This is a genomic window from candidate division KSB1 bacterium, from assembly GCA_034521575.1.
GTDB lineage: Bacteria > Zhuqueibacterota > Zhuqueibacteria > Residuimicrobiales > Krinioviventaceae > JAXHMJ01.
On record JAXHMJ010000005.1, the window covers coordinates 115343 to 230685 of the forward strand.

Annotated in this window: 100 protein-coding genes and 2 pseudogenes (2 of these 102 running past the window's edge); 32 read left to right on the top strand and 70 right to left on the bottom strand. The window is 47.2% G+C overall.

Annotated elements, in window-relative coordinates; translation table 11 throughout:
• Positions 1–604: the end of a glycoside hydrolase family 3 C-terminal domain-containing protein gene (locus U5R06_13355; GenBank protein ID MDZ7723754.1), read on the top strand. The gene continues 1646 nt to the left of window position 1, outside the view; only the last 604 of its 2250 coding nucleotides appear in the window; its start codon lies beyond the left edge, outside the window; its stop codon occupies positions 602–604.
• 125 nt (positions 605–729) lie between these two features.
• A complete protein-coding gene (locus U5R06_13360) occupies positions 730–1353 on the top strand; it encodes a hypothetical protein (GenBank protein MDZ7723755.1) in 624 nt (207 codons plus the stop codon).
• Between the two features lie 115 nt (positions 1354–1468).
• On the opposite strand, the gene U5R06_13365 is transcribed toward U5R06_13360, so the two are convergent.
• The gene (locus U5R06_13365) at positions 1469–1711 is read right to left on the bottom strand and encodes a hypothetical protein (protein ID MDZ7723756.1); all 243 of its coding nucleotides are present in this window, start codon (positions 1709–1711) and stop codon (positions 1469–1471) included.
• A gap of 8 nt (positions 1712–1719) precedes the next feature.
• Between U5R06_13365 and U5R06_13370 the strand changes: the two genes are divergently transcribed.
• Positions 1720–3606, top strand: a complete 1887-nt coding sequence (locus U5R06_13370; GenBank protein ID MDZ7723757.1) for a SpoIIE family protein phosphatase — start codon at positions 1720–1722, stop codon at positions 3604–3606.
• Positions 3607–4318: 712 nt separating this feature from the next.
• Here U5R06_13370 and U5R06_13375 read toward each other — a convergent pair.
• From U5R06_13375 to sprA (U5R06_13415), 9 genes are all read right to left on the bottom strand, one after another.
• Entirely contained in the window at positions 4319–5302 is a 984-nt protein-coding gene (locus tag U5R06_13375; protein ID MDZ7723758.1) for a FlgD immunoglobulin-like domain containing protein, read from the bottom strand.
• Positions 5303–5524: 222 nt separating this feature from the next.
• Positions 5525–6493: an MBL fold metallo-hydrolase RNA specificity domain-containing protein gene (locus tag U5R06_13380; GenBank protein ID MDZ7723759.1), complete on the bottom strand. Its 969-nt coding sequence runs from the start codon at positions 6491–6493 to the stop codon at positions 5525–5527.
• Entirely contained in the window at positions 6493–7071 is a 579-nt protein-coding gene (gene pdxT, locus U5R06_13385; GenBank protein ID MDZ7723760.1) for a pyridoxal 5'-phosphate synthase glutaminase subunit PdxT, read from the bottom strand. The genes U5R06_13380 and pdxT overlap by 1 nt, the downstream gene beginning before the upstream one ends.
• Positions 7065–7949 carry a pyridoxal 5'-phosphate synthase lyase subunit PdxS gene (pdxS, locus tag U5R06_13390; protein MDZ7723761.1) on the bottom strand — a complete coding sequence of 295 codons (885 nt, stop codon included), beginning with the start codon at positions 7947–7949 and terminating at the stop codon, positions 7065–7067. Before pdxS ends, pdxT begins: the two co-directional genes overlap by 7 nt.
• A 160-nt stretch (positions 7950–8109) precedes the next feature.
• Positions 8110–8769: a DUF4390 domain-containing protein gene (locus U5R06_13395; GenBank protein MDZ7723762.1), complete on the bottom strand. Its 660-nt coding sequence runs from the start codon at positions 8767–8769 to the stop codon at positions 8110–8112.
• Between the two features lie 77 nt (positions 8770–8846).
• Positions 8847–9716: a 50S ribosomal protein L11 methyltransferase gene (gene prmA / locus U5R06_13400; GenBank protein MDZ7723763.1), complete on the bottom strand. Its 870-nt coding sequence runs from the start codon at positions 9714–9716 to the stop codon at positions 8847–8849.
• Between the two features lies 1 nt (position 9717).
• Complete coding sequence (locus U5R06_13405; GenBank protein ID MDZ7723764.1) at positions 9718–10614, bottom strand: M28 family peptidase; 897 nt, start codon at positions 10612–10614, stop codon at positions 9718–9720.
• A gap of 23 nt (positions 10615–10637) precedes the next feature.
• Positions 10638–14633, bottom strand: coding sequence for a cell surface protein SprA (gene sprA, locus U5R06_13410; GenBank protein MDZ7723765.1), 3996 nt, complete (start codon positions 14631–14633; stop codon positions 10638–10640).
• On the bottom strand, positions 14633–16762 hold the full coding sequence (gene sprA, locus U5R06_13415) for a cell surface protein SprA (protein ID MDZ7723766.1): 2130 nt from the start codon (positions 16760–16762) through the stop codon (positions 14633–14635). The genes sprA (U5R06_13410) and sprA (U5R06_13415) overlap by 1 nt, the downstream gene beginning before the upstream one ends.
• Positions 16763–16972: 210 nt before the next feature.
• Here sprA (U5R06_13415) and U5R06_13420 point away from each other — a divergent pair, with 210 nt between their 5' ends.
• Together U5R06_13420 and U5R06_13425 are read left to right on the top strand one after the other, a co-directional pair.
• The gene (locus U5R06_13420) at positions 16973–17509 is read left to right on the top strand and encodes an LptF/LptG family permease (GenBank protein MDZ7723767.1); all 537 of its coding nucleotides are present in this window, start codon (positions 16973–16975) and stop codon (positions 17507–17509) included.
• A complete protein-coding gene (locus U5R06_13425) occupies positions 17454–18347 on the top strand; it encodes an LptF/LptG family permease (GenBank protein MDZ7723768.1) in 894 nt (297 codons plus the stop codon). Before U5R06_13420 ends, U5R06_13425 begins: the two co-directional genes overlap by 56 nt.
• Here the strand turns inward: U5R06_13425 and U5R06_13430 are convergent.
• From U5R06_13430 to U5R06_13455, 6 genes are all read right to left on the bottom strand, one after another.
• A complete protein-coding gene (locus U5R06_13430) occupies positions 18328–18876 on the bottom strand; it encodes a response regulator (protein MDZ7723769.1) in 549 nt (182 codons plus the stop codon). The genes U5R06_13425 and U5R06_13430 overlap by 20 nt on opposite strands.
• Positions 18785–19702 (bottom strand): ATP-binding protein, encoded by a 918-nt coding sequence (locus U5R06_13435; protein ID MDZ7723770.1) that lies wholly within the window; start codon positions 19700–19702, stop codon positions 18785–18787. The genes U5R06_13430 and U5R06_13435 overlap by 92 nt, the downstream gene beginning before the upstream one ends.
• The gene (locus U5R06_13440) at positions 19680–20339 is read right to left on the bottom strand and encodes a response regulator (protein ID MDZ7723771.1); all 660 of its coding nucleotides are present in this window, start codon (positions 20337–20339) and stop codon (positions 19680–19682) included. Before U5R06_13440 ends, U5R06_13435 begins: the two co-directional genes overlap by 23 nt.
• A gap of 3 nt (positions 20340–20342) precedes the next feature.
• A complete protein-coding gene (locus U5R06_13445; protein ID MDZ7723772.1) occupies positions 20343–20762 on the bottom strand; it encodes a response regulator in 420 nt (139 codons plus the stop codon).
• A complete protein-coding gene (locus tag U5R06_13450) occupies positions 20752–22941 on the bottom strand; it encodes a PAS domain S-box protein (GenBank protein ID MDZ7723773.1) in 2190 nt (729 codons plus the stop codon). The genes U5R06_13445 and U5R06_13450 overlap by 11 nt, the downstream gene beginning before the upstream one ends.
• A gap of 146 nt (positions 22942–23087) precedes the next feature.
• Positions 23088–24434: a sugar porter family MFS transporter gene (locus U5R06_13455; GenBank protein ID MDZ7723774.1), complete on the bottom strand. Its 1347-nt coding sequence runs from the start codon at positions 24432–24434 to the stop codon at positions 23088–23090.
• A 305-nt stretch (positions 24435–24739) separates the two neighbouring features.
• Here U5R06_13455 and U5R06_13460 point away from each other — a divergent pair, with 305 nt between their 5' ends.
• From U5R06_13460 to U5R06_13475, 4 genes are all read left to right on the top strand, one after another.
• Complete coding sequence (locus U5R06_13460; GenBank protein MDZ7723775.1) at positions 24740–25408, top strand: hypothetical protein; 669 nt, start codon at positions 24740–24742, stop codon at positions 25406–25408.
• Positions 25372–25830, top strand: a complete 459-nt coding sequence (locus U5R06_13465; protein MDZ7723776.1) for a cobalamin-dependent protein — start codon at positions 25372–25374, stop codon at positions 25828–25830. The genes U5R06_13460 and U5R06_13465 overlap by 37 nt, the downstream gene beginning before the upstream one ends.
• 1 nt (position 25831) lies before the next feature.
• Positions 25832–26488 (top strand): hypothetical protein, encoded by a 657-nt coding sequence (locus tag U5R06_13470; GenBank protein ID MDZ7723777.1) that lies wholly within the window; start codon positions 25832–25834, stop codon positions 26486–26488.
• 162 nt (positions 26489–26650) lie between these two features.
• A complete protein-coding gene (locus U5R06_13475) occupies positions 26651–27103 on the top strand; it encodes an energy transducer TonB (protein ID MDZ7723778.1) in 453 nt (150 codons plus the stop codon).
• 461 nt (positions 27104–27564) lie between these two features.
• Here U5R06_13475 and U5R06_13480 read toward each other — a convergent pair whose 3' ends face one another.
• Both U5R06_13480 and U5R06_13485 read right to left on the bottom strand, forming a co-directional pair.
• Positions 27565–28683 (bottom strand): hypothetical protein, encoded by a 1119-nt coding sequence (locus U5R06_13480; protein MDZ7723779.1) that lies wholly within the window; start codon positions 28681–28683, stop codon positions 27565–27567.
• A gap of 53 nt (positions 28684–28736) precedes the next feature.
• Positions 28737–29582 carry a hypothetical protein gene (locus tag U5R06_13485; GenBank protein ID MDZ7723780.1) on the bottom strand — a complete coding sequence of 282 codons (846 nt, stop codon included), beginning with the start codon at positions 29580–29582 and terminating at the stop codon, positions 28737–28739.
• Positions 29583–29883: 301 nt separating this feature from the next.
• Here U5R06_13485 and U5R06_13490 point away from each other — a divergent pair, with 301 nt between their 5' ends.
• The 3 genes and pseudogenes from U5R06_13490 (at position 29884) to asnA (ending at position 34347) form a co-directional block, all read left to right on the top strand.
• Positions 29884–31953 carry an ATP-binding protein gene (locus U5R06_13490; protein MDZ7723781.1) on the top strand — a complete coding sequence of 690 codons (2070 nt, stop codon included), beginning with the start codon at positions 29884–29886 and terminating at the stop codon, positions 31951–31953.
• A gap of 1 nt (position 31954) precedes the next feature.
• Positions 31955–33298, top strand: a complete 1344-nt coding sequence (locus tag U5R06_13495) for a sigma-54 dependent transcriptional regulator (GenBank protein MDZ7723782.1) — start codon at positions 31955–31957, stop codon at positions 33296–33298.
• A gap of 9 nt (positions 33299–33307) precedes the next feature.
• Positions 33308–34347: pseudogene (gene asnA, locus U5R06_13500) on the top strand (aspartate--ammonia ligase).
• A 127-nt stretch (positions 34348–34474) separates the two neighbouring features.
• Here asnA and U5R06_13505 read toward each other — a convergent pair.
• The 19 genes from U5R06_13505 to U5R06_13595 form a co-directional block, all read right to left on the bottom strand.
• The gene (locus tag U5R06_13505; protein MDZ7723783.1) at positions 34475–35425 is read right to left on the bottom strand and encodes a TonB-dependent receptor; all 951 of its coding nucleotides are present in this window, start codon (positions 35423–35425) and stop codon (positions 34475–34477) included.
• On the bottom strand, positions 35317–36246 hold the full coding sequence (locus tag U5R06_13510; protein ID MDZ7723784.1) for a TonB-dependent receptor plug domain-containing protein: 930 nt from the start codon (positions 36244–36246) through the stop codon (positions 35317–35319). Before U5R06_13510 ends, U5R06_13505 begins: the two co-directional genes overlap by 109 nt.
• 556 nt (positions 36247–36802) lie before the next feature.
• A complete protein-coding gene (locus tag U5R06_13515; protein ID MDZ7723785.1) occupies positions 36803–38086 on the bottom strand; it encodes a hypothetical protein in 1284 nt (427 codons plus the stop codon).
• Between the two features lie 28 nt (positions 38087–38114).
• The gene (locus U5R06_13520; protein ID MDZ7723786.1) at positions 38115–40055 is read right to left on the bottom strand and encodes a hypothetical protein; all 1941 of its coding nucleotides are present in this window, start codon (positions 40053–40055) and stop codon (positions 38115–38117) included.
• A gap of 9 nt (positions 40056–40064) precedes the next feature.
• On the bottom strand, positions 40065–40289 hold the full coding sequence (locus U5R06_13525; GenBank protein ID MDZ7723787.1) for a hypothetical protein: 225 nt from the start codon (positions 40287–40289) through the stop codon (positions 40065–40067).
• A gap of 415 nt (positions 40290–40704) precedes the next feature.
• Positions 40705–41178 (bottom strand): hypothetical protein, encoded by a 474-nt coding sequence (locus tag U5R06_13530; GenBank protein ID MDZ7723788.1) that lies wholly within the window; start codon positions 41176–41178, stop codon positions 40705–40707.
• A gap of 20 nt (positions 41179–41198) precedes the next feature.
• On the bottom strand, positions 41199–42275 hold the full coding sequence (locus U5R06_13535; GenBank protein ID MDZ7723789.1) for a hypothetical protein: 1077 nt from the start codon (positions 42273–42275) through the stop codon (positions 41199–41201).
• 23 nt (positions 42276–42298) lie between these two features.
• The gene (locus U5R06_13540; protein MDZ7723790.1) at positions 42299–42637 is read right to left on the bottom strand and encodes a hypothetical protein; all 339 of its coding nucleotides are present in this window, start codon (positions 42635–42637) and stop codon (positions 42299–42301) included.
• 33 nt (positions 42638–42670) lie between these two features.
• Entirely contained in the window at positions 42671–43771 is a 1101-nt protein-coding gene (locus U5R06_13545) for an IS4 family transposase (GenBank protein MDZ7723791.1), read from the bottom strand.
• 179 nt (positions 43772–43950) lie between these two features.
• The gene (locus U5R06_13550; protein MDZ7723792.1) at positions 43951–44745 is read right to left on the bottom strand and encodes a hypothetical protein; all 795 of its coding nucleotides are present in this window, start codon (positions 44743–44745) and stop codon (positions 43951–43953) included.
• Positions 44742–45668, bottom strand: a complete 927-nt coding sequence (locus U5R06_13555) for a hypothetical protein (GenBank protein MDZ7723793.1) — start codon at positions 45666–45668, stop codon at positions 44742–44744. Before U5R06_13555 ends, U5R06_13550 begins: the two co-directional genes overlap by 4 nt.
• Positions 45669–45677: 9 nt before the next feature.
• Positions 45678–46055 (bottom strand): T9SS type A sorting domain-containing protein, encoded by a 378-nt coding sequence (locus U5R06_13560; protein ID MDZ7723794.1) that lies wholly within the window; start codon positions 46053–46055, stop codon positions 45678–45680.
• Positions 46056–46503: 448 nt separating this feature from the next.
• Entirely contained in the window at positions 46504–47892 is a 1389-nt protein-coding gene (locus tag U5R06_13565) for a C1 family peptidase (protein MDZ7723795.1), read from the bottom strand.
• A 147-nt stretch (positions 47893–48039) separates the two neighbouring features.
• The gene (locus tag U5R06_13570) at positions 48040–49020 is read right to left on the bottom strand and encodes a DUF4097 family beta strand repeat-containing protein (protein ID MDZ7723796.1); all 981 of its coding nucleotides are present in this window, start codon (positions 49018–49020) and stop codon (positions 48040–48042) included.
• Between the two features lie 125 nt (positions 49021–49145).
• Positions 49146–49577 carry a GNAT family N-acetyltransferase gene (locus U5R06_13575; GenBank protein ID MDZ7723797.1) on the bottom strand — a complete coding sequence of 144 codons (432 nt, stop codon included), beginning with the start codon at positions 49575–49577 and terminating at the stop codon, positions 49146–49148.
• An 81-nt stretch (positions 49578–49658) separates the two neighbouring features.
• Positions 49659–50456 (bottom strand): RNA methyltransferase, encoded by a 798-nt coding sequence (locus U5R06_13580; GenBank protein MDZ7723798.1) that lies wholly within the window; start codon positions 50454–50456, stop codon positions 49659–49661.
• Positions 50453–50674: a sulfatase-like hydrolase/transferase gene (locus U5R06_13585; GenBank protein MDZ7723799.1), complete on the bottom strand. Its 222-nt coding sequence runs from the start codon at positions 50672–50674 to the stop codon at positions 50453–50455. The genes U5R06_13580 and U5R06_13585 overlap by 4 nt, the downstream gene beginning before the upstream one ends.
• A 121-nt stretch (positions 50675–50795) precedes the next feature.
• Positions 50796–51200, bottom strand: coding sequence for a hypothetical protein (locus U5R06_13590; GenBank protein ID MDZ7723800.1), 405 nt, complete (start codon positions 51198–51200; stop codon positions 50796–50798).
• Positions 51201–51248: 48 nt separating this feature from the next.
• Positions 51249–51371, bottom strand: coding sequence for a hypothetical protein (locus U5R06_13595; protein ID MDZ7723801.1), 123 nt, complete (start codon positions 51369–51371; stop codon positions 51249–51251).
• Between the two features lie 127 nt (positions 51372–51498).
• On the opposite strand from U5R06_13595, the gene U5R06_13600 reads away from it, so the two are divergent.
• Positions 51499–52398, top strand: coding sequence for a fumarylacetoacetate hydrolase family protein (locus U5R06_13600; GenBank protein ID MDZ7723802.1), 900 nt, complete (start codon positions 51499–51501; stop codon positions 52396–52398).
• Positions 52399–53026: 628 nt separating this feature from the next.
• Here the strand turns inward: U5R06_13600 and U5R06_13605 are convergent.
• The 5 genes from U5R06_13605 to U5R06_13625 are packed head-to-tail and all read right to left on the bottom strand — an operon-like array spanning position 53027 to position 56194.
• Entirely contained in the window at positions 53027–53809 is a 783-nt protein-coding gene (locus tag U5R06_13605) for a hypothetical protein (protein MDZ7723803.1), read from the bottom strand.
• 45 nt (positions 53810–53854) lie between these two features.
• A complete protein-coding gene (locus tag U5R06_13610) occupies positions 53855–54010 on the bottom strand; it encodes a hypothetical protein (GenBank protein ID MDZ7723804.1) in 156 nt (51 codons plus the stop codon).
• Positions 53937–55130, bottom strand: a complete 1194-nt coding sequence (locus U5R06_13615; GenBank protein MDZ7723805.1) for a phosphoribosylamine--glycine ligase — start codon at positions 55128–55130, stop codon at positions 53937–53939. Before U5R06_13615 ends, U5R06_13610 begins: the two co-directional genes overlap by 74 nt.
• Positions 55131–55152: 22 nt before the next feature.
• Positions 55153–56007, bottom strand: coding sequence for a CPBP family intramembrane glutamic endopeptidase (locus tag U5R06_13620; GenBank protein MDZ7723806.1), 855 nt, complete (start codon positions 56005–56007; stop codon positions 55153–55155).
• Positions 55967–56194: a hypothetical protein gene (locus U5R06_13625; protein ID MDZ7723807.1), complete on the bottom strand. Its 228-nt coding sequence runs from the start codon at positions 56192–56194 to the stop codon at positions 55967–55969. The genes U5R06_13620 and U5R06_13625 overlap by 41 nt, the downstream gene beginning before the upstream one ends.
• A 367-nt stretch (positions 56195–56561) precedes the next feature.
• On the opposite strand from U5R06_13625, the gene U5R06_13630 reads away from it, so the two are divergent.
• Complete coding sequence (locus U5R06_13630) at positions 56562–60698, top strand: PAS domain-containing protein (protein ID MDZ7723808.1); 4137 nt, start codon at positions 56562–56564, stop codon at positions 60696–60698.
• A gap of 67 nt (positions 60699–60765) precedes the next feature.
• Here U5R06_13630 and U5R06_13635 read toward each other — a convergent pair whose 3' ends face one another.
• Positions 60766–60960 (bottom strand): winged helix-turn-helix domain-containing protein, encoded by a 195-nt coding sequence (locus U5R06_13635; protein ID MDZ7723809.1) that lies wholly within the window; start codon positions 60958–60960, stop codon positions 60766–60768.
• A 682-nt stretch (positions 60961–61642) separates the two neighbouring features.
• Between U5R06_13635 and U5R06_13640 the strand changes: the two genes are divergently transcribed.
• Positions 61643–62707, top strand: coding sequence for a hypothetical protein (locus U5R06_13640; GenBank protein MDZ7723810.1), 1065 nt, complete (start codon positions 61643–61645; stop codon positions 62705–62707).
• A gap of 10 nt (positions 62708–62717) precedes the next feature.
• On the opposite strand, the gene U5R06_13645 is transcribed toward U5R06_13640, so the two are convergent.
• The 13 genes from U5R06_13645 to U5R06_13705 form a co-directional block, all read right to left on the bottom strand.
• Positions 62718–63182 carry an NUDIX domain-containing protein gene (locus U5R06_13645; GenBank protein MDZ7723811.1) on the bottom strand — a complete coding sequence of 155 codons (465 nt, stop codon included), beginning with the start codon at positions 63180–63182 and terminating at the stop codon, positions 62718–62720.
• Between the two features lie 12 nt (positions 63183–63194).
• Positions 63195–63944: an MFS transporter gene (locus U5R06_13650; GenBank protein MDZ7723812.1), complete on the bottom strand. Its 750-nt coding sequence runs from the start codon at positions 63942–63944 to the stop codon at positions 63195–63197.
• 69 nt (positions 63945–64013) lie between these two features.
• The gene (gene tal, locus U5R06_13655) at positions 64014–64964 is read right to left on the bottom strand and encodes a transaldolase (protein MDZ7723813.1); all 951 of its coding nucleotides are present in this window, start codon (positions 64962–64964) and stop codon (positions 64014–64016) included.
• A 183-nt stretch (positions 64965–65147) separates the two neighbouring features.
• Positions 65148–66431, bottom strand: coding sequence for a histidine kinase N-terminal 7TM domain-containing protein (locus tag U5R06_13660; GenBank protein ID MDZ7723814.1), 1284 nt, complete (start codon positions 66429–66431; stop codon positions 65148–65150).
• Between the two features lie 103 nt (positions 66432–66534).
• Entirely contained in the window at positions 66535–67824 is a 1290-nt protein-coding gene (locus U5R06_13665; GenBank protein ID MDZ7723815.1) for a glycoside hydrolase family 97 catalytic domain-containing protein, read from the bottom strand.
• A 41-nt stretch (positions 67825–67865) separates the two neighbouring features.
• Entirely contained in the window at positions 67866–68240 is a 375-nt protein-coding gene (locus U5R06_13670) for a glycoside hydrolase family 97 N-terminal domain-containing protein (protein ID MDZ7723816.1), read from the bottom strand.
• Positions 68237–68461: a hypothetical protein gene (locus U5R06_13675; GenBank protein MDZ7723817.1), complete on the bottom strand. Its 225-nt coding sequence runs from the start codon at positions 68459–68461 to the stop codon at positions 68237–68239. The genes U5R06_13670 and U5R06_13675 overlap by 4 nt, the downstream gene beginning before the upstream one ends.
• A gap of 22 nt (positions 68462–68483) precedes the next feature.
• Positions 68484–69380 carry a hypothetical protein gene (locus U5R06_13680; GenBank protein ID MDZ7723818.1) on the bottom strand — a complete coding sequence of 299 codons (897 nt, stop codon included), beginning with the start codon at positions 69378–69380 and terminating at the stop codon, positions 68484–68486.
• Complete coding sequence (locus U5R06_13685; protein ID MDZ7723819.1) at positions 69362–70612, bottom strand: alpha-glucuronidase family glycosyl hydrolase; 1251 nt, start codon at positions 70610–70612, stop codon at positions 69362–69364. Before U5R06_13685 ends, U5R06_13680 begins: the two co-directional genes overlap by 19 nt.
• 22 nt (positions 70613–70634) lie before the next feature.
• On the bottom strand, positions 70635–71099 hold the full coding sequence (locus U5R06_13690; GenBank protein MDZ7723820.1) for a hypothetical protein: 465 nt from the start codon (positions 71097–71099) through the stop codon (positions 70635–70637).
• A gap of 405 nt (positions 71100–71504) precedes the next feature.
• Positions 71505–72635 carry a glycoside hydrolase family 88 protein gene (locus U5R06_13695; GenBank protein ID MDZ7723821.1) on the bottom strand — a complete coding sequence of 377 codons (1131 nt, stop codon included), beginning with the start codon at positions 72633–72635 and terminating at the stop codon, positions 71505–71507.
• Between the two features lie 160 nt (positions 72636–72795).
• Entirely contained in the window at positions 72796–74199 is a 1404-nt protein-coding gene (locus U5R06_13700; GenBank protein MDZ7723822.1) for an MFS transporter, read from the bottom strand.
• 16 nt (positions 74200–74215) lie between these two features.
• Positions 74216–76411, bottom strand: a complete 2196-nt coding sequence (locus U5R06_13705) for a glycoside hydrolase family 3 N-terminal domain-containing protein (protein ID MDZ7723823.1) — start codon at positions 76409–76411, stop codon at positions 74216–74218.
• 389 nt (positions 76412–76800) lie between these two features.
• On the opposite strand from U5R06_13705, the gene U5R06_13710 reads away from it, so the two are divergent.
• Complete coding sequence (locus tag U5R06_13710) at positions 76801–77844, top strand: LacI family DNA-binding transcriptional regulator (GenBank protein MDZ7723824.1); 1044 nt, start codon at positions 76801–76803, stop codon at positions 77842–77844.
• A gap of 94 nt (positions 77845–77938) precedes the next feature.
• Here the strand turns inward: U5R06_13710 and U5R06_13715 are convergent, their stop codons facing one another.
• Positions 77939–80374 (bottom strand): glycoside hydrolase family 2 TIM barrel-domain containing protein, encoded by a 2436-nt coding sequence (locus tag U5R06_13715; protein ID MDZ7723825.1) that lies wholly within the window; start codon positions 80372–80374, stop codon positions 77939–77941.
• 129 nt (positions 80375–80503) lie between these two features.
• On the opposite strand from U5R06_13715, the gene U5R06_13720 reads away from it, so the two are divergent.
• The 12 genes from U5R06_13720 to U5R06_13775 all read left to right on the top strand — a co-directional run bounded on the left by U5R06_13720 (position 80504) and on the right by U5R06_13775 (position 96412).
• Entirely contained in the window at positions 80504–80995 is a 492-nt protein-coding gene (locus U5R06_13720) for a biotin transporter BioY (protein MDZ7723826.1), read from the top strand.
• 466 nt (positions 80996–81461) lie between these two features.
• Positions 81462–81884: a hypothetical protein gene (locus U5R06_13725; protein ID MDZ7723827.1), complete on the top strand. Its 423-nt coding sequence runs from the start codon at positions 81462–81464 to the stop codon at positions 81882–81884.
• Between the two features lie 753 nt (positions 81885–82637).
• The gene (locus tag U5R06_13730) at positions 82638–82805 is read left to right on the top strand and encodes a hypothetical protein (GenBank protein MDZ7723828.1); all 168 of its coding nucleotides are present in this window, start codon (positions 82638–82640) and stop codon (positions 82803–82805) included.
• Entirely contained in the window at positions 82771–85785 is a 3015-nt protein-coding gene (locus U5R06_13735; protein MDZ7723829.1) for a TonB-dependent receptor, read from the top strand. Before U5R06_13730 ends, U5R06_13735 begins: the two co-directional genes overlap by 35 nt.
• Before the next feature lie 47 nt (positions 85786–85832).
• Positions 85833–86711, top strand: coding sequence for a hypothetical protein (locus U5R06_13740; GenBank protein MDZ7723830.1), 879 nt, complete (start codon positions 85833–85835; stop codon positions 86709–86711).
• Positions 86692–87672 carry a T9SS type A sorting domain-containing protein gene (locus U5R06_13745; GenBank protein MDZ7723831.1) on the top strand — a complete coding sequence of 327 codons (981 nt, stop codon included), beginning with the start codon at positions 86692–86694 and terminating at the stop codon, positions 87670–87672. Before U5R06_13740 ends, U5R06_13745 begins: the two co-directional genes overlap by 20 nt.
• 162 nt (positions 87673–87834) lie before the next feature.
• A complete protein-coding gene (locus tag U5R06_13750; GenBank protein ID MDZ7723832.1) occupies positions 87835–88215 on the top strand; it encodes a hypothetical protein in 381 nt (126 codons plus the stop codon).
• A gap of 34 nt (positions 88216–88249) precedes the next feature.
• Entirely contained in the window at positions 88250–90139 is a 1890-nt protein-coding gene (locus tag U5R06_13755; protein ID MDZ7723833.1) for a hypothetical protein, read from the top strand.
• Entirely contained in the window at positions 90136–91767 is a 1632-nt protein-coding gene (locus tag U5R06_13760; protein ID MDZ7723834.1) for a T9SS type A sorting domain-containing protein, read from the top strand. Before U5R06_13755 ends, U5R06_13760 begins: the two co-directional genes overlap by 4 nt.
• 282 nt (positions 91768–92049) lie before the next feature.
• Entirely contained in the window at positions 92050–94005 is a 1956-nt protein-coding gene (locus U5R06_13765; GenBank protein MDZ7723835.1) for a sialate O-acetylesterase, read from the top strand.
• Between the two features lie 55 nt (positions 94006–94060).
• Complete coding sequence (locus U5R06_13770; protein ID MDZ7723836.1) at positions 94061–95971, top strand: right-handed parallel beta-helix repeat-containing protein; 1911 nt, start codon at positions 94061–94063, stop codon at positions 95969–95971.
• A 114-nt stretch (positions 95972–96085) separates the two neighbouring features.
• Positions 96086–96412, top strand: coding sequence for a hypothetical protein (locus U5R06_13775; GenBank protein MDZ7723837.1), 327 nt, complete (start codon positions 96086–96088; stop codon positions 96410–96412).
• A gap of 20 nt (positions 96413–96432) precedes the next feature.
• On the opposite strand, the gene U5R06_13780 is transcribed toward U5R06_13775, so the two are convergent.
• The 6 genes from U5R06_13780 to U5R06_13805 are packed head-to-tail and all read right to left on the bottom strand — an operon-like array spanning position 96433 to position 101589.
• Positions 96433–96555, bottom strand: a complete 123-nt coding sequence (locus U5R06_13780) for a hypothetical protein (protein ID MDZ7723838.1) — start codon at positions 96553–96555, stop codon at positions 96433–96435.
• Entirely contained in the window at positions 96556–97254 is a 699-nt protein-coding gene (gene ccsA / locus U5R06_13785; protein ID MDZ7723839.1) for a cytochrome c biogenesis protein CcsA, read from the bottom strand.
• Positions 97255–97263: 9 nt separating this feature from the next.
• Positions 97264–97935: a heme exporter protein CcmB gene (locus U5R06_13790; protein ID MDZ7723840.1), complete on the bottom strand. Its 672-nt coding sequence runs from the start codon at positions 97933–97935 to the stop codon at positions 97264–97266.
• Positions 97932–98621 carry an ABC transporter ATP-binding protein gene (locus U5R06_13795; protein ID MDZ7723841.1) on the bottom strand — a complete coding sequence of 230 codons (690 nt, stop codon included), beginning with the start codon at positions 98619–98621 and terminating at the stop codon, positions 97932–97934. The genes U5R06_13790 and U5R06_13795 overlap by 4 nt, the downstream gene beginning before the upstream one ends.
• Entirely contained in the window at positions 98618–99565 is a 948-nt protein-coding gene (locus U5R06_13800) for a hypothetical protein (protein MDZ7723842.1), read from the bottom strand. Before U5R06_13800 ends, U5R06_13795 begins: the two co-directional genes overlap by 4 nt.
• Positions 99566–99615: 50 nt before the next feature.
• A complete protein-coding gene (locus U5R06_13805; protein ID MDZ7723843.1) occupies positions 99616–101589 on the bottom strand; it encodes a cytochrome c-type biogenesis CcmF C-terminal domain-containing protein in 1974 nt (657 codons plus the stop codon).
• Positions 101590–101866: 277 nt separating this feature from the next.
• Here U5R06_13805 and U5R06_13810 point away from each other — a divergent pair, with 277 nt between their 5' ends.
• A complete protein-coding gene (locus U5R06_13810) occupies positions 101867–104506 on the top strand; it encodes a choice-of-anchor Q domain-containing protein (protein MDZ7723844.1) in 2640 nt (879 codons plus the stop codon).
• A 40-nt stretch (positions 104507–104546) separates the two neighbouring features.
• Here the strand turns inward: U5R06_13810 and U5R06_13815 are convergent, their stop codons facing one another.
• From U5R06_13815 to U5R06_13835, 5 genes are all read right to left on the bottom strand, one after another.
• The gene (locus tag U5R06_13815; GenBank protein MDZ7723845.1) at positions 104547–105014 is read right to left on the bottom strand and encodes a flavodoxin family protein; all 468 of its coding nucleotides are present in this window, start codon (positions 105012–105014) and stop codon (positions 104547–104549) included.
• On the bottom strand, positions 104992–105795 hold the full coding sequence (locus U5R06_13820; GenBank protein MDZ7723846.1) for a glycerophosphodiester phosphodiesterase family protein: 804 nt from the start codon (positions 105793–105795) through the stop codon (positions 104992–104994). The genes U5R06_13815 and U5R06_13820 overlap by 23 nt, the downstream gene beginning before the upstream one ends.
• A gap of 138 nt (positions 105796–105933) precedes the next feature.
• Positions 105934–110001: a PKD domain-containing protein gene (locus U5R06_13825; GenBank protein ID MDZ7723847.1), complete on the bottom strand. Its 4068-nt coding sequence runs from the start codon at positions 109999–110001 to the stop codon at positions 105934–105936.
• A gap of 36 nt (positions 110002–110037) precedes the next feature.
• Complete coding sequence (locus tag U5R06_13830) at positions 110038–110865, bottom strand: cohesin domain-containing protein (protein ID MDZ7723848.1); 828 nt, start codon at positions 110863–110865, stop codon at positions 110038–110040.
• 31 nt (positions 110866–110896) lie between these two features.
• Complete coding sequence (locus tag U5R06_13835; GenBank protein ID MDZ7723849.1) at positions 110897–111700, bottom strand: hypothetical protein; 804 nt, start codon at positions 111698–111700, stop codon at positions 110897–110899.
• A gap of 450 nt (positions 111701–112150) precedes the next feature.
• Here U5R06_13835 and U5R06_13840 point away from each other — a divergent pair, with 450 nt between their 5' ends.
• The 3 genes and pseudogenes from U5R06_13840 (at position 112151) to U5R06_13850 (ending at position 114124) form a co-directional block, all read left to right on the top strand.
• Positions 112151–112948 (top strand): DNA-formamidopyrimidine glycosylase family protein, encoded by a 798-nt coding sequence (locus U5R06_13840; GenBank protein MDZ7723850.1) that lies wholly within the window; start codon positions 112151–112153, stop codon positions 112946–112948.
• 23 nt (positions 112949–112971) lie between these two features.
• Positions 112972–113700: a DUF72 domain-containing protein gene (locus U5R06_13845; GenBank protein MDZ7723851.1), complete on the top strand. Its 729-nt coding sequence runs from the start codon at positions 112972–112974 to the stop codon at positions 113698–113700.
• Positions 113701–114016: 316 nt separating this feature from the next.
• Positions 114017–114124, top strand: a pseudogene (locus U5R06_13850) (type I glyceraldehyde-3-phosphate dehydrogenase).
• Between the two features lie 60 nt (positions 114125–114184).
• Here the strand turns inward: U5R06_13850 and U5R06_13855 are convergent.
• The gene (locus tag U5R06_13855; GenBank protein ID MDZ7723852.1) at positions 114185–114964 is read right to left on the bottom strand and encodes a tetratricopeptide repeat protein; all 780 of its coding nucleotides are present in this window, start codon (positions 114962–114964) and stop codon (positions 114185–114187) included.
• A gap of 274 nt (positions 114965–115238) precedes the next feature.
• A protein-coding gene (locus tag U5R06_13860; protein MDZ7723853.1) for a ThuA domain-containing protein crosses the window boundary here: on the bottom strand, positions 115239–115343 show its final stretch. Its footprint extends 627 nt past the window's final position; only the last 105 of its 732 coding nucleotides appear in the window; its start codon lies beyond the right edge, outside the window; it ends in the stop codon at positions 115239–115241.

Genomic DNA, 115343 nt, shown 5'->3' on the forward strand with positions numbered 1-115343 from the left:
GTTCGGGGATGCCGTACCCTCCGGACGCCTGCCGATCACGTTTCCGAAATCCCTGGACGATCTTCCGCCTTATGATGATTACAGTATGCCGGGACGCACTTATCGATACATGGAAAAAGACGCGTTGTTTCCGTTCGGATTCGGATTGAGCTATACGACGTTTGAATATCAAAATATAACCACCGCACAAGCAGCCATTCAGCCGGGAGAATCCACAACGGTTAGCGTGATGGTGACCAATACCGGGAGCATTGCAGCGGACGAGGTGGTGCAATTGTATATCCGGGATGACAAGGCATCTGTGCGCGTGCCGTACATTTCACTCAAAGACATGAAGCGAATTACTCTGAATCCCGGCGAACAGCGTAGCGTCTCCTTTGCCATTACCCCGGACCTGCTCAAGCTGGTTAACGAAACGGGCGAACGGGTACTGGAATCCGGCGACTTTACGCTTTTTATCGGCGGCGCCCCTCCCCTTTCCCGCAGTCTGGAGCCTGGGAGCAGCGCAATGGCAGGAAACTCTAATAACGGTTCAATAAAAAATATTCTTATACAAAACCGAAAACTCTGCTTGGAACGGCGCCCGATTGTCTACGGCTTTTGACAATCGGGCGGCGGTTCACCTGAATCCGCAAAGATCACGGAACCGGAATATCATGCAAAATATGTCACCGGGAGATTCAGAAACTAAATTATCAGTTTGAGACCATCCAATAAAAAGGGATTAACATGTTTCTCATTGCAGGGCACCCTCGCAGCGGCACGCACTTTACCAAGGAATTGTTGTCGAAATTCGGTCTGGACATCCGGGGAGAGAAATATGGCAGAAAGCAGAGTTTGCAAGAAGAAGATAATGTCGACGGTATTGTATCCTGGATGCATGTCTACTTGTTCCCGGAGGAATTTCCGGTGGTTCTTCATCAAATCCGGCACCCGCTTCAGGTCATTGCATCCTCACAAACATTGTATAACAATGCCTTTAGACGCATGTTTCGTCAAATCGATGCGCCCAAACGGTGGCTGTTATTCACGCACTTGCGCAGAAAAATCCCTTTTCCGCAGGAAACCGTGACCCGCTGGGCCATGTACACCTGGTTATACTGGAATGAATGGATCGAAACCGATTCGCGGGTCAAACATCAATATCGGGTGGAAAACATCGAAAACGAATGGTACAGTATTCTGGATATACTGGATATTCCGCCTTTGCCGATGCCGGAGTTGAACACGACTGTCAATACGCGCAAGGGACGGTTTCAATCCTTAACCTGGGAGCAGTTGTACGGGATCGATCCTGAATTGACCGACCGTATCCGGGAAAAAGCAATTGACTATGGATATACTCTAGAATAATCCATAAAAAATCGGACATACCTTTGCAGCATGATCATTTTCTATACATTCAGGATTGGTTATCGTTCGTCAAGTAACATGCAATGTGCATGCCAGGTAGCAAGCTTTTTTTATGTTATTGATATTTATTTACTTGCAAAAAATGGGGCGAACCGTTATAATCAGCCGGGACCGAATATTTTTCATCCTCACGAGAATTTTGCGCATTATTTTTTCGGCTGCCTGCAGTATCATACCAGGAGATATTTGAAATATATATTGTATTCTGTTTGTTATGATTATTCTTCAAATCGTTATTTTCGAGTTGGACACCAAAGACCTTACGGTTGCAATGTTGCTCACCCTTAATCGTTTTCAAAAGGACACATGGACAATAAACTTGAAAATCTTCAACAGGAGATAGATACACAGCGCACTATTTTGAACAATCTTACGGAGGGTATCATCGTTGCTGACACAGACGGACAATTTATTTATTTCAATCCTGTTGCGGAAAAAATTCTGGGGATTGGTGCGCAAAACATCAAACCTTCTGAATGGACGCCTGTTTATGGTTGTTACTATCAAGACACAACGACCCCCTATCCCTCTGAACAGTTACCTCTGGCCAGGGCATTGCGCGGTGAAACCGCCCATGACCAGCTTTATATTCACAACACAGCGCGGACAGACGGGGCACATATTGATATTACAGCATCTCCCCTGCGCAACCCAGCCGGCGAGATCACCGGTGGCATGGTCATATTTCGTGAAATTACACATGATGTTCATTCCCAAAAGCTGATTCGTGAAAGCCGCGAACGCCTTCAGGCCCAATTCAAGGGAGTGCCGATTCCAACATTTGTATGGAAATATACAAATAATGATTTCACACTCCTGGATTGCAACAAGGCCGCCGAATCTTTTCTGACTGACCATATAGAAAATTATTTAGGGGCGAAATTGAGTGAAATGTATGCAAATTACCCGGAGGTACAAGATGACTTTGCGCGCTGCTACCTTGAAAAAGCTACATTCAAACGCAAAGTCAGGCATTATTTTAAGGGAATCGGAGAAACCCGGGACCTGTGGGTTACCTATGTTCATGCTGCAGCTGATATTGTCATGGTTCATACTGAAGATGTGACTGAACAATTAAAAGCACAACATGAACTGGAAAAATATTTCAATGCCGTCAAACAAACCGCCGACTCTGTGATGATTACCAATCTCCGGGGAGTGATTGAATATGTGAATCCGGCGTTTGAAGAAACAACCGGATACAGCAGTGAGGAAGCTGTTGGAAACACACCCGCCATGCTGCGTTCCGGGCTGCATGACAATGAATTTTACCAGAATTTATGGGATACCATAACAAACGGTCAACCTTTTCGCGCTACGATTATCAACAAGAAAAAGAACGGTGAACTGTTCTGGTGTCAGCAGACCATTTCCTGCATGAAAGACAATGACGGGAATATCAGCCATTTTGTCTCAGTGACCAAAGACATTACCCATTTAAAAGAAAAGCAGGAAATGGAATTCCGCCTGCGGGTGGCGCACGAACTGCAGCAGCGTATGGCCAAAAGCGTCAGACCGGTCAAAGGTTATGACATTGCCGGGCGAACCTTTTCAGCGGTTGAGACATCCGGCGACTTTTTTGATATTATCGACATGCCCGATGGTCAGACAGGGATTGTCATCGCCGATGTGTGCGGACACGGAATCGGCGCCGCCATGATCATGGCGGAGACCCGTGCGTTTCTGCGTGCCTTTGCCCATAGTGAAACCGACCCGGCCACGATACTCGAACGTCTGAATCGTGAGTTGGTGATTGATCTGAACGCAGAGCATTTTGTCACACTGGTTCTGGCGCGTATTGATCCGGATAAACAAACTCTGGTTTATGCCAGCGCCGGTCACGGCAAGGCATATCTGTTAAATCGAAACGGATCCGTGCTTGCCGAACTGGCAAGCACCGGCATCCCGCTCGGGTTTATGCAGGACGTGGACTATACCAACAGTGTAACATACAATCTGTCTGCGCAGGATATGCTTGTTCTGTTGACCGATGGGGTGTCTGAAGCACACAACAGCAAAGAGATACAGTTTGGGGATAAAAGAGCGCTCGAGGTTATAAAAAAACACAGAAACGAATCCTCCGCATCAATCATTGAAACACTTTATACCCAAGTAGGCACATTCACAGGCAGACAGGCGCCGGAAGATGATATGACAGCCGTGATCTGCAAAGTGAATCCGCAGACAGCCTGACGGTAAACTCGGCATGATTATAAAAGTCGCACCTCGCCATCCAACACAAATAGTTTCATGATACCGAAAAATTGGTTACAAATTTTTGAACATTAACCTGCGATCCAGCAGAACGCGACGCTCTCGACCATTTTGTCATTGTGGGCGGCGGACCTACGGGGGTGGAACCGGCGGAATTCAAGCGCTATATCCTGGCAAAAGATTGCCACGAGACTCAATCCGACAGGATGATAATTTATTGAATTGAAACGCTACCAAATCCATTGCCGCAATGGTCAGCGACAGCCGAAACAGCCATCCCATGCTCGCCGCTGTTGCCATACAGCAGGGAGTAACTTGGCAAACAATTGATGCGATTGACTTCCAACCCGGAGCAATGTGAACCGTTCCGATATAAAAACAAAGGCATGCTCCCAACTATCGGCAAGACCAGATCTGTGGCAGACATCAAACGACTGAAACCAAGCGGTCTGCCTGCCTGGATGATCTGGGCAAGCGTACATTTTTACTTTATGGGGGGATTAATAATAAACGTTTGGCACGATTGAGCTGGTTTTATCATTACCTCACAGATGATAAAGCCAATCGGCACATTTTGAGAGGAATTAAAGCCGAGCCGCAAAAGGAACCCTGAACAGAAAATGAGTCCAACCCCGTACACAGAATTCTTCCCGGACAGAAATCCGGGAAGGATATCACAGTTTTCGCCTGGTTATTTTACTTTGCTGATTTTCTTGACGCATGCATAGCCACCCGCCGTGACCAATCGCACCAGATAAATACCACTGGATACCTGGAACCCCATCGCATCCGTTCCATCCCAGAGCAACAGATGCGCCCCTCTATCCTGAACACCGCGAAACAGCGTTGTTACTCGTTGACCCTGCTGATTGTAAATATGTAGTTCAATTTCCTGCGTTTTCTGTAATTGATATGAAACTCGGGTTAAAGGATTGAACGGATTGGGGTAAACCGATAAAACCGCAACAGATTCCGGCTGCAAATTTGCAGTTACCCGTGTTCCGACAGTGTAATTTACCGGCCCGTAAAACACAGATTCACCGGTGATATATATTTCCTCAAGTTTATACCAGTATACAATTTCCGGGACAGCAGGTATATCAGCAAATTCATACAAGCGTCCACAATCGCATCCTGTATTTGCTGCAATGATGTTTTCAGTAAGAGAAACATAGCCTGAATACTGCTGTGCACTGCGCCATATCCGGAATCCGGCAACATTGAGACTGGATTCGAGCTGCCATTGAACCACAGGAAACGCGTGGTCGTTAGTGCTGACAGACAATGACTGCAAAACAACAGCGATGGGCTCAGAGGTGGATGCGCCTTCGGTCACTTCCATGCAGGCGCTGGTTTCCAAAGCATCGTTGCCATCTCCGTCATCGCGATGACGAATTTCTATCACATAGGTTTTGCCGCCCGTCAGGGATACCGTGCCGGTCAAACTGCCGCTGCCGTTATCATCATTTGAATAATACCTCAATAAATCCGTACCGTCATATACAATATTTGATTCATTTCCATGCTCATAAACGTAGATATCATAGGCTGCGTCATTGGTCTCCTGATTGGCATGAGAGGTAAATTGTGATTGTACAAAATAGTCGGTATTGCTGGACGGGCTCACAGTTGTACTGATAACCGGTTCAAGCGTAGCTCCACTACTAGTCCCCACATACCCGTCACTGCATTGGGAATCGATATTAAAAAACTGACATCTGAAAAGACAGATGCGGAAAAAAACATCAAAATAAAAACAGTTATCAAGCTTTTCATACCTGTCCCCTTTTTAAACGTCCGACTGAAGCAGAGATAATTTTCAGCAACACATTTTTTTCTCCTAGTGGGTCGGAGAAATCAAATTGTTTACCTCGAGACCTTTAGATATGTAACATCTTTACAATATCGTAAATTCCGAGGTATCCGTCAAATATTCCGCCTTGAATCCGATATCTCTCAAATAGTGTGGAAATGATTTGGCCCCGTGTGTCGTGAACACATGCTGAGGATCAACCTGGCGGACGAAATCAAGCAATTCCTGAAAATCTGCATGATCACTGAGGGGAATGGCGTGGTCGCAGCGGAAATGCGGTCCGCCGTCACGGCCGGCCCAACCGGAAAGCAGGACCTTGCGGTTGCGCGGCGGCAAATTTTGCACTTTTCTGAATCGCAGCAGATGCGGCGGGATTAAAAGCACTTCGTTCGGTTCCACCGGTTCATCTTTCCAGGGCGTGCAGCGCTCAAAGGTGACGCCGTATCTGCGGTAAATTTTGGCGATTTCCCACGCCGCACGATGAACCCGGATGCGGTATCCGCCGTTTTCCAGGATTTTCATGGCTTCCTGGGCTTTTCCCAGACTGTACCCCATAACGATCGGCGTGACACCGATTTTAAAACAATCCTCGATGAACCCGTACAGCTCCTGTTCCAGATGCCCTTGCGGATGATCATAGACATATTCAGGGCTGCCGAATGTGGATTCCATAATCAAAAGATCAGCCTTTGGAATTTCGATCTGTCTCGCGGTAAGGCTGGGTTTCACTTTAAAATCTCCGGTATACAGCAACGACACTCCTTGTACCTCAATCCGGATCATCGCTGAACCCAGTACATGTCCGGCGGGATAAAGCTCGATACAAATATCGCCCAAGTCGTATTTCTCACCAAACTCCAGTTCAATAACCTGTTTTTGCCGGGCACGCAACGCGTGGAACGCAGCGGTGACCGGAGTGGCCAGAATTTTATCATGATTTTTCAGGTGATCGGCGTGTCCGTGAGACACAAAAGAGTAGGTGGTTTTTCGGTGGGCGTCCAGCCATAGCTCATGGCGATGGAGTTTGATGCCCTTTGGGTCATAAAAAAACATCAGGGTCTGTCCAGTTTATTGATGAAATATTCGTGTACTCTGAGATCAAGAGTTAATTCCGGATGAAACGTTGCAGCCATAAGATGTCCTTGTTCCACCCAAACAACATGTTCGCCAAGCCGCGCCAGGACCCTGACCGTACCGGTGATTTTTTCGATTTTGGGAGCACGGATAAAAACACCTTCAAACGGCTCGGTATCCTGTTCCAATTGGATATCATCAATAAAAGAATCGACCTGACGTCCATAGGCATTGCGCCGGACCGAGATATCCATTACCTTCAGGCTGTCACGGTCATCATTACAAATTTCTTGGGCCATGAGTATACATCCCGCACACGTCCCGAAAACAGGATGGGTCTCGGCGAACACTTTTACAGCATCCCAGAGATCATGTTTTTTCATCATATACCGGAGGGTGGTGGATTCTCCGCCCGGAATGATCAGGCCGGAGCATTCCCGCAGCTGCTGCGGATTGCGCACCAAAACAGCTGCAGCTCCCAGGCGTTCCAGCATGCGCTGATGTTTTTCAAAATCTCCCTGAACAGCCAGTATGCCGGGATTCTTTGAATTTACCATCCGCGATTGGCCATCCGCTCTTCTTCGGGCAGTGTGTCAATATTTATCCCAACCATAGCCTCACCCAATCCTTCGGAGACACGGGCGATCAGATCAAAATCCATATAATGCGTGGTTGCGGAGACAATGGCTTCTGCGCGTTTTTGCGGATTTCCGGATTTGAAAATACCGCTGCCCACAAACACGGTTTCCGCGCCCAGCTGCATCATTAGAGAAGCATCCGCCGGTGTGGCAATACCGCCGGCAGAGAAATTGGGGACCGGTAATTTTCCGGATTTCTTGACCTCCCGGATCAGGTCGACCGGGGCGCCCAGATTTTTGCCTTCATCAACCAGTTCCTGGTCAGTGAGCTGTGTGATACGGCGTAGGCCGCTCTGCACAGCACGCATATGCTTGACCGCTTCGACAACATTACCGGAGCCGGCTTCACCTTTGGTGCGGATCATCGCAGCGCCTTCAGCGATACGGCGCAGGGCTTCTCCCAAATCACGGCAACCGCAGACAAACGGCACTTTAAACTCCCATTTGTTCACATGGAACGACTCATCCGCCGGTGTCAGCACTTCACTTTCATCAATAAAATCAATACCCATCGCCTGCAGTAACTGAGCCTCTGCAAAATGTCCGATTCTGCATTTTGCCATAACCGGAATCGACACAGCTTCTTTTATGGCATTGATGACCTGAGGGTCCGACATGCGCGCAATACCGCCATGCGCGCGAATGTCAGCCGGGATACGTTCCAGAGCCATGACAGCGACAGCGCCGGCATCCTGCGCAATTTTTGCCTGCTCAGAGGTGGTGACATCCATGATCACGCCCCCTTTGAGCATTTCAGCCAGCCCGACTTTTAACTTTAGATCTTTTGCATCTTTCATAATAAACTCCATCAATTAAGCTCCCAAGAAGCATTCAATGTAAAGAAAATCAAAACAAATATCAATACATTTTTCAGCAAATAGTGCCGGCATATAGCGTGAGTCTATAACCCGTCAGTAGCTGGATTCGTTCCCCGGTTTTTAAGACTCGGAATATATTCTAATCAATATATTCAATAGCCCGGTCGGATGTGATTCTGAAATTATCTGTTTTTAGGGAAAAGGTTTTATCTCCCAGTCCCAGCAAATTCAAAGCAGTTTGCCAGATAGAACCGGAATGGCCTGCCCCCCGGCGCTGGGACTCGTTCGATTCCGGCAACACCCCTCGTATTGCATCATACGTATCCACGGACAGAGGCGCAAATTTTACACGGATGGTGATACAGTACTGAGCATCCGGTTCCAGGTCATTAACAGGAATCAGTTCAATCTCCTGCATTTGTGTGCATTTCTTTCGAATGGTTTCTAAATTAGAAGTGAGTCGGTCTTCCCCCGGCATCTGAATTCTGAACTTGTGTTCCCAGTTGTCATAGGACAATTGAACGGGATATTCATATTCGCGTACAATATTATTGATCAGCGGCCGGTCTCTCCATACCTGAATTTGATGCGACAAGCGGGTAATCGCACCGCGTTTCAAACTATTGACGGTGTTATCATCCAGTACAGGTTTCAGATGATAGGACATGACCAGCATTCCGTCGCGTACGACCAGCGTATCCACCACAGGATCAGCCGGGAATCCCCTGCGAGGCAGGACCAGCATCAACCCGGTCAGGATAGCAAACAATAAAAGATTTTTAGCATCCGGTTTATACATGCTCCACTTTCTCAAGACCAGTCTCAATGTACTAAAGAATGAAAAAAATCACAAGTTTTGTTTAAACGGATACAAGATCAGTTCTTGACGGTTTCGAACATCAGCCACTCATCGCGCTGACGGACCTGTCTCACCTGCAATCCGGCTTGATGACAGGCTTGGGTAAAGAGACTGCGCTCTGTATCCAGAATACCGGACAGTAAACACATTCCGCCGGGATTTAAATAGTCTGAAAAACGCGCCAACAAAGGTAAAAGCTGGGTACGGTTCACATTTGCCAGGATCATATCAAATCCGGATTTCCGCACCGTATCCATCGTTCCGGTAACCACCTGAATGCGGACCCCTTGCCCGTTTTTATCCGCATTGCGCCGGGTGGTTTGAGCGGCAACCGGATCCATATCAAACGCAAAGACAGACGCGGCGCCGAATTTCAGCGCTGCAATCGAAAGAATCCCGGTTCCGCACCCCACATCCAGAACCCGGCAGCCGGGATGAATCAAATGTTCCAGCGCTTTTAAAATGAGAAACGTTGTTGCGTGAGTGCCTGAACCAAAAGCCATTTCCGGGTCTATTTCTATCACATGTTCGGGGACCGTTTGAGGCAGATCACACCAGCTTGGTTTGATCAGCAGCGATTGTCCCACAGGAATCGGCTTTAAATCTTTTTTCCACTCTGATCTCCAGTCTTTAACCGGACATTCGATGATCTCAACATCAATATCGACCGGCATATTTATACGCGTGCGCAAAGCATGCAGGGATTCCGATATCTGTTGCGCCAAAGATTCTACATTGTCGTCATGTTGAAAAAAAGCCAGCAAATGCGTATCCATATCCTGGATACCGGATGCGCCCAGTTCGAATAATTCATTGCTGATCCATTCGCTGTTTTCGGGAGTAACCGCTGCATTAACCTGAATATAAAATTCCTGGTTTTGGCCCACTTCAGTACTCCTCATAAAGAATAGCGGTCACAACCTTTCCCACCTGTTCCAGACTGTACGGACTGCAGTATTCAGGAGTGTCATTGACCGTGTGCCATTGCGGATAATAAAAATCAATGATATCCACACAGGGTATGCCGGCCTGCAGCAAGGGAATGTGATCATCATAAACCGCATATTCGGGCTGCGGTATAAATGCGGACATGCCCAGCTCTGCTGCTTTATTCCAGATCCGATCCACCAGGAATCCGGCGTACTTTACAGAGTACTGTTCCTGATAGACCGTCAAATCCGCATCGCCGATCATATCCAAAAGAATACCATATCGGGGCGCAAACCGGTTGGCGTATGTTTTTGCAAACGCAGCGGAGCCTCTCGCCCAACTCTCTGTGTCCTCATGCTGCCCCGCGTCTTCAGCATCAAAAAATACAATATCAACCCCTATAGCTACGGGAAAATCCGATAATAGTTCCGCCAGGTGCATTAAAACGGCGACACCCGAGGCGCCGTCATTGGCGCCCAGCACCGGTTTGTCGTGATTGGACGGATCCGGATCGCTGTCCGCCCAGGGCCGGGTGTCCCAATGTGCGCAAAGCAACACGCGGTCACTCGTTTGCGGCTGAAATCTGGAGATCACATTAACCGCCCGGACCGTGCGCTGTGGTTTGCCGAATGAGAACATAAAATCCTGGGTAAAAACCGTATCCGCGCGCTGTTTCATGAATTCAAGAAAATAGTTCAGACATTCGGCATGTCCTTTTGAACCCGGCACGCGCGGACCAAACTCGCATTGTTTCTCAAGATATTCAAACGCTTGTGTTCCGCTGAAATCCGGGGGGGTGGAGAACACCGGAACAGCGAATAACAGCCAGGCGCTGCACATGATCCTGATAACCATTATATTTCTCCAGAGATACGCAATTAATTGCCGCGAATCGCGATGCTCACATTGATACCCAATTCTTTATAGGATGTATCACCGATTTGCTTGTTATGATTTTTTCCCATTTCGAAATACAAACCGCCGTTGACACGCGAACTAAAACTATAGTTGACCTGAGGTCGCAGCAGCCATTTCCCGGTCTCTGAGGTGACTTCATAGCCCTGCCCTCTGTTCTGCATTGTGGCCGTGTTCCCAAAAGTAAACCGCAGCGAAATATCAACAGCGTTTTTCAATCGGCGCTTTCCAAACAGCGTAAACGGCAGCTTGAAATTCCCGCGTTTGGAATAATCCGCGGTGATCGATAGATCTTCGCTCTCCGTCAGAGTACCGGAACTGCCGGAAACCATAGAGATTTGTTGCTTGGTGGATTTGTTGTAACTGATATTCACGGATATACCGTTTTTCATAGTCAGATTCACACCGACAAACGGACGGAACTGGGTATCCTTGGTCTCCTGAGTGACTTTTTCCACGCCTTCCTCCAATGTAAAGGTTTCGCTGGCGCGCCCGGAACGGGAATGGTCGATGGAAAACCGGGTGACATAATCCTTGATAAACGGCAATTTTTCCAGACCGCCCACCTTGATGCTCCATGTGGGAAACGGTTCGCTAAAATCATCCTGCCAGACCAGCCAGCTTTTGGAGCGTTGACCGGTGGTCTGGGTGCTTTTGTTGAAATTATAATTGGTATCATATCCAAAATTCATCCGGATATTGCGAGTGAATCGGAGGCCGGATTTCAATCCAAAGGATTCGCGCTCACTCTCTGAACCACTGCTGCTGGTGGTTCCCACGGAATTCTCATCGATTTCGCGTTCAACACCGATGTCTCGCGTCAACCCAAATTGAAACGGTATGGTGGGAATGCCGGCCAGTCCGTAAATGGAAACGTTCTGATCCCGATTGTAATTGTAACTGATCGGATCGAAAATATTAAAAACCTTGGTTAATGAACCCAGGATGGAAAAGCTGCTTCCGCTTCCGGCTTTTTCATCCCCCCCTCGGCCGCTACGTCCCCGGTTCTGCGGCTTCGGCCGACCGACACTTTTGAACAGCGTGGAAAAATCCAGAGAGCCGTTGCCTTTAAATGAGCGGTTCTGTGTGGTATTGCGCGCCGACGTCTTTTGCTGCCGGTTATAGGCGTACTGGAAACTGACGGAATAACTGATATTCGTATTGAACCAGGAGAACAATTTGGGTTTGAAACTGATAGACGAGTTTTGATTGACGTTGCTCAAGACACCCAGCTGCAAGGTTTGTATTTCATCCCACAGAGAATCACCGGGAACATCCCGCAGGTCATTGACATAGTTGCGGCTGTAATTCACAGACAGCGCATCGATCACCTTTAAATTGGTGGAAAAATCACGCCGGATGGTGAACGAGCTGTTGGACGATTGCAGTCCAGAGCGCTTTAAGGATTCGTTAAAGTTACGGTTGCCCGACACTTTGGTGCTGATGCTCTGCGGTGTATAGTACAGTTTCATATCACTGAGTTTAACCAGCAGGGGAATATTTTCCAGAAATTTGAGCGGAAAAACATAGTTATCCGGACCAAAATTCAACCTCCAGCTTATATTTCCCTGTTCACTCTTTTTCCGGTTGTATTTTATGGTTGAACTGCTGCTCTCGCCCTCATTCCGGCTGTAGCTGATATTGAACGGAGAAATAATGTTTTTGACAAAGAAATTCTGCGAGCGGGAATCTATTCCGAAACTCACACTTAGACCTTTACTCTCGCTGAGATTGCGGATAGCCTCCAGAGTAGAATCCGGCAAGCTGTCCGTTACTTCAATGTCTTCATTGGGGAGATACTTGGGCGTCGATTCCGAGCGCGAATACGTGACCGTAACCGGCATTTTGACTCCCAGTTTGGCAGGTAAAAATTTTCCGGTTTGTATAGTGGAACTAAAATTACCGCTAAACTCGTTATTACCGTTTCCGAACCGCTGTCCGACATTGTGGAATTCGGCGTCCTGCTTGTTCATTTGCCCGTTAAAGGTCAACAAATCCGCCCAGGAAAAGTTGACGCTGGCGCGCATAGCCACGCCTTTTTCCTTTTTCACATTCGAAAGCCGCAGTTCATTCAGATATATTTTCCCGGAGAACGGCAGATATTCATGGTTGTTGATCACACCGGCTTCCAGCATTTGAATATTGCGAAGGGCGGGCTCGCCATAAACAATCCATTGTTCACCGCCCCGTTCTTTGACAAACACATTGACGCCGCCCGTTGTATCCACAATGGTTCCGGTCACTTTGATCTGCGACAATTCGATCAGATCCACTTCAATATCATTCTTGTTCCATCCCTGATAGACCGGTCTGCGCACTTCATAATAATTCTCTTCATCATATCCGAATCTGAAAAAGAATTCCACTTGACTGGAATCTTTTGTAATATGACGCGCTGTGGTATCTTCGCCATACACAAACATCTTTAAAGTGCTGTAATTAATATAATCCTGTCCCGATGGAAATATTTTTTGAATTTTGCCGTTGTATCCCGGCTGCAGGCCGTTCACATTCAACACAAGCGCCTGTTCTTTAGCGCGCGCTTTGGTGATCCGGTCCACTTCACCCTCCACTCCTGCCGGCGGCTGATATTCCGGATTATCTTCTGTATTGATGACCGATACGGTCACAATAGAATCGGCTTCCACATCATAGTTTAGAGGATCCATAGGCTGTGCCACACCCTGTTCTTTCCAGCGGCTGCCCACCAGGTTCATCTCTGCAATCCAGATCTGCTGCGGGTCCGTAGAGTTGAATCCATCCACCCAAATACGGATGTATTCAATCAGGGAAATATCCGGTGAGCCGACTTTTGTGCGTCTGGGGGCTGCGACATCGATCGGAATCCGATACAGACGCCAGCCAAAATCTTCATTTGTTTCTTTGTCGATACTGGCACCGGACACGAAATCCCGGTAATCCTGGCTGTTATGATTCAGATTGATTTTGTAGGAAAAATAATCATTTCGAAGATCCAGATCACCGTTGGCGTTCATATCCTCGGTATCGGGATACCGGCCCTTGGCGTCGTTCTGATTGTTTTCCGTGCCGTTGGCTTGTTTCGGCGTCTTGCCCAAATCTCTGCCCTGAGGCTCGTAACTCCAATTGTCATAACTATACGGCTCCCCGGGATCCTTGACACCGTTCTGATTCAAATCCCAGAAATCGCCGCCGGCCTGCTGGGCAATGGGACTATCATCACTCATCCCGTCCAGACCGATATCCTCGCCGTCATCCAGCAGTCCGTTTCGGATCCCGTTCACCAGCTGGTCTTCGGTGTCAAACTCGCGGTTGGGAATAATATCCTCGGATATCTGCCCCATTTCAATATGCAGGTTCGCAGTCGTACTCGGCATATTTTTTATCCAGACTTCAATAAACTTGGTTTCCGTCTGGTTGGCCATACCCGAAGACAATGCTTTCTGAATACCGTTCCAGGACGAATCCGGAGCCTCGGCGGTTTCGCTGGGATGGAATTCCATTTTCAAAATATTGGTACGCTGGGCCACATTGGCATTCAAATCCTTGTTGGGCTTGATATACTGTATGGGATACTGTTCATACGGATTCCAATAATAAAGCCGACCGCGGTTGCTCAAATCGCGTTCTTCGTAATCATATTTGCCTTTCGGCGGCGATGCATAACTCCAGCCGCTTCGAATGATCTGCAGCGGGGTTTCGCGTTTCGACGCTTCAAAATCATCAATATAGGCGACACCATCGTGATCGCCGGTCTGATCATTGTTACGGGTATTCGGATTCGGGATAATCTGGGCGATTTCACCCTCGAATGTCAAAGTCGACGGTGCGCGCGTGTTTACAAACGGGATAAAATTCGCCATCTTTGTCAAAAAGAACGGCTCCAGCTGCAGCATGGTATTCAAATCCCAGATAAAATTACGCATGGGGCCCTTGCCCACCCGGATTTTTTGATCCATGGTGGATTCGTTCAGATACATTATCGTGGCGCCGATAAAAGAATCATCCCACAGGCCGTACTCCGCTCTGGCCCCAATATGGTGGTCTTGTCCACCTGAAACATTTTATTGCTTTCATAAGTGATTTCCAGATTGGCGTTCGCTGCTGTGGCCTGTTCATTCAGAATGCGCAGGGTACCGGTAAAATAGTCAATGGTATAATCGACATTGCGGGTGAGAGGCCGGCCGTTCAGCGTCACTTCCTCTGATTCTTCAATCACGTTCATCCCCAGATTGTATTCCGAGCTCTTGGTTTCCGACTTTATTTCAATGTAAAAGTCAGTCTGCTCATTGATCACATCCTGAACCGTGGTGTCATAGATAGCAGGAGCCAGTTTACCCTCAAGCATTTCGCGCAATTCAGGATCACCCGGATCAAACGGCCGCAAATGCGGGAACATGACCTCGCCGCGGGCATAGTTGATAATATTGGGATTGTTGTCGACAATATCATCAGGCTGATCCTCACCGCTCAAATTGGACTTGTCCAGGCCAAACGCGGTAAGCCAGGATATTTTTTTGCCTTTATACGTGACGGTTTCCTGAGGATCGCCGGCGGACGGTTTGTAATAGATATGTATTTCAAACCCGTCCTGGGGTATATTGCGTCCGCCCAGACTGTAAACGTTTTTCCATTCCAGCGGCCAGGTGGTATCACTGGGACGCGGATTTTTGGTCCGCAGCAGCCGCAGCTGAATCACCCGATCGATCTCTGAATTAAAATTAATATTTCCGCGTATTCGTCCGGAGCTGTCTTTATAGGCAACCGCCAATACCTGGCCTTCACGCAGTGACTGGTTCATGCGGATATAACCCAGCTGATCCTGGATATAGTACTCGTCCTTTTCCAGGCGACGAAAATAACCGCGGTAATGTTCTTCATCAACGATGGACGTGTCGCCTTCAATGATCACCATCTGATCCTGCTTGTCTTCAGGCGGCACCCAGGCCCAGCCGCGCCGGGAATCCGGGTATTTTTGCTGATAATTGGGTTCTGACAGATAAACCTCGATACGCGCGACACCGCGATCCGGATCTACAATAAAAGCGCCGTCTTCATTTCGATTCAAATATTGTTCTCGATAATAATCACTGAGAAAAAAATAGGTTCCGGTTTTATACCGGGAAATATCAATCTGTTTGGTTTCATCCGATGAACCGCCACTGATGGATAATTTTTTCTTTTCGCCTTTTTCCTGACTGATCACGGTGGTCAGACTCAACGGTCCAATTTTGGCGTCGGTTTTGATCCCAAACAAGCCGCTGCTCTTCATACTGGCGCGTACAAACCGGGTCCCGGGCAGGCTGATCGAGATATTACCGGCTTCGATCGATTTGATAATCTCGTCTTCATAGCCTTCATAATGCAGACCGATGCGGTTTTCAAAGTCAAAGGCACGCTCCGAATCCTGATCGATATCAATTGTCACTTTGTCCCCGACATGCCCGGACACATTGAATCTCTGAGTCTGCTCCATCTTGAACGAATTGTTAGAGCCGCGGTTCATGGCTGTCCGCACCTGGCTGCGGCTCTCATTTCGAAATCCGCCGTTGATATCAATATTTCCGGTCACATCCAGACCAACATTGCCGCCGCCGAAAATGCGCTGAAACGTCTTGCTCTTAATTTCCACCGGGATATCAATGCGAATGGCGCCGCCGCTTCCGTCCCGGCGTTCGTCTGTAAGACGACTGAGGGTGGTCTGCACCAGTTGCTCATGGAAATATCGCTCCCGGCGCTCCCGGACATACTGCTCCAACGTCATATAACGTGGAATGCGCACCGGAACCTCACCCAGCGTTTCCTGAAAATTGATATTTTCACCCGTCGAATCAATCTCCACCGTCCGCTTTAAACTACTGAGGTTGTTACTCAGATACGGTGATCGCAAACCATCCTTATGCAGCCCCGTAAATGAGTGACGGGATTCCAGAGTGACGCGCGGATCGGACGCTCTGCTGCGTACCCGCAGACCGATATAATCCTTTGCTTTTGCGCTAGAATCATCAGCAGTGTCCGCAAACAGCATTCCTGATGATGCAAACATACCCATGAATGCAAGAAAATAAAGGGAAACGCGTTGATTGATAAATGTTTGAATTAGAGCCATAAAGACTTTGAATCTCTTTCAAATGGACTGTTAATTATGTTCTCAAAAGTCTCTATAAGCTCCTCCATGGCTTGATCTGATTTGCAAATCATTAATTTAGAAAATTTTGCAAGAAATTCAACAGAAATAAAAAACGTTGATTGTCATTTTGTTAAATATTATATTTTTGTTAAAGTTCCTGTTTTATTAAAATTTCTGGTATAATTATTCATGTATATAATTTGGCGTTACATCATTAAGGAACACAAGAGTCCGTTCTTCTTCGGACTCGGAACCCTGACTCTTGTTTTTTTGTTAAACCTTGTTTTTCGTGAACTGGGTCGCATTTTGAGTCGAGGCCTGGGATTTACGGTCATTGCCGAGTTTTTCATACTCAATTTGGCCTGGATTATAGCTCTGGCTATTCCCATGGCTGTGCTGGTTGCAACATTGATGGCATTCGGCCGTCTGTCCGGAGACGGTGAAATAACGGCTATGAAATCGAGCGGTGTCAGTATTTTGTTTATGATCTTTCCTGTTTTCATCATGTCTATTTTAATGACTCTGTTCCTGATCTGGTTCAACAATTCTGTACTGCCTGACGCCAATTATCAAACCAAATTGTTATGGAGTGACATTGCCAGAAAACGTCCGACTTTGCAGCTGGAGGCCGGTGTGGTATACAAGGACCTGGACAAATATTCTATTCTCGTTGAAGAAATCGAAAGAGACACCGGACACCGCCTATGTCAAAAACATTTCCATTGAAGACAACAGCGATCCCAAATCCAGTAGCTACATTTTTGCCGAGCGGGGGAAAATCTTTCTCAACCGCCGCACCGGCATGCTGCACCTTCTGCTTTTCGACGGCGAAATGCATGAACTCGACATTAGTAACATGGAGGAATACAGAACCGTCCAGTTTCCAAAACAGCTGCAGACCATTGCTGTGCCCGAAATGATCCTGAGACGCAGCGACAAAGGAAGCCGCGGCGACCGTGAAAAGAGCGCCCAAATGATGCAGGCGGAAATCAAAGAATATCGGGCGCGTATACAGGATCACGAGAACAAGCAGACCCGGTTGATACAGAATTATTTTCAAACTATGCTGCCTCAGACCTCAAACCCATCATCAGAGGATGACAGCGCTATCTTTACGCGGGAAAAAATATTTCAAACCCATCAGCAATTGCTCCACCAGCTGCAATCCATGCAAAACACCCGAAACATCGGACATATGAGAAAAGAAATATCCAAACTGTCGGTTGAAGTGCAGAAAAAATATTCGATCCCCGTCGCCTGTATTGTGTTCATACTGGTGGGAGCCCCGCTGGGGATCATGGCCCGGCGCGGCAATATGGCAGTCGCCGGAGGTATCGCATTTGCCTTTTTCCTGCTGTACTGGTCCACACTCATCGGCGGCGAAGAACTGGCGGATCACCAGTACATTACCCCGTTTATGGCCATGTGGTCTGCCAATATCATCTGCGGGATCGGCGGATTTTACCTGATATTTCACTCGATTCACGAAATCACGTTTTTTAACTGGAGCAAATTCTCGGATTTTTTCAAAAACCTCAATTTTTTCAGTCGCACCGGGGCGTAATCATTTCTGATACAGCCTGCAAACAGACTGACCGCGCCTTTTCTACTCTTTGCTTTCCAGTGTTTTTTTTACGCTTTTGACCAGCTCTTCCGGCAAAAACGGTTTGGGAAGCAGCGTGTCCTGGAACTTCCGGATCCAGGTTCTCAGAAATCCGGTCATCCAGATAACCGGATGTGAATAAAATCTTTATAGACTTGTCCTGACTGCGCACCTTTTTCACCAGCTCGCCGCCGCCCATTTTGGGCATTACCACATCGACAACCAGCATATCCACGCTTTCGCCGGAATTTTCCAGAAAATCAAGCGCCTCTTCTCCGTTTCCAGCTGTGAACACGGAATAACCATAATTTTCAAGCACCATTTCCGCAAGATTGCGGATTTCCTCTTCATCATCCACCACCAGTACCCGGCCGGCGCCCTGAAAATCATCCAGCTTTTCACTGGCTTGAGCCGCCTGTTCTTTTTTGGCAGCCTGCCGGGAAGAGAATGGTAAAAACGGTTCCCTTGCCCGGATCACTCTTGACGGCAATATCACCTTTGCTCTGCATGATTGTTCCGTAAACGGTGGAAAGCCCCAAACCGGTGCCTTGCTTTTTGGTGGTGTAAAACGGTTCAAAAATTTTGCGCCTGGTTTCGTCATCCATGCCGGGTCCGGTATCGGCAATGGTAATCTTTACAAACTCTCCGTCTTTATCTTCAAAAGGCTCCAGGGGATGGTCTTTGCTGATGTTGATATTTTCAGTCTGCAGCGCTACCTTGCCGCCTTCGGGCATGGCATCCCGGGCGTTCAGGATCATATTCATGACAGCCTGTTCAAACTGACTGGGATCAATATTGGCGAGATCCAAATCCTTGTCCAGGTCAAGTTCCACATCAATATTTTCACCGACACTGCGTTCAATGACCGTAGAGATATTTTGAAGCAGAGCCGAAACATCGGTCAGTTCATTCTGCAGCATCTGGCGGCGTCCAAACGCCAGCAGCTGGGCGGTCAGGGAAGCTGCGCGCTTGCCGGCATTGAGCACCACATTCAGATTTTTTTCCAGTTTTTCGTTGCCCTGGTTGCGCAGCAGAGCCATCTCGGTATTACCGTTGATCACAGTTAACAGATTATTGAAATCATGCGCAATACCTCCGGCCAACTCCCCAATGGCTTCCATCTTTTGTGAATCCGCGAGCTGCATCTGCAGTTTTCTGCGTTCCGAAATATCCCGGGCAATGGCCTGATACCCCATTATTTTATCATTCTCATAGATCGGCGCGGCATTAAATTCCAAAAACGCTTTGGAATCATCATCAATCGGCCATTCCAGCTCATGATGTTTGACCACCTCACCGGCCCCCAAGCTGATCAAATATTTTTTGCAGTCCGGTATGATCGAAATCTTTGACCAAATTCTTGCCGAGCACATCGTCCGGTTGTTTTTTCAAAATCCGCTGTATAGAAGGTGAAACATATTGAATTATGGCATCCAAATCACAAAAAATGATCAAATCGAATATATTTTCCGTAATGCGCTTGAATTTTTCTTCACTCTGACGCAACTCTTCGGTACGTTCTTCAACCAGTTCCTCAAGGCGTTCACGGTACTGTTCGAGCTCCTGGTCATTTCTGTTTTTTTCCAGCGCTTTTTCGATGGTCACGCTCAGGGTTTTGAGATGCAGGCCCTTGCCCTCATTATCCTTGATCAGATAATCCGAAGCGCCGGCTTTCATCGCCTCGACAGCTATCTCTTCATTGCCGCTTCCGGTCACCACAATATACGGCGTATCCTTGACCAGGGGATAGAGCTCAGAGCAATTTCCGTCCCCCAGATCCCAGTCCATGATGACAGCGTTATATTGTTTTTCGTCCAGACACTTGATAGCCTCCTGAACCGAGCCGGCCAGTTCAAAAGAAAATGGAAAATCCTTTTGCTCGGCGTGACGCTTGAACGCCATTTGATCTACAACATCATCTTCAACAAATAATATATGCGCCTTTTTCGACATGCGTCAATCCTCCTGAGGAAATTCACTTAATCGCCAATATTTGATGATCACCTGAATCATTTCAACAAATTTATCATAATCGACAGGTTTGACCATATAACCGGAAATCCCGAGTTCAAAACTCTCGATTTTATCCTGCTCTTCGGTAGATGTGGTCAGAATCACAACCGGAAGTTTTCTAAAATCAGGATCATTCCGGATAAAGCGTAAAAACTCGATGCCGTTCATCCGCGGCATATTGATATCCAAAAGAACAATGGCCGGGAGTGTGCCGCGGTTTTCATTCAAATATTCAACACCTTCCACACCATCGGTGCAAAAGACAACGCAGTTGGGGATGCCGAGCTGCTTGAACACGCGTTCGATGGTCATGGCATCCACACGGTCATCTTCCAACAGCAATACGTCTCTGTTATTTCGCATGGTCATACTCGAGTTTGGATTCATCCAGAAAAGAAAGCGGAAACTGAATAATAAAATCCGCACCCTGTCCCGCTTCTGATTTGATCCGAATCTGACCATTGTAATTCTCGACTATCTTTTTCACCAAAGTCAAACCCACACCTGTGCTCTCAACAACGTCCCGCGGCGTTAGAGTCTGGAAAATCTGAAAAATTTGTTCATGATACTTTTCTTCTATTCCCGGACCGTTATCAATAATATGAAACTCCAGATGTTCCTGCTTTTTTACATATTTAACATTGATCTTGCCCTGGGTCTTGTCCATATATTTGACGGCATTGCCGATGAGATTCATAAAAACCTGTTCCATACGGGTGGGATCGGCATAGACCACCGGCATATCATCAGTATGAAACTGAATCGAATCCGGCGCATTGATATCCTGCCAGACATCGGAAACAACCTGGTTCAAGTCAACCTTGCGCTTGTGTTCTTTAACGCGGCCGATACGTGAGTATTGCAGAATGCCTTCGATCAGTTTGTTCATCCGGTGAACCCGGTGAATCATAAGAGAAAATTTTTCCTGGCCGTCCTCATCGATCACACTCTTATAGTCCTCTGCCAGCCAGTAAGACAGCTGACCGATGGCACGCAATGGGGCTTTGAGATCATGTGAGACAATATAGGCAAAACTTTTCAGTTCCTCATTTGTGGACTCGAGCTCTTCATTGACCTGCTCCAGAGAACGTCGGGATTCATTGACGTCATTCAGAAGCATCTGCATGGTTTCCTGTGACTCTTCGAGTTTTTTGGTTTTTGTCTCCAGTTCCTGTGTGCGTTCTTTGACCATACTTTCAAGTTTTTCCGAATAATCAAGCAACTTTTTTTCAGCGCGTTTCTGACCGGTGATGTCCCGGTGGATACCGGATACAATGAGCGGTTTGCCGGTATGATTTTTCTTGATCACTCGCCCGTCGGTCGCCACCCACTTTTCATCTCCCTGTAACGACTTTATTCGGTATTCAACACTGAATCGATCCCGTTCTCCCAGAAAATGGAAATTCAGCGCCTTGCGAAGTTCAGGCTGATCTTTATTATGGACCAGATAGAAATAATCATCAAATGAACAGGACATGAGATTATCACGGAAATTGAAAATTCTGCGGCAGATCGAATCAAGGGTCATGCGATTCGTATCCAGATTCCATTCCCAGAATCCAAGTTCCGCTCCCTCTAACGCCAGACGCAATTGTTCCTCGCGCTGCTGAATCACCTCTTTTGCGTGTTTGCGTTCTGTGATGTCTTCAAGCAAAGCAATCAGGAAATTGGAATCCGAAGCAATATCATGCACATCCGTAAGCCGCAACTCTGTCCAGAGTACATCGCCTTCCTTTCGGATAAAGCGTTTTTCAGCCGTGTAGGCGCCGCGCTTTTTCAAATCTTTTAAAAAATAATGCATATCCAGAATGACATCATCAGGATGCAGCAGTTCCTGAAACCGCTTGTAGCGCAATTCGTTGCTGGTGTATCCAAGCATGTCCTGGAAATGTGGATTGGCTTCCACAATTTGTCCCTGATAATCAAACGTGATCATGCCGATGGGTGATTGGTCAAACAAAGCGCGGAACCAGCGTTCACTCTGAATAAAAGCACGCGTGTGCTCCTGCACTTTGCTCTCCAGATTTTCATACAATATGGAATAGCGGGAAACCAGAGCAATCACATTGGCGACTTTTTCCAGGGTAACCTGCAGTTCCATCAACTCGCTCTGCTGACCGATATCAAATAAAAAGATCACGCCAACCTGACTGCCGCCGACGTGAAGCGGAATGATAAAGGCATTTTCATATCCCAGCTTTTGGATCAATGGCGCAACTGAATCATTTCTCCTGGCTTTAAAGTAAGAAACCGGTTCGCTTAAATCATGACTACAGTCACACAATTCCTGAATATCATCGGTTACCAGATTATTTTTTTCAGGAACAGGGTAGACCGCCTTGAGCACATGATTGTGGACGGAACTGTCGGAATCGCATAGAAAAAGGGCGCTCACCCGTGTGTTCAGCTGTTCTGTAAGCTGCTGAACGATATATTGATACATGGAAGAAGGCTGGTCCGCCGTCTCCAGAATGCGATGAACGATTTCAACAACCAGCGTGTCAACTGCACTTGAATCCTGATCCTTACGCTTGTTGGGCATTATAGCGCTCCGTATTCAAAACATTCTCCGGAATCAATGCGGCAAAAACCAATCCAACACCTGAAACGAAACATGTTATATTTAATAATATAATGCATTTAAAAACCACTTTTATTGCTGTTACTATCTTTATACGGTGTAACGACCTATTGAATATCCAGCATGGTTTGAATCTGTTCGAGAGACACATTCTTGGTTTCCGGCATCACCTTGAGTACCCAGATCAGCTGTCCAACCATGCACAGCATATAAAAAGCAAACACAGTTCCTCCTGAAACTGAAGCAATGACCGGAAATGTCCAGGAGATCAATGCAGCCATAAACCAGTGGGTAAAGCTTCCAAGCGCCTGTCCGCGCGCCCGGACGCGGTTCGGAAATATCTCACTGATAAACACCCAAATCACGGCTCCCTGCCCGAACGCGTGAGATGCAATAAAGACAAGCAGACTCACCAGCACAATCAAACCACCGGTTTCTGTAAAATCATTTCTATAAAAGAAAAAGGTCAGAGCCGTGATGCCCAGACTCACAATATAGCCGATCGAGCCAAAAATCATCAGTTTTTTTCTGCCGATTTTATCAATAACCGTTAAAGCGGCCATTGTAAATATCAGATTGGTGCCGCCGATGACAATAGACTGGAGAAAAGATGCGGCTTCGCCGGCTCCGGCCATCCGGAATATGTGGGGTGCGTAATACATAATCGCATTAATGCCGGAAAGCTGATTAAACACCGCGATCATTACCGCGAGTAGAATGGGTTTTGAATATTTTTTACTGAAAAAGCGTTCATGCAACGCATTGAACTCCTGGCTCAACGAAGCCTGAATTTCGTGAATTTCATCCTGAATCCGTCCGGTATCTGTGCCGCATTGCTTCAGCACATCAGCGGCCTCGTTGGCACGATCTGCAGCGACAAGCCAGCGTGGACTGCGAGGCGTGGAGAATAAAAGCAGGAAAAAAACAGCAGCAGGTACAGCCTCAACAGCAAACATCCAGCGCCATTCAATATCGCCGAGGCCCATATTGGTAATGATATAATTTGAGAAAAAAGCAACCAGAATGCCGAAGACAATATTGAATTGGGTGAGTCCAACCAAACGTCCGCGGAAACGCGCCGGTGAAATTTCCGCAATGTACATGGGAGATACCACTGAAGCGCCGCCGACAGCCAGTCCGCCCAACAAACGGAAGATCAAAAAGGAGGGCCAGTTCCAGGCCAGGGCGCTTCCGAGAGCGGATACAAGATAAAGCACAGCTAAAATAAACAACATGAACCGGCGTCCCCAGACATCCGACGGCCGGCCCACTGCCAGAGCTCCAATGATCGTTCCGATCAAGGCACTGGCCACGGTAAAACCCAGCCAAAACGGGCTGAGATCAAACACCAATTCCAGCCAGTGCGTGGTCCCTGAAATGACAGCCGTGTCAAACCCGAACAAAAATCCGCCCAGCGCCGCCACAGCAGAGCCAAACAGCAGTTTCGACTTCATAGTTACTCCCTGTTCCCGTTTGTATGAAAAGTATGTTTTGAACAGTAATTTTTCAGTTTATTAACCTGCGTCACATCAAGTTTTATGATTCATATTTTCCCCTCCTTTTGCCATTCCACTATCATGCATGATAAAAGTCGCATAAATCCGGGGATTGACAATGAAAGAAAAATAAATAATTTATTCCTGAATGACAACCGAAAAATACAAAATATTATTTGTGGCTACAATACGTTTGAATAAGAAAGGAACATTTGGCTCTAATTTTGCTATAATATTAAAAAACAATTCACAAGGAATAAACCATGAACGCACCGGACATCGCTTTGACATCCGAAGAATTAACGACCCTTGAACATGAAGTGGAGAATTTGATCGGGTTTGTCAATGAATCCATGAGCAACCGAAGCGATATCTCCGAGCTCATCGGAATGAGTTCAACGGAGATGATGCAGGACAATCACCGCAACAGCGCCAGATTTATCCTCACCAGCGTCTCAATCGGCGATTTTAGAAAACTCAAAGACACCATGCCATGGGTGTATGCCACCTATCACAATCACGGATTCTCTTATCAATACTTTGCTATAGTGTTTGAAACCTGGATTCAGGCTGTCCACAAGTTTATTGACCCGCCTCTGTCTGAAAAATATGCTGCGATATACGAATGGCTCTCGGAACATCACAAAGACTGGATTGAATTATCACAACATTACACATCGGAAAACATTCAGCCGCCAAAAGAATGGAGCCGGATTCAGGACCAATTTCTCAACGCTTTGCTGGCAGCCGATACCTCAACATGCCTTGAACTGGCAAACACGCATATTCAGACGCACACAGATGTTCAGCACTTTTATCTGGATGTCATACAACCTTCGTTGTATGAGATTGGCATTTATGGCATAATAATGAGATCAGTGTATCCCAGGAGCATTTGGCGTCATCCATTGTCACTCGCGTCATGTCGATGATATATATCAATAATTTCACATCAAAAGGCGATAAAGGCAAGGTCGTGATCACAGCAGGAGCGAACGAGTTTCATGAAATTGGAGCATGGATGATCTCGGACTTGCTCGAGATGAACGGATGGGATGTTTATTATTTAGGGTCCAATACACCGGAATCCGATCTCTATCAGATGCTGCTTGCGGTGCAGCCGCATATTCTCGTCATTTCGGTAACGATGTTTTTCAACCTTTCCTCGGCCGCATTCGTCATTCGTGCAATCAAACAGAATCCGGATATTCAAAATATTAAAATTCTACTGGGCGGGGCTGCTGTAAAAGCCGATCCTGATTTAACAAAAAAGCTGGGTGCGGATGCGACTGCGGATCATGCCGTTGAAGCATTGAAACTTGTGAATGATTTAGCACCTCAAACCGGAGCCTGATATGATAACCGATATCACTGATGATCAATTAAAATCGTTTTTTGAACAATATATACAGGACTATACAGAACTGGTGATATGTGTCCTTGATTCACACGATTACATCACGGCAGGGAATTCAGCGTTCAGCGCGTATATGGATCCAGCCGATGCATTGCAAACACTGCATATAAAGGATATCCTGATATCACCGGCATATAAAGAATTGCGCACAAAAGTCAAAGCCGGTGAGAGCTTTCAGAACATCATGACTATACAAAACCCCGCGCAAACCGCCCAAAAAACATTGAAATTCACTGTATTCCCAAAAGATCCGGGCGCTGTGTTAATTGGTGAATTCCTGTACAGCTCGGACCAAAAAGTGGTTCAAGAGCTTTCGACCCTGAACAGCCAGCTGGCAAATACAACACGTAAACTGCATCGAAAAAACAAAGAACTTGAAAAAGCCTATGAAAAAATAAACACCTTAAACGGACTTTTGCCCATCTGTGCCAGCTGCAAAAAAATCCGTGATGACAAGGGATACTGGAATCATGTCGAGGAATATATCTCTGAACATTCCAGAGTCGATTTCTCCCACAGCATCTGTCCCGATTGCAGCCGTAAGCTTTATCCTGAATTTTACACTGAAATGGAACAAGAAAAACAAAAGAGATAGCGGAATCCCGCCTGTTCAAATCCCCTCTTTTCAAAAGAATAGTTATCATTGCTGTCTAATCTGCTGTACTCACCATAGCATAATTACTCTCCGAGCCCGACCCTGAAACCCTGCCGCAAGCAGCCAATCTGCAGCTTGGAAAACAATTTAAAGGAGAATACTATGAAACGCAAACTCTATGCAGGTGTGGTTACAGGGCTGGTGGCGGTTATGATACTGTTTTCCATAACCTGTTCTTCGGATTCAATGCCCGGATCAGACTCAAAGCCGCCTGATCCTGTTTCCACAAGCTCAAATTCGGACAGCACAGAAAATTCAGTTATACTTGAGTATGACACACCTCCCAGCCCGATAAATGGATTTGCCGCACTGCAGAAAGAACTGGTGTATCCTGAATCTGCAAGACAGAACGAAATAGAGGGACGGGTGATTTTACAAACAATGATTGGTAAAACCGGTGATATTCTCGAGGTTGAGGTTGCCAGATCCCTTGATCCCGCATGCGACGAAGCGGCTGTCAACACCATTCGTGCGACTGACTGGCAGCCGGCCCTTAAAGAGGGAAAACCTGTGCAGGTCAGAGCGGCCCTGCCGGTTGTGTTTAAACTAAAGTAAAACAACAACAATCATGCAAAATGCTCGCTTTTCGCGCGCCAAATCTCCCCCAGAATGCAGCACCTTTAATAAAAAATGAAAAACGACACATTATTCCTCAATGGTGTATTTTTTCCCACTTTTTGGCCATCCAGGCCGCATCCGCCCCACTCTTTTTTTTGCAATTTATTGTTTATTAAACACTTAACCTTTCTTTATATTAAACTGGTACGTTTTTTGCGCAAGACATACTGTTAATCATAGGGTTAAAAGAGAATAAAGAGGTCTAGACAATACAGATCAGATCTATGCCCCGATCTCTATGAACTGACGTGGAATGGCAAAGATGAACACGGAAATCCATTATCCAGCGGCATGTACATTAGCCAGATGCAGGCCGGGAAAGAAAACAGCACAATCCGACTCTACCTGATAAAACAAGCCCCCTGCCTGCATTTCAATGCTTCCAAACCACCAGGCTCTTAAAAACTCTGTCTGAGACCAATGGAAAAGTAAGAGGAGGCATAATCATAATAGGGATCATTGGAATGATTCTGCTTCCACAGATACTCAATCTCGAGATTCAGAGGATTGCGGGCTGATAATGCTGTAAAAGATTTGGACAGTCCGGCCCAGGCCAGTGTGCGATAGTCACGGCGCGAGGGATATCCCGGTAACGGCGTCCCCGAAAGATCCAGTGCCAACCGGCTGGTGTATTGTCTGTCCGTGTAAAACATTCCAGCCGTCAGGAGAATAGTACCCCAAAGCCTTTGTTTCAGATCAAGCTGCAGACGCAGCTCGTCAAAACCGAATACAGTATCAAACAATTCATCATCCGAATAATAAGTTCCCTCCACACTGCCCAGATATCTCACCGAACTGCTCATACTCTTTCTGTATAACAGCCGGGTTGAAAGACCTGTGGTTTTTGAAAGGGACTGTGCGACTTTAAAAATCCCAACCCACTGCAGGTTCTCCCCGTTGCCTTTTGTAACCAGCAGCGGCAATAGATCCACTCCGGATGCGGTCTTGGATTTCAGATAGTTTCTGTACATAAAGTCCATTTCCGCGATAATACTGGTGCCCGTATTAAAAGATCGGCTCTGGCGCAGATACAACAGTCCCTGCCATCTGGAAAAGACCGGAAACGCTGAATAGTCCCGAATCTGAAAGTTTCCGCCGGTATATACAAACCATTGCGGATTCAAACGCTGTTTCCATTCCGTGTATCCGGACCATTGACTGTACTCGTACCATTTGTATTCCTGAGAATGGATGCGGGCGCTGGCGTACAAAGCAGCGGTTAACCGATTTTCACCAAACTGCCGGAACCCCTGTATACCACCGCGATGCAGCCAATAATTGCGGACGCTGTATTTTTGAAAACGCGTATACTCGGGACGATAAGATACACGCAATCCTGACCATTCCTCCACCCAGTCGCGGTGAACGAAAATCTCGGCAGAAGACACATAGTCAGAGTGTTGATTGTAGTTGGCAAAAATATTCGTGGAATATCCTTGTGTCAATTCAGTCTGAATACCCAGCTGCGCGAACACGGTGGAAGACAGCATCAATACAATAAAAATCCGTTTCAACATTCCGGTACCTCAATTAAACCAACTGGCGGTGAAAACACCGCCAGCCTTGTTCATTATTTATTTTTTCCCTGCCGGCGATCCTGATCGCTTCCATTACCGTCTTCATTTCCGCCGCTGCCTTTTTGATCTTCAAAGCGTCCGTTCATGCGCGCGCCGCGCCCCAGACAGTCTTCGGGTCGTTCCCAGTCAGAATCCTGTCCATTTGGAATGCCGTCGCTGTCCGCATCCGGGGCATTGTCGTTGAATCCGTCACCGTCTTCATCGACAAATCCATTGAATTTGGCGCCGCCGCGCCCTTGTCCGCGGCCCGCCGGCGTATAATCATCATCCTGGCCGTTCGGGATGCCGTCACCGTCCGCATCCGGAGCATTGTCATTAAAACCATCACCGTCTTCATCGACAAATCCTGATCCGCGTACACCGGCCTGATCTCCTTCCGGACGCTCGTAATCCTCATCCTGTCCGTTGGGAATGCCGTCGCCGTCCGCGTCCGGGGCATTGTCATTAACACCATCGCCATCCTCATCCACAAATCCACCTTGTCCGCCGCGTCCGGGAGCATTTTCAGGACGTTCATAGTCCTCATCCTGACCATTCGGAATGCCGTCGCCGTCCGCGTCCGGGGCATTGTCATTAACACCATCGCCATCCTCATCCACAAATCCACCTTGTCCGCCGCGTCCGGGAGCATTTTCAGGACGTTCATAGTCCTCATCCTGACCATTCGGAATGCCGTCGCCGTCTGCGTCCGGGGCATTGTCATTATAGCCGTCGCCGTCGTTATCGACAAATTCGCGACCATTCGTATCCTCTGATTGCGCCTGTAGCTGAGGTACGGACATCAGGAATACAAATCCCACAACAGCCGCAAACATCATTAAAAAAGACAACCGTTTCATAATTACCTCCAGTTTATAGAATATCTTCGCATTTCAACCATCCAACATGCAACCGCCATGCCAAAACTGTCAATCGCTCGTTCATTGCGCCTATTTAATTGTTTATTTTAGTTTTATAACCTATTATCTTAATCCGTAATTTAGGTTCAAAATCAGTCGTATCGACGAAACCGTCGAAAAAATCGCCAAAACAGTCGAAACAATATTGCATTTTAAAATCGGATTGAATACATTTACTATTGCTTTTACACAAGCCGATTTTTAACAATGGAGCATATTGATTAAAACACGAGACCCCATAATGAAAAAGAATGATGAAATCAAAAAGTGGGTTCAGCCTGATCATACAGACCGCCCACCGCATTCATCTTGGAAACGCAATACCTCTCTTATTGTTGCCATTGTCATCACTCTTGCAATCTTGCTGCTTTCTTTTAGCCTGTTGGAAATACTCGGTTCTCGACAGGAAATGACGCATTTGCTGCGTGAACAAAGTAAATCCCTGGTCGCTGCGATTGAAGAGGGGGGGCAAAACGCGGTTGAGTCATTCAATCTTGTAGAAAGCCTCCTTGCCGAGCGCCTGCTGAATAATGCCCGTCTTTTGGAAGAATTGGATTATGCCGGACGTTTGACCAACAGCAAACTTGAACGCTTTGCCAAAGAGAACAATATATACCGAATTAATATTTACAATTCCAACATGCAGCGGGTACAGAGCTCCTTCATGCGCCGGGACGACCAACATCAAGATCGGCCGCACGAAAACCTTTTGGACATCATGAATGACAAAGAAAGCGACGAACTGGTGATGGGATTTCGTCAGAGTCGGTTCGGCGGCGGAGACCGGTTCGCCGTGGCCAAACGCAGACGCCGGGGCGGTGTCATTATTCTCAACATCAACGCTGATCAAGTTCTGAACTATCGAAACAGCATCGGCATCGGTCGATTGGTGCGCAATCTCGGTGAGACTGAAAATGTGGCCTATGTTGCCGTACAGGACAAAAATCAAATCCTGGTGGCATCCAGACAGATTGATTCATTAACCGCTGTAGCCGGCGACAGTGTGTTGATGAGTGTACTAAAGCGGAACCAACCGTCGGACCGGTTTATTCACTATCAGGGAAAACCGGTCTTTGAAGCCATATATCCCTTTAATCCGGATACGGGGGAACTGCTGCGCATCGGATTGCAAACGAAGCATTTACAGGAAGCGAAACAAAAGGCTATCTGGCGTACGGGACTCGCCGCCGTCTCTCTGCTTTTAATCGGAGTGGTACTGGCAAACTGGGTCGTAGGCCGTCAAAATTACCGGATGCTCCAACAGGCCTATACGCGAATCGAAACCTACACCGGCAGCATACTTACACATATGACAGATGCTGTCATTGCGGTGAATGATGATCTGGACGTGACCTTGTTCAATCGAGCGGCCGAGTCCCTGTTCAATGTCGGGGCAGGCGCAACACTCAACTCACCGCTTCGCGGTCTCAATCCAACCCTTTTTTCACTGTTCAAACACACCTTGAACAGCGGGGAACCCATCATTGCTGCGGAACATCGGCTGACCATAGAAAACAAACCGCATATCTGCAGGTTAACCATCAACATTCTGAGAGATGAACGGGGCAGTACAGAAGGCGCATTTGCTGTCATTAAGGACATTACAGAAGAAAAACGCCTGGAGCAGAATCTCAAACGTCAGGACCAGATCACAGCCATGGGACATCTGGCAGCCGGGGTTGCGCATGAAATACGCAATCCCTTAAACGCGATCAGCATGCTGGCGCAGCGTTTTAAAACTGAATTCAAACCCAAAGCCGAGATCGGGAAATTTGACAAAATGACCGGTACCCTTGTCTCAGAGACCCGACGCATCAACGCAATTATCGATCAGTTCCTTGAATTTGCCCGACCAACGCCGTTGGCACCCAGCCGATTACGTATACCTCACATTTTTAAAGAGGTTCAGCCGTTGATCGAACAGGACATATCAAAACATAACATCAAAATGATTATAAAATGCGACCACGTCCCGCCTGTTCAGGGTGATGCGGACAAACTCAAGCAGGTCATTCTTAATCTGGTTCGAAACAGCATGGACGCCTGCAGCGAGAATGATGAAATCAGTATTACCTGTACCAATGTCAGTGAACAGGTATTGATTCAGATTCAGGACACCGGATCGGGGATCAACACCGAGAATCTGAACAAAATTTTTAATTTGTATTATACTTCAAAGGAAAAAGGCACCGGCATCGGACTCTCTGTTGTGCAGCAAATTGTCTCGCAGCACAATGGACGCATTGAGGTCACCAGTGAACCCGGAACCGGCACGACCTTTTCAATCTATTTACCGGCAACCGAGTCCTAATATGTACACTATACTTGTCGTAGACGACGAAGCCGTGCAGCGGGAAACCCTGTCGGGTTTTTTGGAAAACCAGGGACACCAGGTTTTAACCGCTGTCAACGGTGAAAAAGCTATCGAGACCGTTCAAGCAGAGACGGTTGATCTGGTGATCACAGACATGCGCATGCCCGGTTTGAGCGGTCTGGATCTGTTGAAACAGACCAAACAAATCAATCCCGATATCGAAGTGATCGTCATCACCGCATACGGCAGTGTCGAAAACGCCACGCGGGCTATGAAAACGGGTGCTGCAGACTTTATCACCAAACCCATCGATCTGGATCAGCTGAAAATAACCGTGGACAAAGTCCTGGAACACAAACAGCTGCTGTCGGAGAACAAGCGGTTGCGGGAGATGGCCAATGAACGGCTGCAGTTCGGCGCCATTATCAGCCAGAGTCCGGCCATGCAGGAAACCCTGAGTATGGCCGCGCGCGTGGCGCTCAGCCAGGCCACGGTTATGATCCTGGGCGAAAGCGGTACAGGTAAAGAACTCATTGCGCGTGCTATTCATCATACCAGTCCGAGACGAGAAAAACCGTTTGTGGCCGTGAATATGGCGGCATTGTCCGATAATCTGGTTGAAAGTGAATTGTTCGGCCATGAAAAAGGCGCGTTTACCGGCGCGGACCGCATGCGCCAGGGTCGATTTGAACTCGCCGATCAGGGCACCCTGTTCATCGATGAAGTCGGAGATATTCCTCTACAGACACAAACCAAACTGCTGCGGGTATTACAGGAACAGCAGATTGAGCGTATCGGATCGTCACACCCTATATCTGTCGACGTACGTGTCATTACAGCCACACATCAGCCGCTGGAAAAACTGATCAAAGAAGGCGTATTCCGCGAGGATTTGTATTATCGGCTCAAGGTGGTCACGCTCAATCTGCCTGCGCTTCGCGAACGTAAAACGGATATTCCACTGCTGGTGGAGCATTTCCGAGAACACTATTCAAAGCGTAATAACAAAGACATCAGGCATATATCCAAACAAGCCATGGATTTGCTGATAAAGTACGACTATCCCGGAAATGTGCGCGAGCTCGAGAACATCATTGAACAGGCCGTGGTGTTGTGCCGGGATGACACCATTCGGGTTTCGGACATGCCCGCCCTGATTCCGGCATCAGACTATGACACCACAACCGGCACTTTTAAGGAACGCGTGCAAGCGTTTGAAAAGCAACTGATTCTGGACGCACTTAAAAAGGCCGACGGCGTGCAGACGCACGCGGCCCGGCTGCTCGGTATGAGCGAACGGCATCTGCGCTACAAACTTGAGAAATATCAGTTAAAAAATTGAGGATTTTATATGAAACATCAGCTCATCCTGCCCAAACACTATAAACCGGTATTGAATCTGGAAGAAACGGAAAAAGCCATTGCAGCCATTAAAAACTTTTTTCAGCTGAATTTATCGCTGGAACTGGATCTGATTCGGGTGACGGCTCCGCTTTTTGTAAAGTCAGGCACAGGGATCAATGATGATTTGAACGGCGTCGAACAGCCGGTGCGTTTAAAGCCGGCGCTCTCAATCGTGAATCTATCGAAATTGTGCAGTCGCTGGCAAAATGGAAGCGATTGATGCTGAGCGAGTATCAAATTCCGGCGGGCAAAGGCATCTATGCCGATATGAACGCAGTCCGGCCGGACGAAACCCTGTCGAATATTCATTCTCTGTATGTAGATCAATGGGACTGGGAACGCACCGTTGATGCAGCAGGCCGCAATGTGAAGCTGCTGAAACAAATTGTGGAACGCGTGTATTCGGTGATCAAACGCACGGAAAAATACGTACACCATCTCTATTCCAGAATCGAACCGATTCTTCCGGATACGATTACATTTCTACACAGTGAAGATCTTGCCGAACGTTATCCCGATTTATCGCCGAAAGAACGGGAAAAACGGGTCTGCAAAGAACACGGCGCTGTGTTTATCATCGGGATCGGCGGAGAGATTGAGAACGGCCGCCCCCATGACGGGCGGGCGCCGGATTACGACGACTGGTCCACCCCCACCCTGAACGGATACAAGGGATTGAACGGTGATATTCTGGTGTATTATCCTGTTCTGGACATTGCACTGGAGCTGTCGTCCATGGGCATCCGTGTGAATGCAGAATCGCTGAAACGGCAGCTGGATTTGAGCGATGCAACCGAGCGTGAATCGTTTTACTTTCATCAAAAGCTGCTCAGCGGCGAACTGCCGGACTCTATCGGCGGCGGCATCGGCCAGTCGCGTTTGTGCATGCTGTTCCTGCGCAAGGCGCATATTGGCGAAATTCAAAGCAGCCTCTGGCCGGAAGACATGATCGAGGAATGCCGCCGAAATAATATTTTAATTCTGTAAACCAGAACTGCGGGTTTCCATACTCAAGCAGAATTAGTCTTTTAATCAGCGAGGAAACAACTATTTATAACCGCGTTGAACTTTATATTCAAGCGCCTCTGCAATTCTCACAGCGCTCCACAAACGATTACCAATATTTGCTTACGTTGAATCGCATCCAGCGGCCCGGTGTGGGCACACCGGGGAGATCCCGGTAATGGGTATCCGTGACATTTTCCGCTGACAGGGCCAGACGCCAGCTGCCCAGCGTACGGTACAGCTGCAGATTCATCAGCATATAGCCATTGTCATAATCCGGCTGTTTCCAGTGCACCGCCATGCCGGCATGCATATTTCTCCGGAACGCGACATCCGTGTACAGCCGGATATGATGGCGCAAATAGCGCAGCGCATATTTTGATTCAAAGCCGAATAAGGTTTTATTCGCATACAAATGTATACCGCGCAGTGACAGCACCGTTAATGACAAGACAGGCTCGTTCAGACGCGCCTCCCATTCGAGTCCGGTAAACCGGGTTTTGGAATGATTGATCACCATCCACGGGTCCTGCGGCTGCGCGCGCACCCAGTCGATGATATTGGCGCCGGTTCTGCGGAACAGGCTCACCTGCAGCATGCGGTTTTCAGCGTACATGCGCGTACCCAGTTCCAGGGTTGATGAAGCCGACGCATCAAGATCGGGATTGCCGATATTGCCCGGACTGGCATAGTACAATTCGGTAAAAGACGGCATACGAAAGGCACGTCCCCAGGAAGCGAAAATCCGGGCATGCGGCGTCAGGCGGTACGCGGCGCTCAGCCCCGGCCACACCTGCCATCCCCACTGATCATAATAATGCGAAAACGTCGAGCTGGTAAAGGACAACTGTTCACTCCATTGCACCCGGTAACTCAAACTGGCGCCGTAGGTTTGCCGGATATGGTCGCCCAGACTGCTGCTGGTTACCAATTCCGCGCGCCCCTGCAGCTTCACAGTGGCAAGTCCGCCGGGCGCCTGGACGTGAACAGGCAATGAAAATCCATAGCTTTTGCTGGTATGCCGGTTCCGGTACCAGTCCGGACGCTGCCGGTCGAGCAAAAAATCATCATGATGCTGACGGTAATAAACGAGCGGATTCGCGCGTCCGCCGGAACAGTAGTGCTCAAACGCAGGCTGGACAGCCAGGCGCGGGTTTGTTCATACTGATCCGGGAATTGCTGCGAATAAAAACTGTTGGCGCCGAATTGTTTGTCGGATACACCGCTGTACAGGGATAACCGGGTGTCTCCCTGCTTGAAAGTCGATTTCCAGGACACATTGAGGCACTCATAATCCGTATTGCGGGTAAAGCCGTCGGATTGCTCATAGTTGGCCGACAGGCTGTGACGGATGCGGCCGGTCTGCGTACGCAGCGCCATTGATGAACCCACGAGTCCGTGCTCGCCGCCGCGCACCTGAACCGAACCGCCGGGTTTTGTCTCCCGGGTCACAATATGCACAACACCGGATACAGCATCTGCGCCGTAAACATCCGAACCGGGTCCGTGCAGCACTTCAATACGCTGGATATCCTGAATCGACACCGGCAGATTCAAATTGTGATGTCCGGTTTGCGGATCATTCACCGGCACACCGTCCAGCAGAATCAGAGTTTCGGAAAACGAGCCGCCGCGCACCGACACATCGGTCTGAATGCCGCTGCCGCGTTTTTGCAGCATCACCCCGGGCACCGCCTGCAGCAAATTCGTCAGCGACCGGGCATTCAGCCGCTCGATTTCGGCGCGCTGCAGCACCGTTACCGTGCGCGCGGTTTGAGTAAGCGGCCCCGGATAGCGGTCCACAGTGACCACCACCGGATCAACCTGATGATCCGGAAGCCACTGCCCGACGGCTGGAGCAAGCGGTAGAAGCAGGGTCAAACATATGAAAAACGATGAATCGATAATCTTTATCATGATAAAAAATTTTATGAATCTGATTCAGGACAATCCAGGGAGGCCGTAGAAATCAGGCACCCGATTGTTATCATTTCAATTCAATGGAAAATAACAATTATAGCGAGAAAATCAACTGTTTTATCAGCTTACGCGAGGTACAACAGCGGTCTTGTATAGAGTCACCCGGCAAACCAGAGCAAATTTATACGTATAAAAGCATCCATCGATTACGTAATGATTACGTAATCGTTTAGTAAATTTATACGTATAAATATGCTGATTCCCTGGTTGCGCCAGGAAAAGTTTCAGGCTTTAGAATGCCGTCGAGACACAGCGGGTCTCATTGGCATCCCTCTGATCAATGTCCACTAAAATATAGCAATTCTTAGGTGAGGGCGGAAAATCATCGGATAATGGACAACTCATTTTATTTGATCGTTTTTTCCGATTTCCCTTGAACCCAAACACTTTAGAATATAAAAACCTCCCGAAGATTTGGAATCTTCAGGAGGTTCATAACGTGTTTAAAATTAGATTATTACTCCATCCTCTCAATCAAAGCTTCCGCATTGAAATGCAATAAATTATAAGCCTCTTCGTTCACATGTTTCACCCTTTGCGCCTCCAGCTGATTTAGAAAGGCTTTGAGTTGATTTATTGCCTGTTTAATATTTCTTTTATCCAGCTGCTTTTGTGCATGTTTCAGTTTCTTTGTCAAGCTGTTATAAATACCCTTATTATCGATCCAGCCTTTCTGATAGGAATTGTCAATATCCTTTGACATCATATCTACCAGAGAAGAATTAGATTGGACCTCGGTCAAGTCTGCATGTCCGATATTTTCAAAATGAGTAGCATCCGACTCTTTGGGATCCTCAGGGAAAAAATAAAGACTGTCGCCTAACATGAAAATTTTTGATTCAGCATCAGGAATATCAGAAGTTTGGAATCTTAATCGCTGTTTCAATTTAGCGGTATTTTTATTATAAATATAAATATTCCCACCATCTTGGAAAACCATATTCCCATAAGGTGTTAAACATTTTTCATAAGGTGGTATCCCTACTGGTAATATTATCTGACTTGAGGCTGTCTTGTTAGCAGGATCACATAAAACCAGATGTCCCTTATCATCCTTTTCTGAAAGGTAACCGATAAATGCATAACCATTTTGGGAATCAATGAAATATGGATTGTATTTCATTTGTACATATTCATATCCTTCAATTGTAATTCTTTCATTAATTATTTCACCTGTTAATGTACTTCTACTTTTAAAATATACTCCATCTTTTAAATCTATTAAATAATATATTTCACTCCCCTCTCTTGAAATAAGACTTTTCGTAGCTTTGAAGTAATAACAATTGGTATCAATAATCGAATATGTATTTTTATCTATTAATATATCTGTGCTTTCCAAAGTATGAAATTCCTTACTGATTATCTTTGCACCAAATTTTACATACGATAAAAATATATGATTATCAGGTGGGACTGTGTGGTTTTGATTTTTCAGTTCAATCTTGCCTAAATAAGATAGTGTGTCTGTTGAATTTTTCTGTAGATCATATATGCATATTTGAGACTCCGGTATTGATTTAAACATTATCTTATTAATTTCAGATAGTATTGCAGGCGTTCCAACTTCAGATAAGATTAATTTTTTTTCACCTGATTGCAGATTAATGCCGTATATATTATGAACTATAAATCCTTGTTTGTTTTTTCTTAGGTCATTTTTATAATAATATGATTGACCATATGTAAAATTTATTAATATTATAGTACTTATTAATGAAATACTAATTGCCTTTTTCATAATTAAATTCTCCTATTCATTAATTTATTTATTGATAATTATTTATGTATCTACCTACGTTAGCATCAACATTTGGATTATATTCTCTTATGCCATTATTCATCATCGCAGGATTGACTTCCCAATAACCAATAGGGTTATTTCGAGTAGGTTCAATCCAATTCCAATATCTGGCATTACCACCGCCATTATATCTTGCATATGCTTCGCTGTCGATCATACTTTGTCTCGTTTGACCTTCTGCAACAATATCCAATCCCCCAAGTGTTTCTAAAAGATTTTCTGCAGCATTTCTTCTGGTATTATAGTAATTGATTCCATAAGTTAGATTTGCAGTCCATTCCCACAAAAGATCAGTAGTTATTATATGCCATCGATCATCAATCTGGCACATACCCCACCCATGTTCATCTGCATCACTACATAAAGGCAATCCTTCATTAGGCTCAGCATAGTCCTCCGTATCAAATTGGTCAAAACCTGATGTCTCTATCTTCAGCATGGTTTTCTCACCTGTATCCAATCCTTCTGTCACATCTTCATCATCCGGATTCTCGCCCCGAATATAATGAATAAGTGTATCTGTATAGGTTTCCCCCTCAAACTCTGCGGAAACACTAACCGTTGCTTCACCGCCAATGATCCGGGTGTTGCTTAAATCAAGTTCCCATTCAGATATCAGAGTCGATTTATGCGGCACCTTGGGAACAAATGCCGCTTCTCCCAGATGTTCTTCCGTATCAGACCCCGATGGATAGTCATAGGAAATCTCATATGTCCATTCAGCCACACAAAGCGCGCTCTGATCACAGCCCTCCAATTCGGCTTTAAATTCCAATATCGGCATGGCCGGTTCTGGTTGTATATAAGAGACAGAGTCCTCCGGAGCGTTGATCTCGAGCGTTACCGCTTCATCAAGGGTAATACTTGCGCTGTCGCATAATTCCGGTTGATCCTGTCCCATGACCTTAATGTTTGCCTGTATTGTTGAATCCGGCAGGCTGCTGTTCACTGTATACGCGATTTTTCCGTCAATAAAATCCTGATAGGGAATATCTATCAATTCTGTTGTCAAACCTGATCGGGCCAGGTGCAACAGGCCTCCATACTGTTGTCCGGTCGGATCAAGGGTCACATTAAACGGTTCGTCATCCGCCAGATCTATTTCTTTACCTTCAGCATCCACAGCCTGAAGTGATACAAAAGAAGTATCCTGACAACCCAGGGTATCCGGTAATACCCGCACATTTAGTTGTTTTTCCGGCGGAACAACCCCCAAATGAAACGTCAACCGTTCCCACTGCCAGGTATTGAGCCACCAGATACTTCCCGGCAGTAATTTGACATCCCAGCCGGTGATCTGTCCCAAAGAGTCGTAACAGGTGTAAAAATGACAATTGTAAAACGGTTTTAACGCCCGGCCGCGTTCATAAGTGGAATAGTCACAGGTATCCGCTTCTGCCGTATAGGACAGTTGAACAAACTCTCCCTCCTCAACAGGGCCGAGGTCCCATTGTTGCGGTTTTCCGGTATAAAAGTAATAGTCGTAATCGATATAGTCACCGGATGACCAGATCGGCGCACAATTGTTCCCGGCATAATAGACCCGATAATCAAATGAAAAGTCGAATCGATCTTTGAGTGTGTCAGAAACCATGCTGTCTCGATCTACAAAATATAAATTTAATGTTTCTTCCGGATGCATCCGCCACACCATGCTCAGCAGGTCGGCATGTTGATAGGACACAATCAGATTTCCCGTTTTGGGTATCACCAGAGTACTGGGTGTCACGGATAGTTTGTGATTGGACTGCACGTTTGTACCCTTTAAGTTCGTGAATGAATCGGGAAGCATTTTTCCATGAAACACATCAATCTCTACGCTGTCACGCAATGTGACCTGCGCCGACACCCAAGTATAACCAATCACGAGGCATAAAAACAAGACAAATATATTTCTCTTCATCATATCCCCTCTCTATTTTTGAAGCATGATTTTCTGTTTATGGATGTGCCGGATTTTGCCGGATTCTTCCTGTACAATCATTTTAAGAAAATAAACGCCACTCGACACGCTCAGACCTTTGGAATTGGTTCCATCCCAATGTAAATGAATGCATTTGACCCGGGACACAGAGGGGTTCGACGGCATTCCCCCATAGAACACCACCTCAACAAGAAGCACAGGCAGCTCACTCTGCAATCCGCAAATGTCCCCTCCTTTTTCAAAGAGGGGATGTTCGTCAGATGCGGACGCAGTCCGGCAGCCGGCGGAACATGGGTGGTCCGGGCAGGTACAATCCGGACAGCAATCAACAGTTAATCTGCAAAGAATCTAACCGTGTTTACGGCAGACCGTCATGCCAGAGTGCATCAAGAGTACGACGCTCACGGGCGACGATCTCGTCGCCCTACAAATCTGACAAAACAACAGCAAAACAATCAATCTCCCGGTTTCCCCGCCTTTTTCAAGGAGGGGACGTTCGTCAGATGCGGACGCTGTCCGGCATCTGGTGGAACTTGTCCGCCCACTGGCGGACCGGAGTGGTCCGTGCACCCAAACAAACAAGACGAATCATAACAAGCAGCACGGATCCACCCGACAAACTCGCCGACATTCACTCAAACTCTCTCCGAAACCCGTTATCCAGCCGGATCACACTGCCGTTGCCCACCAGAACATCCCTCGCAATAAATCCGCCCGTGGCCTCGCAGTGCTGGCGGATGTGCAGGATGCCGTTCGGCGCGTAGAAATTGGCTTCCACCCGGCTGCCGTTACCGATCGTCACGGCCGCCTGCGGATTGCCTCCGCCGATTGGCTGTTTTCCTTTATTGTTCCGTGTAGACTTTTCAGATTCTCTTCTAGATCCCGCAATGTAAAACAGCACTTCCGAGGCCGACACACGCTCCGATTTGATCACACCGTTGCTGCCGGTCTCAAAACTCTCCGAAATCAATACCCGGACCGGGGATTTTGCCCTGATCTCACAGTCATTGCTCAAACGCAGATTGCGCAGCCGGATATCCCCGCCGCGCAGTACCAGGGTGCAGCCGGGTTTGAGGGTAATGTCCCGGTAAGAACCGGATGACAATGTATAGGTTTTATTCGGTTTCAGATCAATATCCCGTGCGCCCGGGATGATGTCCGGGAAGGCGGGCAGGCCCTTGCGAAATATCCGGAATCCCGTGGATTGCGATATGATCCCGTGAATCGTGCCCGGTTATCCAGGGACCGGCAAAACACGTTTCCGTGCACCTCGGCATTCGGACGGATTTGTATGCTGGGCGCCAGAACATCAGAGCTGTCCGAAATTTCTACATTGTTCTCAATAATCAGCTGATCACCTGTAAAATCCGGAACCCCGTCATCCACGGCAACAAAACCAGAGGCCACACGGCTGTTTGGATGCAAATGAATCGAACGCAGTGCAATGACAGAATATGACAACGGCGAGGCGATATCAGGCACGCCAATTTTGATTAACGTTTCTCTGATGCTGGGATTTCTATAGCGCTGCGTGCCGTATTTGAAATACAGTTCTTTGAGCTTGGTGATCACTTGCGGGTTGTTCGGTGTTACAATCTCAAAATAATCCAGCATACTCCTATTTAGCCCCCATTCTATCTCCCCAAACCGCTCTATATAAGAATTCACATAACGCGGGCGTTCATAATACACTGTACTTGTGATAAAATCCGATTGCATTAACAGAACCAATTGATAAGCACAATCAATCAATTCATAATCCGGATGCAAATAATCAAGCTTTTCTAATTTTATTATTTCGCGGCGAATGTCATGCAACAGCGCGACCTGTAGCTGATACTGTTCATACAGCATATCCCGGGCTCGTTCAGAATCATAATAAAACAAGGTGCCCACATAACCGTTATAATTTTCAAAACCGGTCACTGAATCCCGGCGCAGCAAATGACATAATATATTTATATCAGTGGGCAATTGCATTTCCTGGTCGATCACATCCATATAAACATCCGGATGGCCTTTTATTTTCTCTTCCAGATTCAGTATTCTATCGCTCTTTTTTCCTGTATCAAGATTACTGATTAATCGCAAATAGGTATTCAAATCCGAATGCGCCTCTGATGTGCTGATACGGGCAAATACGATTGTTGCGAATAACAACATCATGCATAGCAATATAGATAATGTACTATTTTTATTCATGGTGATATTCCTTCCCTGATTTATTATTTTATCAATGGACTCATTAAGCAAGTATCATGGGTCGTTTTAGAAATCCTTCTATGTGTTTCAATACTCGCATCGGTGCTATCCGGATGTACTCCTTTTTTCGGGAAAAAGATATATGGCTTTGTGGGGCTATCGAACATATGAGATAACAGATGACCCAATTCATGCGCAAGAACCCTATACTCTGTCGCATTATTGGGTTCAATAAAGGTTACGGAATCATTCCAGGGCCAAAAGGTTCCCGGAAAAGGCGCAATGCCGGCCATACTTGATCTTTTATTTTTGGGCGATCCTATACTAATCAATTCAGCGCCTGTAAAAATAGCATGAACCATGTTTTTATCCCATTCTCGTCCAGTAACGTCCGGTTAGGTTTTTGCACGTAAGTAATTTCGTCGATTTTTTCTATGAGATTTTCTACGATTTTTCTTGTCGGAATCTCGCACTTCATTTTGAATTTGAATACGGAGTTCTCGCACTCTTTCGATGTTAACTTTTTCGTTATAATTTTCATGACAATAGATTGCCAGCAGCAAATATGTAATGAGGCCGCCGAGAATTTGAACCATAAGTCCGTACTGACTTCGAGCTATGAGATGATAGACTTTGAGATGGCGTTTCCACCAAGCGAAGAAATTTTCAATTTCCCAACGAAGTTTGTATGCCTGAGCAACATCTTCTGCAGAGAGGTCATAACGATTTGTCGCGATCCAGTATTTTACATTGCCGATTTTATAACCGACAAGTCGTATCGACTTTTTTGTTTGATTGGTGCCCGGCGTCCCCAATAAAACTATAGCATCATAAAAAACAATGCTTTCTGGTTTTATGTCATGTGCATAAAGACATATTTTTCTCGTCGATGCTTTGATGCGGCAGAAAAATTGACGACCGTCCTCCTGCCATTGGTCAAAGCGTTTATGGCATTGATAGCCCCGATCAAGAACGCCGGACTGGTCAGAAGAGAGTATTTGATCGACAAATGGTCGTTCACCGGCTAAACCGCCTGTGAGATATAGTTTTGTTGGAATGGACCGATTGATATCAAAACCGAGATGAACTTTTGCCTTTTTAGAGCCGTTTCTATAATCAGCCCAAGTCATTGAAAGAACAGCATCAATCAAAGAACCATCGATGGCAACAAGCTTCCCCAAATGTTCAAATTGATTTGGGATAGTGGCCGCAGCTTTGGCTTGAAGTTCATTAAAAACAACAGCTAGTTGTTCGAGGCCGCGATTGTTGATAGCCTCAAAAAAGCTACTTTTTTTGATTCCATCTTTCGGGGCAATATGCTCCCGAGCAAATGTATCTTCTTGAAGAACCTGGACAAGATGAGTCCCTGATTCATGCTCTTCAAGATGATAAAACACGAGGGCATTGAGTTGATCTTCAAATGTCATTTGCAGAGGTCGATCTCCTCGTGAAACTAATGGTGGTACCTTGGACAAGATAGCCTTGATCGGTTCCATTAGTCTTTTGAATGTTTTAGATTTTTGTCGAGGCTTAAACTTTTTAATTTACGTCGCATTTCCATAACACCTTATATTTATTAATGTTATGAAAGTCGACTTTGAAATTTTTGACGTAATGTCAAGTGTTTTTTTGTGTTATGTCATATTTTTTTGTAGAATCTGAGCGTTGCAATTACCTAACCGGACGTTACTGATTCTCGTCCCTTTTTTAAATAGTATCTAATACTCTGTAAATCTTTATATATGTTTTTAGTCCAACTCACATGAGTCGCTCCATCGCTCAAAGCACGATTTATTTCGGGATCATCCAATTGATTTCCTTTCAAAATGCCATCTCTTTCGACATTCACTATAATACCCGCTTGCGCCCAGGCAATTTTTGCCCGTTTTATTGAAGCATTGACATCACTGTCTTTAGAAGCCGGGCCCCGGCCATCGCTATGGGTTTTTACCCAGTTCTCATCACCACTTCGGAACCTAAACACCGCACCCGAACTGGAATCCAAAAAGGGTTCACTGGGTACACCGGGTCTGAACAATTCACCCTGTTCCTTGCCTTCCCAATCGAATTCATCATTGCCCTCACCGATAAGATTCCCATCTTTATCATAATACCCGTCATCCCAATATGCCTCCTGAAGCACATAGCAGCGCATATTCAGAATCCCGGAACACTTTACCTCAGCCGTATCACAGATCGTTTCTCCGGAGGCGGACTGATAACTCACCATCACCACACCGCCCGGATAACATTGATGCGTGCGGTCATTTTGGGATTCATCATAAACCGGACCTGCGCTGAATCGAGATTGGTGCCCATATCCGTCATCTGTCTGAGTCTCAATCACATCATCCAGAGCAGGTGCCACCAGCAACTGCGACTCTGAATTGAAAATCCCGCTATTCACATCCGTTTCTTCCAGAGTTATTTCGTGAGCAGGATCTTGATAGGGCGTGTGATCCCATTTCAAACCAAAATCAGTCTTGATTTTGACATGTAAGGTATCTTTTTCGTCCGGGATAAAATTTTTTCTTTATCCTGGACTTGTACATAGAAACGCCTCGAATCTTTTGAAATAAAATGATCCGAAACGCTTCCCGAATGATCATACGCATGATCCCATAATGATATCTGAAGAGAATCCGTTTCAGCTTGCTGTGAATCCAAAAAGCAGATTTCCGTCTCACTTGACTCAACCCCCACATGAAACGTCAATCGCTCCCACCGCCAGGTATTGAGCCACCAAATACTTCCCGGCAGAAATTTAACATCCCAGCCGGTGATCTGTCCCAAAGAGTCGTAACAGGTGTAAAAATGACAATTGTAAAACGGTTTTAACGCCCGACCGCGTTCATAAGTGGAATAGTCACAGGTATCCGCTTCCGCCGTATAGGACAGTTGAACAAACTCTCCCTCTTTAACAGGGCCGAGGTCCCATTGTTGCGGTTTTCCGGTATAAAAGTAATAGTCGTAATCGATATAGTCACCGGATGACCAGATCGGCGCACAATTGTTCCCGGCATAATAGACCCGATAATCAAATGAAAAGTCGAATCGATCTTTGAGTGTGTCAGAAACCATGCTGTCTCTATCTACAAAATATAAATTTAAAGTTTCTTCCGGATGCATCCGCCACACCATGCTCAGCAGGTCGGCATGTTGATAGGACACAATCAGATTTCCCGTTTTGGGTATCACCAGAGTACTGGGTGTCACGGATAGTTTGTGATTGGACTGCACGTTTGTACCCTTTAAGTTCGTGAATGAATCGGGAAGCATTTTTCCATGAAACACATCAATCTCTACGCTGTCGCGCAATGTGACCTGCGCCGACACCCAAGTATAACCAATCACGAGGCATAAAAACAAGATAAATATATTTCTCTTCATCATATCCCCTCTCTATTTTTGAAACATAATTTTCTGTTTATGGATGTGCCGGATTTTGCCGGATTCTTCCTGTACAATCATTTTAAGAAAATAAACGCCACTGGACACGCTCAGACCTTTGGAATTGGTTCCATCCCAATGTACAGTCCATTGTCCCGCTTGCTTGTTGCCATTGTACAGTGTCCTGACCTGTCGCCCGAGAATATTGTAAAGAACAATTTTGATATGTGACGGTTGGGAAAGAGAATAATGCAAGGTGGTCGAGGGATTGGCCGGATTGGGGTATAATCCATCAATTCCGGTTTCTGTCGGTATTAATTTTCCTGTATCCGGTTCGGCCCTGAAAAAAACCGCATAATAACGAACAAACATTCCACTGTCTGCGCGCATCTCAAACCAGGCAGAGCCCTGGCAATCCGGCTCTGTATCAAATGTACGGAATTCAAAAAATTAGAAACAGAGTCAAGTAAAATTGAATAAAATTCAGAAAAAATAACAATGGTTTGCATTTTTTTGCATAGCCGTCGTTGAGGGGGGTAACCATGCCCGGATTGTACGTAATCAAATACAGTGTTTATACTTATAAATGAATGCATTTGACCCGGGACACAGAGGGGTTCGACGGCATTCCCCCATAGAACACCACATCAACAAGAAGCACAGGCAAGCTCACTCTGCAATCCGCAAATGTCCCCTCCTTTTTCAAAGAGGGGATGTTCGTCAGATGCGGACGCTGTCCGGTGTCTGCTGGAACTTGGTTGGTCCATGCACCAAACCTGCTCGACGGACACAGGCGACGATCTCGTCGACTTTAACGCCCGCGACAAAAATGATCCTCCTACTGATCTTCGTACGGCAGGTACATGGGGTCCCACGGCGCGAGTTTGATCGGGGTTTGTTTGAGGACCGCCAGAACCGGGGCCGGAACAAACTCTTTTTTGACCACCAGCCGGAACATGTACTCGTCAAACCATTCATCGGTCATGATCATAAAGCCGTTATGGCCGCTCTCTTTGCCCCAGCTGTTTTCCAGCAGCCATTTGCGCACGCTGCCGTCCGCTGTGGTGTCCACGCCCATCAGGGACATGGCGTGCGAGGAACCGCTCTGGCGCGACAGGATGCGCTGTTTTTTGCTCATGGACAGCGGCACACCGAACAGCGCTTCATATTCGTAATTGTCAATGCTCAGAATTCCGGCGTCGCGGTCCATTTGCTTGCCCACATCGCAGGAAAAGTACATGGCTTCATGGTCGCGGATAGAGGTGACCGCCATCTGTTTGAGTTCGTCCAGCGGCAGATTGACATAGGTCCAGTTTTGCGCGTCATAACGGTTGCGGTCCCATTCAATTTCATAGAGTTTGTAAAACTCGCGTGTGGGATCGTGCATGAGCATGACATAATCGTTCAGATCCGTGCCGACCACCTCGTTGTAGAAAGACATCGGAGTATAGGTTTTTGCCGCATGCAAACTGTCATCCTTGTCCCGGTAGCGCCAGGTAAACGATTCGGGCGGTTCGCCGAGATGCAGAACCAGCAGCTTGTACACATCAGTGAGCGCTTGTTGTTTGCGCTGCCGCAGCTGTTCAAGATCGGCGCCCTGTTCATGCAGATCACGGATGGCCAGGGCAGCGCGGCGCAGTTTTTGACGCACGACATAACGCATCACGCGTGTATTTTCGCTGTTGTGCGATTCGGGCATCACGGATTTGGGCACCATACCGTATTTCTCGATCACGGCCACGGCATTGTTCCACAAACCGCCGTCGCCGATGGGATGCCGGAATAGCCATTCGACCTTGCGGTCCGTGATATCTTTGTCCCGGGTCGAGATCACATTTTCTAAAAACAGATTAGCCTTTTCCAGCTGATCCCAGAAATACGAGTAATTTTCCGAGAATTCAAACGATTTCACATTCAGTGTTTCCATCACTTTGGGACGCAGCACATTCAGACTGGTGAACAGCCAGCAGCGGCCGCTGCTCTGCTGATCGGTGACCGGATCCACGTCGATCTTGTCCGTGAACAAATCGTCAATTTTGCCCTGCATATCGCGGTTGCGCGCAATATCGCGCACATCATTGTGCGCCACGGCATTCTGAGCGGCTTTAAAGTGCGTGTCTTTGGACAAATTTTCTTTGAACGATTGCAGCATATCATCCGTGATGGCGCTGTCTGAGGCATAGCTGCACACAGCGCAAACAAACAAAAGCACTAAAATACGACGCATACCGTATCCTTTCCTGTGGTTTGGTGATAATCAACAACACCTGCGCGGCCGCGTTGTCAACAATGCGGTCGGGGGTTGTTTTGTTTTCCCCTTAATATAATAGTTTTCACGCTTCAAGCAAGCTGTAAATTGCTCATACAGCCATTGTCAGTTTCCCAGACAAACATCCCCGTCACCGGTACGAATCCGGATACTGCCGTTCCCGTCATTCAAAACACAGGAATAGTAATCCTCTCCCGTGTTTACCTGAGAGGCGCGTGATAGATCTGCGCGGATATTGCCGTCCCCGGTGGATATCTGCACCTCGGCGGACAGATCTTTTTCGATACGGACACGGATATCCCCGTCGCCGGTCTGCACATCGGCATTGATACGGCGCACGGTGCGCAAGTCGAGATCAATATCACCGTCAGAGGCATTGATCTGCACTTTGTCGGCATAGGCATCGCGCATCTGGATATCCCCGTCTACCGCCTGGATCTGAAAGACGCCGGAGGCATGCCGGATGGTGATATCTCCGTCTATGGCCTGGATGTTACAATCGCGGGATTCAATTTCATTCAGCCACACATCTCCATCCACACAGTGAATTTCCAGGTTGCCGGATATATTGTCCAGTTCACAATCGCCGTCAACCATGGACAGGCGGGTCTGTTCATTGACAACATCACGGATATGCACATCACCGTCCGCGTTTTTAATCGTAATATCCGCGCGCCTTTCCGAGATATCGACGTCACCGTCCGCACCATGCAAATCGAGCTGCACATATGCGGGCGCATGAATCGTATAGACATATTCATAGGTGCGCATTCCGAACAATCCAAATGAAAATGCCGGCTCTTTGCCGACGATTTTAATACGATTTCCGCGCTGCTCGAAATCCACATCAAAATCATCCGAAGCGCCCAACCCGGATATTTTGGCTCGGTAACGCACATCCACCTCGACCTCGTCGCGATCCCAGGAACGCACGACCACATCGCCGTCACCGTGCTTGAGCTCAAGGACCGTCTGGTCATCCACGGATTTGTAAATTTTATTGAAATGTTTGTCAATGGTTTTGGCGGAAACCGCGGTGACCAGCAGCAGCACGGCCAAACCCGATATAATGTTAATACGATTCACAGGGACCTCCAATACGTTAAATCGGAATCATCATATGCCGGTTCGAATACGTGTTGTTCATAGTACGTATTAAACGCTACAATTCCGATTGTGTTTACGGGAATATTGGCGGCAGGTTTCAATTTTTATTCGGATTTCGGCAAAATCATCAGCATATGGTCAATATCCGCTTCTTTGAACACGTCACCCCGGGGCGCGAAGCCATGTTGTTTGTAAAAATCAAGCAGATACAGCTGAGCGTGCATTTTCATCTGCTCGAATCCGTGCTGACGCGCAACCCGCATCATATAGTCCACAAGCCGGTGACCGATCCCCTTGCCGCGCCAGGGGTCGCGCACGGCAATGCGTTCAAATTTGGCAAATCCGTCCACAAAACGCAGACGCGCCGCAGCCACGGGTTCGCCATCCAGTTCCCCCAGAATATGCAGGCTGCTGTATTCATATTCATCGATCTCAATATGGTAGGGACATTGCTGTCCGGCCATAAACACAATGGCGCGCACCATATGCACTTTGAGCAGCTCGTCGTAGGAAGACACCAGTTTAAACATTTTCATTTCTCCCGGATCATAGGCTTGTTATCAGGTTCGTAATATTTTACCGGCCGTTTGTCATTGCTGACACAAACCGGCAGTTCATCAAATTCTGTAATGATACATCAGGATGCCGGCGGCCACCGCTACATTCAGGGAATCCGTGTCGTTATGCATGGGAATGACAACACTTTGATCGCTATACCGCAGACAATCCTCCGTCAGGCCGTAGGCCTCGGGACCGAGCATGAGCGCAACCCGCTCCGGCGGCCGCACCTGATTCAGCGGCGCTGCGTCCGCGGTCAATGCTGCGGCGTGAATCGGAATGTTCAGGTCCCGAATCGCGGCAAACGAAACGTTCAGGTCCGCACTCACAGCCAGGTGCAAACGCAGACTGGCGCCCATGCCGGTGCGCAGAGCGCGGCGCGAAAACGGATCGCAGCAGGATGAACCGAGCAGCACATTGGAGAAACCCAATCCCGCGGCGCTGCGCAGGATCAGGCCCAGATTCTCCGTATTGTTGATTTCCGGCAGGATCAGCAGACGCTGAATCGCGGATATCTGCGACAACATACGGTCATCGGACCACAGCGGCTGACGCCGCGCCAGAGCCATAACCCCGCGATGAAAGTGAAATCCGACACTCTCCGACAGCACCGATTCCGGCGCCGTATAAACCGGCACATCAGCGGGCAGCCAATTCCGCACCCGTTCAAGCCGCTTTTCGGAGACAAACAGTGAAACCACGGTATAGTCCGACTCGAGCAGCCGCTGCACCAGAAACCCGCCTTCGGCCAGAAACAGGCCGTGCGCCGCCAGAGAGTTGTCACGTACATTGCAGTAGCATACAAGCCGCTCGTCGTCAGTGCGCTCAATTCGAATGATATTTTCCACCGGGATCACAAGCGCCCTTCCACAAACGGCACCTCAAAGACCTTGTCATGCATAATGGGACCGTGCCCGAAATAGCCCTGTTCGCCAAACAGCTCACCGTGATCCGAAGTCACGGTGATATAGGTATTGACCGGAACCGAATTGAACAGCCGTTCCAGCACTGTGTCCAGGTATTCGACAGCACGAATTTGCCGCTCGCGCAGCCTGGTTGAGTTTATCCTGATCAAAAAACGCCTGTTTGTCATCCACCAGTTTGCCGCCGACGATGTGTTCATCCAGATGTTTGAACACACCGTGCACGCCGCTGATGCGCGGCCACTGGTCTTTGGTTATCCATCCGGCAGTGCATCAGGGATAATGCGTCTCGCCCACATTCAGCAGATAAAACGACGGCGCCTCGTCGGAAAACTGCAGGTCATCGAGCATGGCGTTCATGTCATTATGACTGGGCATTTGTTTGAACGAATCGAATCCGCAATTCAGCGGCGTATTCGGATTGATCACCGGCAGCGACACCCTGGCGTGCGTGCGGTATCCCAGTTCGGCGCGCATAAACAGCGGCAGATACAGATTCGGCACCAAATTTTTAAACTCGAATTGACTGATGCCAAAACGTTCGTTGAATTTGATAAAATCCTGTTTGTAATATTCGGACGCGTACACCTGCGCCGGACTGGTATGCGGCAAGAGTCCCATGAGCATGTTGTAATGCGACGGCGCGGTCCAGGACGCATAGCTGTAGCGTTTTTCCACAGAGCCGAGTTTTTTGATGGTTTTCGGCTGTGCCTCGAGCAGAACGTATCATAGCGGCAAGCTGTCCAGCACCACCAGAATATAATTGTTCTTGGCCACGGGTTTCCGGGTTGGGGCAGGTGCGGGACGCCGGTATATTTTTTCCTCTTGTTTTCGTGAGAATATCCGCATAATCATCCTTTCTGTTCGATGCCTGTAATGTAAGGGTTCTTGATGAAAAATAAAACGGCAAACTCTGCTTGTTTTTTTAACTTGTTTTTAATATTATTAGAGAATTCATAACCAACAGGGAGATCCTATGCAGACCTTTGCCTATACCACTGAGCGCGGCGAACCCAGAATCGGGGTGATGGTTCAACACAAACCATTTGATTTTACCCGTATCTGGCAGATTTACAAAGACATCCACAATTCGCCGAAAACCCCGGATTATCATTTTATCCAGATCATGATCGAAACCGGCAATTTCAACGCCGAAGCGTTGAATGAAGTCGTGCACGAGGTGCAGGAATTCCGCGGACTGACCGATCTGGCCATCCAGGGCAATATCAATTACGCGGTTCCCATTCAGCGGCCGCAGAATATTTTGTGCCTGGGGCGGAATTACAAAAAACACGCGGAGGAAATGAACAACAAACCGCCGGACGAACCCATTCTGTTTGCCAAATGTCCCTCCGCCCTTCTGCCGCATCAGGGCGCCATCCGCATTGCCAAAGACATCGGCCGCGTCGATCACGAAATCGAACTGGCGATTGTGATCGGCAAAGAAACCATACGCGTGAGCCAGCAAAACGCCATGCAGCACGTGGCCGGATTCAGCATTGCCAATGACGTGAGCGCGCGCGATCTGCAGGCAGAATACAAGAAACGCGGACTCCCCTGGACCCTGTGCAAGGGTATGGACACCTTTCTGCCCATGGGCCCGTATCTGGTGCCGGCGGACGCGATAGACAACCCGCAGAACCTGACTCTAAAATGCAAAGTCAACAGCGAGATGCGGCAGACCTCCAGCACCGCGGAAATGATCTTTGATATTCCCTACATCATTTCCTATATCTCGAAATATATCACCCTGCAGGCTGGCAATATCATCTGTACCGGCACACCGGAAGGCGTATCGCGGTTGAATCCCGGAGATACCGTGCAATGCAGCATTGACGGACTGGGCGTGTTGAGCAATCGGGTGATGGAGGGGTAAAAAGGTATTATTGTAATCATTCGTGTTTGAAAAAGATAGTATCATGTTTTATTTACACAATAGAATAGACTGGCTGAGCATGAAAGATCATGGGGTCAGTTCATAAAACATTATAATAGTCGATTTGGATTCCCCCATTTGATGCACTGGCCGTCCATAGCAAGATGCAACAGTTATTCGCAAAGGAAATGATAAAAATTATTAACGGATCCAACAAGGTATTGGCTGCATGATTAGCGGTTACATACATTCTCGAGTGTGCGAATGGGCAATATTACACAGGAAGCACTAAAATCTCGAAAGAAGGTTGGCACAACATCAGACGGGTGAAGGTGCGCATTTACAAAAAACATCTTCCGGTAAAACTGGTGCTATTTTGAAGAATTTCAAAGAATTGACGAGGCCTTTTACCGGGAGAAACAAATACAAGGGTGGAGCAGAAAAAAGCTTTAATCTCCGGGGAGGTTGTTGATTTGCACAAACTTGCTGAATGTAAAAATGAAACACATTTTAGAAATGCACCCTTTGACTCCGCTCAGGGGGCAGACGACTCCGAGCAGGGGGCAGAAAAATTTGAGCAGGTTACATAAAAAAAGGTGATTGAGCGGAGCCGAAATCACCGGCCCTTTCAACACCCAAACAACGACTCCTTCAACCCTTCCGGCCCGAACTGCTGCCGGTATTCATCATTTTCCAGCAAATGCTGCGTCACCGGTTCCTGTTCGCGTTTGATGAGATATTTGAGTTCATCCAGATTATCCGACCAGCGCACGCCGGTCCAGAACTGCACGCCGCTGAACTGGGTTTTGTACAAGGCGCGGCGATGATAGCAGGAACCGAGATAGATATAATTGCAGCCCTGGTTGTGCATGTGCTGAATCGTTGAGGTCATCATATACATACCCAGATTTTTCTGATGGTAATCCAGATCGTAAAACGCGTAATAATAAAACGCCGCGTCCGGCGGCTGCAGATACAGCACGACCAGCCCGATGTCCTGTTGTGATTCGCGGTCCCGGTACCGCATCACATGCGAGCAAACTGGCGAGCCGAACAGGCTGTCCAGGCGGTCATCGCTCATAATTTCCTCGCCGAACTTGCGGTCGGCATATTGCTTGCAGAACCGCCGCCATTCCGGCGTAAACTCGAATTCGTCCCGCGGCAGCATGGTATACTGCACGCCGTCACCCTTGCGCAAAACACGCCGATTTTCGGATGACGGCGCAAACCCGTTCAGAGGCACGCGCACATGCCGGCACATATAAAAACGATCGAGTTGATGCGAGTTAGGAAGAAATCCCCGGCTGAATGCAGCGGCCGGAGATTCGCCGTCGTCGAGAGTCGCCCAAACAGCATAAGGGAAAATATAATGATCATAATCGGATTTGTATTCTGAAAAAAAAATCTTCATGGTTCCTCAATTCTCATACGCACATGTGGTTCAAGCGTTCAGCGTTTATTCTTCACCCGGCGGCCACAAACTGGCGCCGATGTCCGTGCGGTAATAACTGGACAGGCAGTAAATTTTCTTGATAGTTTCATAACAGCGGTCCACAGCCCTTTGCAGCGAGGCATCCACGGCCACAATATCGGCCACACGGTGACCGGACATGAGCATATCGCCTTTTTTCCCGGGCACCACCTCGTTCCACCAGATATCGCAGGTAGGCTTGTCGTTCAGGCGCACAGTGAGGAACGGCCCTTCGATCTTGATATAGGGATATCCCCAGCCGGCGAGAGGTCAGGGACGCGGCGTATTCTTTGCCTTTGACAAAGCTGATATTTAGAGGCTTGTTGCGTCCGACGTTGATGATGGTTTCCACCGGATTTTCCAGCATGCGCCACAAGGCCGGACCGGTGGTAATTCCGGTGCGCACATTGTATTCGATCATGTGCCAATCGCCGTCGCGTTTAACCGCGGTGATCTGAACCGGACCGTTAAAGTCGACCTCGCGGAACCACGGCAGCAGCGGCGTCAGGCATTGCTCAACCAGCCCGTACGTGTCCTCCGGATCCGCCTCGACCAGTCCGCCCAGCGGCGCCCCGGCCACGGGTCCCATATTGCCGTCAAACGCGCGCTTGTATTCCTGGTTGGTGACCATGGGATAAATCGTGCCGTTGCTGACAAAGGCCACGTGTCCCGCTTCGCGGCGTCCCATATATTCCTGCAGGAACACCCCTTCCGCGTAATCCACATGCTCCAGCCAGCTTTTGGTGTCCTGCACGGTCTCGGTCACAATGGTGTGCACCGGACTGCCGGGCGCGCACAACGGATTTTTGATCACATAGGGTTTGGGATGTTTTTCCACATAGTCCAGGGCTTCCAGACGGTTGCGGGCCACAAAGGCATCCGCCGCCGGTATGCCGTACGTTGCGCACAATTCCCGACCGAAAAAGCGGTCGCGTTCCAGCCTCATGGCATCGCGCACCGGGGAAAGCACCGGTACATCCATGGCCAGAAATTCGTCTTTCCACTCCTGCTCATGCCAATTGATCGACATGGGGATGACCAGATCAATATCCAGATCCCGGATCAACGGACACGGGTTCGGATACTCTTTATAATGAAACGTCCCTCCTTCCAGCGACGGCCCATAGTTGCCGTAATCGCGGGTCAGGTAACACCAGGTTTTAGCACCCCGTTCCGAGAGTACACGCATGGCCGAAGACGCAAAAGACCCCATCCCCAGCACCATAATACGCGCTTGTCTGCCGTCAATAATATCTTGCATAGTCCGTCCTTTTTTTAGTATCTTAACTGAAAAATAAAAACCAGGACGCATTGATCAAAAAATGCGTCAGGGCCGAAGCCGTGATTTTACGGGTTCGAATATAGACCCAGCCGTAGAACACACCGGAGAGCGTCGCCAACAGCATCATAGCCCACGGCACCGGGAACTCGGCACCGCCGAGCGAAACCTGTGCCACCGGCGCGTACACATCATTGATATGCGCCAATCCGTAAATCACGGATGATATGACAAGCGCCCACAACACATTATAGCGCCGATTCTGCAGTTTCTTTTCTATCAATGTATACAGCACCCCGCGGAACAAAATCTCCTGGGGAATCGCAATAAAAAATCCAATAGAAATCAGCTTGACAATCACCTGATGAAATCCGGGAAGCCGTTTGGCCATGCTGACAAAACCGATCTGACCGCCGACAACCGTCAGGAGCACAAACAAAATCATAAAATGAAACAGCGCCACAGTCCATTCCCGCTGTTCGAGCCGGTACTCGTAGCCGAGTGGAAAATTGAGCCGGACCTGATAAATATATAGCAACAGTAGCAATCCGAACAGCATGGACAATGACACAAAGGCATGTACCGGCGGCAAGTTAACCATACCGATCCCCCCGAATTCCAGCGAAACCCAGAGAACGGCGAGTATTACCATATCGTGCCATAATAAAGACTGTTTATCTTTGGGCCGAATAAACAGCAAAAGCAGAGGCGTAGCAGTGTACAGCAACAGCCAAAGAGACTGCATCACAGAGACCTGATCGGTCAGCAGACCATACAGCACCAGGGTCAGCCATCCCGCTGCAGCAATGATCCGGATATTAATGCGGCCCTGCGATTTCTGCCATCGCTTGACGAACACCGGGTTGCCCATAAAAATAAAAGGAGCGGCAAAACAGGACAAACAGAATGAATGTAATGACGGTCAGGCCGCCTCCCACAGGGGTCTGAACGAGCACCCTGGCAAATATAAAAACAATCACCGCCAGAATGACAAATTCCCGCGTGAGAACCGTTTTAAGGGGTTTCCTTTTATGCTTTGTTTTCATAATAAACCTGTTGGATTCTAAAGTTGTAGCAGCACAGGCGTAACGATCTCCGCCGTTGTAAATACGGACATGATTGGGTAATATAATAATTAAAAAACAATTTATCAATCCATGTCCTGAAATTCATAGTTTTAGCCCAATTTATGAACGTCAGTCATTTGAATTGGTCAATTTGCACCACACCCCCTGCCGGATACAGACTGCGCAACAGCGGGATTTACAGGCTGAACTTATTTAATTAACTTATTTTATTATAGTTATAATATTACAATTATGAAATAAAAGCATTATGGACGTTTCATAATGGCACGGCATTTGCTATTTTGTAAACAATCTATAAACAATAACTAACGGCTTGGAGTGGAGAATGTCGAATTCTTCCCAACATGAGGGAATACAAGAAGAGATTCGACAAATACAGAATGACAGTTACTATAATGCAGCGTGTATTGCTGCATTAAATGAACTCTCATTTGCGATCAGCATCCAGAATGAACAAACCGGACAATTTATTTATTGTAACCGGGCGTTCCAGGAATGGATGCATATCGAAGAATCCGAACTTGTGGGCAAACAATCAAGTGAACTGTTTCCGGACGACCCGGAGCCGGTTAATTTTGATTGCCCGCCGGACTGGCCGTTAAAAGGTGAATTCAAACGTATCCGGGCAAACAACCAGGAATTTCTGGTTCAAACCCATCAGGTCCAGCTTCCGGCAGAAGACTCGGATGAAACGCTTTTACTGAACATTTATCTGGACAAATCCCGGGAAGCTCAGGAACTGGCCCGTCTTTGCCGGTCGGAAAAAGATTTTGAAAATTCCGAGATACTGGCAAGAATAGGCCACTGGACCTATGATTTCAGTACGGACCGCATACAGCACTCCTCCCAGTCCCAGCGCATCCTGGACCTGCCTCCGGAACTGACCACCCACAACTGGATGAGATTTTTGTATCTTGTTCATCCGGATGACCGGGAACGCGTCAACACCTCGTTCAAACAGGCAGCCATTCATCAGACATTATTTCAGGAAAAATTCAATCTGCGTCCGCAGGATGAAAAATCAAAACGTATCCAGAGCAGAGGTTATTTTGAATATAATGAATACGGTGCGCCCGGCCGGTTTTTAGGCGTATTCATAGATATCAATGAATACGAAGAAAACGTTGAAAAACTTTTAGACTTTCAGAAAGAACTGGAAACATCGGATGCGGTTGCCAAATTCGGGCACTGGACCTATGAGCGCGAAACGAACATGATCACCCTTTCATCCGAGATCAGCCGTTTATATAAACTCTCTCAGGTTCAGCTGAGTCTGCGCACATTACTTGAATTTATTCAACCGTTAGAGCGCAAAAAATTATTCAATATTCTGCGGGATAAAACAAATCTGTTTGAAACCGAATTTCAAATCAATATCAACCAGCAAAAGCGCTACATCTATGTGACCGGACGCAAGTATTTTAACGATCAGGGAAAAATTTCCAAAAGCCTGGGAACGATCCAGGACATCACGCACTATAAACAGACGGTTCCCATCGAAACAGACAAGGACCTGTATCAGGGAATATTTGCGCGTTCTCAGGACGGTATGCTGCTGTTCAAGATCAGAGGTGCCGAGTCGGAACAACCGCAGTTCTGGTGCCACGATGTCAACCGGGCGTTTCTACAACAGTTCAATGTTGATAAAAACAAGGTATTGCAGCGCAGCTTTCATCAACTATTCAGCCGCCGGGCCCGGCGCTGGATTGAGCATCTCAAGACTGCGGTATACAATCAAACGGCCGGCAGCTGGGAGATTTATCGACCCTCCCTGGAACGCTATTTCAATGTTTCGGTCTATTCTCCGAGAAAAGATTTCCTCATCATGCGTTTTCATGACATTACAGATGATAAACTGGCCGAGGAGCAATATAAAACCTCGGATCTGCATCTGAATTTACTCATGGAAAATTCAATCGATACCTTCTGGATCACCTCTATTGATTTGAAACCGATCCTGATCAGTCGTTCCGCCTCGGTCATGCGCGGCTTTTCCATGCAGGAAATCTATCAACAGACTTTAAAAGAAAAACTGACTCTTGCTTCCTATCAATTATTTTTCAAACATCTTCGACCGTTTTTGAAACAGGTGCACAAGGGCAGTCAAAGTCACAAACCGGTTCTGGACATTGATCTGGATTTTCGTCATAAAAACGGTGGACAGGTTCCGGTCAAAATGCGCATCACTGCAGTCTATAACGCTGCTCAGCAGCCTGTGGCACTGGTGGGTGTAAACCGACAAGCGCACCCCGAGGATCAGCTTCCTTCACCGTCAACCGCCGGCGGATTTCAGAACGTCGGACTTTGGTGTTTTGATGCAGAAACCGAAGCGTTTCTGGTTACGCAAAAATCACTCGAATTGATCAACTATGACAACAATCATATTGAAAATATCTACAGCCTGAAAGACTGGGTGCATCTGGTGGTTCACCCTGATGATAAAAGGTACGTTTTCAAAACCATGCAGCAGGCTCTAAACAAAGGTCAGGGATGGGAGGTTTCTTATCGATTAAAGAGCCAACAGAATGGAAAAGTTCATGAAACCACCCAGATTGAACTGGACAGCAAAAAGCGCATCGTCCGTATATGGGGCATACTCCAGGAATATGCTGCGGACTATGAAACGGCAGCCGTACAGGAACAGGAAGAATCATTTGTGCTTCGTTCGTTACCGGATATTTTTATCCGGTTTGATCGAGATCTGCAGGTAAACACAATTCACATCCCCCCGCGCTATCGAGACATCTTTATGCAAGAGCGGGAAAAACCGCTAACTGCCGTGCTCCCCAAACAGGTAAAAGACGCTGTTCTGCCTGCGATCGAACGGCTGTCCGAACATCCCCAACAGCAAAAGATCGAGTTTTACATCACCATAGACGGAAATCAAACACCTTTTGAAGCCCGCATTATCCCGGAGGAACCGGGACAAGGTGTTCTTATTCTGAGAGAGCTTTGTGAACAGAACGACGAAACAGGCAACTATGAAATCATACTCAATGAGACACCGGAGCGAATTGCCTGTCTGGATATATCCGGGCGATTGATGTATGCCAATACCGGTTTTTATTCGGTACTGGGTTATACAAAAGAAGATTTTGAAGACGAGTCGGAAGGCGATCTCGTTCATCCCGAGGACAAACAGATTTTTATTGACGCCTTTCAGAATGTTCAGGAAAACGGCAAAACATTATGTGAATACCGAGTCAAAACCAAAGACGGGAATTGGAAACAAATTGAAGCCTATGCCACCTTGCTCACCTATGGTGACTATGCATCATGTTCCTTGTGGGTCAGCCATGAAAAGAGAGAAGAACAGCCGATTTCCGAACAGGTACAAGCGCCCGACGGTTTTATGGCTCAACTGCCGTCTACGATAGCCGGAGACTTTACAGACATCCTCCAGGTTATTGAAAATTACAATGACCTTATCCTCGATTCGATTCCCAAAGAAGGCACGGCCTATGATTGCGCCCGAAGCATTAAAGACACCTGCGATAACGGTGCAGCCATGGTTCGACGATTGGTTCATTTCAGCGCGCCCCGAAAAACAAAGCTGCAAACGACGGATCTCAATATTCTGATTTACAATCTCACGCGTACCATGGACAGACTGTTCGGATCGAGCCTTACCATTCGCTTTATACCGGATGTCAATATCAAACCGATCAATGTCGATCCGGAACAAATCGAGGATCTTTTGATGAATCTGTGCATGAATGCCCGGGACGCTATAGATGAAGATGGTCAAATTATCCTTCACACACGCAACCGAATTTTTGAAACCGATAATCCGCACCCCTCCCTTCCTCCCGGACATTATATTATGATCTCTGTCCAGGACGACGGTCCCGGTGTATCGCCGGATTTGCAGGAAAAAATATTCAACCCGTTTTTCACCACCAAAACCACGCCAAAAGCGATTGGTCTGGGACTCAGTATTGTGAAAAGTATTGCAGAACAGCATAACGGCATGGTAGAGCTCGATCCAAAAGCGAAACAGGGCGCGCTATTCAATATTTATCTGCCTGTTAATAATGTAAACGAGCCGGTAAAAGAGACATCCGATTATCCGCGCGGGTCTGAAACCATACTCGTAGCGGATGATGAACCGCACATTTGCGAAATCAGCCGGACATACCTGGAGGATTCGGGATATAAAATATGGGTCGCACATGATGGAGAAGAAGCTTTGGAGATGTACAAACATCATCAAAATGACATTGATCTACTGGTTCTGGATGTTTTAATGCCGAATATGAACGGCAAACAGGTGTACGACGAAATAAAAAAGATGGGCTCCACCGTTCCGGTGTTATTCTGCTCGGGGTACACGTTGAATTTGCTCAAAAATGAGCATGATATTAATCTCAAGGCGCAGCTACTGAAAAAGCCGTTTAACAAGCGGGAACTGCTGCAGTCCGTGAGACAGATACTGGATTCGAAAAAGAGAATGCCTGAATAATTTTCCCCATCACGCTTCCTTACTGAAAAAGCAACCCGGTATCACACCGGGTTGCTTTTGTTTTAATTCAGAGATACATAACGGCTGCGCTCCTTTTTCGGCTGACGATGACTTTGGCTTCCCGCGCCAACCATCCAATTGCAGCAGTCGTTGTAAACGCATCCACATTTAGCTTTCGGGTCACTTGAGTGACTGACATTTCACCTTCTTTTTCTAAAAGCTTCCAAACTTTTCCAGCTGTTCCTCCAATTATGCTCTGCATTTCTGATCTCCTCCAGCTTTAATATGTCTATGTCTGTTCATTGGATATTTAATTAATCTTTTTTACATTAGCAAATGAAAAAAACACAATCTGAAAAACTGTACATCATCGATGCGATCGGCCCCTTTTTTACCCGTTTCAAAAAAGACCCAATCAATTGGTCAAAGATTCCCTTTCATGCCATGGAAAAAAAGGATCATCTCAGGACGCAAACAGCTCTAAAAATAAGCAAAAATTTTAATCACTTTATTTCCGTCATATCAGATCCTGGGATATAACGCCATTTCCATCGATGATATCGCACATTTAATTGACTGCAGCTTTTATCCTGAATCCCTGAGAGCCCTTGTCCGGGATTATCAGGCATTTTATCAAAAACTTTTGCTGCTGGCCAAAAAAAAGAATTTAAAGGTTTTCCTCAACACTGATATTATGTTTTACAATCAGTGGATAGACAGCGCAATCGGCAAACACCGGGCGCGTTTGTATACTCTTTTACAGCACAGGCTAAACGGTCTCTTTGAGCAGTTTTCCGTAGACGGTGTCATCTTTCGAATCGGTGAAACAGATGGTCTGGATGTGAAAGGAAAATTTAAAAAGTCGCCTGACATTGAAAACTCCGACACAAGTAAACAAGTTTATCCACCATTTTCTTCCAGTATTTGAACAACGAAACAAATTGATGATATTCCGCAATTGGACTGTGGGCGCTTATAAAATCGGTGATTTAATGTGGAATGCATCGACCTTTCATAAAGCGTTTGGACATGTGAACAGCGACCATTTTATTTTATCATTGAAATACGGCGACACTGACTTTTTTGATCATCTCCAGCTCTCTCCCTTTTTCAGGGACACCCGATTCAAGAAAATCATAGAACTGCAGACCCGCCGTGAACGCGAATTGTTCGGTATTGTACCGTATTATACAGGGTATCAATATGAAACTTATCAGAAACAGATTAAAGCCAATCCGTCTGTGATAGGAATATCAGTCTGGTGCAATACCGGCGGGTGGAGCAAATGGCACAATTTAACATTTTTGAAAAATTCTTCTGTCTGGAATGAATTGAACACGATTTCAACTCTTAATATCTTTAAACACGATGATACAGCTGAAACCGCATTGTTCAACTTTTTTAAAGATCCGCGCAAGGTCAATTTTACAAAACGTGCAACCCGCCTGGTAAACTCTATTCTGTATATTCAAGATTTTGCCGAACAAACCCTGTATTTCAGACGTCTTCGTCTGCCTCCCCTGTTATGGATTTTTTGGGATCATGTGATCATCAATCACTTGGTTGTGATATTTCATAAACATTTTGGTGCAGAGAAATTTGAAATTCCTTATGCTGAACTCGAATGGTTCCAAACAGAAGGAGAAGCTTTAGGCTTTAAGGATATGCAATTTCAATACAAACTTTTGCTCAATCTGGCATACTGTCGAAAAGCTCTGGCCAGCGGTCGGATGAAATCAACACATTGGGACTATGTAAAGACATTTGAAAGAACCCACAAACTGGCGCCAAAGTTTGATATCAGTTTTGCACACTCTATCCACTATAATAAAATGAATATGCTGCTCAATTCGTTTCTACGCAAGCATGCAGCATACCGTATTCCCGATTATCTGATACGATCCCGGCCCGTATCCTATATACTGAGAGTTATTTACCGCAACCAGATAAAAAACTTGCCGTCATTTGTTAATAAACAGGGTATGGGATTTGATTCTATTCTAAAGTAATGTTGATCCACTATATAGACTGATCTTTCCCGGCGAGATGCTTCAGGTACTCTGCATTTCGATGCAAGACACCCGCCAATCCCGGGTATCCAACCATCTGTACCGCTTGATGCACGGTGACAAGTGTACGCCGGCGCAGTTTGTTTTCGACCCAATCTGAAGGGTTCACGATCTGCAGGATTCGCAGCGGAAACAACGACACGCGCACAGGTCTGCCGCGCCTTGAAAATGTAAACGAATCCAGAACCTCCTCATAAAGATGACCGTGCACCCCGGCTTCTTCAAAGGCTTCCAGCTCGGCTGACTCGGCTTTTGTCATATCCGGCTCTATCTTGCCTTTGGGCACAATCCATGTTGTATCGGCTGTGCTTTTTGCAGTAACCAGCATGACCATCAAATCATTTCGGACCATCATAAACGGAATCACACCGATGCGCGTTTCATATTGCAGTTTTTTCTTTTTTTTACTCGCCATAGCTCAAGTATACTAACGCCAGAAATACAAACAAAGCAAAAAGACTATAAAAGCAAACACACCGCCAGCGGTCAATACGCCATTTATGTGATAGATTGAAAAAACAAAGCTCATAATAAGGGGGGCAATTGTCTGTCCCAATCGCAGAATCATGCCGTTAAGAGACAAAACACCGGCACGAAACTGCAGCGGCGCCGCTCGGGTCATTAATGTCTGAACAGAAGGTATTAAAACACCGTGTCCCAGACCAAAAGTCACAATGGAAATTAAAATCAGAATCAGTTTGGGTGTCCACAGAAATCCCGCCATGGCGCATGCGTAAAGAGCGAATCCGATTTTTAGCAGATGTTTTTCCGAAATGTACAAAGAAATACGCCCCACTTGTGAGGCTATGACTGCGGTGGTCAGGGACATGGCGGACATGACCAAACCGATTGTTAAAGGAGAACCGGCAAAACGTTCACGAATTAATCCGCATGCCGCACCAGATAACGCAAATAAAAACAATGCAGGAATCAAAATCCGTTTACGGCCAATATGATCAGCCAGAACGCCAAGTAAAAGCGTCAACACCACACCAGGCAGGGTAAAAGCAGTAATCAACAAACCAATTTGTTCAGCAGAGATACCCAGCTCCCGGGTGATCAACGGAAAAGCCGGAGTGATACTGGAAACCCCCATGATCGCAATGAGCGTCACGGAAAAAACAATATAAAGATTTACATCTCTGAGTAATCCGGCGGTACTGTTTTGATTGTCCATATATCTCAAGCCAGGGCCTCCCTGAAAAATCAGAGATGCCCTGGAAAATGATAATTTTTCAGATTAATATCAGCGATATTGTTCAAGTATCAGGTCGGCTAATTTTACCCAGTCCGCATTGAATTTGCGAATACCTTCTGAAAGTTTTTCAGTGGCCATGGCATTTTCATTCAACAACCAGCGGAATGCTTTTTCATCCGGATGCAGAGGAGTAACATCGGATTGACGGGCGGATTCCGGACTCAATTTCCTTTCCAGTGAGCCTTCTGTTTCGCTCAATTCTTTTAACAAATCCGGAGAGATGGTCAATAAATCACAACCGGCCAGTTCCCGTATCTGTCCGCTGTTTCTGAAACTGGCGCCCATGATTTCTGTTTGAATGCCGGATTTTTTAAAGTAATTATAAATATCAGCGACAGATTGTACACCGGGGTCCTCTTCAGGCGGAATATGATCCACACCGCGGTCTGCTTTGTACCAGTCGAGTATCCTGCCGACAAACGGGGAAATCAATGTGACACCTGCATCCGCACAGGCGGCTGCCTGGACATAACTGAAGAGCAACGTTAGATTACAGTGAACCCCTTGTTTCTCAAGCTGTTCAGCTGCCCTTATTCCCTCCCAGGTGGATGCAATTTTAAACAGCAGACGATCGGTATCCACACCGCGTTTATTGAACTGCTCAAGCAGACGTTCGGCTGCTTTTATGGTATTTTCCGTATCAAAGGAAAGGGAGGCATCGATTTCAACCGAAACGCGACCGGGAATAATGGACAGTATTTCTTCTGCAAACCGCACCATGAGCCATTCCAGACAGGGTTTAATTCCGGAATCCGGATCAGCGTCACAACTTTTTATGGTTTCGGCGACCAGTTGTTTGTATTCCGGTTTTTGAACCGCTTTTAACAGCAGCGACGGATTGGTTGTGGCGTCCTGAGGCATGAATTTGCGTATTGATTCAATTTCGCCTGTATCCGCTACAATCGTTGTGTATTGTTTGAGTTGGTCTAATATCGACATTCTATTCCTCCTGATTCATCGTTCAATTGCCGTTTTTCTATTTTACACATCAATATCTGCATAAATATATGTATAGATAACGACAAAAACCTCAAACGAAATTCCAACTAATTCTGGAAACCCTTGAGGAAATCCGCACATACTGCCCACGGGCGACCCAATTTCCGGTAGACATCGTTTTATTCAAGATTCTTTCGGGTTCTCAGGATCCGTATGTTCGCCGTATTCCGGATACATTTCGGACAGGCATTTCGGGCAGATTCCGTGACTGAACACCGCGTCAGAATGTTCCTGAACATAGTGCTCCACACTTTGCCAATATCCCTTGTCATCCCTGATTTTTTTGCAGCGGGCACAGATAGGAAGCATCCCGGTCAGAGTTTTTACCTGAAGCAGAGCATCCTGAAGTTCAACAATCAAATTTTCACGTTCTTCCTCTAACTGTTTCCGTTTGGTAATATCACGAAATACAATCAATTGGCCGGAGGAATGAGTGTTACTTTGCAACACTGCGCATTTTACAGTGAAAACTTTATCACCCTCTGAACCGGGTATGGTTTTCTCAACTTCAGATTCTCCGCAATTCGAAAAATCCCCGGGATCAAATTCCGGAAAAATATCTTTCACCGGCATTCCCAGCGCACCGCTCATTTTTACATTAAAAAATCCGGTCAATGTAGAATTCATATCAACTATTCTCTGCTGTTCATCCAGAACCAGGACTCCGTCCTGCATGACATCCAGCACCTTGGAACGCGCCACCGGGACAAGATCGAACATTCCGTATCTGAAAAGAGCCAGCGAAACAAAGGCTCCGGAAATGATAAATCCGAGAGGGGTCCATTCGAGTCCCGGAACCGGATTGCTCGGACTAAGATAGAGCCCATTGCCAATGATCGGAAAGAGAGAGGCCAGAATCATGAAAACGGACTGTAGCGAATAAAAACGGGCAAAATGGCGTATTGAGGACAAAAGGAAACTGACTCCAGCCAGCAATAAAAGGTAGACATAAACTGTGTTAATCCAGAACCATGTACCGTGATGATAAGCGGCAAGATTGGTCAATGGATTAATAATGATCGCCGTCCAAACCCATTCGTGCCAGATATTTGTAACTGCCAGAATGACCGTGAGAAAAGGAAGCAACGCGATGAGGGATATGGATTTCCAATTGAAACGGACTTTCTGGCTGTAGGAAACAGCAAACAAGAAAAAGAAAACAGGCGCTCCCATTGTACCGACATAAGCGATCTGGGACCACAGCAATTTCAAAGGAACAGTTGTAGCTGCGCTTTCAAACACATAGGCAAGGGACCATTGTGCCACACAGATTTCAGTCCACATCATATACCGGGCGCTGATTTTTGGATAGCGTCTCAAATAAAAAGTTAGAAACGCGGCAAAAAAGAAGCCGAACAGCATGACATAGCTGTACACCTGAAAGCTATATGGACCTATTTTGATCATTTCTCAACTTTAAGTTTTTATTCCGGCAAAGCTTGCGCCTATATCTGCGGGTAATATCCTTTAATTTAGGATAAATCGGCAAAATTGCAAACCCTTTATCCGTTCAGTTCCGGAACGCTTTAAATTTTCCAGCCCATCCTCCGCCGGGCGCCATATGAATCTCCAACCGGGTTTCCGCAGTTACCTGCTTTTTGACGCGCTCATAATCGATAGCGTTTTTAGCCGCATTGGTGCCATCCTGCATGATATCAGCCTGATATGTGCCGGTTGACAGAAAGGAAAGATTTAGGATGATTGTCCTCGGAGATCCGTCCGTCATAGCGCCGACATACCAAACATCGTTATGACGACGTGCCACAGCAATATAATCGGCGACTTTTGCCGCCAATACAACGGTAGAGTCCCAAACCGTCGGTATGGAAGAAATAAACTCTGTGGTTTCGGGCTCTCTATAGTAATTGGACGGACTGTCGCTTAACATTTGCAGAGGCGCTTCATACACCACATACATGGCCGCCTGGTGGCATCGGGTTCCCTGGCTCATGGGGCGGGTAAACCGGGCACTAAAATTAACCGGATGCGCATTATCCATGGCGCCGGGAGTATAATCCATGGGGCCGACTGCCATTCTGATAAACGGCAGGGTCACATCGTGTTCAGGCGTGATCACATCAGTCCACTTGCAATTTTCCAGCCCCTTTACGCCTTCAAAATTAACCACATTCGGATAAGCGCGCCGCAATCCGGTTGGTTTAAAAGCGCCGTGATAGTTAACAAGCAACTGATTCTCAGCTGCAATCCTGGCGCAGCGTTCGTAAAAAAGCACCATATCCTGATCAGACCGCTGCATAAAATCGACCTTGATGCCTTTTACTCCCCAATCCGCATAACGTTCAAGAATCTCCTGCATATCCCGGTTCAGAGGCCCCCACAGCATCCACAGGATCACGCCGACATTTTTTTCTTCGCCGTATCTGACCAGTTCATGAATATCAATATCGGGATTGGATTCTTTGATATTTGTCGTGGATTGGCTCCAGCCTTCATCCAGAATAATATAATCCAGTCCGTACTCTGAAGCAAAGTCAATATAATATTTATAAGTTTCTGTGTTGATTCCGCTTTCAAAATCCACGCCGTAGATGTTAAGCGCATTCCACCAGTCCCAGGCCACGGTACCCGGTTTTATCCAATCCGGATTCTCGATTTGCAAGGGACGCGATAATTGGAATACCAGGTCATTGGTCAACAGTTCTTTGTCCTGATCAGCCAGCATAAAGACCCGCCAGGGCAATTTCTGGCGAGGTTTGACTTTGGCAATGTAATCGGCTTCCCTTACAATAACCTGATTGCGGTCAGGTGCGTCATCTGCAGGACGAGTTTCCAGCACCACCGGAGGGAACAGGCTCTGCAGGGTTCCCTCACCTGATTTTTCTAAAACATACAGGGATAGTCATACACATCCGCTTCTGTAAACAGCACATTGACATCATCGATTTGCAGCAAAACGGGCAGAGAACAAAATGAATCAGGAACGATCCCGGAAAAGGGCTGCACCTTGTAGATGCGTTCATTATGAGACAACATGGATGTTTCCGATGGAAAATAGACCTGCGCATCCGGTTTGACCGGCCATTGCAAACGTTCCCTGCGGATATTTGTTTCATTTTCGGATTTTGTGATCCAGCGGTATGCAGCACCGTTATTATAAGCGCGTACCTGCAATTGACTGGTTTCAAAATTTAGAGTCGCCTGAACGCAGTGATCATGGATTTGCGCAAACTTTGTCGGCGCCACGGGTTCAATCATGCGATCAATCTCTTTAATTCATAATCTTTAAACTCTGACAGCAAGTCAACTCCGGTTTTCATCTGTTCAATGACAACCCTATCATTATACAGCACGGTCAGATCAACCGTTCCCCCTGTTTCGATACGAATCTGAACTGATTCATCCGGTGAGGAGAGTCGAATGGATTCGGCAGATAAAGATAAAAAGGTGGCACACAACAACAGACTGATCAGTTTCATAAGAGTTCCTTTCGTTCATAAATCAATTTTGGCGTTTATCAACATATTGACTGAAATAGTTGATACAGGTATTTCTCCAGTTGCGCGCGCTCTTTTTTTGTTGCGCGAGTTTACCCTGAACGTGCGTATGGATTTCAGGATCGATCTCCGGCTTGACCTGCATCCAGGTTTGATACATCTGGTCCACATAGTCTACACCCTTTTGATAACGAAACTGCAATTCGTTCCAGAGTAAGCGGCCATCGGTCATTTGATAATCCCACGGCACATGATGAAACCAGAGCAGATATTTTTCCGGACAGGTCTCCAGATGATCAAATTGCGCACAGAGTTTGGGCGCGTACTGACCGACCGCGTTGCTGCCGGTGGAGCTGCGGTCAAATCCTATTCCGATACTGTCCGCTCGATGATAATAGACTGAAGTCCAGTCCCGGCGCGGCGCATCATCAAAACCCGGTTGAGGGCCGTAATGGAATCCTTCCTGCATAATATGATGCAGTCCCAGGGGGGTCATATAATTGATACAGGCCTGCCAGGAGCCCATCATCATGTCGCGAATGGTATGCACGGTTTTCAGATCGCGCGTCAATGTCATACGAATCCATTCATCTGCAATACTTTCTGCAGTCAGTCCGGGGTTCCAGGCGAGCCGGCCATAGGCGTACCAGTTGGCCTGTCCGAAAAGATGACCGGTCCAATTGCGGTCTGACCCGATATTGGACACGCCGGCAATTCCTGTCATGGTATAATCATACAGAGACCCATCGATCACGGATGCCAGGGTAGAACCGCTGCCCTGCACCAGTAAATCAAATTCAAGGTATTCTTTCCACATTGCACCGAGATAAACCAGATGTGTCGAGTGTCCGAGATATTCCTGAGTGATCTGTAATTCCAGCATCAGTGGGGTCTGCAGCATATCGCCGAATAAGGGTTGAACCGGTTCCTGCGGTTGAAAATCGATGGGACCGTCTTGGCCTGCACAAAGACATTGGCGTCGAATGCTCCGTCCAGCGGCACAAATTCTTTCCAGGCGCGTTTGGCGCGGTCCGGATCGGTTTCGGCATCATAAACAAACGCTCTCCACATCACAATACCGCCATGCGGGGCCAGGGCGTGGGCCAGCATATTGGCGCCGGCGGCGTGACTGCGTTCATAATCCTGCGGTCCGGGCATCCCTTCCGAACTGGCTTTGACCAGGAATCCGCCGAAATCCGGAATCTGCTGATAAATCTGATCGACCTTTTCTTTCCACCAGCGGATAACCTCGGGATTCACCGGATCCGCTGTCTCCAGATCGCCGATACCGCCGCGGCGATTGCCTTCGAGCGTAAAATCGTCGGCCAGTGGTGAAGCGAAATTGACCGAGAGATAAATCTGGATCCCGTACGGCCGGAACACCTCTGCAAGACGCGCCAGTTTTTCAATATAGCCTGCAGTAAGAAAGACAGGATCCGCATTGACATTATTGATCACAGCGCCGTTAATACCCAGTGACGCATTGGCGCGCGCATAATCCGTATATCTCGGATCCACTTGATCAGGAAGTTCATCCCACTTCCACAGTGATTTGCCGGCGTAACCGCGTTCTACGCTGCGATCGGGATTGTCCCAGTGATTCAACAGACGAAATTTTATTTTCGGATTGGAAACCACATAAATATCATCGAGGGGCTGCTGATTTTGTAACAGACGCAGTAGATGGAACGAACCGTATAAAAGTGAAATCTCGGTATGGCCGGTAATAATCAGTACGGGATGTCCGTTTAAAACGCCGTTTCGGATCATAAACCCGTCTGCAGTCAAGCTGGAAGGAATTAGAATATTGTCCGAAATACGGGAAAGCTGCTGCAGCGTTCCCACCCACAGACCAGAATCTGTCACCGAGTCCACGAGAGGAATATCTTTTCCGGTCAGACCACTCAAGCCGGTTTTCAGTTCCTGTGCGATTATTTCTGCGGTTTCAGAACTGCCGTTCACCACAACACCGGTCACAGATGATCTCAGCTGCATGCACTGCTGCACATTTTCCAGTTTTGCATGCTTGAGCCAGAGCCCGTATCCGCTGTCAGCTGAAAGCGGTTGAAACAGCGCAATACAGGACAGAAAAGTGAGGATATGTCGAAATTTACAATTGATTTTGTTCTGCATGTTGTACATCCTATTTTTTAATTTACAGGCATGTCGCCAGAATTCCACAGGGCAGCAGCAACAGTCCGGCAGGCAGAGTCAAACCGTTTATTACCTGGCTGTCTACAAGCAAACCGATAAATGCAATGATAGAAAGAGCACCTGAAAGCACAAAAAGCAATGCAAACCATCTCTGTGGACCTATGGTATTTAACTTTCCGATGAATAAGAAGAGGGCACCGACCCCGAACAAACAATATCCCAGTTGATTAAGATAATAAGGGATAGAATGCGGATTGAAAAAGTAAAACAATCCCAACAGATCGGACTGATCGTGCAAAAGAGCGGGAACAAGAGAAAGTTGTGATGTGTAAGAAATAGTGGCCAGGACAGTATAAATACCAGTAAAAATCAAGCCCGCCTGCTGAGTTAAAGTCAGCGGCTCTCCGGTTTTCCGGATCACACTCAGGATCAAATAATAAAGCAAAGGGGCAATCAACGCCGCCATAGCAAAACTCAGGCGGAAAGTGTCGCATTATCACGCAGGTGATTAATCTGATCTTCAAGCGTGCCCTGAGGTGCCGATAGCGCCATAAAAACAGGCCAAACTAAAATAATCACAGTGAAAAGAATACCACTGATCCTTACACTGATTGTACGGTAATTTTTGCATATTTCCCGTCTTGTTTCCTTGAAACCTGACAGATTTTATTGCAAGCCTGTGTTGATCACTCTGATTCATGCCCAGTCTATCCACATGCTGCGTATTGTTCCGGGCGGAGCAAACCCACAGATCGGTAAAAGTCAACAGCCTTTTGTTTTGCAGTTTTTTCAGCCACAAATGAGCACGGATTAAAACACATGGCTGATTACAAGAGCCCTTAAACCCGTTTGACCTGCATCAATACCCTCTTTAATCCTGCAGCAACAATTCACCGGCAAAAGCATAAATCAACGCCGGCGCACCATGCGGATCATTGACAGGCGCTTTTTGCTTCAAACAGGGCGTTTCCGAGCGCAAAGGGCCGGGACCGGGACAGGTTCCCAGAACAGCGCCTTGCGGTGTCATATAATGATAGAGCGCCTGAATCGCTTTCCTCGCTGCCTTTTTGTATTTCACATCTTTTATATATTCTTTATCCCAGGCATGCGCCAGATAATAAGCTATTAAACCGGTGCCGGAGGATTCAGGGTAACTTTGAGAAAAAGGACGATTCAGCAGCTGATGCCACATGCCATTATCATTCTGGACCTTTAATAACGAATCAGCCAGTTTCTGCAGCAGTTTTCGCATATCGCGAAATTCGGGGGATTGCGGCGGAAGCACATCCAGCGAGGTCACCATGCCGCGGATGAGCCAGCCGTGACCGCGTGACCATGCGCCCGGTGACAAGGTCGCCGGGTTTTGCAGCCATCCTCTGCCCTGGCGCCATAAACCGGTATCCGGATCACGCAGAATACGTGCGTAAAGTTTATATTGGTCAACACACTCTTTATAAAGCTCGCGTTCACCCGTCAAATGTCCGGCACGTGCCGTGCGACTGCTGTATTCCTGCAGGTAATCGATCAATAGCTGACATCCCGGTTCATCATGAATATGACAAACAGCTCCCTCGCGCGACCGTTTCACCTCTCGGAGCATTCTTTTGGTTTCGCTGACAAAGGGCGCAATATAATCAGAATCCTGCTCGGCTTTGAACAGGGCAAATGTAATATTACAAAACGGCTGAACGCTAAAAGAAACCGTATCGGACGGTTCGTAATGACGTTTGCGCATCACCTCCTGTATACGCGGCAGATAACGCGGTGAATTCAGTACAGCATCGACTGTCAGCAAAGCTTCAAAGGTCAAATCCAGATGATAAGGCCCCCAAACATCTTTTTCATCCGCAAAATGATTGTGCGATTGCCAGAAATGCTGGGCAAGACGGTCTATCATCTTGAGAGGCTGTTGTTTATCAGAAACAGCTGTATTCTCTCCAGAATACGCCAAGCCAGGCAGGAGAAGGATACCCACCCAAATCACACGATAAAGCTTTATCATATCAGCGCATCTTCCGTGCTATTAATTTTTGATTGATCAGGTTCTCTGCACAGATAATATACAATTTTTCAGGATCATTTTAAAGTAAATATAAAAAAAGGCAGTTGTTCCGGGATCATCCGGCAGCAACTGCCTTTTCCTGCTTTTCATTTTACACAACTCAGTCCTGTTCTTCCTCTATGCGGCGTGCTTCCAGATCTTTTTCAATCTTGATCATCATTGTATTATTCAGCGGATAAAAGTAAATCAATGCTGAACCGAGTAATCCGAATACAGCCGGATAGATACTCATGATCAACCGTATACCCAGCAACGCATCAGCGGCCTGGGCCTGATTGGCCACAAACCCGTAATATCCCAGAATCCAGCCGACAATGGCGCCGCCCAGTGTCAAACCAAGCTTGAGAGCAAACAATGAAGCGGACATGATCAATCCGGTAGAACGTCTGCCTTTTGCCCACTCTCCATAATCAGCTGTATCCGTGTACATGGCCCATTGGAGCACAGACACCGGTCCGAGGAAAAATGATGTAATGATCTGCATGATGTAAATCAACAGTACATTCTCAGGTTTCACCAGAAAAAACAGACCGGTTAATATTGCACTGGCGGCCATAAATCCGCCATAGGTATTCTTTTTATCCAGCACTTTGGTAAAAGTTTTGGTCAGCAGCGCACCCAGAATGGTAAATGCCGTACCAATCATCATAAAACTGGATGTAAAAGTATCAAAGGGAAGATTAATCGTATTGCCAAACAGGGTCAACACTTGATCCTGTGTGTAATACTTGAAATAGTACACCATGGCGCTGTTCCGAATAGAGATAAACGCGAGTTGTAATACAGTCGCTCCGGCGATCAACACCCAGGCCTTGTTGGTAAACAGATCTTTGATATCCTGTGAGAAAATATTCTTTTGCTCTCTGGGGGGATGAACCCGTTCTTTTGTCGTGAAAAATGTAAAAAGGAACAATAGTATTGCAAGGGCCGCCAGCACGCCCATGGCGGCCTGCCAGCCCAGGGTTTCCCGACCTTCTCCAAACGCTTTGACCATGGACATGACCGTACCCTGTACGATAAAGGCGCCGATAAAAGCGGCGACAAATCGGAACGTGGACAGCACCGTGCGCTGCATTGAATTGGGTGTCATCACACCCATCAATGAGGAATAGGGAACGTTAATGGCCGTGTACACCATCATCATGAGGATATAAGTGACATAGGCATAGATGATTTTGCCGTTTACACTGAAATCGGGGGTGGTAAACATGAGGAAACCGATAACACCAAAAGGTATGGCAATCCACAGCAAATAGGGACGAAATTTTCCCCAGCGGGTATTCGTTCGGTCCGCGATCATTCCCATGAGGGGATCAGTCACTGCATCCCAAATTCGGGTGACCAGAAACATGGTTCCGACAATTGCCGGCGGAATGCCGAATACATCGGTATAAAAGTACATCAGGAACAGCATAAACGTTTGAAAAAAGAGATTAGACGCAGTATCACCCGCACTGTATCCAATCTTTTCGATCAGTTTCAATTGTCCCGCTTTTTTTTCCATATTCTCCTCGCTGAAATTATGATTTTACTGTCAATGTAACAGTTTGAAGGTCTACATCCTGAGACGAGTCACCAACCATCAACCAGAATTCACCGGGTTCTACGCTATATTCCATACTGATATCATAAAAAGCCAGCATATCCGGAGTGATTGTGAATGTAAGGGTCCTCTTTTCATCCGGTTCCAGAGTGATGCGTTCGAACGCCTTGAGCTCTTTCACCGGTCGGGTGACCGAGCTTCTGACATCGCGAATATACAATTGCACCACTTCGTCACCCTTGCAGGTACCTGTATTCGTAACATCCACGCTGATTCGAGTCTCTTCATCCCGCTTGATTTTGGGTTTATCCAGAGATGGAACTGAAAATTCAAACGTGGTATAACTCTTGCCAAATCCGAATGGAAACAGCGGACTTTTATCTGCGTCAAGATAACCGCGCCGGGCCGAGGGCTTGTGATTATAGAAAACCGGGATATGGCCGACGGACCGCGGAATACTCATCGGCAATTTGCCGCCCGGGTTCAAATCACCAAACACAGCTTCCGCAACCGCTTCACCCGAAGCCTGTCCCAGATACCAGCATTCCAGAATAGCAGACACATTCTGATTCAAGATATTGAACGAAAGCGGCCGACCGTTAAACAGCACCGCTGCAATGGGTTTACCCAGATCAGCCAGAGCTTTAACCAGTTCATTCTGTCGGCCGAACAATTCCAGATCCGTACGGTCGCCCATATGGTTCAAAGCCCAGGCCTCACGAGACGTCTGTTCGTTGCCGCCCACTGCCAGAATAATCACATCCGCCTTTTTTGCGGTTTCCACGGCTTCCCGGATCAAAGCCCTGTCTTTGTTCTCCTCCGGCAATATGACGTTATCCTGGTGCCAGGCTCCGTCGATGGTGATCTTGCAGCCTTCGCTGTAAAGCACCTCAACATCCCCTGCCTTATCTCTGATGCCCTGATACACTGTTGAGTAATGTACAGGCGCGCCGCTATAGCCACCCAGCATTTCGCGATCCGCATTCGGACCGATAACGGCAAGGGTTTTTACATTTTGTCTGTCTATCGGCAATACATGATCATCATTCTTTAACAGCGTAATGGTCTGGCGGGCGGATTCCAGCGCCAGCGCACCGTTGTCCTTATTGGCGACAAACTGTTCAGCCCGTTCCGGATCAACATAGGGATCATCGAACAAGCCCAGTCTGAATTTAAATTCCAATGGTTTTTCAATGAGTTCATCGATCAGGCGTTCATCAATTCGCCCCTCTTTTACCGCATCGACCAGTTCCGGATAATACTCGCCGTCCGGCAGTTCAATATTTACACCGGCCTGAGCCGCCAGCACCGCTGCATCCTGTTTGGTCGTGGCGATTCCATGATCAAACGTATCCTCGCGTTTGTGCAGCTCTTTGACGGCAAAATAATCGGAAACAATGTATCCGTCAAAGCCCCACTCGTCGCGTAAAACAGAGCGCAAGAGCTTGCAGTTTATGTGCGATGGCACCGCATCCACTTCATTGTAAGAAGCCATCACGCTTACCGCCCCGGCCTGCTGAATGGCTGCCTTGAATGGCGGGAAAAACACTTGACGAAGAACCCGTTCCGATACATTCGCAGGCGCGCAATTGGTGCCGGATTCAGGCTGTCCGTGTCCGACAAAATGCTTTAATGTTGCAATCAATTTTTCCTTGTTTGAAAAATCCTGATCGCCTTGAATACCGCGTATGGCCGCCACAGTCATTTGCGTGGCCAAAAACGGATCTTCACCAAAGGTTTCCTCCACTCGTCCCCATCTTGGATCCCGTGCTATATCAGCCACAGGAGCGAGTACCTGATGCGCACCGCGGTAACGCACTTCTTTTGCGATAACCTCGAAAATATGGTGGATCAAATCAGGATTAAACGTAGCGGCGAGACCGATGGGCTGCGGAAAGCTGGTCGCCCGGTTGGCAGCATGTCCGTGCAGACATTCTTCGTGAAACACAACCGGAATGCCCAGGCGTGTATTTTCAATGAAAAACTTTTGGATCCTGTTGGTATACTCGGCCATTTGTTTGGGGAGCAGGCCGTCCGGAACGGCAATATCGCTGGCATGAATATCGCTGGGACGCGCCATCTGTCCGAGGCCATTGGATAAATGATCGGAAGCATATTTATGATTGAACTCCCCCTGTTCGCTGAATAAATGTGCGGAGTCACATCCCGCCATACGCAGGTCATCTGCGCGATTTTTTCTTCCAGGGTCATACGGGATATCAAATCCTTGACGCGTGCTTTTATCGATTCCGCTGGATTTTTATAAAGCCTTATTTCAGGAACCTCTTTCACTTCCGAATCCATATACTCATCTCCTGTATTATATTTTTTTCATTCAAAATCACGCTACCAGGGGCTCTGGTAAAACAATAGAAATAGAATAGTCCGATGTGTTGATGTAATTAAAGAAATCCGGGCACGTGATATTTTACCCAGAGTTTCCCAAGATTTCTAAATTTTATTGATTTTTGTAAACAAATTAAGTATCTTATGTAACTTGTTATATAATTTCAAATATAATTAAAACGTTTCAATATGTCAACAAAAAATTGGGCCTGAACCATGAAACAACCAACAATAACCGATATTGCAAAAGCAGCCGGAGTGTCGACAGGAACGGTTTCCGCAGTGATCAATGACAAAAAAACCGTAAAACCGGAAACCCGGAAACGTGTATTGTCAATCATTAAGCAATTCAATTTTCGGCCGCGCGCCACAGCACGGTATATGAAACAGGTCAACCAGGAAAAGAGTATTGGAATACTAATCAAGGACTTGAACAATCCGTTTTATACTTCCATTGCCATGGCTGTCAAAGAATACGCCAATGAAAAAGGCTATTTATTATTTATCAGCAGCTCTGAAAATCAGCACGAGTATGAAGAACGGCTCACCTATCTGAATTCGGTTAAAGGCATCCAGGGAGTGATCATTGCTCCGGTGCTGGATGGCGATGAAGAGATTGAACATCTGTTTCAGTTGAAACGTATCAATTACCCCTTTGTGCTGCTTGAAGAAGTCAAAGGCATTCGGGCCAATATGGTCAGTATTGACAATAACAAAGCCATGGCCAAAGCGGTCCATCATCTTATAGATTTGGGACATAAACGCATTGTGCATTTCGCCGGGCCCAAGAATGCCTCACATGCTCTGGAACGAATGCGGGCATTCCGGAATGTGTTCAGCGAGTGTCATCTGGTTTTCAAGCCCGAGATGATTGCCTTGTATTCCGCCCATTATAACGAGAGTTATGACAAGACAATAAAGTATTTCAACAGTATGGACCGGGCGGATTTCCCGACAGCGATTATCTGTTTCAATGATCAGCAGGCTCTCGGCGTATTGGCAGCCCTGAGCGATATGAATATCAAAGTACCGGAAGACATTTCTCTCATCGGAAATGACGATATTTATTTTGCCAAACTCTACCCTATTCCACTCACCACTATAAAAGCGCCGATGCAGGATCTGGGAACAAAAGCAGCGGAAATTCTCATCAGGCACATAGAATCTGAAGATATGCTGGACGCGGAACGTGTCATTTATGATGCGGAACTGGTGATCCGTGATTCAACACGGGCATTGGAAGACCACGAACAGAAATAAATAGCACAGCCCCCACCCGGCTCCCGCATTCGGTTCGTTTTTAAACGACACAGCGACCAGACTCTAATCAAAGAATCCAGCCGCTTTACTTTACTTACTTGACACACTGCAGCACGGCTTTATCCGCATCCAGACCTTTGGCTGCGGCATGTAACGTAACCGTGCCGGCGGCGCCCGGCCTGGATTTTAAAATAAGCATGGCCTTGCCGTTAAACAATTTACGATAATCCGCCTGAAACGGCTCGCAGGATTGCGGATTACCATTTCCGACTCCGGCGATAGCAGCCGGACCTTTGACTTTAAAATGAACAAGATCATCGGCCAGGGGACACACTGTACCCTGCTCATCAACAGCCTCGACAAGAATATAGCAAAGATCATAGCCATCAGCCTGCAGGACTGCCGACTCGGGTGACAACCGCAGCGCCCGGGGTTCACCGGTGGTGCGCACATTCGTCCGGCCGATTTCCCGCCCCTCTTTATAAGCAACCGCAACGAGTTCGCCGGGCTGATACTGCACATCTTTCCACATCAAGCGGTATCGTTCAACAGAGATTTTAGATCCGGGCGTTTTACAGCGGCCACCCAGCGACAGGCCGTTCAGAAAAAGCTCAGCCGAATCGCCGCTGGTGTAAACAAACACCGGGATCGTCTGTCCTTCCCGGCCCTGCCAGTTCCAATGCGGCACCATATGGATTGTGGTTTCGTTTGTGTTCCAGTGACTTTTGTATAAATAGTATCTATCCTTGGGAATCCCGCAGAGATCGACGATGCCAAAATAGGAACTCTTGGCAGTTTGCGCATCAGATTCAAGGTGCCCTTCCCGAACCGCCGTACCATTGAACGGCGTGGGTTCGCCCAGATAATCAAAACCGGTCCAGACGAATTCACCTGTCAAATATTCATCATCCTGGTACCACATAAAATCATCATCCGGGATTTCCGCCCATGCCGGGGCATTCAAATCGTAGGAACTGACGTGACCGGATTCCCAGTCAAAATCGGTTTTCTGCCCGGGCAGGTCCGGATTATACCAGCCGCGCGTGCTCACGGTAGACGCAGATTCGCTGACAATCACCGCTTTATCCGGGGCCGCTTCATAGGCTGGTTCCCAACGCTGTGAATAATTCCAGCTGTGAACATCAAAATAATCAAAATGCCGGTAAACCACCGCTTCCGGGATACACATCACCCAGGTCACCGGCCGGGTCGGATCGTATTTGCGCACCATTTCGGTCATCGTTTTGATCTTGAATGTCGCATTATTTTCATTGCGCTGCAGATCCCACAGCTCATTGCCGGTGCTCCAGATAATCACGCTGGGATGATTGCGGTCGCGTCTGATAAAATTTCCGATCTGGCGCTCGGCAAATTCACGGAAATCTGTCTCCGATAATATATCCGCTTTTTTATTCCACTTGTCAAACGCTTCGTCAAACAACAGCATTCCATGCTTGTCGCACAATTCGGCCAGCTCCGGAGCGGGCACATTATGACTGGAACGGATGGCGTTGCATCCCATCTCTTTCATAATACGAATTTTGCGCTCCATGGCGGCGGGGTAAAATGCAGCGCCCAGCGGACCATGATCGTGATGCAGATTCACACCTTTGAGATGAACTTTTCTTCCGTTTAAGTAGAATCGATCACCGCCACGGAATTTAAAGGTGCGGACGCCAAACATGGATTCATAAAAGTCAGTGATTGTTTCATTTACCCTTACTTCGGACCGAACTGTATAACGCTCAGGATTTTCAATATCCCAGCGCACTGGATTTTCGATTTCCGCATACTGACTGAACACATGATGATCGCCCGCATTGATGACACAAAGCGCTTTGGGCTCAACAACGACCGTGCCCTCCGGATCAATTATTTGCGTGGATACATTTACAGTGCGTACGCTGTCGGTTCGGTTGTGAATGGTTGTTTTGATACGTACGGATGCCCGTTCATCAGATACTGTCGGGGTTGTAATCTGAGTGCCCCAGACATCTACAGCCACCGGATCCGTGACTAACAGAGTGACTTTTCTGTATATCCCGGCGCCGGGATACCAGCGGCTCTCATGTTGGCGGGTATCCACAGAAACAGCCACAACATTTTTCCCGGATTTTAAATGATCACTGATATCAATGTAAAATGAATTATAGCCATAATCCCACTCTCCCACCAGTTTGCCGTTCAAATATATTTTGGGAAAGGCCATCACGCCGTCAAACAACAGGCGCACAACCCGGTCCTGGAGACTGTCAGGAAAATTAAATGGTTTCCGATACCAGCCCTGTCCCTGCCAGGGCAGTTTTCCGGTCGATCCTTCAGCGTCCGGATCAAAAGGACCGGAAATGGCCCAATCATGCGGCAGATGGACGGATTGCCAGGCACTGGCATCAAATTGGACGGTCTTTGCTTCAGGATGGTCGCCTTTGCTGAATTTCCACCCGGCGTTAAAATCGATATTCCGACGTGCTGATGCAAACACTGTCAAAGGAATTAGAGCAAGTACAAAATACAATACACCTTTATTCATAAGAACTCCCTTTGTGAAAAGAAAAAGATAAACTTTAACAACCGGACAACAACTGATGAGAGTCACAGATTAAATATACTATACATTCGAAACTATTGCAACAAGGAGATGAAATTTGTATTTTAAAGCATGACATTTTCAACAAAAAATCTGGTTATGGCCGGACTTTTCTGTGCGCTGACTGCAGTTGGAGCGTTTATACGCATTCCATTTGCACCAGCGCCGTTTACCCTGCAAACCCTGTTTACAGTTACCGCCGGTCTTGTCCTGCCGGCACGCCTGGCCGGAATCAGTCAGGCTGCTTATCTGATCATGGGACTGGCCGGATTGCCGATCTTTGCCAACGGCGGCGGTCCTGGATATGTGGCTCAACCGACGTTCGGATATCTACTGGCTTTGCCGGCCGCGGCATGGACCTGCGCACAATTGTTTCAGACCTTTCGTTTAAACTCTCTGCTGTGGCGGGCCGGAGTGGCAGCCACAGCAAGCCAGATTATGATCCTGGCCTTTGGCAGTTTATTCGTTATACGCACATATGCGTCTTGTGCAACATCAGCCCTTTGCTCTGCGGCAGGCCTTTTTCTATGGCGGCATCATTTTTATTCCCTCCCTGTTGATTAAAAGCATGGCCGCGGTATTTCTCTATTTGCGTCTGGCTGGTATTGTCTCTGACGGCAAAGCGGATCAATCATAAAACAGGTCGCTATTTGGCATCCAGCGAGTCACTTTTGGGAGCCCCACCTTTTTGAGATCGCAATGGCAACTGTCAACACATATAATGGTGCGGATACTATTCACAACTCTGCAAAATATTCGCATTCTGCTCGTGGCCTGAACTTGCCGCAACTACTTGTAATGCATTTAATGCATTCAAAAACAATAATAGATTACAGTATGCCGGCTGGCATGGAATTTGACTTTGAGTGATCATACCTTAGAGGGCAGAAACTTGACAGGTACATCCGGCAAGCAAGGACAAATCCGCTAATTAAATGATCAACAGTCCGTACTTTGAGGATTTGCCTGCATGATCCGGGAAAAAGAAAATTGCCAACAGTCAGACTTGTTTATAGTAAGAAGACATATAATGAAAAATCTAATTCCCTGTATATTTATTTTGATTTTGTTTTTATCAAGCTGCAGAATTCCCGATCAACCGGAAAACACACTGCATCTGAATGAAGACCTGTCACTTGATTTCAATGAAAAACTGGAACATCACCAATTGAGCATTTCAATATCGTTCGACTCTCTGTTAAGCGATTCCAGATGTCCGATCGGTGCAATGTGTGTCTGGGCCGGAAATGCTGAACTTTTGTTTACATTGAGGGAAAATAACTGCACCCACAAATTAAATCTGAATACAAATCCGCACTCTCAACAGGATACAACAACGAACGCCTATAGGGTAAAACTGATTGATGTTCAACCGTATCCACATGTAGACAGCACCTTTAGTGAGAACGATTATACTGCTCTCATCCGAATAAACCGGCAAGAGCCCCAATGACAGGATAGAAATGCAGGTTTGGATTAATATCACAATGATCCTGCAGGTTTAATTCAATCAAAGCCGTAAAGTGATGAGTTATGGTAATTTTTTCATATCATTACCCTTTAATATTATAATTTTTCTTGACATTAATCAAAAATATTGTTATGATTAAACCGGTTCAGTGTTTATTTAAAGAGTTCAATTAAAAAATGAAAACATATGATTTCAATTAATTTTAATGCGGATTTTATCGAGCTTACAAATAAACCGGTTCACCTCATTCAAAAAGGCCGAACAAACCGGATTACATGCCAATAAGTTAAGTGCAATCTGATTTGTTGTGCTGAAAGGTGAACCGGTTCAGAAGCACAACATAGAATTTGGCTGCGGAACTGAACAGTAAACTGAATCATATTTAAAATTTGAAGAGGAAGCGAAATGCCACAACAGACAACACTTCAAATGAAACAGCAGACCTCGATGACGACCAACAGCCTCTTCTTTTTGAAATATAGCAGACCTTTGTATAACATCCATTCAGACCATCTTTTCAGCAGCTGTTCACCGTTTATAGAAAATCAGTTGAGTCACACGGATTTTTCCGTTTATGCTCTCATTGGTTCTTTTCCATATTTAGCAAATCAGATGCGTGAGAATGAGATTTTATAATGCAAAATAGAAATTTCAGACTGATCAAGGACTAATTCAATACGAATATTAACCCAAATAATTCATTTGGTCAGATTAACAAACAAAAGGGTAAAATTTATGAAAACGTTGAGAGAATATTGGATGAACGTTGCTAAAGCTGTGATGCAGGCTTTTAAAGATGATCGCAGATATGAGCAGACAAGCGCTTTTCGTTGCGGGATTGGTGTTCCTGTTGACGAGCCAGTCTCTTATGGCAAGAGCCACAATCAAGGGACAAATATTTGATGAAAACACGAACAATCCGCTACCGGCCGCTAACGTCACCATTCAGAACACCAGTATTGGCGCGGCAGCAAACCTGGATGGTGAATACACCATTCCCAATGTCCCTCCCGGTACATATACGCTGGTCGTTTCTTATATCGGGTATGTCAGAACCTCGGAAGAAGTCAAGGTTCCGGGCAGCGGCACTGTTTATAAGGATTTCACATTGATACCCGCAGCACTCGAAGGCGAGGAAGTTGTGGTCACCGCCCAGGCAGCCGGGCAGCAACAGGCGATCAATCAGCAGCTGACTTCGGACAAAATTGTCAATATAGTGTCCGAATCAAAAATCCAGGAGCTGCCGGATTTCAACGCGGCTGCAGCGATCAGCCGGTTACCCGGTGTGTCGTCAACGCAAAGCTCGGGCGAAGCCAACAAAGTCGTGATCCGCGGACTTTCGCCCAAATACAATGCCATCGAGATTGACGGAGTTCAGCTCTCTTCTACCGGAAGTTCAAATATTGGTTTGACTTCTGACCCCTATGTGTACACCGCGGGTGTCAGTAATGACCGCAGTGTCGATCTCACCATGGTCTCTCCCTATATGATCAGAACCATCGCTGTATACAAATCACTGACACCGGACATGAATGCCAATTCCATCGGCGGTACGGTGAATATGGAGCTTAGAGAAGCCCCTTCGAAATTTCACTGGAATGCGTTATGGCAGCAGGGATATACCGCAAAAAGCAATGACATTGGAAACTATCGTGCTGTTGTTTCGGGAAGCAACCGTTTCTTCGATGATAAACTGGGTATCTATGCACTGATCAATGCCGAATCTTATGACCGGAATTCCGATAATATGAACGCCAGTTACGGCATCGCCGGCGAAGAAGTGGAGATCGATCCGGAAACCGGGTATCGGCCGGTCAAAGTCAATTCTGTCACATTTAATCGGCATATGGAAACCAGGAAGCGTTACGGCGCCAATCTAATTATGGATTACAAACTCAACAACGGGTCCATCAAATTTGTCAATATGTTAGCGAGAATCAATAAAGATTTCAACGAATACAGACAGACCATCAATTATAACGGTGGACGCATGGACTGGCAAAACCGCAAGGGCGAAAATACCATTGATCAGCAGATGCATTCTCTGAAAATGGATTATGATTTTTCCTTTATGACTGTGGATTTATCAGCCAACTATACCGCTTCCAGAAACCTGACAGATGATCTGCCTGTCATTAATTTCAACCAAACCGATGCGCTGCAGAGCGGAGTTCCACGAAACAATAAAGTACCTGAAAATCTCACATATTTGCTCACGGAATACAAGGGAGACAGCGCGGTTGTGCTGAGAAGCGGAAATTTGTTTACCAATGATTATAATGAAAACAAATTTTCCTATAAAGCCAATTTCGAGATGCCCTTTAATTTAGGCAATATGGCAAGCGGTTTCTTTAAATTCGGCGGTGAAATGCACAATCAAACCAATACGACCGATCAGGAGACTCCTTATCTCGGTTTTAATGGAAGCGCAACGAGCGACGAAGATGATATTCAATCCAACCTGATGCGGACTATACAGGAAAAATATGGAATCTCAACGAATAAAATGGGCGAACTGACGGGAGAAACATTTTTGTCTTCTGATAACGATATTTTTGATCCGTTTCTTAACGACAAGTATGGCGACATCTATTACGCGGCCAATCCCGACAAGCTGATTGACGTATTGAATTATATTATCGGCAATCCGGAATTTGACGCTTCTAATCGTCAGGTTAGTTCAGGCGCCCAGGGGGGCTGGTATGACGGTCCCTTTCAGCAATTGACCAATGATTATGAATACAATGAAGACTATTACGCCGCCTATGCCATGTCGAAAATCAATTTTTGGGATTTCATGATGGTCGGCGGTGCGCGCTACGAAAGAGCGGAATTTGATTATTTTGCCTACAACGCCCGGGACATGAGAAATGCCCAGGCGCAGAAAATGTACGATACCACTGCCGTGGAATCCAACGAGTTTCTGCTGCCCATGGTGCAAGCCAAATACACTCCCGCCGACTGGATGGATATACGCTATTCTTATACCCATACACTCGCCAGACCTGACTACCATCTGTTGACCCCCAAGTTCACGATCACCCAGGGTAACTCGATACATACAGGTAATCCCGAACTCAAGCCCGCCCGGGCATACAACCATGATCTCGGCATTTCATTTCACAGCAACAAATTAGGCCTTTTTACCATAGGTGGTTTTTATAAAACGATCGAAAACTTTGTCTATACGGCTAACTATCAACTAAATCTTGCTGACAAAGCAGGGATTGACACACTGGCAAATTATCAGATCATCCGTGATGGACAGCCGGTTGTCACACCAACCATTAATCCGACAAGCGGAAATGCAACTTCCAGTGTTTACAGACCCTTTAATAACCCTTTTGATGCCAAAGTCAAGGGTTTGGAATTCGACTTTCAGCACAATTTTTGGTACCTTCCGCAACCATTGAAAAACGTGGTGATGGGTGTGAACTATGCGCGGATTTGGTCTGAAACCCGGTATCCGTTCTATGATGTTGATTCAAGAATTGAAGGTGAGGGCAGACAGGCCAAGAGAGAATTTTTCCTGATCGACAGTTCATCGGCTGGACGTTTGATCGATCAGCCCAACCATGTTCTCAACGGATACCTGGGATACGATTACAAAGGCTTTTCATCCAGATTATCGGTTACCTTCCAGGATAATGCGGCAAGGAACACCGGAGGTCGATATCCGGAAAATGACAGTTATACAACGGAATACTTTCGCCTGGATTTTTCAGCCCGTCAACAGCTTCCGCTGTATAACAGTGAACTGTTTCTGGATATCAGCAACCTGAACAGTGCCAATACCCAGTGGGTTCAGGAATCAACCGGCGGATTTATGGGTGTTGAGAACTATGGATTAACAGCCAATCTTGGAATTCGTATCAGGTATTAATATAATACAGCAAATAAACAAACATTCTAAACAACAAGGAGAAAAATATGAAAAAGTTAGGGTTACTGGTCATCATGATGTTACTTTTGAGCAGTGTATTATACGCTCAAAAAGACACGGTGTACGTTAAAGGCTATTATGAATCCGGTTTCGTTTATGGTACTTTGAACGATGCCATTGATTCCGTATTGGCCGAAGGCGACATCAACAATACGGTGTTCAAGCTGACGCCGTACGAACAATATGTTCTGAGTAAGACTATTTACATGGACAAAGGTCAAAACCTTGAGATCGTTGCGCCGAAGCCGCTCAGAGCCGGAGACGCGGATGCTGAAACTGTACAAAATTCTGCACCGCCGCAAATCCTCTGGACTGAAGAAGAGATAGACCGGGAATACATGATCCAGACCTATGGTGATCTCACACTGAAGAACATCTGGGTGCGGCATTCCGATACACAGGGCAGTAAAATGACGGCTTCCATTGTCATTGAAAATCAGGAAGAAGCCAATGATCCTGAACTCGGTCATTTTGACGGCTGCCTGTTCGATTATTTCCAAATTGGAGCCGAAGCCGGCGGCGCAATCACGGTCAAAGCCGATCATTTTGAAGGCACATTTACAAACTGTTACTTTAGAAACGGCAATGATCCCCACTTTCAGTATTACGGACGCGCCGTATCATTTCCTTATCAGAGTTCGGGCTGGCATTATGACAAACTGTTTTTCGAAAACTGTACCTTTACTAATCTGAGCCGGATTATCATGCAGGAAGGCAACGAGTACGGCAGCAACATTCATCTCAATCACTGTACGCTGCTGAATTCGATTGAATGGGTCTGGCAGTCCGCGGGCTGGTTGGAAACCGCTTCGATCACCAATTCTATCTTTGTCAATCCCAAAATTAATGGGATACAGAGCGGTTGATGTATGCGGTGAAGACCAGGATTTTGATGATTTTCAAGACGGATTGTGTGATCCTCCGGGCGGCGGTCTGATCAACGGTATCACAGAAGTCGATTCGTTTGCGTTTCAAGTTCCGTTCACCGATCAGGACCGACAACTGTTCATCGGGAATAACGCCTATATGATACAGGACTGGATGCTGGACTGGTACGTAAATTGCCCCTGGTGCAAAGAGCAGCATCAATCCAGAGAAGATATCATGATGCGTCAGCCATCTCCCATGCTGGGTCAAGATGCCATCGATTTTATCGACTCAACTGACACTGAAGGCAACAAGGTATTCGAAACCTTGAACGTCGACTGGGCGACCATATACGAAGAAGACCCTGATTTCATTGTACCGGCTACCAACAAAGATACCCTGAAAACCTTTATAGAATACAAATGGAGCACCAATGCCGATGTTGACTGGTCTTACAAACCGGCACCTGCCTTTAATCAGGAATGGCCGTTGCCGGAAGACCTGGCCTACAATAATGCAACCTATCAAACGGCGGCCATAGGCGGTTTTCCTCTGGGTGATCTGAACTGGTTCCCGGATCAATTGGCAGACTGGGAAGCCCAACGGGATGCCGAGTGGGAAACCATCAATAACTGGCTTGAATATGGAAGCCCTGAAGGACCGAACCGTGTTGAAATGCTGGATGCTGCCAGACCTCGGGATTATAAACTGGGTCAAAATTATCCAAATCCATTCAATCCTGTGACAAGAATAAAGTATTCTATTCCAAAAGCAGGATATGTATCACTGAAGGTGTATAACAATATCGGGCAGCAAGTGGCGACTTTATATGAGGGCAACCAGATCGCCGGACAATATATCGCAACCTTTGACGGTTCCGATTTAAGCAGCGGTATCTATTTTTACACACTGCAGTCAGACAATATTTCTCTGACCAAAAAGCTGATTCTGATGAAATAATATTATTTTTAAACCTGGCCTGCCCTGTTTATACAGGACAGGTCAGTTAATTCCAATAGACTTTTCCATTATCCAGTTCACTTGACAAAGGAGGTGAGCCAAACCATCGACACAAAAAAGCGGTTTCTAATTCATTAAACTTTATTATGGAGGAGAACAATTATGCGTAAAATCTTACATGCTTTTCTGGCGTTTGTGATTGTGATCGGTTTGGGAACAATCCAGGCGCAGACTCTTGATTTTGAGGATCAAAACATCGGAGACACCTTCGGTGCTATTGGCTGGGGTGAAGGTGACCTGGTAGCCGAAGTCGCTGATGACCCGCTTGCAGCCGGAAACAATGTTCTAAAATGCACAGTCAATAACTACAATGCAGCCCCTGTCCTCGAGGTCACCCTCCCGGCAGGCAAAACTCTGGCTGATTATTCAACCTTTGCATTCAAGGGTTACTTTGCTCAAGGTGATGTCGGCTGGAAGGATATCGTTGTAGAAGCCAATCAAACCATGCCGGCAGGCTCCGGATGTCAGGGCATACCAGAATGAATTGGATATTCAACTCGGTTCCTGGAATCGGGCCATGGGCGGTTCCGCTGCCTGGGAAAATATAACCATTGACATCACCAATAACTCTGACTTGTCCGGAACCATTTATCTTTCGTTCGGAATCAACTGCTCCGGTACCGGTGACGTTGGAGGTTCCGGTGTTACCACCATCTGGTATGCTGATGATATTGAACTGGTAGCCCCCGCGGGCGGCAAGGTTTCTGACTGGGGAATAACTGACCGCGGTGACGGCTGGCCGATCCTGAATACCGAAGAAACACCGGCCGGAAATGGCTCGATCGGCAGCGATGAACCGCTGACTGCCTGGGCAACGCTGCGCGGAAGTTTTGGCGAAGCGCTCGAAGCGACAACAGAGCAAGCCTTTGTCGTTCAGGGACAGCTTGAATATGCCGGCGCAGGCACCAATGACAGTTATGTCGGACTTCGCTATGCATTGACCCTGCAGGCGGATACGTTAAAAAATCCTGATGAAGGTACGCTTGAAAACCAGTATTCCGACTCGGCAAAATGGGTCGGCGGCGGCGTTCATTACGGGTACGAGTTCACTCCGCAATCCGGCACCACAGTGATGGCAAACGGCGCCGGCGGCGCCGGCACCACCTGGATTGTGAACGGCGGCAGCGGCTGGAACAGCACCTGGAGCAATAACGGCTATCCGATTGCAGCAGTCGAACCGGCTCCGCGTCGCGCCTCGATTGAAGAAGGCGTTTATGACTGGGCGATTTCGGTACAGCCTTTGGGCGACGGCACTAACGAAATTCGCTGGTATATGATGCATGAGGATGAAACCTACTGGTTCGGTGGAACAACCATTGATACCGCTCAGGTCGCTACCAAATTTAACGGCGTTGCGTTTGGTATCGGCGATGATTTGCCCCCCGAGTTGACAGAATTCAAACTGATGGATGTGACCTATAGACTGGGCGATCCGATTAAAGTACCGGAAGCGCCGTTTAGTTCATTCTACGTTGCAGACTGGGGCGCCGCTGGATATGAAGGCTGGCCGATTCTAAACGATTCAACCACACTTGACGGCAATGCCGGTATGGGTGCTGACGGACCTCCCGACGGTTGGGCGTCTCTGCGCGGCAGTTTTGGCACTGACGTTAAAGCAACCACAGAAGAAGCCATTATTGTGGAAGGTAAAATTGAATGGGTTGGCGGCGACTGCGGTGACAGCTATATTCCGATCCGTTACGCCTTAACCTTTCAGGCTGATTCATTGATGAACCCTGCTGAAGGCACCCTTGAGAATCAATACACCGACTCGGCACGATGGGTCGATGGCGGTAATCATTTCGGTTACAGCTTTATGCCAGTGACCGGCGCAGGTACCATGTCAAATGGTGGCGGCGGTGCCGGTACAAACTGGATCATCAACAACGGCAACTGGGTCAGCACCTGGAGCAACAACGGTTATCCGATTGCTGCAGTAAAACCTGCACCCCGCCTTGCAGAAATCACAGAAGGCGTTTACGAGTTCGCCATTTCAGTTCAACCCTTAGGTAACGGCACCAATGAAATCCGCTGGTACCTGGTTGATGAAAATATGGAGAGTTACTGGTATGCCGGTTCTGCCATTGACACAGCCCAGGTAACCACCCAATTCAATGGTGTGGAATTTGGTCTGACCGGTGAACATCTGGATGAAATCACCGGCCTGAATGTCATGGACGTAAAGGTTGATAAAGGCGAGCCGATCACGGTTCCGCCGCGCATATTCCAGTCATTCTATGTTGCGGACTGGGGTCTCACCAACCGCGGTGACGGCTGGCCGATGCTGAATGATTCCACAACTCTTGACGGCAATGCCGGCATGGGCAGTAATGAACCGCTAACAGCCTGGACGACCATGCGGGAGAATTCGGTACGGTTGTTGAAGCAACAACAGAAGAAGCGATGATTATCACAGGTCAAATGGAATATGAAGGCGCCGGCACTGGCGACAGCTATGTCGGACTTCGTTATGCACTGACCCTGCAGGCGGATACGCTCAAAAATCCTTTAGAGGGCACGCTTGAAAATCAGTACACCGATTCCGCAAAATGGGTTGCGGAAAACGCAGTTCATTACGGCTACGAGTTCACGCCAGTATCCGGTGCTACAGTGATGGCAAACGGCGCCGGCGGCGGCGGTACCACCTGGATTATCAACGGCGGCGGCGGCTGGAACAGCACCTGGAGCAACAACGGTTATCCGATTGCGGCTGTGGCACCGGCTCCGCGCCGCGCTTCAATCACCGAAGGTGTCTATGACTGGGCGATTTCAGTTCAGCCGTTAGGCGACGGCACCAATGAAATCCGCTGGTATATGGTTAAAGAAGATACTTCTTACTGGTTCGGCGGCACAACCATTGATACTGCTCAAGTCACAACCCGATTCAATACCATTAATTTTGGTATCGGTGATGATTTGCCGGCGGAATTGACGGCATTTAACGTCAGGGATGTCAAAGTAGACCGCGGTGATCCGATCACGGTTCCGGCGCCTCCCTGGGAAGCCTTTTACCTGGCAGACTGGGGTTTCATCGGCGATCGTTTCGGCGGCTGGACCTTGACGCCCGGCGAACTGGACGGAAATGTCACCATCTCCGGCGAAGAAGCTCCAAGTGACTGGGCTGCGGTACGCGGCGGATTCGGTCTTGATGTGATGCCGACCGAAGAAGATGCCCTTGTTATCGAAGGCTCGGTTGAATTTGCAGGCGGCGGTTTTGAAGACTGGAGCAGTTTTCGCTTTGGCATGTTCTACAGTGACAGCGCCGGGACAATCGACTCGACAGAAACAAACGGCTATGCATGGAATGGCACAGAAGACCATCATTCCGGTTATCTGTTCCTGCCGCTGAGCGGCGATGCTGCACCTGTCGACTGGCAGGGTATCGGTGAAACAGGCACCTATGGCGCCGTTGTGGATCGGCCCTGGATGAGCACAAACGGTGCAAACGACTATGTACTGGGCAGTACAATGCCCGTACCTGCGGGCGCCGTGGCAGGCGCCGGTACCTATAACTTTGAGCTGTCGGTACAGCCTATAGAAGGCGGTATGGATGTCAGATTCAAACTGGTCAAAGATGACGAATCTTATTTCTTCCAGGATATCGCAACAGATACCCATGATCCGGTTGCCACTGAAAAATTCAACTGCGTGGCATTCGCCATCAACAATTCTACAACCACAGCTATGAATATCACTGATGTGCGCGTAGATATGGGCGATCCGATCGAGGTACCTGTCAGTGTTGAATCGGATGAACAAGCCGAGCTGCCTCAGGAATATGCACTGAATCAAAACTATCCAAACCCGTTCAACCCGAGCACGACCATTGAATTTGCTTTGCCGAAATCCGGCAAAGTCAACCTCGTGGTGTATGATATCATGGGCAGAACGGTAGCCAATCTGGTTCAGGATAGCATGGAAGCCGGACATCATAAAATTACGTTTGATGCCTCCAAATTGACATCCGGTGTCTATTTCTATAAACTGTCAGCAGGCGATTTCACTGAAACCAAGAAATTCATGCTGCTGAAATAAAACAGATCATTTACAGGCTTCCCCGAAATGCCTGTAATCTGTACAAACAGCCTGTCCATATGATTTGGACAGGCTGTTTTATTTACTATAGAGAAAAAATATGATCTCATTCATAGATTCAAAAAAATATATAAAAATGCTGCCGGCAACAGAGACAATCAGCCGCCCTGACACGGCAAAATAAAAATACTTTAGTAAATAGCAGAAAAGGTCTATATATTCAGTTCAATTGACTACCATCTGAAGCAAAAATAAGCTATACATCCTGCCATGGAGAGCCTTATGAAATTACGTCCTGGTCAAATCCTGATCATTCTCATGATGATCATATTTTCATCGAATGTCCGAAGCAAAGTCTGCTTACCCGAGCTTGTCAGTAACGGCATGATTTTACAGCGTGATACCCAAAATACAATTTGGGGCTGGGCGGACAGAGGTGAACAAATTACCGTCACATTTAAAGATTCTGTTTACACCACCCTCCCGGATTCAAACGGCTGCTGGTCGGTTGTTCTGCCCGCCGTTAATGCCGGAGGTCCTTATAGCATACAAATCAGAGGAAAAAACTCTATTACACTGAATAATATCCTCTTTGGTGATGTCTGGATTTGTTCCGGTCAGTCCAATATGGAACTTCCGCTGCGCCGGGTCAGCTGGGTTTATGACTCGCTCATGAACCACTATGAAAATGACAACATTCGTCAATTTTACGTTCCCAGAACCTATAATTTTACAGATCCACAACATAACATCGCTTCCGGGGCTTGGAAGCCGGCTGTCTCGGAAAACATTTCCGATTTTTCAGCAACCGCTTTTTTCTTTGCAAAAGCACTGTATGAACAGTATCAAATTCCTGTCGGTTTAATCAACACGGCGCTGGGCGGTTCACCGGTGCAGGCCTGGATGAGTAAAGATGCGCTCAAATCGTTCCCCCATTATTATCATCAGGCTCTCATGTATAAGGACAGTGAACTTGTTCATCTGATTCAAAAATCAGATTCTTACAGAAGACAGGTCTGGTATGATATACTAGAGCGGCAGGACAATGGTAAAAAAACGGAAAACAACTGGCTTGATCCGGACACCCATACAGATACCTGGGAAAGCATGCAGATACCCGGCTTTTGGACAAACCCGGAACTCGCCGATATCGACGGCGCCATCTGGTTCCGCAAAACAATTCAGGTACCTCCCGCTCTTTCCGGAAAACAGTCAAAGCTGATATTGGGTCGAATTGTGGACGCCGACTCTGTTTTTCTCAACGGACACTTTGTTGGCACCACGAGCTATCAATATCCGCCCAGACGGTATGACATTCCCCGAGGTGTGCTTCAAACCGGAGAAAATACTATCGTCATCCGGGTCATCAACGAACGCGGCCGGGGCGGATTTTTTCCGGACAAACCCTATACGCTTGCAGTCGGCGATCAACATATCGATCTGACAGGCGAATGGAAATACAAATTGGGCACATCAATGCCGCCGCTGTCACCGCAAACCTTTATTCGCTGGAAACCTATGGGATTATACAATGCCATGATTGCGCCGCTGCTGAACTACAGGATCAAGGGAGTGATCTGGTACCAGGGCGAGTCAAACACAGGCAACCCCGTAGAATACAGGGAACTGTTTCCAACCATGATCCGTGACTGGCGCAACCAGTTCGGTCAAGGAGCATTTCCGTTTCTCTATGTTCAGCTGCCGAATTATATGCGGCCCTCCCCGAAACCGCAGGAAAGCGACTGGGCGCTGCTGCGTGAATCTCAACTGAAAACACTGTCCCTGTCGAAAACCGGCATGGCAGTCGCCATTGATATCGGCGAATGGAATGACATTCATCCATTGAACAAAAAAGATGTGGGACACCGGCTCGCCCGGGCGGCGCGTCACGAGGCTTATGGCGAAAAAATCGTCTATTCCGGCCCTATATACAAATCCATGCAAATCGACGGCGATAAAATCATTCTGTCCTTTGAGCACACCGGTAGCGGACTATTGGCTAAAGGCGGAGACTCGCTGAAATCGTTTGCGATCGCGGGACTGGATAAACAGTTCGTCCGGGCGCAGGCGGAAATCAAAAAGAACAACGTTGTCGTATGGAGTCATCAGGTAAAAAACCCGGTTGCTGTGCGTTATGCCTGGGCGAATAATCCGGATCAAGCCAACCTTTACAACAAAGAAGGCTTGCCGGCCTCGCCGTTCCGCACAGATCAATGGAATGCAAAGGAAACAAAATAAAACAAACACCCGGGCTATAAACCACAAAGATTCAACAAATAATGAGGAGATATTTATGAAGGTCTTATTCATGTCAGCAAAACGATCTGTTGAAGAAACATTACCGGCCAGCACGGGCATTTTTCACAAAGCCTGGATGACATTTTTCTGTCTCATCGCTATGGCCGGAGTCTTTTCTGTCATCGCAGCTCCTTCCGGCGGTCCTTATGGACCGATTCATCAAACCTATAAACTGCCGAATATATCCGGAACTCTTTACTTTGTTGCAGCCGATGCCGACCCCAACGCGACGGGAACATCACTTGAAGCGCCAACCCGCCTGGAAACGGCAATGGCCACAGTCAAAACCGGAGATGCCGTCATTCTACGCGGCGGCACGTATCGCACAGGCGATCTTGTCCTGAATCAGGGCATCGTTATGCAGCCGTACCAGGATGAACGTCCGGTGATCAAGGGGAGTTTTATCGCTCAAGAATGGCGAAATCTCGGAAACGGGCTCTGGACCACCTCCTGGCCACATTTGTTTCCTTCCAGACCCGCGGATTGGTGGCGGCGCTACCGTCAGGGCAAAAAAACCCCCCTGCATCGTTTCAACAATGACATGGTGTTTGCGGATGGTCATTTTTTACAGTCCGTGGGATGGGAAGGTGATGTGGATAAAGACACCTATTACATCGATTATGAAACAGGCACTGTCTATATCGGTATTGATCCTGATGATCATCTCATCGAGATCACCGCGTTCAACAGCGCTCTCACCCGCACCACCGGCAAAGTTCATGGAAAAACATCAGACAGACGCGGTCCTGTGATCCGGGGTATTACATTTACCCAGTATGCATACCGGGCCCTGGAAATAAAAGGCACCGAACCGCAGGGTGTATCTGATGAATCTCAACACGGCAAGGATGTCATCGGCACCACTCTGGAGCATTGTACCCTTTCTTACTGCTCACGAGTCGCAGGTTATCTGCGCGGTGATTCTTTGACCATCAGACACTGCAAAGTGAGTGACACCAGCACGGAAGGCATTTATATCATCGCATCCAATGACGTGTTGCTGGAAAAAAATATTTTTACTCGCAACAATATCGAACGCATCACCGGCTATTATCCGGCAGCGGTAAAAATTTTTAACCAGAGCCATAGGGTCACATGCCGGGACAATCTGGTCATTGATCTGCCCTATTCAAACGGTATCTGGTACGATGTGGGCAATGTTGACGGGGTATTTGTAGACAACTGGGTACAGGGTGTTGGAACTAACGAGACACCGATTGCCACCAACCGTTTGTGGCCGAGCGATAATGGTTTCTTTTTCGAAATCTCCAAAGGCGCAGTTTGTGCCGGCAACGTATTTGTCGATTGCGATCACGGCGTCATGATCCTCAACAGCTCTGATGTTCACATGTACCAGAACACGTTCGTCAACAGCCTGGCTTGTATCGGGCGGGACGGACGCAGCGCGGAAGGAGATCATTTTGGCTGGCATCCGGCAACCGGTCCGGGCGTTGAAGAACGCGATGGCCATATTTTCGCCAACAACCTGCTGAGCGGTAAAGATATGAATCGTCCCCTGCTGTTTGTCTGGCAGCCGTCGGAGTTGTGCGACCGTCTTCGCGATCCCATGCTGGACATGCTGGATCACAATGCCTATGTTCGCGGGTCTGATAAAACCGAATCCCCTCTCATCCTCTGGAGTCCGGCAGCTAACCAAACCTGTCAAATTGAAATTGAATCTCCGGATGAACTGCATAGTTTGCATTCCCAATACGCGGCAAACAGCCGGTTTTACGATCAATATGCAGGTCCTCTTTTTCAAAGCCGAGAGTTGGAAAACTTTTATCCCCTGCAAAATTTTCCCGGACTGAATTCAGGTCTAAAGCTGCCTGCTCAGATTAAAAACCTGTTGAAACAGACTGAACTACCGGAAAACACGGTTGGTGCATTCCCCCCCGCCGACTGAGAATTGAACAAAAAGGATGCTTTGGCATTCTTTTTGTCTTTATCCGTCATACAATATTTTTCTTTTAATGATCTTTACATGTGTGGGGAAATGTGCACTTTGGGCGAGGAGACTTTGCCTGTTGCACAGAGCGGTACCATACAGCCTGTGGTACGGGATATTTTTGTATACAAAGCTGCCCGGAATAGTGACGTTGAGCAGGTCGGATTCAGTGCGTTTTTCAGGAAAATCAAAACAGACCCCATAGCGCGTATTCAATCAGATAAATCCGGTTTTTTTCAGGTGAGCCTGGCCCCCGGTATCTATAGTTTCTTTGTTATGGAAAATTCGCTGTTTTACGCCAATTCAGTCGATTCGCAAGGATATATCCAGGCGGCCCGGGTTTATCCGGATTCAGTGAGCCATCGGCCTATCAACATTACCTATAAAGCCACCTTTTAAAGCCAAAAGGGGTGAACATCTTATTCAAGATGCTGTATTTTTTTTTCGATTCGTGTTAAAACAGCAAAATTGCGCACCAGATACAGCAAAACAGCAGTGACAATAATAAAATAAGCCGCAAAAAGATAGACAAAATCAGACATTTATTGACTCTCCAAACTTGTTTTCCAGATTAACGCTTCCGCTTTATCCCCCATTCTCAACGTTCGGCTGCGCAACAGGACCAGAGTGATGAATAGCATTGTAAACGCCACAAGAGAAACCAACAGAGTGATCAGCATGTGCGGATGCAAGCCGCTATCCTCGCCGCCGCCGATCACCGCGCCTGGATGCAGGGTGCGCCACCAGCGGATCGACATATACACCAGAGGAACATCAAGGAACCCGACAATCCCGAATACGGCCGCAAACTGGGCTCGACGCTGCGGCTCTTCGATAAATCGACGCAGCAGCAGATAAGAAATGTATAAAAGCCACAATACAAACGATGTGGTCAAGCGTGCGTCCCAGGTCCACCAGGTATTCCAGACCGGCCGCGCCCATAACGGGCCACTGAGCAGCACCAGGGTGATGAACAATACACCGATTTCAGCCGCGGCATGCGCCAGATAATCCCACTTGAAACACCGCGACTTTAAATACAGTATTCCGGACACGCACACGATGAAAAATGACAGGAATGCAGTCCAGGCCGAGGGCACATGAAAATAGAAAATACGCTGTATATGTCCCATGCTCTGTTCGGTCGGTGCAAAGAAAAAAACCATATACAAAGCAACGGTTAACAACAACCAGGTCACCAGGGATAGTAAAAGATAGAGAGGTTTGATCGATTTTAGCATAGTACTTCCTTATTCATCTATCACATATTCAAATAATAGAATACAAGCCGTGATCATTATGATATCAAAGACAAGCAGCAGTCTCAGCCACGCTGACAGGAATCCGCTCGAGGCCTCGCTGTATAAAGTCAGGGTTGTTCCTCTGACCGCGGCCAGAATAACCGGCACAGTTAGTGGAAACAGCAAAATCGGCAGCATCAAATCCCGGGCACGAGTTTGCAGCGCCATGGCAGCCAAAAAAGTGCCGGCAGCTGAATAACCGATGCATCCAAGCAGAAGAATCAAACCAAAGCGCAGGGGCTGGATCGGCATTTGCATGTTGAAAAAAACAATCAAAAGCGGCAGAACAATCGCTGCAGTTAGCAGCATAAAGATCAATTGGCTGAGTAATTTGCCCACATAGATTGCGCTGCGGCTGACCGGACATACCCGCAGTCCAGTCAGAGCGCTGTTTTCGATTTCGCGTTCCATTGAACGGTTCATACCCAAATTTCCGGCAAACAGCAAGGCGGCCCAAAGGATTCCGGGGATGAGCGTTTTTTCCGTTCCATCAAAGACAATGGCAAACACAGTAATGACGATAAATGCAAACATGAGCATGGCAATCATGACATCTTTGCTGCGCCATTCGATTCGCAGGTCTTTGAACAGCAGCGTTGACATTTGACGCAGCCAGATCATAACCCTGTCACCGGCCAATCATCCAGTTCCAAAGTTGTGATATCTTTAACAGAACAATCCGCTCGAATGCCCAGGTTTTTAAGAACAAGAATCCGGTCTGCGTGCTGCTTTGCAAAATCAAAGCGATGTGTTGTAAAAAAGATTGTGGTGTTGCGGTTGCGGCTTTCCAGAATATCAATCAAAGCATGCTGTGCTCCGGCATCCAGTCCGGTCAATGGTTCATCCAGCAACAAAATATCCGGACGGTGCAAAATTGCTTTTGCGATCGACAGCCGCTGCAGCATACCGCGGGAAAAATGACGCACAAACAGTCCGTTTTGACGAGCCAGCCCCACCTGCTCAAGCAGGTCCCGCACTCTACCGGCCGGTTTTTGAATACCATACATGCGCGAAAAGAGCATTAGATTTTCATACGCTGTCAGATCAGAATACAACCCTGGTTGGTGAGCAACAAGACCTGTCATTTTCCGGACTATATGAGGATATTGAGTGACGGAATATCCCCCCACCCGAACGGTTCCGCCTGACGGTCTGATCAATGCGGCCAGGATAAACAACAATGTCGTTTTGCCGGCTCCATTGCCTCCCAGCACGGCTGTTCGCGATCCGGGTTGCACTGAAAAACTGATTTTATTCAGAACCGGCCGATGACCATAATATTTGCTGCATTCCTGAACCGTGATCATTTCCGTTTTACCCGCAGTACGATCAGATAGGCGCCAATACAAAAAAACACACTGATGATGATAGCCGGCCAGGGAGATTGAGCGCTCACGCCCTCGCGTTTTACAGCAAACTGCAAAAGAGTCTTATCCCCGGCCCGAGTGCCGCTGTAACGTCTGTAGATATGCGAACCAATCTGAAAATCACCGCGATCCTGCAGATGCTCCGATATCGCCTGCAGATGCGTGTCTGCGAGAAAAACGCCAAACGAACGTGTATCAGGATGAATATCGGTTAAAACAGGCGTACGGTTGCCCTTCCAGTTCAATTCATAGGTATAGGTAAGCTGACTTTTTCCAGGTGGTAAAATTCGTTTGTCATACACCCGGCCTTTTTCATACATCACATCAGCATCCGAAAGCCGTTCGCCCGGCTGAAACAGCATTAATTCCTTCGGAACGGAAAATTGAAACAGCGCCGGACCGACCGGTGTGTCAGAGCGAACATCGAGAACCGTGAGGTTTGAATCATTTTCAAACACACGGGTCTCACGGATGTGTACGGTTTTACCTAAATCCTGAACCACAACATGGTGCATCAGAATATGCAGCGATGCAGCGCTGTGGGTGGTATCATAAACAAAAAGCGTCAAACCTGAAGATTCATCCGGCGACAAAGCATCCGAATAATAGCGCACGCCCTGATTTTGAGCCGATGCATATACAGTCCCCCCGCTCGCGGGTTGATTCAGCTGTAGTTTAAAACGCCCCCTTGAATCAGTGGTCGTCGTATCAAGAGTAAAGGGAGCCTGCTGACCAATAACCGCCAGGAGCTCAACATCAATACCGGGAGCGGGCATACTGTCCCGGCTTGCATTCAAAACAGTACCCGCCAGTTCTCCGGCTTCAAGCGAGGAAAAAACAACCGGCACCGTAAAAAGTATAATAATCTTTATAAAATCGAGCATGCAACTCCTTTAGGATCGGATTATAAAAGTTCAGTTCATCTGCACCGGTTTCATTGCAATGATACGCCGGCGTCGTCCTGCATGGCAGATGGGTAGCGTTTTTTATCGCCAAAAGAAACCAGAGTACCCAGTACCATAATTATACCTCCCATCCATATCCACAGAACCATAGGATTCACCATAATCTGCACCGTAGCGGTTTGGGAGTCCAGTTGATAATCCGCCAAAATAACATAAATATCCCGCAGCAGTGATGATCGTATACCGACCTCGGTTACAGGCTGATAATTGGAATGGAACTGTCTCTGGGAAATAATAGGGTTTACCTGCCTGCCATTTCTCAATAAATCAAAACGCGCGGAAATCAGAGTCAAGTCACGCTCGGATGATTTTTCCAGGCCTTTGTAATTCAGCGTCATACTCCCTACCTGTATGGATTCGCCCGGACGGAGGGTGCGTTCCAACTGAGAATCAAAGGTCGAAGATAGGGTCAAACCGATAAAAAACAAAGTGACGCCGAGGTGAACAATATAGCTTCCGTACCGGCGTTTGTTGCGGGTCAAGGCAGCGGTCAACCCGCGGAAAAATCCTTTCTCACTGGTATGCAGCGATTTCTGAATGGTTTCCACAGCTTGATTAACGGTCAGGATCAGGACAAACACACCGGTGGCCACAGCCAGAACCAACCCGGCATGGTGTATACCTTTTATCAACAAAAGAATCAGTGTAAAGACCGCAATCACACCGGGGATGCGGATTTTTCTCCAGATTAAATCCAAAGAGGTTCGTCCCCATACCAGGAGCGTGCAGACTCCCAGGGTCAGGAAAAGTGCAACGCCGAGTACCGCGGCAATCCGGTTATAATAGGACTCACCAACAGACAGCTGCTGATCTCCTATAGCCTGCGAGATTGCAGGAAACAGAGTGCCGATAAGCACAGCAATCGCAAACAACAGCAAGATGAGATTGGTCAATAAAAAAGCGGATTCTTTCGAACGCCAGCTTTGGATGACACGGCCTTTAAACCGGTCTTTACGCTTTAGCATTAAAAGCAAAGATCCGGCCAGAATAGCCCCCATAAACACCAGAAAAGCCGGTCCCAGGGAGGAAACACCAAATGCATGCACAGACGAAATGAGGCCGCTGCGGGTCACAAAGGTTCCGAAAATGGTCAGAGCAAATGTCAGGACAAGCAAGGCAAAACTCCAGGTTTTCAGGGTATCCCGTCGTTCCCGGGCAATGATAGAATGCAGAAACGCCGTACCGGTCAGCCATGGTAACAGAGAGGCGTTTTCAACCGGGTCCCAGGCCCAGTATCCACCCCATCCGAGTTCCACATAAGCCCATTGCATGCCCAGAATATTACCGGCAGTCAGAAATACCCAGGCGAAAAGTGACCAGCGGCGTACCAGAGTTAACCATTGCAGGGTTTGCTCATTCAGTATAAATGCAGATATCATAACGGCAAAAGGAACCGTGTACGCAACAAACCCGATATAAAGTGACGGGGGATGAAAAATCATACCCGGATTCTGCAGCAAAGGATTCAGTCCGGTGCCTTTTTCGGGAGCAAAGGGCAAGAGATAGAATGGATTGCTTTTAAAAACCAGCAAAAACAGGAAAAAACACAACGAGACGGCCATAATGCCCAGAGCATTGGGAAGAAAAGATTCCGAGTGTTGTTTTTTTCTCCACAATAATAGAATGGAAAACAGTCCGAGCAGCCAGGCCCACAAAAGCAGGGATCCGGCCTGCCCTGCCCACAAGGCGGTCAATAAATAGTACCAGGGCAAAGACCGATTAGAATACCGGGCCACGTATTCAAGCTGAAAATTATGTGTAATGAGTTCATAGAGCAAAACAGCGAGCGCTATGGTACAAAGCGCCGCCGCTGCACCCAGTGCGCGATCAGCAATCCATATAAAAGATGAATGCATTCTCCGGCCATGCAAAAAATAAAGCAGCGCCGCAAAAGCAGAAAAAACAAATGCAGCATTCAGTGACTGGTATCCGAGTTCAACCACAATGTATCCTCAAGTTTATGTTGTATCAATATAAAAAACACAACACTTATTGGCAAGACTAAAAAAAAGCCATTGGTTCAGAAAATGATTGACTTTTCGCTCATTATTTCGTAAATAAAGATCAACAGCAGATCGGGGCGCGAATTTACTTATGACTAGCTATTCCACAGACGACCATACCCTTGGACTCTCATGCTTCTGGATTGCGACTCTCATCAGATTGTAATTGGCGAGTCACATTCATAACATACATTCTTTATCAAGGAGGAGGAGCATTATGAAACGTCTCATTTTATCGCTCATGGTTCTGGGGGTATGTACAACCGGATTTTCAAAAACACACTATGTAAACAACAACGCGGACAGCGGTCCCGGGTCTTTGAGAAATACGATCGCCGGGGCAGCCAAGGGAGACACGATTAAATTCAAAAGTATCACCACTATTGGACTTTCCAGCACTCTGGAGATTAACAAGACACTTTACATTATTGGGAACGAAAAACAATCCGTGGTTCTGGACGGACAGGACAAAACCGCAATTTTACGGGTTGTCAAACCGGCTTTCAGTCGGACAGCCACCGCTTACATTTATAGGATCCAGTTTATTAATGGGAAGAACGGTAAGTTTCCCCGACTACCGGAAAACGGCGGGGGTATTCTGAACCATGCAACGCTTTATTTGAGTCATTGCCGTGTACTCGACTGTTATGCAACCGGCGATGGTGGTGGTATTTACAATGAGGGTAACCTGTATGTTTACGATACGGAAATCTCCGGCAATAGAGCCCTGCTCGACGGCGGTGGAATCATGCTTGATACCCAGTCCGGTAAAGTCGAGATCAGGGAATGCAAAATCAATAACAATGAAGCGGATCATGGGGCAGCAGTCTACAGTTTTGTCGATTTTTCATGCGAAAATTCCATCATCCGCAGCAACATCTGCAACAACAATTCCGGCGCCGTGCATTTTAAAATGACGAGCAATGATACCAGTCAATTTATATCCACAACCATCGATTCCAACAGCGCAATTGGATTGCATGCAGACGGTCCGATTGAAATGCATAATGGAAACATCAGTTACAATGGCAGTATAGGGATCAATATGATGGATTATGGCAATATGCCGTTTCTGGATATTTTAAACACTGAAATACAAAGCAATGGACAGGAAGGGATTTCTCTGGATGAATCCTGTAACCTGTTCATGGAAAATTGCAGACTAAAAATGAATAGCAGAGGTGTTTTCGCATTTGCAGAAAATCTTTTGGATATTAATCAATCCGAGTTTGTAGAAAACATAACCACAAGCAACGGGGGTGGTATTTACAGCGCCAATGATGCCGATTTGATTTTAAATGAGACGACATTCTCAAAAAATGAAGCAAATAAGGGCGGTGCGATCGCAGGACTGTTTGAGGAGGTGACCATTGATTGGTGTCAGTTTAATCAGAACAAGTGCCAGACCGACGGGGGAGGTATTTCTTTACTGTCCCTGGGACCGGTGCATGTCAATAATAGTGTGTTCTCGCAAAACGAATGCGTGGATTATGGCGGCGGATGTTATCTAAAAAGCTATGAATGGATCGAACTGAATTTGACCCGGTTTATGCGGAACACATCAGGAAGCGGCGGCGCCTTGTTCAACGAAAACGACAGTCTGATATTAAATTCAGTCCAAATGCAGGAAAACTATGCCGCAACGGACGGCGGCGGCATTTTCAATACACTCGGCGGTAATATTTATGCATTTAACTGTACATTACATTCAAACACCGCGGATCAGGATGGCGGCGGACTGTACAACGGATTTGCCCCAGGTTATCCGACGAGCGGCATGGGAAGCTATATCGAGATGGACAGCTGCCGCGTACACGCAAATTTATGCGACGGAGACGGGGCCGGCATCAACAACACCGATTATTTGCTACTGACCCGATCCTCGATCAGGGCCAATCACGCCCAGAGCAACGGCGGCGGTTTTTACAACGAAGGTGAAGAAGCGCGTTTGATTACGGAAGAGACGAGTTTCACTTTAAACACAGCAAACAACGGCGGCGGAATCTGCAATATGAAGTTTATAGAAATGGATCGATGCAACATCAGCGGCAATTCAGTCGACAATCGCGGAGCTGGTATATACAATATTTCTACAGATCCCTGCGAGATCACCAACACCACATTTTATGAAAACCTGTGCAGCGCAAGCGGACAGGGCGGCGGTATGTACGGCGCCGGCATGATGACTGAACTCATTAATTGCACGTTTAATAAAAACAAGGCCATGGACGGAGCTTCGATCAACAACATGGACCCCGGGTTGATGATTTCCAACACAATCATGGCCAACTGCCTGGCTGACAGTGAATTCAGCGGAACCGTGCCTTCAGTGAATAACCACAATCTGGTGATGGACGGCAGCCTGGCCGGCGCCGCAACCAGCGATCCGCAGCTGCTGCCTTATGGGGATTACGGCGGATTGACCCTGTCCTGCGCGCTCGCAGCGGAAAGTCCTGCTATTGATGCCGGAGACAATTCAGCCATCTCTTGTACGTGGGATCAGTGTAACAATCCACGTTTTTACAACAGCGTGATTGATATCGGTGCGGTCGAATTCCAGGGAGCAACAGAGGTGGAAACAAAACAACTGCCGGAGCAGTTTGCTCTGTTTCAAAACTATCCGAACCCGTTCAATGCAGTTACAACCATCCGCTACAAAGTTGCCGATCCGACAACTGTACTTTTATTGATTTATGATATAAAGGGTCGCCTGGCCAGCACACTCGTAAATGAGCAGCAAACGCCGGGTGAATATCAGGTCCGCTGGCAAGCAGACCCGTTCTCTTCAGGACTGTATTTTTTCAGATTAAAAACAGAAACGTTCGATTGCACAAAATCAATGATACTGCTGAAATAAACCGAACGCCCTGTATCGGACTATCTTCGATACAGGGCGACTATACAAGCTGTTTCGCCCATGCTTCGGCTCGCTCCAGTTCGCCTTGTTTGATCGGACCTTTGGTAGCATTGACGATAAACCCGGCCGGGTCACCTTTTACAGTACCGCCCTTTTGCTGTAATGTCCTGAGCATAGGTTCCGCAGCATAGCCGAAAAGTTTGACAAAAAAGCGCAGGAGCCAAGAATTTGTATCCTCAACTGAAATCCGGGTATCAAAGGCAGCCACGCCAATGCCATTTAATGATCGACGCTCAAGCTGTTTTAAAAACGTTTGAATGTCAGCTGTGGGCTGAAATTTTCGCGTTGGTGAACCGACAATCAGCAAATCAGCTGCTACCTTAAAAGCGTCAAGCTCGGCAGGACGAGCCCATTTGACAGTGTGTCCGGTTCCGAATGCGCTGCCGACGGCACGCGCCACTTTTTCCGTGTTGCCGAACACCGAGTCATAGACGATCAGGATATTCATATCGCCTCCTTTGATTTCTTTTTGTACGGGATAAATTTAATTCCGAATAGACAAGATCCGGTCTGTCGGTAGTGATCGAATCCACACCGCAGCGGTTGAAATAACGAATTCGATCGGGACGGTTGATGGTCCACACATGTGCGGAAAACCCGGCTGCGTGCAGACGGGTCACCCAGGCCGGTTTGACAATTCCGGGCAAACCACGGCTGTTCACCCCGCTCGCCCCTGTCTTTAACAGTTTTCTGATGGTACGCCGCGCACCGGGACGCCAATATCGATACAAACCTTTGTAATCGACAAGCAGCAATGTTTGAACCTGCGGCAGCAGATTGCCGCAGGCCGCTACAATGCTCTCCTCAAAGGACATCAGTCGCAGCTGCTGAACCGGAAACCGGGCGCGAATCAGCAATTGTCGTAGCGGCTCTATAATTCGCAGTCCATCCTTGATCTCGAGAAAAAGATACTTGCTTGACGGCAACCAATCAAACAACTCGACCAATCGCGGAATACGCTGCTCCCGAAACCGACTGTGCTTCCAGGTCCCGACATCAAGTTTCCGGATATCATTATAACTGGCCTGCACCACATTGTGGTAAAGTTTCCCGGTACGACGTGTTGATGGATCGTGAATACAGACAATCTCCCCGTCCCGGGTCATGAAAACGTCCGTTTCGATACCATCGGCATTCTGCTCGAGGGCCAGTTCGAAAGCAGCCATTGTATTCTCCGGCGCCCCATAAGAGGCGCCGCGATGGGCGATGACCAGCGGATGGGTGTTCATTGTATATATTCACAATTCATTTCACAATTTTCTAAAGATATCCAAATCCCCCGGGGAATGCAATTGTTTTTTTTGCAGCCCCCCTTCTTTCAATCTTGTAAAGAATTCTGCAACTTTTCCGGAGAATCGAATATGATACTATTTCAGGTAAAGCAGTTTTCTCTGTAACGATTGATTTCCCGCAGTCATTTTCAGCATATACATCCCGGAACCTGCATCAATGCCATAGTTGTTTTTCCCATCCCACGATACAGTATGAATACCGGCCTGCATGGGATTGTGCACAAGTTCCCGTACCGGTTGGCCCAGAATATTGTAAATTTGAATATCAACCCGTCCCGCAATTGGAAGTTCGTAGCGAATCACAGTCCGATTGTTAAACGGATTCGGATAATTGGCCAATTTGTAGGTCTCGGGCAGGGTCTCGATTTCCAGATTATCCTGATTGTCCCGGATAACACTGACCGGAGTATTATCCGGGCTGCGCAGATCAACCTGCTCAAAGCAGAGCGCGGACGCTCCGCCCTGGCCGGTTCTTTGAAAGAGAATGGAAAATAAAACACCGCTCGGGTTAATCACAGCGCTCTGGTTGGTGCCGGTCAGCTTCGAAAAGGTGACATCGACCTGTCCCGGCTGCCCCGTGTCTGTAAACAGCACACAGGATTCATCGGAGGGTGTCAGGAGACTGCCCGATTCAATCCGGTCAACTGTCAATGCAGCAGTATTAAACGACAGTTTTAGGTGCCCCATGGCAAGACGGTTTACATTTTTTAGATAAACATCATAGCGCAGTTTTCCGTCGTTTTCACTCCATTGTCCGAATAAACGGCCATCCTGTTTGGCAAGAGAGGAGCCGTTTGTATTCAGAGCCAGATAGTACCAGTTCCACATGCGGGTAAAGGTGAACAAATCTTCAAACCCGACGCGCCCGTCCGGCGCCGGTGTCAGCATCGGCACAGCGCCGCTGGCCGGCCCGACATCCCCGCTTGCATGATTGACCGGTTTCCAGTAGGTTCCCAACAGTGCAAAATCCCGGGTATCGATATCCAGATCCTCATCAAAATCACACAAGATCGATGATGAACCGCTTGATCCGGCGGACTCTATTTCCGTGCCGGAACTGTTCACTTCGATGGCTGTTCCATCAGTCTGCCGCAAATCCAGTCCGTAAAAATCTATGGTACTGGCGCAATTTCTGACTTTGACCTCAAATTCAACAGATGCCAGCAGGCCGCTTCCGGAAATTGATTCAGTCGAATTCCCCTGAATCAGCCGCGATTGATTGATTTCAATTCGACCATTGGCCTCATCAATATCAGACAAAAACGCCTCCGAAGCTCCGCCGCTGCTCATAAACCCGCCGGACGTCACCTGCAGAGCGCTGATTTTATTCTTGTTGTAGAGCAGATAATACTGTGCGGCCGAAAGGTTCATTACATTTTGCGCGTAAACATCGATGGTAAATGTTCTGCCTTCTATGCCCAGAACAACCTGCGGAAAAGTCAACAACTGACTGGAACCGATATAATAGGTCCCCTGATCGCTTCCGGTTTTGCTGTTGTAATTCACCTGGACTTTTGCAGTGCGTTGAGTGTTATCCGGAGTCGTATTGGTAGGAACATAGGTGATCACATACTGTTGTAAAATCTGGTTACCGATGCGGTCCAGGATATTATTAAAGCCCTGGCTTAGCTTGTAAAAGTAGCCGCCGGTCTGTTCCGCCAGTTTTTCAAACTGGGGTTCATCCGGTCCGACCACGTTACAGAGAATATTTCGGGCGTTCAGATGCGAAATCATAGTTTCCGTGGTAAAATGGGTGATCCCGTCGCCGCTTTCACCCGCCTCATGATAATCCGCATCTGTAATCAGAACTGCAATCCGCTGCGCCACAGCGCGGTAGCTGAGTTCAGCTGCAGCTTCCAGGCCTTTTAGAGCATTCTCTTTGCTGTCGCCGCCGCCGCTGGGATCCAGTCCATCGACCCATGTCTTGAATTCAAGGGCATCCGTTGTAAAATCATGAATAGACGTTATCTCGTCTTTGAACGTCACCAGCCCCAGACGATAGTCCATGCCCCGGGCTGCAATAGAATCCGCAAACGCCAGACTGCGGTTCTTGAGCGCATTCCATTCATCATCAAGGCTGCCTGTGATATCAAATACAAAAACGATGTCTGCCTTTGCACCGGATGTCATGCTCAGTGTAGATATTGACAGATCAGATACAGCCTGATTGTCCTCTGTAACATCAAATGCAGAAAACGGCAAGCCCGTCAGGGGTGCATTTGTCAGCGTATCAATCACAGATACAAACAGCTTGACAAGCGGAAAATTCGTCGGATCGATGCTGGTAATGGACACCTTATAAGCATCTTCTCTTGAGGGCTCGCCGGTAACTGTGATATAATGAGTCTTGGTTTCAACATAATCGCGGGTTCCATCCGAAACGGTCAGGGTCACAGTATAGTTTCCGGGATTTGCATAAACCCACTGCGGATGCTGTTCCTCAGAATCGACCACACCATCGCCGTCAAAATCCCAGGACCAGGATACAATATCCTGCGCCGCCTGAACCTGCTTTTGATCCAGCGCCGCGGCCATGCCTTTGTGCAGTGCGCCGGTACTGGGCCGCAATCCCTGTATGTAACTGTCAATCAACACCTGTCCGGTATTGCCGTCGATTTCACCCACCATCCAATAGTCACCGGTGCCGCTGGCGGGGACATTCACTGTGTGAACCAATCCTGCCCGCGTATAAATCTGCACCACAGCCTCAGATGCCGTTAAACTCCCTGTTCCTGCATATCGATGCACATAAAATTTGTATCTCCCGGATACAAATTGCTTAATGGTAATCGTCTCCGGTCCGTAACTCTCTGTATCATCGTGATCGAGATAGGCGTAAGGAAATGAGTCACTTGATCCCTTGTCCGAATAGTAAACCAGATGATGCGTATCCTCGCCGGGCTTGGGCACCAATAAATGAATATCCAGGTCTCTCGGATTCAGACCCCAGTTCAACACAATACGCATTTCCGCATCTGTGATCATCGGACTCAGAGAGATATCCAGGGTTTTTTCTTCCCCCTCTGACAAGGAAACCGTAGATCGAAATGTTGAATAGGTTTCTGCGGATGCGGAGATCGTTGACACACCGACACCGGACAAATTTTCAAACTGTACGGTCAACGGTGCCGGACCGGACCTGGGCGTGCCGCTGAAATTGGCCAGAATAACATTTGTGGGTATGTTCTGGATACAATAATTTCCATCGTTGTCTGTAGTCGTGGACAGCCCTGCAACCGTGATTTGCGCCCCGGCAATACCATCACCGGTTGTGGCATCTGTCACCTGGCCGCAAAGTGATGCGCCTCCTTCGCCGCCGGCTGTCTCGCCGACGGTAAGAATCAGACGCGCAGACACATAACCGGAAGCCGTGGCTTCAATGGCCGAGGTGCAGCCGGTGTCCGCATCCGCCGGAACCGTGGCATCAAACTCTGCATATGAGGCACCGGCATTAATGGTGATATTCGCGGGCACTTCAAAACACGGATTTTCAGAGCTCAGGGAAATTTCTACATCTGAAGCCGGAATTTCATTCAAACTCACACGCACCCGCGAATTTGAATTGGGTGGGGTGACCAAAGGATTTGCCGTCAAAATAATGCGTTTTTCAAAGACACTCGATATTTCCAGCTCTGCCGAAGCATCCGGATAATCCGATTTGTAATAAAAGGAAAACGTTGAATTGATCAAACCAGACCAGTCGCCGCTCCACGCTGCAGGAGCCACCGCATAATGCCAGTCGCCCCGGGCCCAGTCATGCACAGCAATATAGCCGCTGTTTGATACACCGCCGGTTTCCGTCCACTGCATCGTGCCGTCGCCATGCGCGTTCCAACCGTCGAGTCCCGAATTGAACTCACTGGAAAAGCGCGTACCTACGGTGACGTTATCAATCGAGCCGATATCATGTCCACTGTGCGTTTCCGTACGAATACGAATCCGCTGGACATTGGCCATCACCTCTTCAAAATCGGATTGCGACACACCGAATTGATCCGCTGTCAGAGAAATCTCGAATTTCTGCCATTCATTGGCAGCGGACGGCGGCCCCCAGTTTGCAGTAATGATGGTACCTTGCGCCCGGACTGCGGGCTGTATGAGTAAAATCGACAACAGGAAACCAAAGACAATCGTTCTAAACATCTTGCACTCCACATTTTATCATTAAACTGAACGGTTTTATTGTATCGTAATGCGTCCGCCCAGTCCCATTGCGTACATGAGATTTGCATTCTGATCAAACAATGCATAATTGGAATTGACGTCATGATCAACGCGTACCGATAAATCAGTGATACCGGTGTCAACAGCCGTAAACACAATACGGCCTACGGTTCCTTGTCCGGTCACAGCAGCAGAAGCGGGAAAAATCCCAAAAACAACATCTACCGTACCCCCGCTGTTATCCTTGCTGAATAACAGCTGATTCACATTTCCGGCATTGCTTTTCAAAAACGCGTCCTCGCGTCCAAGTTCCTGAACCGTCAACACGGCCGGATCGAACTGCACTTGCGCGCCGAATGTTGCCATGTTAACCACCTGACGTGCCGCCAGATACAAGGTTATAGATTGTCCCACTGAAAGTGTCGAATCCGGAGGTGAGACAATAATGGTGGGAACGAGGAAATTCATCATAATAGACAAAGGAACAGTTTCTCCATCCGAAACCCGGAAACTGTCAGCACCGCTCATCACCTGACGGGTATCCCGGTAGGCAACCGCCGTCGCGAGAAGGTCCTTGTTCGCCGGAACATTAATCCGGGCCCGGCCCTTTACACCGTCAAGCAGCAGTGAATCCCTGATCGGAGAAATACCGTCACCGGTGATGGTGATCACAAGACTGTCGAATGAGGCCGGCGTTAGTCCGGCCTGATTGAAAGAGATGCGGGCAGCTATACTGCTTTGTCCTTGCGTATGACCCCCAGGAGACTGCAGACTGCAGGACAGAGACACAACGAGAAAAATCAGGATAACAACAATGCATAAAATGCGCGCTTTAAGAAACATTGGATTCTCCAAAAGATGATTCAAATCAACACTACTCCCATTCTACCAGAACATCAACAGTACCCTCTTTATCCGATTGCATTTGTGTCAGATAATAGTAGGTACCGCCGCCTGCGGCAAGCAGCAGCAGCCAGAACCAACCACGTTTGTATACCGGCCGGGAAGTTCGGGAGCCGGTACTGCTGACTGCCTGTCTCCCGCTTGATCTTTCCCGGGCTTGGGCCTGTTTCTCGGTTGAAAAACGTATGTCAAATGGATCGGTTACCCGTTTATTACCGTAAACATCCTCCGCCTCGATTTGATAGGTCAAACCGGATCGACGTGTGATGGATTCCGGCAGGGTTACACTATATAGAGTGCCGGCTCCCAGCACCTTGACAGCATTCCTCGCAATAAATCCGTGCGATCCGTTACTCGAAACAATTTGTATGTAATTGTCAAAAAGTTGTGCAACTTTGAAGCGTCTTCCGGCAGGCATGGTGCCCTTGTAATCATAACGCTTGCCGGGCCCTGAATATACACGCGCCTCCTGCCGGGTTTCGGCGACAACCGGAACCTGCTCCGACATGTTTCGCATCTGGCCGCGTTTGCTGACCCCGTTAATCGTGAGAACAAGCGTTACCTTTTGCAGCGAAGACTGATCCCCAATATGCGCACGAATCGGCAATTTCTGACCATATACTGGATTTTCCACGGGGACATGCGCGATCACCGGCGGATAATTGTCTGCCGCTAGAGCAAATAGTAGATCACACAGGATCGGAGAAAACACCAGATACAGGATAAAAAACACGGAGAAAAACGCCATCATCATTTCAGATTTAAAACATTTCATAACTTTACGTTCTCCACGAGATACAAGGTCCATCACTATCAAAAAATGAATTGATTAGGCAAAAAACAGCAATGTTTTACAGTCCGGTTGGGTTTAAAACTCCGTTCGGACATAGTTTTATGAACCAGATCAGCTGATCTGATAAAACGTCTTGAGATTGTATCCGTAAAACCGGATCAAAAAACAAAAGAAAAAGGCCGGAAAAAGTGGCAGGGTAAACGATACTCGGCCATAAGCTGTCCTATCAAATAATAAAGGAAAGTATTAGATAGAGGCACTGCTCCAGTTTTCCTCTATCCGGCATATAATAGCAATTTTTTTTATTTATGTCAAGCAACATTATCAAATATTTTAAACTGATAAAATCTGATGTTTTTAGGATGAATCTGTATCAAAAGCTTTGTTACTATAAACAGGAGCAACAAAACAAGCAAAAGCAAGGAGAAAACAATGCCGGAATTGCCTGATGTTCAGGTCTTTAAACAATATGTGGATTCGACCAGTCTGCATCAAACCATCCGCAAAATAGACCTGCGTTCCCCGGAACTTCTTGGCGATGTTTCCGCAGAGGAATTAAAACAGCATTTGCTGGATCACAGCATTCATGCCAGCAGACGGCATGGGAAATATTTATTCCTGCGGCTTGACAACAGCGCTAGCGTGGTGCTGCATTTCGGCATGACCGGATTTCCCGTGTATTTTCTAAACCAAGAAAGCGCTCCCGATCACATCCGGCTGCTTTTAACCTTTTCCAGCGGTTATTACCTGGCCTATGACTGTCGGAGAAAATTAGGGCTGATTGATTTGGCAGGGAATGAACAGGACTTTATCGATTCTAAAGAGCTGGGCATTGATGCATTCTCGGAACATTTTACCTATAAAACTCTGAAAGATCTATTGAAAAATAAAAAGGGATCAATAAAGTCGACTCTTATGAATCAAAAAATCATTGCCGGAATCGGCAATATCTATTCAGATGAAATTTTGTTTCAGTCCGGCATACATCCGAAAAGCTGCGCCGGCGCTTTGGACGACAGCCGGCTCAAACATTTGTATAATGAAATAAAACGTGTATTTCAGCAAAGTATTCAGAGCCTGGCTTCGACTCGTGCATTTCCCAAAGAATTTTTACTCCCGAACCGCGAACCGGGCGCTGAATGTCCATTATGCGGTGGAAATATCGTAAAACAGACCATTTCCAGCCGTTCCTCCTATTTTTGTAACCAGCATCAAACCGATATTTCCTGAGTGTTTCAGGAGAATATTCAAGTATGAGTACAAAAAAAATCTATATCGGTACATCCGGGTGGAATTACAAACACTGGCGTGGTACCTTTTATCCCGAAAACATGCCTCAGAAAAAATGGCTCGAATATTACATGCAGCGATTCCGAACCGTTGAACTCAACAATTCATTCTATCAACTGCCCCGGCAGCAGACTCTGGAAACATGGCGGGATACCGTACCGGAGGATTTTCATTTTGCTGTCAAGGCCAGCCGCTACATCACGCATATGAAAAAACTCAAGGATCCGAAAGACGCGGTGAGGACCTTTTTTCAACGTATTGAATCTCTTGGTGAAAAGAGTTCAGTCATTTTATTTCAGCTGCCGCCAAAATGGAAATTCAACAAAGAGCGTCTGCAATCTTTTCTGCAAACACTGCCAACAGCGTATCGTTATACATTCGAATTTCGTGACCCCAGCTGGTGGAATGAACAAACCTATGAAATTCTGACCCAATATAATGCCGCCTTTTGTCAATACGAACTTGCCGGTACAACTACCCCATACCAGGTAACGGCAGATTTCGTCTATATTCGTCTGCATGGTCCGGGTGACGCTTATGAGGGGTCTTATGATCAGACCACCCTTGAGCAATGGTGCGAACGGTTTCTCACCTGGACTCAAAAGGGCTATGACGTCTATTGCTATTTTGATAATGATCAAAACGGCTATGCTGCAAAAAATGCCCTGACACTTCAGTCTATACTGGCTTGAATTCACTATAACCCATTATACAATTTCGTCGTTTCAATCCCATAGGGTTCATCCTAAAAAAAAGCGAATGATCAAATCGATTGTATTTGTTTTGATAGGAAACACCATGATTTTGGATTTTTATGAAAGCTCCTGTTATGAAAATATATACAATATTAAGGTACAACACCAAATACAATACAAAAAGGAGGAATAATATGACAAATGTTGCAATCAACGGACTCGGACGTATTGGCCGTGCAACATTGAAAATAATAACGAATTCAGGTTCTGGCTGAAACAGATCCTGAAAAGCTGCCCTGGTAAAAAATGGATATTGACCCAGGTTGTGGACGGTGATCTTTTAAAAGTGATGAGCTGGTATGATAATGAGTGGGGGTATGCAAACCAGATGGTCCGGGAAGCGGTTCGAAGCGTTGAGTGATCATCCAGATCCGTTAAAAGCGAATGCCGTCCTGTGTCAGGCGGCATTCGCTTGATCTTTTTATTGCCATTCCTCCAATATCTTTTTGGCGTTCTGTTTGGCAACAAAATCCTCCACAACGCCTACAGATATGTCCATCGTGATCACTTTGTTCATCAGTTCAACAGCGCGGTCTTTTTGATCGCGTTCCCAAAGCGCTTCAGCCAGATATTGGGTTGTCATGATATGATCAGGTGAAATTTCATAAGCTTTTTCAAGATACTCGACAGCTTTCTTTTTTGACGGCCAGCCCAGAATTAACGGAATTTTTGGCGCTTTAAAGTGCAGACGGCCCAACACCCGGTATCCGGCTCCCTGTTTATAGTCCGGATTTATCTCGATGACTTTTTCCGAGTGTTCTCTGATCTTGCCGGCTACACCTTGCCGCGCTGCGGCAAATATACCGTAAGCTTCGCCCCAAACACCCCACAAAATCGCAGTCCAGAGGTGAACCCCGATCGATTCCGGAAATTCATTCAATCCGGTTTGTCCCCGCTCTTTACCAAGATCAAATATTTTCTTTTGCAAATCGACATTGTCTGTGCAATAATGCCCTTTAAAATAATAGGCGCGCATCAGTTTCCAAATGGCTTCCTGTTTTGCTTCGCCCTGTGAGGATTCAACAGCGCTTTTGTATGCCACGATACTTTGATCAATCTGCATGGAATCCGCAATCATCGTTTCTTCATTGAAACCCTGACTGCGCAATGCATAAAGACTGTCCGCTTTGACAATCAACTCGTTTGCGGACAATGTAACGGTGATAAACAACATGATGTAAACGGGTAGCATGCGTTTCATGAGGGATGTCCTCCTTTCGGTTAACGATCCATTGGTTAATGAATGTCACTCAGTTGCAAAAGATACGAAAACCTGAAATCAAATGCCAAAGTAATTTTTCGATACAAAAAATTGTTTTTCTTCAACATCCTGAATCCACATATTATTCAGTGGCTTGAAACCCCGCGGGCCTCGTTCATAATAGTCCAGCAGAGATTCCGTGAATTGTATATACATTTCTAAAACTCTTTCATAGAGTCCTGACTTTTCTCGCATACTCTGAGTCAGTATTACATTAATTTACGGATGATGATGCTTTAACCCAGTCAATCGCCTGCCGAACCAGCTTTTGATAATTCGGGTTTTGATAGGCATGGTGGTCATGTCCCAGCTGGATATA

Excerpts from the sequence above, each read along its gene's own strand:
- U5R06_13360 (MDZ7723755.1), top strand. The coding sequence starts at position 730 with ATGTTTCTCATTGCAGGGCACCCTCGCAGCGGCACGCACTTTACCAAG.
- U5R06_13370 (MDZ7723757.1), top strand. The coding sequence starts at position 1,720 with ATGGACAATAAACTTGAAAATCTTCAACAGGAGATAGATACACAGCGC.
- U5R06_13380 (MDZ7723759.1), bottom strand. The coding sequence starts at position 6,493 with ATGTTTTTTTATGACCCAAAGGGCATCAAACTCCATCGCCATGAGCTA.
- pdxT (MDZ7723760.1), bottom strand. The coding sequence starts at position 7,071 with ATGGTAAATTCAAAGAATCCCGGCATACTGGCTGTTCAGGGAGATTTT.
- pdxS (MDZ7723761.1), bottom strand. The coding sequence starts at position 7,949 with ATGAAAGATGCAAAAGATCTAAAGTTAAAAGTCGGGCTGGCTGAAATG.
- U5R06_13395 (MDZ7723762.1), bottom strand. The coding sequence starts at position 8,769 with ATGTATAAACCGGATGCTAAAAATCTTTTATTGTTTGCTATCCTGACC.
- U5R06_13405 (MDZ7723764.1), bottom strand. The coding sequence starts at position 10,614 with ATGGTTATCAGGATCATGTGCAGCGCCTGGCTGTTATTCGCTGTTCCG.
- sprA (MDZ7723765.1), bottom strand. The coding sequence starts at position 14,633 with ATGTATCTGAACGAATCCACCATGGATCAAAAAATCCGGGTGGGCAAG.
- sprA (MDZ7723766.1), bottom strand. The coding sequence starts at position 16,762 with ATGGCTCTAATTCAAACATTTATCAATCAACGCGTTTCCCTTTATTTT.
- U5R06_13420 (MDZ7723767.1), top strand. The coding sequence starts at position 16,973 with ATGTATATAATTTGGCGTTACATCATTAAGGAACACAAGAGTCCGTTC.
- U5R06_13440 (MDZ7723771.1), bottom strand. The coding sequence starts at position 20,339 with ATGTCGAAAAAGGCGCATATATTATTTGTTGAAGATGATGTTGTAGAT.
- U5R06_13445 (MDZ7723772.1), bottom strand. The coding sequence starts at position 20,762 with ATGCGAAATAACAGAGACGTATTGCTGTTGGAAGATGACCGTGTGGAT.
- U5R06_13450 (MDZ7723773.1), bottom strand. The coding sequence starts at position 22,941 with ATGCCCAACAAGCGTAAGGATCAGGATTCAAGTGCAGTTGACACGCTG.
- U5R06_13455 (MDZ7723774.1), bottom strand. The coding sequence starts at position 24,434 with ATGAAGTCGAAACTGCTGTTTGGCTCTGCTGTGGCGGCGCTGGGCGGA.
- U5R06_13460 (MDZ7723775.1), top strand. The coding sequence starts at position 24,740 with ATGAACGCACCGGACATCGCTTTGACATCCGAAGAATTAACGACCCTT.
- U5R06_13470 (MDZ7723777.1), top strand. The coding sequence starts at position 25,832 with ATGATAACCGATATCACTGATGATCAATTAAAATCGTTTTTTGAACAA.
- U5R06_13475 (MDZ7723778.1), top strand. The coding sequence starts at position 26,651 with ATGAAACGCAAACTCTATGCAGGTGTGGTTACAGGGCTGGTGGCGGTT.
- U5R06_13480 (MDZ7723779.1), bottom strand. The coding sequence starts at position 28,683 with ATGTTGAAACGGATTTTTATTGTATTGATGCTGTCTTCCACCGTGTTC.
- U5R06_13485 (MDZ7723780.1), bottom strand. The coding sequence starts at position 29,582 with ATGAAACGGTTGTCTTTTTTAATGATGTTTGCGGCTGTTGTGGGATTT.
- U5R06_13490 (MDZ7723781.1), top strand. The coding sequence starts at position 29,884 with ATGAAAAAGAATGATGAAATCAAAAAGTGGGTTCAGCCTGATCATACA.
- U5R06_13495 (MDZ7723782.1), top strand. The coding sequence starts at position 31,955 with ATGTACACTATACTTGTCGTAGACGACGAAGCCGTGCAGCGGGAAACC.
- U5R06_13515 (MDZ7723785.1), bottom strand. The coding sequence starts at position 38,086 with ATGAAAAAGGCAATTAGTATTTCATTAATAAGTACTATAATATTAATA.
- U5R06_13520 (MDZ7723786.1), bottom strand. The coding sequence starts at position 40,055 with ATGATGAAGAGAAATATATTTGTCTTGTTTTTATGCCTCGTGATTGGT.
- U5R06_13535 (MDZ7723789.1), bottom strand. The coding sequence starts at position 42,275 with ATGAATAAAAATAGTACATTATCTATATTGCTATGCATGATGTTGTTA.
- U5R06_13540 (MDZ7723790.1), bottom strand. The coding sequence starts at position 42,637 with ATGGTTCATGCTATTTTTACAGGCGCTGAATTGATTAGTATAGGATCG.
- U5R06_13545 (MDZ7723791.1), bottom strand. The coding sequence starts at position 43,771 with ATGGAACCGATCAAGGCTATCTTGTCCAAGGTACCACCATTAGTTTCA.
- U5R06_13555 (MDZ7723793.1), bottom strand. The coding sequence starts at position 45,668 with ATGATGAAGAGAAATATATTTATCTTGTTTTTATGCCTCGTGATTGGT.
- U5R06_13560 (MDZ7723794.1), bottom strand. The coding sequence starts at position 46,055 with ATGCGCGCAGACAGTGGAATGTTTGTTCGTTATTATGCGGTTTTTTTC.
- U5R06_13565 (MDZ7723795.1), bottom strand. The coding sequence starts at position 47,892 with ATGCGTCGTATTTTAGTGCTTTTGTTTGTTTGCGCTGTGTGCAGCTAT.
- U5R06_13575 (MDZ7723797.1), bottom strand. The coding sequence starts at position 49,577 with ATGAAAATGTTTAAACTGGTGTCTTCCTACGACGAGCTGCTCAAAGTG.
- U5R06_13595 (MDZ7723801.1), bottom strand. The coding sequence starts at position 51,371 with ATGCGGATATTCTCACGAAAACAAGAGGAAAAAATATACCGGCGTCCC.
- U5R06_13600 (MDZ7723802.1), top strand. The coding sequence starts at position 51,499 with ATGCAGACCTTTGCCTATACCACTGAGCGCGGCGAACCCAGAATCGGG.
- U5R06_13605 (MDZ7723803.1), bottom strand. The coding sequence starts at position 53,809 with ATGAAGATTTTTTTTTCAGAATACAAATCCGATTATGATCATTATATT.
- U5R06_13610 (MDZ7723804.1), bottom strand. The coding sequence starts at position 54,010 with ATGTCCGGTCACCGTGTGGCCGATATTGTGGCCGTGGATGCCTCGCTG.
- U5R06_13615 (MDZ7723805.1), bottom strand. The coding sequence starts at position 55,130 with ATGCAAGATATTATTGACGGCAGACAAGCGCGTATTATGGTGCTGGGG.
- U5R06_13625 (MDZ7723807.1), bottom strand. The coding sequence starts at position 56,194 with ATGAAAACAAAGCATAAAAGGAAACCCCTTAAAACGGTTCTCACGCGG.
- U5R06_13630 (MDZ7723808.1), top strand. The coding sequence starts at position 56,562 with ATGTCGAATTCTTCCCAACATGAGGGAATACAAGAAGAGATTCGACAA.
- U5R06_13635 (MDZ7723809.1), bottom strand. The coding sequence starts at position 60,960 with ATGCAGAGCATAATTGGAGGAACAGCTGGAAAAGTTTGGAAGCTTTTA.
- U5R06_13640 (MDZ7723810.1), top strand. The coding sequence starts at position 61,643 with ATGATATTCCGCAATTGGACTGTGGGCGCTTATAAAATCGGTGATTTA.
- U5R06_13645 (MDZ7723811.1), bottom strand. The coding sequence starts at position 63,182 with ATGGCGAGTAAAAAAAAGAAAAAACTGCAATATGAAACGCGCATCGGT.
- U5R06_13650 (MDZ7723812.1), bottom strand. The coding sequence starts at position 63,944 with ATGGACAATCAAAACAGTACCGCCGGATTACTCAGAGATGTAAATCTT.
- tal (MDZ7723813.1), bottom strand. The coding sequence starts at position 64,964 with ATGTCGATATTAGACCAACTCAAACAATACACAACGATTGTAGCGGAT.
- U5R06_13660 (MDZ7723814.1), bottom strand. The coding sequence starts at position 66,431 with ATGATCAAAATAGGTCCATATAGCTTTCAGGTGTACAGCTATGTCATG.
- U5R06_13670 (MDZ7723816.1), bottom strand. The coding sequence starts at position 68,240 with ATGATTGAACCCGTGGCGCCGACAAAGTTTGCGCAAATCCATGATCAC.
- U5R06_13675 (MDZ7723817.1), bottom strand. The coding sequence starts at position 68,461 with ATGAAACTGATCAGTCTGTTGTTGTGTGCCACCTTTTTATCTTTATCT.
- U5R06_13680 (MDZ7723818.1), bottom strand. The coding sequence starts at position 69,380 with ATGCTGCAGACCCCACTGATGCTGGAATTACAGATCACTCAGGAATAT.
- U5R06_13685 (MDZ7723819.1), bottom strand. The coding sequence starts at position 70,612 with ATGCAGAACAAAATCAATTGTAAATTTCGACATATCCTCACTTTTCTG.
- U5R06_13690 (MDZ7723820.1), bottom strand. The coding sequence starts at position 71,099 with ATGGCGGCGTTGATTGCCCCTTTGCTTTATTATTTGATCCTGAGTGTG.
- U5R06_13695 (MDZ7723821.1), bottom strand. The coding sequence starts at position 72,635 with ATGATAAAGCTTTATCGTGTGATTTGGGTGGGTATCCTTCTCCTGCCT.
- U5R06_13700 (MDZ7723822.1), bottom strand. The coding sequence starts at position 74,199 with ATGGAAAAAAAAGCGGGACAATTGAAACTGATCGAAAAGATTGGATAC.
- U5R06_13705 (MDZ7723823.1), bottom strand. The coding sequence starts at position 76,411 with ATGGCGGGATGTGACTCCGCACATTTATTCAGCGAACAGGGGGAGTTC.
- U5R06_13710 (MDZ7723824.1), top strand. The coding sequence starts at position 76,801 with ATGAAACAACCAACAATAACCGATATTGCAAAAGCAGCCGGAGTGTCG.
- U5R06_13715 (MDZ7723825.1), bottom strand. The coding sequence starts at position 80,374 with ATGAATAAAGGTGTATTGTATTTTGTACTTGCTCTAATTCCTTTGACA.
- U5R06_13720 (MDZ7723826.1), top strand. The coding sequence starts at position 80,504 with ATGACATTTTCAACAAAAAATCTGGTTATGGCCGGACTTTTCTGTGCG.
- U5R06_13725 (MDZ7723827.1), top strand. The coding sequence starts at position 81,462 with ATGAAAAATCTAATTCCCTGTATATTTATTTTGATTTTGTTTTTATCA.
- U5R06_13730 (MDZ7723828.1), top strand. The coding sequence starts at position 82,638 with ATGAAAACGTTGAGAGAATATTGGATGAACGTTGCTAAAGCTGTGATG.
- U5R06_13735 (MDZ7723829.1), top strand. The coding sequence starts at position 82,771 with ATGGCAAGAGCCACAATCAAGGGACAAATATTTGATGAAAACACGAAC.
- U5R06_13740 (MDZ7723830.1), top strand. The coding sequence starts at position 85,833 with ATGAAAAAGTTAGGGTTACTGGTCATCATGATGTTACTTTTGAGCAGT.
- U5R06_13745 (MDZ7723831.1), top strand. The coding sequence starts at position 86,692 with ATGGGATACAGAGCGGTTGATGTATGCGGTGAAGACCAGGATTTTGAT.
- U5R06_13750 (MDZ7723832.1), top strand. The coding sequence starts at position 87,835 with ATGCGTAAAATCTTACATGCTTTTCTGGCGTTTGTGATTGTGATCGGT.
- U5R06_13755 (MDZ7723833.1), top strand. The coding sequence starts at position 88,250 with ATGGGCGGTTCCGCTGCCTGGGAAAATATAACCATTGACATCACCAAT.
- U5R06_13760 (MDZ7723834.1), top strand. The coding sequence starts at position 90,136 with ATGATTATCACAGGTCAAATGGAATATGAAGGCGCCGGCACTGGCGAC.
- U5R06_13765 (MDZ7723835.1), top strand. The coding sequence starts at position 92,050 with ATGAAATTACGTCCTGGTCAAATCCTGATCATTCTCATGATGATCATA.
- U5R06_13770 (MDZ7723836.1), top strand. The coding sequence starts at position 94,061 with ATGAAGGTCTTATTCATGTCAGCAAAACGATCTGTTGAAGAAACATTA.
- U5R06_13780 (MDZ7723838.1), bottom strand. The coding sequence starts at position 96,555 with ATGTCTGATTTTGTCTATCTTTTTGCGGCTTATTTTATTATTGTCACT.
- ccsA (MDZ7723839.1), bottom strand. The coding sequence starts at position 97,254 with ATGCTAAAATCGATCAAACCTCTCTATCTTTTACTATCCCTGGTGACC.
- U5R06_13790 (MDZ7723840.1), bottom strand. The coding sequence starts at position 97,935 with ATGATCTGGCTGCGTCAAATGTCAACGCTGCTGTTCAAAGACCTGCGA.
- U5R06_13795 (MDZ7723841.1), bottom strand. The coding sequence starts at position 98,621 with ATGATCACGGTTCAGGAATGCAGCAAATATTATGGTCATCGGCCGGTT.
- U5R06_13800 (MDZ7723842.1), bottom strand. The coding sequence starts at position 99,565 with ATGCTCGATTTTATAAAGATTATTATACTTTTTACGGTGCCGGTTGTT.
- U5R06_13810 (MDZ7723844.1), top strand. The coding sequence starts at position 101,867 with ATGAAACGTCTCATTTTATCGCTCATGGTTCTGGGGGTATGTACAACC.
- U5R06_13815 (MDZ7723845.1), bottom strand. The coding sequence starts at position 105,014 with ATGAATATCCTGATCGTCTATGACTCGGTGTTCGGCAACACGGAAAAA.
- U5R06_13820 (MDZ7723846.1), bottom strand. The coding sequence starts at position 105,795 with ATGAACACCCATCCGCTGGTCATCGCCCATCGCGGCGCCTCTTATGGG.
- U5R06_13825 (MDZ7723847.1), bottom strand. The coding sequence starts at position 110,001 with ATGTTTAGAACGATTGTCTTTGGTTTCCTGTTGTCGATTTTACTCATA.
- U5R06_13830 (MDZ7723848.1), bottom strand. The coding sequence starts at position 110,865 with ATGTTTCTTAAAGCGCGCATTTTATGCATTGTTGTTATCCTGATTTTT.
- U5R06_13835 (MDZ7723849.1), bottom strand. The coding sequence starts at position 111,700 with ATGAAATGTTTTAAATCTGAAATGATGATGGCGTTTTTCTCCGTGTTT.
- U5R06_13840 (MDZ7723850.1), top strand. The coding sequence starts at position 112,151 with ATGCCGGAATTGCCTGATGTTCAGGTCTTTAAACAATATGTGGATTCG.
- U5R06_13845 (MDZ7723851.1), top strand. The coding sequence starts at position 112,972 with ATGAGTACAAAAAAAATCTATATCGGTACATCCGGGTGGAATTACAAA.
- U5R06_13855 (MDZ7723852.1), bottom strand. The coding sequence starts at position 114,964 with ATGAAACGCATGCTACCCGTTTACATCATGTTGTTTATCACCGTTACA.